The organism is Photobacterium obscurum (genome assembly GCF_026191635.1).
GTDB lineage: Bacteria > Pseudomonadota > Gammaproteobacteria > Enterobacterales > Vibrionaceae > Photobacterium > Photobacterium obscurum.
The window spans coordinates 173,015-288,357 of sequence record NZ_JAKRRW010000005.1 but is presented as its reverse complement, the minus strand read 5'-3'; the positions used below and the strand labels follow the sequence as shown (position 1 = coordinate 288,357).

Genomic DNA, 115,343 nt, shown 5'->3' with positions numbered 1-115,343 from the left:
AACGTAAGTTGGTCGCCAGCTCTGATTAGATAATAACCATCAAGCAATAAGTGATGTCATAGAAAAATATTTGATAAGTTGAATCTACACGGAGATATATTATGGACACGCAAGCATCGACGGGAAAAATGGGGGTGACAAGCTTAGCCCTATTTAGCCTATGCGCCGTTATTGTTGTAGATACATTAACGGCTTCGGCTTCTATTGGGGTTAGTGCAATTGGCTGGTGGTTGGTGACATTAGTTGTATTTGTTATTCCCTACGGTTTAATTACCTCTGAGCTGGGAACCACCTACCCTGGTGATGGCGGTATTTATGACTGGGTTAAACAAGCCTTTGGTTATAAATGGGCTGTAAGAACAACGTGGTTTTATTGGATTAATGTCGGGTTATGGATGCCCGCTGTATATATTATGTTTGCCGGGATGTTTGCTGAACTATTTTTCCCTGACTTATCTTTATTCTGGCAAATTGTAATTTGTATTGTACTGACCTGGCTAACAATTTGGATCTGTAATGTTTCTGTCGATGTCGGCGTCTGGGTGACCAATATTGGTGCCGTCTTGAAAGTGACAGTGATTTCAGTGTTGGGTTTTGGTGGCTTTATCTATGCGGCGAAGCATGGTGTTGCTAATGAATTTAGTCTTTCGGCCATGATGCCAAGCCTCGATACGGGGGTGGCTTTTTTGCCAGCGTTGGTATTCAACCTGATGGGGTTTGAACTTGTCGCGACCATGACCAAAGAAATGAAAGATGTGCGTGATATGCCGAAGTCCATTTTTCTTGCGGCTGTTATCACTGCCTTCCTCTATGTCTTTGGGACGGTCGGTATATTGATGGCACTTCCCGTCCAGGATATTGGTCTTGTGGCCGGTATTATCGATACGTTGCGCAAGTTATTTGGTACAGGGGCCTTTGGTCAGTTCATGGTGTACGCTATCGGTATCATGGCATTGCTAACTTTCATCGGCAATATGGTGACATGGACCATGGGAGCCAGTCGAGCAGCGGCAGAGGCAGCCAATGAAGGTGAACTACCTGAAATGGTAGCTAAGATGTCCGAAAAATATGATACCCCAGTCGGTGCCAATAATATCACAGGAATACTGTCAACTATCGTCATTCTCGCTTACGCCATTTTTGCCCAAAGCAGTGATGAGTTGTTTTGGTCGGTATTTGCATTCTCCAGCTGTATTTTCCTTCTGCCTTATCTGTTTATGTTCCCGTCATATTTGAAACTACGTGTGAGTGACAGTAAGCGCGAACGTCCATTCCGTGTGCCTGGTGGCATGGGGGTGCAATGGTTGCTGAGCATCGTGTGTTTCCTCACGATTGCACAGGCTGTTGTGCTGTTCATTTTCCCAGATTTGCTTACGTTCACGGTGGATTGGACTTACAGCGGGCCGGTCTTTATCGGTGTGGCACTGACCATAGCCCTGGGTGAGTATTTATTGAAGCTGGCGGTAGAGAAAAAGTCCAAAACAGAAAAAGAAGCTAAATATCAAGAGCATACTGCATAGTTTGATGATGATTGACACTAACAGATTTGATGTAAATAAAAGATAGAAGGAAAGCATCATGACAAAACAACTTACCACGACGCCTAAGCAAGATGGATTCAGAATGCCTGCGGAGCATGAGCCTCAATCTGGGGTATGGATGGCATGGCCAGAGCGTACCGACAACTGGCGCTATGGCGGGAAGCCCGCGCAGGCGACCTTTGTTGAAGTGGCTAAAGCAATTGCCCAAACAACGCCGGTGACGATGGTTGTCAGTGCGAGTCAGTTTGAGAATGCTCGTTCAATGTTACCGAGTGATATTCAATTGCTGGAGATGAGTACCGATGATTCCTGGATGCGAGATATCGGCCCTTCCTATGTGGTAAATGATAAGGGGGAGCGTCGCGGGGTCGACTGGCACTTTAATGCGTGGGGCGGGTTGGTGGATGGCCTATATTTCCCCTGGGACAAAGATGATGCGGTTGCACGGAAGGTGTGTGAAACATTGGGAGATAACAGCTACCGTGCGCCAATCGTGCTGGAGGGGGGCTCAATTCATGTTGATGGCGACGGTACGCTGTACACTACTGAGGAGTGCTTGCTCCATCCTAGCCGAAATCCGGATTTAGATCGTGCGCAGATCGAAGAGGTTTTGAAAGCTTACCTATCGGTTGAGAAAGTTATCTGGATCCCCCAAGGTTTATACAATGATGAAACTAACGGACATGTTGATAATTTGATCCACGTGGTACGCCCGGGTGAAGTTGTACTGACATGGTGTGAAGACGATACGGATCCTCAGTACAATATTTCTCGAATGGCAATGGATGCTTTGTTAACGCAAAAGGATGCCAAAGGTCGTCAGATCAAGGTACATAAATTACCGATGCCGGGGCCATTATTTATCTCCGAAGATGAAGCGAGCGGTGTGGATGCGTCGGACGGTATGGAGCGTGTGCCGGGTGAACGCTTGGCGGGATCTTATGCCAATTACTTGATTTCGAATGAACACATCATCTATCCGTTGCTTGATGAAACTCGTGATGGTGAAGTGGCCAGCTTGCTCTCTGAGCTGTACCCTGGTTATCAGATCACTGGAGTTGATGCGCGCGAAATCCTATTGGGTGGTGGTAATATTCATTGTATCACCCAGCAAATCCCTCAGATTTAGCCGTTGTTTTATTATATCTGTTGCCCTATTAGCCCAAATGCTGACAGGGCGACCTTGAACGATTACATGCTTTCAGGATTGGATGAAGATCTGCTGTATGTAGCAATTGAACAAAACAGTGCTAGCGGGATGAACGATCTCCCGCTTGAACTGATTGATATGGTTTGCGCCCTCAGTTGGAGCACTGCTTGTGGCTAAATCGAATACCAAGATGAAATAGTATGGTGTTACTCATTGGTATCAATAAGATTCATAGTCATTAGCTCGGTGCTGCTTGGGCCGGTAAAAAAGATTATACCCGCTAAAACTACCATGAGCACATATTTCCCGCCTATGATGAACATTCCTAATGTATTTATTACAGAGTCTAACATGGTGACCTCACTTATCATTAAACATAAATGCTGTAACGGTTATTAGTTGTTGATATAAGTTAAAACACTCTTCTTCGCTTTCAATTTAAATAATTGTTGGCATCCACGAATTGATTATGATCATTTTTCCGTTCAGAAATAATTAAGGTAACTAGCGAGTTTTAATAATTAAAGGCTAGTTCAACAATTTACAAAACATTACAACAAAATGATATGGAAACAGTATTGATACTAATTAGTTTGATTTTACATTTTCTTTCAATGTGAAATGTAATACAACAAAGTGAAATTTTCATAGTAAAATGCAAGCTTATTAGTTTGGTGGCTATATTAGCAGTATTTTTGCGAGCATATTTTTGTTCGTTATAAATTCTCCACAAAAGCAAAAGAATGCATTTACTTTTGACTGTTGGATTGTTTTTAGAATCGGTTTTTATCTGTTGCTTGACTGTTAAATGAAAGGTTGAGTGATGTCACATTTGGTGGCGGATAAATGCTATCAAACTCGGTTTAATTGTTGGTTTTTGCTTTTAATGCTCGGTTTTTTCGAGTTTTTATCTCTAATAATATTCAGTTTTATTCATTGTTTATTACATTCTTGATTTATAAAATACCGATAAGAGGAGCTGATTTTGATTTAAATCAAAGAATCAAACTGAACCTCAAATGAAGTGAACGGTATTCATATACAACTATCAAATCGTTGCGCTAATTTATATCCGCATTAATTAACCATTAATAAATTAACTCCTTGTGAACTGTGTTAAACCAGTTGCAAGGTTTTAATGTGCCAAAATAATTACTTCATGGAGAGCACTGTATGCTAAAAAAGTGGTTTACCGAGACAGTGGATAACACAATATCTACATTGGATACCAGTTCTTCTGGTTTGAATGATAATGAAGTTAAGAATCGTCAAGAAAAGTATGGTCCCAATGAGTTAGAAGAGAAACGTGGAAAGTCTGCTTTAGAGTTATTCATTCACCAATTTAAAAATCCTTTGATTTTTATTCTTGGTGTTGGCGCAATTGTTTCATTTTTTACCGGACACTTAGTTGATGGTATTGCGATTACTGTCATTATTTTTATTAATGCCATTATTGCCTTTTGGCAGGAATTCAAGGCCCAGAAGGGGATGGAAGCCCTGAAGGAAATGGCAGCCCCAACTGCCCATGTGCTTAGGAGTGGTGAAATTCATGAAGTCGCAGCCAGGGATCTGGTTCCGGGGGACATTTTAAAAATTGATACCGGTGATATTCTGGCAGCCGATGTCAGGATCATCGAGTCGAATCGGCTGTCAATTGATGAGGCTGCTCTAACCGGCGAATCCGAACCTGTCGACAAGTCAACAGCAGCCCTGGATGGTGACAACATTGGCCTTGGCGATCAGGTTAACATGGGGTTCATGACGACAATTGTGACATCAGGTACTGGCTATGGGGTCGTCGTAGCAACCGGTATGCAGACTGAAGTTGGCCATATTGCCGATATGATGTCGAATACCGAAGAAACCAAAACACCAATGCAGGTCCGTATGGATACCATTGCCAAAACATTGATGGTGGCAGCGCTTGGTGTGGTTTCCGTCGTTTGCGCTATCGGTATCTATCATGGCATGCCATGGTTGGAAATTCTTAATACCGGGATCTCACTATCCGTTGCTGCTATCCCTGAAGGATTACCTACGGTCGTATCTATTGTGCTGACCATGGGCTCGACCAAGATGGTTAAAAGTAATGCGCTGGCTAAGCAGCTCTCTGCTATCGAAACGCTAGGCTCAACCACCGTTATCTGTTCGGACAAAACCGGTACGCTGACCCAAAACCAGATGCAGGTGATGAAGGCCTATGATAGTGCCGGACGCTACTGGCAGGTAACAGGCAAGGGTTTTGATCCGAAGGGCGAGTTCAAGCCGATTAAGCACGGCACTGCTGCAACAGATAGTCCGGAAATGATGGACGGACTGGTCGTCGCGACATTATGCAATGATGCTGAGTTCCGCCAGGATGGTGATAACTATTCCGTCCGTGGCAATCCGACCGAGGGCGCATTGATTGTCGCCGCCGCAAAAGCGGGTCTGAACCAGGCGAATATGCTGTCATCGGGAGAATATTCCATTGTCGAGAAATTCCCGTTTGACTCTGGTCGCAAGATGGCCTCAGTGATTATTAAGCACCAGTCTGGCAGACATTTTCTGGCGTTAAAAGGGGCCCCGGATGTTGTTCTGCGAAATGCGACAGGCTTTATGGTTAACGGCGAGGTGATTGAGCATCGCTGTCCATCGGTGCACGGCAACTTGGCTCTGGCTGCCAACCCGGCCGAAGAGTATGTGGCTGGCTATCAAGCCGCTATCGAGACATTTGCCCAAGAGGCATTGCGTACCCTGGCTGTTGGTATCCGTGAGCTCAGCGAAGAGGATCTTGAGCGGGATCATCACGAGCTGGAGCAGGATGTCACGATCTTGGGGTTATATGGCATTATGGATCCGCCGCGACCTGAGGTGAAAGAGGCGGTTAACAGCTGCTACGAAGCCGGGGTGCGTACCGTTATGATCACCGGTGACCATGCTCTGACAGCCGCTGCGATTGCTCGAGAGATAGGCATTATACGCAGCGAGAAAGATAAGGTGGTGACAGGGGCAGAGCTCGACAGGATGGATGATGAAGAACTGCGCCGAATTTGTCCTGAGGTTGCCGTTTTTGCAAGGGTTTCACCTGAGCATAAGCTGCGTATTGTACAGGCACAGCAGTACAATAACGAAGTACCTGCTATGACCGGGGACGGCGTGAATGATGCACCTGCTCTACGTCGCGCAGATATCGGAGTTGCAATGGGGATCACCGGAACCTCGGTAGCGAAAGATTCCGGCGATTTGATCTTGCTTGACGATAATTTCAGTACCATTGTGAAAGCGGTACGCCAGGGACGCCAGATTTTCGACAACCTGCGTAAGTTTATCCGTCAGGCGTTGACGGCCAATGTCGGAGAGGTTTCGGTTATCCTAATTGCATTTCTGATGATGGGGCCGGAAGCAATCTTGCCGCTGACGCCGCTGATGATTCTTTGGATTAACTTGGTGTCAGATGGGTTACCCGCCTTGGCGTTGGGTGTTGAGCCGGAAGAAAAAGATCTAATGGAGCGCAAACCGCGTAAGCGAAACGAAGGTTTCTTTGGTGACTTCCTCGGTGCAAAGATCGTGGTTAGAGGTCTTGCATTAGGAACAATGAGCTACTTTGCTTTTAACTGGGCACTGGATGCCGGTTACAGTGCAAACTACGCGCAGACGGTGGCTTTCTCGATGCTGATCTTTGCCCAGCTATGGCACTTGTTCGACTCTCGCTCGTTTACGACGCTATACCGGAAAAATCCATTTACCAATAAGTACCTATTGGGCGCAGTTGCAGTATCGGCAACTTTGTCACTAGGGGTTATCTATACCAGTATCGGGCAGATGATCTTTAATACAGAAGCATTGTCCATCGGGCATCTTGGCGGAATAATCATAATGGCCTCTATTCCAACCTTGCTGTTATCGGGGCTCAAGGAAGTGACAAAGCTAAAGTTTGTTTAATACCTTTATTCAAACGAATTATCAGGTACCTCATACCTAGATAATAAATATAATCCGAGTATTTGTTAATTGTAAAAAACACTGCTGTCACACCAGTAGCAGCAGTGTTAATTCCGCTTGTGCCTAATTGATGTCAATTGGAATGAATATTAGGAGTGTAAAGATAAGCAACTAATTATAACTACTGATTTTTTGAGATTTTAATGATGAAGAAAGTTATTATTTATTCGGCTTTATTGTTATTGGGATTAGTTTTGTCTCAGTTGTTACCTGTTATTTTTTATGGTTATCAACTGATGAAACCATTTATATTGTTACTTACTATGTCGGCATTATCCTATATCATGATTAATGTCGGGCGTGAATTTGAAATTGATAAAAATAACCTGAGCCAGTATCGCTGGGACTATGTTGTGGCCATGACGACGGCGACATTTCCATGGCTCGCAGTGGTACTGTATTTTATCTTTGTTTTGCTGCCACCAGAGCTCTGGTCAAATGTCGATGCGTGGACAGAAATGTTAATCATCGGACGCTTTGCGGCACCCACTTCTGCCGGGGTCTTGTTTGCCATGCTTGCCGCTGCGGGTCTTGGCGCTACCTGGATGTTTGGTAAGGCCCGGATCCTGGCTATTTTTGATGACCTAGATACTGTGCTGCTGATGATCCCGCTCTCAGTACTGGTTGTCGGATGGAATCCGATGCTGGGCCTGACGTTGGTGATGATGTTTGGCCTGCTGGTCGTCGGCTATAAATATTTACATCAATGGAATATACCGTCTTCAGCAATGGTTATCATTGGTTATTCGCTATTTATTGCGACTGTCTGCGAGCTGTTCTATTTCAAGACCGGCGTCCATTTTGAGGTATTGCTGCCTGCGTTTGTTCTGGGTTGTATGATGAAATCACAGCATGAAACGGCGCAGGATCAGAAAATTTCATCTCTCGTAGCCTGTATTTTCATGGTGTTGGTCGGACTTAGTCTGCCGCAGCTATTTGGCGGTGTAGAGTCGGTTGAAAGCACAAGTATTACTATGACGATGCCATCAATGAGCCTGGGGGAGATAGTCTTCCACGTACTTGCTATTTCGGTGATTTCTAATCTTGGAAAAATGTTTCCACTATTTTGCTACCGCCAGCAGGCAACATTAAAAGAGCGTCTGGCACTCTCTATTAGCATGTGGCCTCGCGGAGAAGTCGGTGCCGGTGTGCTTATGATCAGTATTGGTTACGGCTATGGCGGACCTATTGTTACGATCAGCATGCTTTCGCTGGCTTTGAATTTGATATTAACCGGTTTATTTATTGTCGCTGTCAGATATTTAATTATAGGGAAAGAAAAAGGAGATAATTATGAAAAATCGCGAGCTTAAACTTCTTGGTATTGTTATCACCATTTTTTTACTTACTTTAGTCGTTGGGCGAACAGCTTAATTAATACCCATATAATTAAAATATTATCCTAGGGGTTTCCATCCGCGACCTTTTGCCGACTACGTCTCCAGATTAACCGTAGTCGGCTTTTTTATTTATTAAATCTCGACCCGCTATTAATTCAGAACGATATAAAAGAAGTTTAATCGCCTTCAAGCGTAAAACCTACTTTCACCGTTACTTGCCAGTGATCGACTTTGCCATTTTCGATATTGCCGCGAATATCGCAGACCTCGAACCACCGCATGTTATGAATACTGTTGTTTGCTTTGTGTAGTGCCGAATTGACCGCCTCTTCGACCCCGACAGGGGAAGAGCCTACCAGCTCTATCAGTTTGTACGTATGGTCAGACATAGCTTACCTTCCGAAATATTTATCTACGATGAGCTTTATTGAGTACAAGTAAAAACGTAGTGGTGAAGTGGGAATGGGTCAACTCTACGGGGATGAATAGTCGGCCTATCTCAAAATGCGGGAGGTTGAGATCTCCCGCGTGCAAGTACAAGGAGCTGGTACTCTAGCTGACGAGTTTCAAAAATTCTGCCTCGGTGAAATAATCTTTCGGTTTCGCTCGGTCGAGAAACACTATACCGTTGAGGTGATCCAGCTCGTGCTGGAAGATGCGAGCAATGAAACCCTCCATCTGGCAGTGAATGTCACTGCCGTTGAGGGTGGTGTAGTGCACCTCAATATGTTTTGGACGTTCAACTCTGGCGCGCATGCCGGGAATACTCAGGCATCCCTCCCAGTCCACCTCTGTTTCTTGGCTGGACCAGATTAGCTCAGGGTTGAGTATCAAGGTTGGTTCCATCTGCGGTGCATTGGGGTAGCGCGGATTGGGACTGGAAGCGACGATAAAGGATCGTATAGACTTGCTGACCTGCGGAGCAGCAATTCCGATCCCGTTGTATTCCAGCATCGTTTTCTCGAGTTCGACAAAAAACGGAGCGTAATCTCTCAACTGGCTCGGGGTAAGTGCTAACGCTTGTTGGCGCAAGATGGGGTTGCCGAGTTGGGCGATTTCAAGCGGGGCCATGGCTGACTTCCTGAGGCTGATTCGATTACTGTAAGCGTACGCCGAAAATTGTCAGTTAGGAACATTCTCGAGGGAGTTCTGGTCCTCCTGGCGCAATTTGGCGTCGGCGTTGAGTGTGATGAGTCGTAATAAAAAGGCCAAGCAAGATGCTTGGCCTCGTAAGTGAGGATAGTGGTAAAGGCGTTATTTGTCGCTTGCTTTGCTGGCCTGTTCGGCTTTGAGCTTGTTGCATTCGGTTACCGGCATGGCGGTAGTACCGAGCATTTCACCGTTTTGCATACAGACGATGTGGGGCACGGTTACCGTGCTGCCGCCACCGAATTCGGCATAGGTAAATCCTGAAAAAACAAAGCAAAGCAGTAATAGGGCTTTTTTCATGTTTCCTCCGTGGTTCTTAGATGAAGAGAGAGGCCTGCCTTTGCTGCACCTTAACAACCATGAATCTTGATGGCTGGCCGTTTTATAGACTGAATCCAATTAATTTCGAAATCGGGTTCTCATTACTGTTTTGAATAGCATATGCCAACCTGGCTTAAGGCCGGCTGAATGTGCGAAGGTATAACATGCCTTTGAGCGGCATGGAGGTGAGGTCGGGCGAGTAGTATGGCCTCATATTGAAGCCATACTATTTGTCTAATTTTCAGCAGTCGTTATTAAATTTGAAAGGCCGAATTTTAAGAGGCGTTATCGTAGTCTGCACTAGCGAGCAGTTTTTCTACCGTATCTTCGAAGCTGAGTCCTGCTTCTTTGGCGGCCATCGGAAAAACGCTGCGCGTGGTCATCCCGGGTACGGTATTCATCTCGATAAGGAACACCTCTCCTGAAGGGGATAGAATGGTATCTACCCGTCCCCATCCCCGACAGCCTAGAGCTTGGTAGGCTTTGAGAGCGATGGCCTGCATGTGCTGCTCTTCTTCCGGAGTCAAATCCGACGGGCAATGGTAGGTGGCAGACTGGCTGCCGAATTTGGCGTCATAATCGAAGAATTGCTCAGAGCGGATTTGTACCACGGGAAGCGGTTCGTCATTTAAAATCGCGCAGGTATATTCGCGACCGGTAATAAACGATTCTACGAGAATATCATCGTCATATTCAAAGGCTCCCAGCAAGGAGTCAAATAGCTGATCGGCAGTGTCGGCCTTTGAGACACCAATGCTGCAACCTTGGTTGAGCGGTTTGACGACCACTGGGTATTTAAGGTCAGAGAGTGATGTTTTTATCTCCGGGGTTGGAGTGTGTTTATTGACGGTGATCCAGTCGGCACTTGTCAGCGCGTTGCTTTTCCAGATTTCTTTGGTTTTAAGCTTGTTCAGCGAGTTAGCCGAGGCCAGCAATCCGCTTCCTGTGTATGGAATCTTGAGCAAATCCAGTAGGGCCTGAATATGACCGCTTTCCCCCATTCCGCCGTGCAGGGCGATAAACACCTTGTCTAGGTTAAAGAAGCCCTGGAGAGTAATGTCGATATGGCGGGGATCTATTTTGACGGCTTCGTGCCCCAGAGATTCGATAGCGTCTGCAATGCAATTGCCTGATTTTAAAGAAACCATTCTTTCACTGGAGTCACCGCCAGTTAAAACACCTACTCTCATAATCCTTCCTGATGTTTTTAGCTAAAAAAACATGCTCTTTCAGTATTTATTAAACCGACAGCATAATACGGTATGGAATATGTTTGAAGAGTATTTTGTCAATAAAGCCAACAAATGCCGATTTATTAGACATTTTATGCTTGATATCAAGGTTACTATCATTGCATGAAGCGTGGCTTAAAGCTGAGAGCTGGTGCAGGCAACGGAGGTATCGTTGCAGCTAGAGTATGGCGAATTTAGCCCCGCCAGGCTATGTCGGTATGCTGTAACAAATCTTTGTTATGGTTTAAGCCTGCCGTTTATGCCTCGCATTTTTATGTGTGGTGATATCGACGGTTGGTTTGATTCTTGGCAAAAATAAGAAGGGAAAAAATGGACGTTCAGTTATTATCATCCGATCGGGAGCTTGAGGTTGTTGCCCCGGTTCTGCTTCAGCTTCGGCCTCAATTTCAGTTCGATAGCCTGATCACCCAAGTGAAAAAGCAGCAGAAAAACGGTTATCAGATTGTTTATGTTACAGATGATGATGCCGTCGTTTGCGTGGTTGGTTTCGTAACCGGGCATAAATTAGCCTGGGGTAAGTATATCTATATTGATGACTTGGTGACGGACGAGAACCACCGCTCGACGGGGGCGGGGAAGCTGCTCATCGATTGGTTCAAGGACTATGCCTTATATAACAATTTTGACCAGCTACACCTTGATTCCGGCGTGCAGCGGTTCGGCGCACACAAGTTTTATCTAAAAGAGGACTTCATTATTGCCAGCCATCATTTTTCTTGCTCATTTTAAATGATTTAGGTGACTGATAGCATCTTTGAACTGCTCGTTAAGTTCTTCGTGGCGAATGATTTGTTTTTCTGAATCAAAATTATCATAAAAGCTGGGGATTGCCAGGCTAGCTTTGACGATCCCGTCAAAGTAAGGAGCTGACTGCACGGCGGCTGCCAATACGCTGGCACCACCCATGGAGCCGGGTGATGTGGCTAATAGTACCATCGGCTTGTTGTGAAACACTTTCGGTTCGATACGCGAGCACCAGTCAAAGATGTTCTTATAGCCAACGGCATAGGAGCCGTTGTGCTCGGCAAAAGAAATAATAATACCGTTACTGTCGGCAATTTTGGCTAAAAAATCTTTGGCTACCTGCGGGTGGCCTAGCTCCTCTTCTTTGTCCTGGCTGTATAACGGCAGCTCATAATCGTTTAGATCAAGTATCTCCACCTCAACTTTATCCAATAAATGACTAGCGTAATTGACCAGTTGTTTATTGATCGATTTTTTGCTGGTGCTCGCCGCGAACGCAATAATTTTCATTGTTATTATCTCCAGACATTGACTAAATGCTTATAGGGTTGGGTTATGCATCTTGTGACAATTCAGCATCATAGAGTGTAGCAGCTGAGCTGGGATAAACAGGTTAATACTCACTGTAGCTCGTCATCGTTCGGGATGATTGTGACCGAGATACCGAGGGTGTAGCCATTCGGTATCCTTGATCATGCTTCCGTAAAGTGCTTGAGCGATAAAGATAAATAGTATGGGGAATGCCGGTGATCATTTTTTGAGTGGGTGACTGAAATGTGGGCTATAGTTTTTAGGAACTTGGATTTATTAGGTGACTAAATGCATAATAAGTTAGATAACCTGCAGTATTCGCCGCAGAGCCCGATCCGGTGTCAGGCTTGTGGTGATTATTACAACTATCTTTTTTTGCAATCGGCCACTGTTGCTTTTTGTTCCAACATCAATACGTCTAAATTAGATGAACTGATCGATACACTGTCCTTTCCTGCCGACGGAGAGTCACTTTTTTATTTCGGCTGTCGGCAAGATGGTTGAAGTCAGTGCTCATCCTCATCCATCGCTAAGGCATTTTATCCTCTAGCTATTTTCACGTGGAAGGCTGATGTGCTGTTTCAGTTTCGGCTGTTCTTCTAGCAGGTGATGAAAATCCTCTCCTTGCAGCTCCAACAACTCGCAGTAGCTGGTGGTCGTAACATCGGCAGTACGCGGCGCGCGATTGAGCAATGCCAGCTCGCCAAAGAAGTCGCCTCTGCCGAGTGGGATCGGGGGATGGTTGCTTATCGTTACCTCGACGGAGCCGGCGGCAATAAAATACATAGAGTCACCGGCTTCGCCTCTGGAGATCACCTGTTCACCCGGTGCTACCATTTTCGGTTTAAGTAATTTGGTAATATTAGTGATATCGCTGCTGTCCAGCGTGGCAAAAAAAGGCACTTTGGCGACCAGTGCCCTGGTATCAAGGCGCTGACCGGCAATATGGGTGATGCGTTCCTGTAGGTAGGGGTGGGCCGAGGTAATACGCTGAAAATCATCGAGTTGCAGCACAAGTAGCTGGCAATAGCTAATGGCGGTGACATCTGCACTGCGAGGCTCTTGGGTGAGTAATGCCAGCTCGCCGAAGAAATCGCCGCTGCCTAGGCGAATGGGCTGGTGGTCTGAAGCAACTTCGGTGGCACCACTGGAGATAAAGAACATTGAGTCACCTGGCTCTCCTTGGGTGAGGATCCGTTCGCCTGGAACAACAAGTCGAGGTGTCAGCATCGAGGCAATCTCGCGAATACGATGGGGTCCCAGATCGGAGAAAAACGGGACCTTGGCAACCAATTTGGTTGGTTCCAACCCGAGATCCAGCCGCGGCTGGCGATCCATAATACGGTTGCGTTTTTCCAGCTCCCGCCCCAGATCGTTAAATACTTCCTGGCTGATAATATTCTCATCGAGCATCCGATGGTAACTGGCTTCCTCCAGACGCAGGGCGACACGAACGAGGTGGCGTTTTTGCAATGTTTCGGCGTACTCAGGGTATTGCAGTCTGAGTGCATCCAGAGCCTGCTGGGTCGCCTGAAGGCGGGTGGTGAGCAAAGGTTTTAGTTTCTTCGCCAGATTTTCGCCGAATAAAGGGGGGATTTTATCGCTGTTGTAGTCGATCAGTGCCGTGACCACTGTTTCGTGAACACTCAGCACTTCGAAGCGGTTGGCTAACTGGACAGCCAGCGGGCGGGTCAGTTTCAGCTGCCGTTGTAGCCACAGGGCGGCTCGGAATAGCGGCCCGAATTTGAGTGCCGTGGTATAGGTGTCCCGATAGCCATGTATCTTGCCTATTTTCAACCCGTCCTGCAGGTCATCGGTATGGAAGAGCAGCGAACGCGTTATTTTGGCGGAGTCTAGCCCGTCAGAGAAACGTTCGAGATAGAGATGGCGCTCGTGGTTGGTCAAGGTACTCAACCCGACGCTGAGTGTGACGGGATCAGGTAGTTGCTCGCCGGGAGCCATTGAGTGCTCCACCCGGTTTAAACGCTGTTCGTAAATGTCCGCCACTCCAGTGGCGATAGTGGGCTTGATGTTATCCTCTCGGGCGGCATGAGCAAGCCCCTCGCGTATGTGCTTGATTGAGAGCGCCATGACCCGGTTGCGGATCATCCGCTCCGTGGGAGGGAGTCGATCCAGCCCAAAAAATCGCATCATCGTACCCATGGTCGGGGCATTGACGAACAGTGTGAACAGGACGAATCCGGTGACCAACGAGGCGACAAATGCTTTGATTTCCGGATCAATTCCCGGTGTTTCTAAGATAACTAACGCCAGTGCCAGCGAGACGGCGCCCCGTAACCCTCCCCATAGCATTACGGTGCGAAAGGCGATGCTGATCTTTTGCCCCAACCCGAATCGATTGAGTAGCGGTAAAACAAGGTACAGTACTGCGGTGCGGGCTGTAAATGCCGCAATGGTCAGGGCGATCAGCGATAGGAACTGGGCTGAGGTAAATTCGACCAGTACTTTGGGTACCAGCAGACCAACCAAGAAAAAGATCAGGGAGTTAGCCCAAAAGACAAGTTCTTCCCATGTTTCGGTCAGGGTGTGCCAGGTATGGGGAGAGATCTGGGTACGTCCGAATGAGTTAATCACCAAGCCTGCGGTAACGACGGCCATTACGCCGGATACATGCAGGTAGTGCTCAGCGAGCAGGAAACTTAGGTAAGCGAGACAGATAGTCAGCGTGATTTCGACCAGCGGCAGATTGCGCAGCCGCCCAATTAGAGACGATACCAGCCATGAGGAAATCAGACCGACCAGGATCCCGCCAAAGAACACTTCGAGAAATTTTCCGGTTGCCGATAGCACGCTTGCTTCAGTACCGCCTACCAGTATTGCCACCAGAATTGTAAACAGTACGATTGCCGTGGCGTCGTTAAACAGGCTCTCGCCTTCGACCAGTATGGTCAGTCGCTTGGGAGCCCCGAGGTTTTTGAAAATGGCGACGATAGCAACCGGATCTGTCGCTGATACGATGGCACCGAGCAGCAGGCAGGTGATCAGGCCCATGCCGGAAATGCTCCACACGAACGTTCCGACTAGCAAAGTAGAGATCAGCAGCCCGAGTACAGCCAATAGCAAGATTGGGCCAATATCGGCCATCAGGTGCCGGGCATTGATATTTAGTGCCGATTCAAAAATTAAGGCAGGCAGAAACACAAAAAAAACCACTTCCGAGGTAATGTCCAGTGCCTTGAGTGCGGTCAGGAAGTCCCCCACAATTCCTGGTGGCTGGGTACCACTGGTCAGCAGCACAATCCCCCCGAGCAGGCTTCCGGCAACAGCCAGTAATACGGTATAGGGAAAATTGATCCGGTTGGCTATCGGCAGCAACAGGCTGGCAATAGTTAGCAGGCCTACTAGCCCCAGCACCAGGAGAAAGGTTTCATGCATGCAATAGCCTCCAATAATAAATGAACTGTTTGGTGCTGTCGGTTAACTGCGAATTTTACGGAATCGGGCAATATTTAGATTAGCTCAAAGCCTGCACCCTGATAGCAGAGAACTGAGATGTAATTGATTCAGGGTAAGTATCTGGGCGTCTATACTGATTCTGAGTGGTACTTTATGTTCTCAGGGGGATTTAATGGGGCTGCTGCAAAAGAGTCTGAAGGCCCGAATGACAGCCTATTTTTTGTTGGTTTCCGTGCTGGTTGTCGTGATGCTGGCGGCGGTGACCTATTTTCTTGCTGCCGAAACACAAAAAGAGATGGCAATTGCGCAGTTTGATGTCACTGCTGACCATAAAGAATTTGAAATTAATCGTTATATTTCTGAACAGATCACAGTGGTAAAAAAAATTGCCGAACTTGATGAGCTGCGAAGTGCAGCAGACCTGTTGCTGGGCGAAGCGGAGGGAACGGAGGCCTACTATAAAGCCTATTTCGAGCTGGTTGAAGTGTTGTACCTGTCCACTTTTCTCGATAGCCAAGCGGCTCCCGTTTCCGATTTGACCGAGGTGTTCATGCTGACCAAGGTGGGGGGGCGGGTTTTTTTCTCGACGCAACCGTCAAACGAGGGCGAGTACCGGCACAGTGCCCGGTACTTCACCCAAGGGCTGAAGGGCACTTTTTTACAGGAGGTGTATCCGACGCCTAAAACCGGTGCGCCCACCTTAACCGTATCAACGCCGCTACGGAGCCCGAGTGGTGAGCTGCTTGGTATCCTGGCGGCCGATATTCGCTTGTCGGTACTGGTTGAGATCGTCAGCAGAAAAACGGGATTAGGGGAAAGCGGTGAGGCCTATCTCATTGATGCCCACAACCGTTTTATCTCTGCAGAACGTTTCGGTGATGCCTCCTTTCCGCGTGGTGCTCATAGTCAGGGCATTGAGGCTGCGCTGAAGGGCGAAAGTGGCGAGGGGCTTTATGATAACTATGCCAATGTCCCCGTGATTGGAAGCTATCGCTGGCTTCCTAGCTTGGGCCTGGCGCTGATTTCCGAAGTGAAGGCGTCTGTTGCTCTGGCACCGGCCAATCGTTTTGGGGTCATGATATTGGTAATAGGCCTGTTGGCAGTTGGTCTGCTTAGCATCGGTATTTATCTGATCGCGGTTCGGATCTGTCGCCCCATTTTGGCAGTGACAGATACCACGCTGAAAATCAGTGCCGGGGATCTGAACCAGACCGCGCCAGTTCTGACCCAGGATGAAACCGGGCTTCTGGCACAAAATTTTAACTGCATGATCGATCAGCTGAAAAGTACCCTCGAAGATCTGGCTGAGGAGCAGGAACGATCTGAACATTTGCTGCTGAACGTGCTGCCAGCACCGATTGCCGAGCGTCTCAAGCATGGTGAGGATACGATCGCCGACAGCTTTGCCGAGGTCACGATTTTGTTTGCAGATATCGTCAATTTCACTCCGATGTCGGCAAAGTTGTCTGCAGCTGAAGTGGTAGGGCTGCTCAACGAGATATTCTGTGCCTTTGATCTGCTGAGCGAGCGGCGGGGGCTGGAAAAGATCAAAACTATCGGTGATGCCTATATGGTGGGGGCCGGGATCCCGATCCCAAGAGATGATCATGCCGAGGTTATTGCGGAGATGGCACTCGATATGTTGGAGGTAATAAAGGGATTTAACCGCAGGCATGATACCGATCTGAGTATGCGGATCGGGATCAATAGTGGCCCTGTGGTGGCGGGTGTCATTGGTACGAAAAAGTTTGTCTATGATATCTGGGGAGATGCGGTTAATACCGCCTCACGGATGGAATCACAGGGGCTGAAAGGCGGGATCCAGATTACCGAAGCGACCCATAAGCACCTCAGGGACAAATATGTGTTTGCGGATCGTGGGATGGTTGTGATCAAGGGAAAAGGGCAAATGCACACCTATATCCTGACTGGACGTAAGGAAAAAGCGCTCAATTAAGAAGGATTGGCATATGAAGTTACTGACTGCATTGTTCATTATTGCAGGTTTGCTGCTGAGCGGCTGCAATGATCGGCCATCTGATGAAAAAGAGCTAAGAATTGGTCTGATAGCGCCGGTCAGTGGACAGATCCCGGAGGTGGGGCGAGCCAGTGTCGAAGCTGCCAAGATGGCGGTGCAGGAGGCCAATGAGCGAGGGGGGTTGATCATAGACAATGAGTGGTACCGGGTAGTCCTATCGATCGAAGACAACCAGGATAGTGCCGAGCACTCAATCAGTGCCGCACTGAGGTTGATTAATCAGCACAACGTCAGTGCCATTGTCGGTCCCCAGGCCAGTCGTAATGCAATCCCTGCGGCAAGGTATGCCGAACATGCCGAAATTCCTCTGCTCAGCCCTTGGTCGACGAACTCGGAAACTACCCGGCATAAAAACTGGGTTTTTCGTATCGCCTATGTTGATACGTTCCAGGGACAGTTGATGGCGAGGCACGCTTACGAAAAGCTTGGATATAAAACGGCTGCGGTGCTGTACGATGTTTCCAGTGAATATAATCGTAACCTGGCAGAGGTGTTCAGGACCGCGTTTAAGGGGCTGGGAGGTAGGATCGTCGCTTTTGAGCTCTATACCCGTGATGCGCCGGATGTGACCGAGCAGTTACGCCGGATCCAGGCTGCTGCGCCGGAGGTACTGTTTCTACCCAACTATTACAACGAGGTGCCAGAGCAGGCCCGTCTCGCAAGACAACTCGGGATCAATGCTCAACTGCTTGGTAGTGACTCCTGGACCCAAATTCCTGCGGCAGAGCGCGATGCACTTGAGGGGGCTTTTTTCAGTACTCATTATGCGGTTGATAAAGGCGATGGAGAGGCGTTGAATTTCCGAGCTCGATACCGCCAGGCATATCAAAGGGATCCGAATGATGTAGCAGCGCTGACTTATGATGCGTTTGGGATGCTGTTTGAAGCTACGCAGCGTTCAGGTGGTGTCGAGCCAAAGAGGATTCGAGATGCACTGAAACAACTGGATGTATACGAGGGGCTCACCGGGAAAATTGATTTTCACGATTCCGGAGACCCGATTAAGAGCGCCGTGCTGATGGAGGTAAAAAATGGCGACTTTGTGTTTAGCATGTGGGTCGAGCCGTGAGCCTGATTGATTGAGTTTGCTCAGGATATTTCTAATTAAAACACTTCAGTAAACTTAGCCTCGCAATATTGGCGCATTGGCAAGGCAGAGGGCCTAATATTTACTTGAGGTGCTAATAAATGAAAGAATCGAACTGTAAGATTACGATGGCAAAGTACTCCATTGGTGATTTAGTTCATCACAAGTTATTTGATTATCGAGGAGTCATCGTCGATATAGATCCGTATTTTCAATTGACTGACCAATGGTACGAAACGGTTGCCCGTAGTCGCCCCCCGAAAAATGAGCCTTGGTATCATGTGTTAGTTCATCAAGCGACACACGCCACCTATGTAGCAGAACAAAACCTAGAGCCCGATTCGAGTGACAAGGAAATTATTCATCCATTGATCGACACGTTTTTTACCGACTTAAAAGATGGACGGTATATTAATTCTGAAAAAGTTAACTGAGGTAATGCCGCCTAACAGGTAAGTATCTTCATAGATCACAAGCGGAACATGATGCTGTGGAATGACTAAAGAGAATACTATTTCTCGGTAGTATTCTCTTTATATTAAGTGCCTATTAGTAGTGCTGGAACATCTTCTGCACTTCTTTGTAGTCTTGTGTTTGTGTTAAAGACAGCATCAACAATATACGGGCTTTTTGTGGATTCAATGTGCCTGATGCCACGAAACCAAATTTAGCATCATCCACTTCTGCATCTAGCGTTGTCGATCCTGTTGGCGTACGTGAACTACGTACTACCATCACGCCATCTTTGCTGGCTTTTACTAGTTCATCAAAAATAGTGTGATACATGTTACCGTTACCCACCCCGGCACTCACAATACCGTCATACTTAGCATCGATAAATGCTTTTACGGGCAGATCAGACGCATTTGCGTAGTTATACACGATACCGACTTTCGGTAATTCTTTTAACTTGGATACGTCAAATACCGTGTCTGTTGTATGTTTACGCTCAGGGCTACGTTGATAGGTTACATCACCATTATGTATGTAACCTAACGTACCAAAATTTGGAGATTGGAAGGTATTCACTGCCGTGGTGTTCATTTTGGTCACATCACGGGCATCAAACACGGTGTCGTTCATCGCTACCAATACACCATGACCTTTTGAATCTTTATCAGCAGCTGTCACAACCGCGTTATATAAATTCATCGGGCCGTCGGCACTCATCGCTGTGGACGGACGCATCGCTCCCACGAGCACAACAGGCTTATCACTCTTAACGGTTAGATCTAGGAAGTAAGCGGTTTCTCCCATAGTATCCGTACCGTGCGTGATGACTACACCGTCTACGTCATCTTGAGCAAGCAATGCATTAACACGCTTGGCCAAGGTTAGCCAAACGTCATCGTTCATGTCTTGTGAGCCGATTTTAACGACTTGCTCTCCGCTGATATCCGCTATTTTTGTCATATCAGGCACTGCCGCAATTAATTCATCAACTCCGACCTTGCCAGAAGTATAGTTTGATTCCGTTGCAGATTGTCCTGCACCTGCAATGGTGCCTCCAGTGGCGAGAATTTTAATATTAGGAAGATCTGCTGACGCCATGGAAAATGAACTAAAGCATAAACCGGCAACAACCATGCCTAAACGTATTGGATTATTTTTCATTATTACACCTACTAAGATGATTCATCTGAATTCATGTGATTGATTCAGATTTTATTCCAACGTGCTAATACTTTTGAGGTAGGGATCACTTTAATGAATATTTAAAAAGTGATCTGTATAACAAGGTGGACATGTGCGCTCAATTAATTAACGAACAACAAGTCAAAAGAAAGCTAGGTACTCACCGCTCATTTACTGCTTTAACAAATACGACTGCTAATCGCGAACTTCAAAGACAATCAATACCAATGTTTTACGTTTTGTTATCCAATCACTAAATCACCGGGGAATTTGATAGTCGCTCTTCACACAGGAATCACTTCATTATGGTGTCACTCTGCATCCTGAATCTTGAGGTAACTTGGGCATAATTGCTTGTTTTACCAAAATAGTTCGTATTTTAGCCACTTAGTACAGGGGGGAATTTACATTTCAGTTTGGCTTGGTTATTATCATCGGCCTTGGAGAGATGGCTGAGTGGTTGAAAGCACCGGTCTTGAAAACCGGCATACGTTTGTAGCGTATCTAGGGTTCAAATCCCTATCTCTCCGCCAAATTCGTATTTAGGCAACAGCGTGAATACAAAAAATTAAGTGTGCCGACTTAGCTCAGTAGGTAGAGCAACTGACTTGTAATCAGTAGGTCACCAGTTCGACTCCGGTAGTCGGCACCATTCTTTTGCGTGCATCGTATAATGGCTATTACCTCAGCCTTCCAAGCTGATGATGCGGGTTCGATTCCCGCTGCACGCTCCAAGACTTAGAAGCCGTTGCGAAAGCAGCGGCTTTTTTGTTTGCCTGCTCCGTCCTGAGATAAGTTGACGGTTTTTCTCACCCCTGAAGCACTTCATCTGACAGCCGCCATATAGTTTTAAACGTATCTGGGGGAATATATGAAAATAGCTGTTGTGCTCCTGATCATCGCCTCAAGTTTGCTTGTACAAGGCTGTGCGAACAGCTTATTTTATTATCCCTCGAAAGCGACCGAGCTTAATCCCAATATCCGTTGGATGCATTCCACGTCTGGAAATGAAATTGCCTATTTATGGCTGCCTTCTGTCAGGAAGTCGAGTAAAGGTCTTGTTATTCATTTTCATGGTAACAATGGCCATATGGAAACAACGCGGGAAAAAGTCGATTGGCTAGCCGAGCATGGTTACCATGTACTGGTGTTTGATTATTCAGGATTCGGACACTCGTCTGGAGAGCCTAATGATCGGTCAATTTACCGGGATGCGATCTCGATACTTGAATATACCGCGCAGTTACACAGCATCACGGGCCTGCCGGTATTTATTGTGGCCACCTCCACCGGGGGAAATATTTTTTTGCGGGCATGGGCCGATCACCCGGTTACCATTGAAGGGATGATCATCGATTCCTCGTTTACCAGCTACGTCGAGGAAGCCGAGTTTATGCTGAAAAAGGGGCCTTGGGGAAAGGTGTACTCATGGTTAGCCCATTTATTAATGCGTGATGACTATGCTGCAAAATCAGTCATGAATCGGCTTGCGAATACAAAGGCGCTCGTGATCCACTGTGTCAGTGATAGAGTGGTACCGATTGAGTCGGGGGAAGGTATTTATACTCAACTTGATGGTGATAAGCGTTTCTGGCGGATTGAGGGTTGCTCGCATGCGAGAGCAATGACCAGAGAGTTTCCCGAAACTCAACTCAGGGTTTTGAATTGGCTGGAAGAAGCCACTCCTGCAACAGAAGTGGCACGATCGCAAACCGACTTTTGGCTGTTTGATTAGGGGGTGTCTCTCAATAACCATGGTGTACATAATTAAAGGACGTCCCCTAGGGTTATTTTGCGGCTTGGAGTTCTAGAAGTGTATGTCCAAGACCAATATCATCGGTGCGTGTCACTACCTCTAAGCCTGCTTCTGCGACGAGTTCAAGGAAGTCGTCACTGCGGTAGAAACGGCTATTGCCGTTGGCAAGACAGGTGAAATATAACGACGTTGCATTCAAGCTGTATGCTGCCGCGTCATAACGCTGGGCATCCCAGAAGAGTTCAAGGATATAGACTGTCGCATTTTCGGCCATCGAAGCTCGTACTCGACGCAGAATACTAAGAATTTCCATCGGCGAAAAACAATCCAGAAATTGACTCATCCACCACACATCAGCCCCTTCCGGTAGTGTTTGTTCTGAATCAAGTAGGTTGGCAGGAAAGCCTTTGATGCGATCTGAAAAACCTTGTTGCTCGGCATTGGTCATCGCCATGTCGATTTGCTGAGGTAGATCGATAATGGTGACTTCAACATCAGGATCGTAATTACAGCACTCTAATGCCCATTTGCCCGTATTTCCGCCGATATCAAACAGCTTTTTGGGCTTGTTAGCAAATACACGTTCTAGCAGGATGGGAAATGATCGGTCAGAATAGAAGTGGTCAAAATTAAACCAGCTTTCTTTGGCTTTTTGAGGTAATCGAGAAAGCCCTTCATAGATAGTAGGCCAGTCACCTAATTCTTTTAAACCCGCTGGTTTGCCTTCTTTAATTGCTTCTGTCAAATGCATCATTGCGGCATAACATACATCTGCAGTGAAATCTAAATTAGCACGGGTCATACCATCATTAACAAGGAAGTAACCGAGGTTAGCAAGTATGTAGTTTGGTTTATTCCAGGTAACGATATGGGCACTTAAAGCCATATCAAGCAATACTTTGACACCGTATTCAGAGATGTCTGTTTCTGCTGATATCTGCTTGGCATTTAAACCTTCTTTTCCCGCCTTATCAAGTGCCGATAATATTCCTAAATCACGTAGTGTACGTGCTGTGTGGAAGACAATAGGGGCAAAAGCTATTTTTTGAGCTTCAATTTTTGCTTCTAGAGCATTAAGTGGATCATTTTGGTATGAGGTCACAAGAAATTCCAATTACTTTGAAGATAAGTATAGTCCATTAATGATCTAAATCCATTTAGACCTAACTTGACTATATTCTGTAATAAAATAAGTTATTGTTTCAAGTACTGGCCGCACAAATAGTAAATAAACAGATGGTTATTATAATAAATATCTGTTTACAGGGCGGTGCTTGCTATGTTAATGGTCATAAATCTAGTCCGGAAAAATGAACAAGCTCTTTTTTAGGCATTATAAAATAGGCAAGGGGAATATTGGTGAACTCTCGATGCTGTCACCGTGGACAGCCTTTCTGGCTGGAAACTTCAATATGAAATCTTGTATTGGAGCCTAATTTTATTTCCATTATTAGTATATTTTGACAAGTACTCATAATTAGGAAGCGGTCATTTTTTTGACGGGGGCTGACTGATGTAATAAGTTGAGTTTTTAAAATCAGCCCTGGCTAAAGTAACTATTTGTTTATCATGTTTTTTTATCTTTTTTCTGTTGCGTAGGTTGTCAGCGGGGTGCTGTGCTATATGTTGATGAGGTGATTGGTGACTGTTGCTACTGTGTTGCTATACTGATCGGAAGTTGTTCTGTTGTAGCGGTTTATTATCATTCAGTGATATAGGAGGTTGGCAATATAAGCGCTCATCTTTACTTTATCTTGGTTGTGTTTTAAGCAAAATATAGTTCGTTTTATGACATGAAGAGGTGTTTTAAGAAAACGTGAAATTATACATACACAAAAGTTCAAATTAATATTATCCTAGGCTGATATAGGGATATGAGCTTCAGGATTAAATCTAGCATTATAAGTTAGATACTAGAACAGATGAATGAGATACACTTTGATATTGAATGTTGGCAGGCACTTTCACCAGGCTTAGTAAGTTTGGATGAATGGAATGCTTGGGTGACAAATGAAAAGAAATGGCCTGACACGTTAGCCCCAGTCCCTGTCACTGACATTCCGCCAATGTTACGCCGGCGTATGAGCTCATTGAGTAAACTTGCGATACAAACTGCGATAAGTTTAGCCAAACATAATGAGATTGATTTTATCATTTTCTCTAGCCGACATGGCGAGCTTCATCGTACCGCGAAATTGTTATCGGAAATTTTGCAAGGTGAAGATGCATCTCCAATTGCCTTTTCACAATCTGTACATAATACCGCAGCTGGCCTTTTTACCATTGCGGTAAAGAAAGAAATTCCGGTGACATCGCTAGCTGCAGGTGAACATTCTTTGCACTCGGCATTAATAGAAGCATCCGCTTATCTGGCTGAGAACCCACAGCACCGTATTTTGGTGGTCGACTTTGATGAGCCTCTACCTCAGCCCTATGAAGCATTTGACGTTAAAGCGCACCATGGCTTTGCTCTGGGGATGGTTGTAACCAGTGGTAGGCAATATCAATTATGCTGGCAGGCCGAGAGAGGGACAGAAGATGTTTCTTCAAAGCTTCCACAGACATTGGATGTTATAGCTAACTTGGTTCGTGGCCACCATTCATGGACGATCGCCGGACAGCGAACACATTGGCACTGGAAGTGTTAACCAATGGAACGAAACTCAGTGTTATCAGCTGTAACACAGCGTATGAATAAAGTCTGGCGGGTAGCGGCAACCGGTTTATGCTTCTCCATCTTTGGAATTGGCGCGTTATGCCTGACATTTGTTGTATTTCCCCTTCTCACGTGGTCAGTTAAAGATCCTGGCCAGCGTGAATTACGGGTACAGTCAATCATTCAGCGTTCTTTTGCTTTGTTCTGTCGCACCATGCGTTTTTGGGGAGCGATCGACTATGAGTTTGTCGGTGCAAGCTCCTTGCTGCAAGATCGAAATTGCCTAATTGTTGCGAATCATCCAAGCCTGATTGACTATGTGTTGATAGGCTCCTGCCTGCCGCAATGTGATTGCTTGGTAAAAGCGGCGATATGGCATAACCCATTTATGAAAGGCATTGTAAAAGCCGCCGGCTATATTCCCAACCGAGATCCTGAAAGCCTGTTGGATGCGTGCAGTCAGCGACTGGATAATGGCAATGTGTTGTTGATATTCCCTGAAGGGACACGAACCACACTAGGAATTGAATCGAAATTGCAGCGCGGTGCCGCCCAGATTGCCGTCCGCACTCAAACCGATTTGCGGATGGTTCATATAACGGTTGAGCCCAGCTTTTTGACCAAGCAGGCAAAATGGTATCAAGTTCCCGATACCAAACCTTTTTTTCGGGTCGAAGTGAAAGAGAAAATCGCGATAGAGCAATTTCTTCGCGATGCAGATTCACCCACCACTGCCGCAAGGCAGCTTAACCGCCATTTGGCAGACGTTATTTTTCCAGCGCAGGAAAAGTGCGAAAATTCAATATAAATAAGTAGGTTATAGTGGAATCATTACATAACGAACTGAAAGCGTTAATTATCGAAGCGCTGAATCTTGAAGACATCACAATCGACGACATAGAAACACAGGCACCGCTATTTGGTGATGGCCTGGGGCTAGATTCAATTGATGCACTAGAGTTGGGCTTGGCAATCAAGAAAAACTACAACATTGTGATTGATGCTGACGACACCAACACCCGTGAGTACTTCGCCTCGGTGGCTAATTTGGCCGACTTCATTTCTCTTAATCAAGCCTAAGATACGTGGATGTGTGAATTTATGACTGAAGTTAATCGTAACGAAGTATTTGAACAAGTGCGTGACGCGCTGGTGGAGCTGTTTGAACTTGACGCAGAGGATATTACCCCGGAAGCCAAGCTTTACCAGGAGCTTGACCTAGATAGTATCGATGCTGTGGATCTGGTTGTACATTTGCAGAATGTAACCGGCAAAAAAATCAAACCTGAAGAATTCAAAACTGTTCGTACTGTTGACGATGTAGTTGATGCGGTAACTGCTCTGCTGCAGGAAGCTTAATGCGGTTATTGACCGCCATATCGGCGATTGCCTTGCTCGCTTACCCATTTGCGGTTTTTTTTGGGATCAGTCAATGGGGGCTCGGAACGGTCGCTGGTATTCTTGCCATATTGTTCCTACTCCGGCTTGTTGCCGGCGGGCAGGCGCGGCTACGCGAATTGAAATATATTGCCTGGATCAGTGGGGGAGCCGGAATTACGCTGACCCTGCTAGGCAGTCTTTTTCGTGAACAAGGCTGGCTGACTTTCTACCCGGTGATTGTGAATGCCCTGATGTTTGGCTTGTTTGTCTCAAGCCTGTGGCAGAAGCAGACTGTTATCGAGCGGTTTGCCCGCCTTCAGGATCCTGACCTGGCTCCGAGTGGCGTGATTTATACGCGCAAAGTCACCAAGATCTGGTGCGGTTTCTTCATCCTGAATGGGACAATTGCTCTGGCTACCTGCTTTATGCCGTTATCGGTATGGACGTTATATAACGGCCTGATCAGCTACCTATTTGCAGGAGTGCTGTTTGCTGGCGAATGGCTGGTACGTCAATGGTTGATGAGAAAGGAAATGGATATTGCTCGCTGAAGTAAGCGGTGATGAAAGCAGATATGAATACCCCAGTTGCAGAAAAAACAGTTTATCCTGAAATACCATTCAGTTCTTTGTCTGAGTTGATGCTTTCTCTTCGTCAGGAGAGGCTAGTGGTCGCTCGCCATGCTGACTCGCTGGTTCATTGGGTCAAGTTCAGGACAGATGTTCTGGCTTTGGTTCAAACACTGCAAGCGAGTCCTTTTGCTAAGTGGGCACTGTGCTTCGATGACAGTTACCACTTTGCAGTTGCCTTCATGGCTGCTGCACATGCAGGCAAGCAAATTATCCTGCCGGGTAACCACCAGCCGGCAGCTTTGGCTGAGTTGGTGTGTCATTTCGATGCTGTACTTCATGACCGCAGCGCGCTGTGTGAGCTTGATTGTCCGCAGCAGCTGCTGCCATTAGTCCCGGTTTCTGCTTCAGCGACTTGTTCGGCCATTAGTATTGCAGAGAAGCCAGTGGCATCTGAACTTGCTGAGTTGGTACTGAGTGATGTGACGATTACTTTGTTTACCTCGGGCTCGAGCGGCCAGCCGAAAGCGATTATAAAAACACTTGACCGGATTGATGCTGAAATTGCTCAGCTTGAACAGACATGGGGTACGCAGTTGCGAGACTCAATCGTGGTCAGTACCGTCTCTCATCAGCATATCTATGGCCTGTTATTTCGTGTGTTATGGCCGCTCTGCGCTGGGCGGGCTTTTGACCGGATCGATCTGAGCTATCCCGAGCAGGTTATGGCGCAGGCAGATCCAGATACGACCTTGATCACCAGTCCTGCTTTGCTTAAGCGTCTGGGCGCAGAGCAGGCAACGCAACCCTACCGCGCCGTATTTTCTTCTGGCGGTCCTCTGGCAGAAGCCGCGGCTCGCCAAAGCTTCGAGTTGTTTGAACAGCTGCCTATCGAAGTGTTTGGCAGTACGGAAACGGGGGGGATTGGTTTCCGGCAACAGCAACAGGCAAATACCCCATGGCAGTTGTTTGATGTTATCGACATGGCGCTTAACGCAGAAGGGTGTCTGCGTTTGAGTTCGCCTTTTATCGATCCGGAGAGCTGGTATCAGACCAGTGATCAGTGCCAGCTTCTCGGTGACCGCCAGTTTATGTTGCTGGGACGCACCGATCGGGTGGTGAAGGTGGAAGAAAAACGGGTTTCCTTGACGGAAGTTGAGCAGCGCCTCTGCCAGCTGAGCTGGGTTGATGAGGCCGCAGTGCTTACCTTGGATGATACCAACCGATTGATTATTGCTGCGGTGATCACCCTAACCGGTGAAGGACAGCAGCACATGGCTGCCATGGGAAAAGGTCAGTTCTGGTTGGCATTGCGACAGCAGTTACGGCAGTGGCTGGAGCCTGTCGGTATTCCTCGCCGCTTTCGTATCGTTGATGAGATACCGCTGAACAGCCAAGGAAAGCGGCTTGTTAGGGAGCTGGAGCAGTTTTTCAAATAACGCCTGACAGCGTAACAATAACAACTAACTTAATGGCAGAATGACAGTGAATAAACGCAAGCCGACCATTATTGATCAACAAATTAATGACAGCACGGCAGTGCTCACGCTGAAAGTAGATGCCGATATTGTCGATTTTCAGGGGCACTTTCCTTCTTATCCGCTGTTGCCGGGAGTAACACAAGTTGATTGGGCGGTTCACTATGGTAAAACGCTTTTGAATGCTCATTGCGAATTTGGCGGAATGGACGCGATTAAATTCCAGGAGCCGATCCTACCGGACAGTATCATAGAGTTGTCCCTGACCTGGTTTGCCGAAAAAGAGAAACTGCATTTTAGTTATACCTCTGTCAAAGAGGGCAAGCCAGAGCCTGTCACTCACTCTTCGGGACGGATCAAACTGGAAATGGCACGATGACAACATTTCACCCCTGTTTTCTTATTCCATGCTATAACCATGGACGAACCGTGCCGGCGGTGCTGGATTCACTGGCAAGCTATCGGTACCCCGTCATTATCGTGGATGACGGCAGTGATGCGGCAACAAAGGAAATACTGGCCGAGCAAGCCCAGCGTTCCAATGTAACCATTGTCACTTTACCTGAGAATCAGGGTAAAGGCGGTGCCGTGATCGCCGGGATATATGAAGCTTTCAAGCAGAGCTTCACCCATGCGATTCAGATAGATGCAGACGGGCAGCATGATCTTAATGCGCTGCCAAAGCTCATCGCCGAGTCATCGACTCACTTGACCTCGTTGGTATCCGGTCAACCGGTCTATGATGAATCGGTCCCTAAGTCACGGCTTTATGGCCGCTACGCCACTCATATCTGGGTCTGGATTGAAACGTTGTCGTTTGCAATCAAAGACAGTATGTGCGGTTTTCGCTCGTACCCGATTGGTCGTATGATCAAAATACTGGAGCGCAATAAGCTTGGTACACGGATGGATTTTGATACTGAAATCATGGTTCGCATGTACTGGGATGGCTGTGACATTCGCTTCGTTGATACTAAGGTTATCTACCCTGAAGGGGGGATTTCCCACTTTGATGCCCTGTGGGACAACATCAAGATCAGCACCATGCATACCCGCCTGTTCTTTGGCATGTTACCCCGTATTCCTTCTTTGCGAAAACGAGAAACCAGCCAGGAACATCATTGGTCATCCCATACTGAGCGCGGAACGATCATTGGCATCAAAACCCTTCTCTATGTGTATTCCATCTTGGGGCGCAGGGCCTTTAACCAGATCTTGAAGCTCGTTATTGCCTACTATCACAAGACCGGGAAGTCATCCCGACGGGCATCAGAAGATTTTCTTGAACGCCTGAGCCGATATGCCGGCGAGCAAGGGGTATCCCTGCCTAATAACCTGAGTAGCTATCGGCATTTGTTATCGTTTGGCCACACCGTGCTGGATAAGCTCGCGGCATGGAAGGGCGACTTTTCATTCGATAACCTGACGGTCCACGGCCAGGAACATTTTGATGGGCTTATTGCCGAAAAACGCGGAATCGTCATTCTGGGTTCGCACCTAGGAAACCTTGAGCTATGCCGCGCGCTAAGTCGCAACTATGAAAATGTGAAGATCAACGCGTTGGTCTTTACCGAACATGCTGAACGGTTTAATGCCGTGATGCGAGCAGTAAACCCAGACTCGGAGCTTAACTTGATCCAAGTGAGCAAGCTTGGTCCGGATACCGCCATCTTGCTGCAACAGAAGATCGAGCAGGGAGAGTGGGTTGTCATCGTCGGCGATCGTACCTCCGTAACGCAAGAGCAACGTGTAGTATGGGCTGATTTCCTTGGTCATCCCGCTCCATTTCCTCTGGGGCCTTTCATGCTTTGCTCGGTATTGAAAGCGCCAGTATATCTGCTGTTTGGCTTGCGCGATGATAGCCAGCCAACACCGCACTTCGATGTGTATTTCGAACCATTCAGTGAACAAATCAAATTACCTCGCGGGCAAAGGGAAGAAGCCCTAAAAGCCGTCGTAAGCCAATATGCCAGACGCCTTGAGAGCTACACCTTACAGGCTCCCCTGCAATGGTTTAACTTCTTTAACTTCTGGCAGCTAAGTGGAAATAAAGATGCAAAAGAACATGCAACAAACCGTTAAATTTGGTGCCGACAGGCTGACCATTGAAGATGTTATGGCCGTGGCAAACGGCGCCTCGGCAGCGATGAATGATAGCCCCGAGTATCAGGCAAAGATCGACCGCGGTGTCGCTTTTCTTGAGCGCCTGCTGAAAGAAGAAGGTGTTATCTATGGGGTGACAACGGGATATGGCGACTCCTGCACGGTGGCTATTCCGCCGAGTCTCGTTGACGAACTGCCCCTTCACCTGACTCGCTTTCATGGTTGCGGCCTGGGTGAAAACCTCAATCACCAGCAGGCTCGTGCTGTACTGGCGACGCGTCTGTGTTCGCTATCGCAAGGGGTTTCAGGAGTTTCTCACGATTTGCTCAATCAGATTGTTACCCTGATCAATCATGATATTTCGCCACGAATTCCTCAGGAAGGCTCGGTCGGTGCAAGCGGTGACTTAACGCCGTTATCCTATCTGGCGGCTGCATTGATCGGCGAGCGTGAAGTGATTTATAACGATGAAATCCGTGCGACAAAAGACGTATTCGCCGAGCTGAATATCTCGCCGATCAAGCTGAAGCCGAAAGAAGGTTTGGCGCTGATGAACGGAACATCGGTGATGACGGCACTCGCTTGTATTGCCTATAAGCGTGCTGAGTACCTTGCGCAGCTAGCAACCCGAATTACCGCGATGGTATCGGTGGGTATGCAGGGCAATGATTTCCATTTCGATGAAGCCTTGTTTGCCGTGAAGCCGCATCCGGGCCAGCAGCAGATCGCTAGCTGGCTGCGTTCAGACCTTCAGGCCGAACGCCCGCCTCGCAACAGTGACCGTTTGCAAGATCGCTACTCGCTTCGTTGTGCTCCTCACGTGATTGGGGTGTTGCAAGACAGTCTGCCGTGGTTGCGCCAGTTGATTGAGAACGAACTGAACAGTGCCAATGATAACCCGATTATTGATGGCGATAATGAACGTGTACTGCACGGCGGCCATTTCTACGGCGGCCATATCGCGATGGCAATGGATACATTGAAGACCGCCATTGCGAATATTGCAGATTTGCTGGACCGACAAATGGCCCAGTTGATGGATTACAAGTTCAACAATGGCCTACCGTTTAACCTGACGGGCGCGGAGGGTGAACGCAAGCCGATTAACCACGGTTTCAAGGCTGTACAGATCGGTATTTCGGCCTGGACGGCGGAAGCGCTGAAACACACCATGCCTGCGAGTGTGTTCTCTCGTTCTACCGAATGCCATAACCAAGATAAAGTCAGTATGGGTACCATTGCAGCCCGTGATTGCTTGCGTGTTCTTGAGCTGACAGAGCAGGTGACGGCAGCATCGATGCTGGCGGCAACCCAGGCGCTAGAGATCCGCAAGAACCACAACGAGCTTGATGAGCGCCACATGAGCCTGGCATTGAAGACAATGAACGAGTTGATTCTCAGTGAGTTCCGTTTTGTTGAAGAAGATCGTCCGTTGGAGCAAGACCTACGTCACTTTATGAAGCGGATCCAGCAACAACACTGGGCACTGTATTAAGGGCAGATGATGACAGACAAGAAGCCAGCGCTTAGTGCGGAAGTCACCTTGGTGACTTCCTTTCAGGACGCGGACCCGATGGGAGTTGTTTACCACGGCAACTACTTTCGTTTCTTTGAGGAAGCACGCCGTGTGCTGATGGAAAAGATCCAGTATAGCTACCGCGAGATGCAGGCTTCTGGCTATATGTGGCCAATTATCGATACCCGGGTCAAGTACGTGAAACCAATCCCTTATAACCACGAGATCCGGGTGGTCGCGACACTGACCGAGTGGGAAAATCGCCTGCGTGTCGATTACGTGATCTACGATGCGCAAAGCGGTGAGCGAATGACCAAGGCCCATACTATGCAAGTCGCTGTTGGGGTTGATGACGGTGAAATGTGTTTTGTTTCGCCAACCGTGTTCACCGATAAAATCGAGAGCTGGTATGCCATTACACACTAATTATCGTTTTGCCCGGCTACGGGCATTGTTCAGTACCGCCACTTGTGGTTGTGCCCTAGTGGTGGCTGGTTTTTTTTCCTCTGCCGTCAGCGCAATTACCTTGCCTGAACTGCAGCAGCAACTGGCTACGCAGTCTCTGGTGCGTGGTGACTTTGAGCTGGTGCGCACCATGGAAATGTTCAGTGCTCCCCTTCAGTCTGCCGGCCATTTTTTATTGGCCGAGCAACAAGGCCTGCACTGGCAGCAAACTAGCCCTTTTCCGGTGTCGCTCGTTCTGACCAAGAACAAACTGAGCCAGCAATTTGGCGATAATGCCCCCCAGGTGGTGGCTGCCGATGACAATCCGATGGTGTTCTATTTCAGCCATGTGTTTCTGTCTCTTTTTAAAGGGGATACCGGCCAGCTGAACGAGCAGTTTGATATCGCGTTGGCCAATACCGAGGAAAACCGGTGGCAGCTGGTACTGACGCCGAAATCGGCACCATTAAATGCGGTGTTTCAAACAATCCGCCTGTCGGGTAATGAGTTTATTGAACAGCTGACGCTGACGGAAATCCGTGGCGATGTCACTGATATTACTTTTACCAATCAACGTACAGCACCAGTAGAGCTAACCATAGAAGAACAACGTGCCTTCCAACTCTAAACTTGCAACATTTTGGCTGCTTACCATGCTGACTGTCGTCGGTGTACTGGGCGGGCAGTTGTTAACGCGTCAGCAAGCGCCGATAGAAACCAATATTCTCGCCTTGCTACCGGAGAACCGGCAGGATCCTGCGGCGGAGGCCGCATTTTCCCGGGTCGCTGCCAGCATGAGCGACAAAGTTCTGTTTGTGATAGGCAGCCAGAACAAGCCCGAACTGTTCTCAGCTGCTGAACAGTTTTCCCAGGAACTTTCCTCGATAGGGATGTTCAGTAGCATCACCGCCAAGGTCAGCCAGTCGCAGCAGCAAGCCTGGGGCGAGCTGTATTTTCCGAAACGGGCACATCTTCTGACGCCCGAGCAGAAAGCCAGATTGCAGAATGAACCCCAGCAGCAAGTCCAAGCGGTATTGCAGGCACTGTACAACCCATTCTCGGGGGTGACAGGCCAGGAACTGCAAGCTGATCCTTTTTTGTTATTCCGGGATTACTTATCTCAGCTTGGTCATCACGCTGGGAATGTGACGCTGAAAAATGGTTTTTTAACGACAAATTATCAGGGCAAAGAGTATGTATTGCTCTCTGCCGATCTGGAAGGCTCGGCTTATAGCCTGGCATTGCAAGAGAAAATACCGGCATTGGCCGAACTTGAAACATCTATCCGTGAGAGCTACGGGGTAGAGGTACTGCATACCGGGGTCATTTTCTATGCAGCCCATGGAACCGCCAGCGCCAAGGGGGAGATCAGCACCATTGGTTTGGGCTCGTTGCTTGGCGTGATCACACTGCTGTTGGTGGTTTTTCGTAGTCCGTTACCGCTTGCGCTGGCTTTATTGTCTATTGGGTGTGGCTTGCTGACGGCATTTGTGACGACGGTGGCGGTTTTTGGCAAGGTGCACCTGTTTAGCTTGGTATTTGGTGCGAGTTTGATTGGGGTCTCCATTGATTATGCGTTCCACTTTTTGACTGAGCGTCTTGCTGCAGGCCAGAGCTGGGATGCCCGCCAAGGGCTGAAGCATATCTTTGCTGCAATTTCCCTCGGGTTGACGATGAGCCTGATTGGCTACTTGTGCATGATGATTGCGCCGTTTCCCGGTCTGCAGCAACTTTCGTTGTTCTCGGCTGCCGGCCTGGCGGCGGCCTATGCGACGGTTGTCTGCTGGTATCCTGTTCTCGCCGCGCGGCCGGGCAAGTCGGTGGCGATACCAATGACCGGGATCATGGCTGCTTGGCTGCGCGGATGGATGAAGCCTTCCGTGCGATTGGGTGTGCCTGCGTTGTGCTTGGCTGTCGCGGCTGTCGGCCTATATCGAGCCAGTTATAACGACGATATTCGTCAGCTTCAGGCACTTCCTGTCGATTTGAAGCAGCAGGAAGAAACGATCAAAGCGATCACCGGTGTCAGTGGCAGCCAGCAAATGCTGTTGGTAAAGGCTGCCAATGAGCAGGCATTGCTGGTGCAGTTGGAGCGGGTTGGTGACAAGTTGGCGAAGTTTACTCAGCAGGGCATTCTGGAGGGGTACCAGAGCATTCATCAGTATGTGCCCTCCGAGCAGACACAAGCCCAGAATTATCAGCTGATAGAGCAACTTTATCGCCAGCAGGGCCCTGCGTTGGCTCAGCAGCTAAAGCTGCATGGCGATATTGTGATTGAACAACAATTTTCCCCGCTGACTGTCGATGACTTTGTTCGCTCGCCGGCATCTGCGCCTTTGCGGTTCCTTTGGCTGGGTGAGCTTGAGGGACAGCAATCGGCGGTTATTTTACTTAAAGGTGTGAGCAAGGCTGAAATAATTCAGACATTTGCCGCAGAAAATCATGCCGTGAGTTATCTCGACAAAGCGGAAGAGGTATCTTCAATTTTTGCTGAGTACCGACAACGAATTACCGAGTTATTATTTGCCGCTGCAGGCGTTATTCTCACGATTTTAAGTTGGCGTTACGGCTTGGGCAAAGCCTTTAGGGTCATTGCTCCGCCGGCAATTGCCTGCTGTGTCGGTATTGCCGTTACCGGTTTTTTAGGCACTCCGCTGAATTTATTTAACTTACTCGGGCTGTTCCTCATTCTGGGGATCGGGATTGATTACACCTTGTTTTTTGCTGAACAGTCCAAGGCTGACAGCACCTTGTTGGCAATTAGCTTGTCGGCGGTGACCACCATTTTGTCGTTTGGCCTGCTGGCACTGAGCGAAACCCAAGCGATTCACAGTTTTGGCATCACGGTGTTGACCGGGATACTGACAGCCTGGCTGCTGGCTCCTCTTTCACTGAGCGGTAAGGTGGCAGACTCAATAAGGTTCACGGATGAGATACGTAGTTAATATGATTGAACAGCTGAAATTATTGCTATTTACTGGCTTTTTGCTGGCTGCAATGACGGGGTGTGTCAGCACCTCTGCTCCTCAACAGCCACTGCAGAACCAGGTCGAGATCGCCCCCGGCACGCGAGTTACGCTGCCGGAGCCTGCCGAGCTAGGGGAAACACTGACTGCCAGCCAGCTGATCTCTGCGCAGTGGCAAGACCAAACCAATCAATTACCGGTTCAGTTGGAAGTGAGTCCCGATAAAGTCGTACTGGCTGGATTCTCATCCTGGGGCTCCCGAATCCTGAGCCTGAGTTATCAAAACAAGGCCATTGAAACCCAGGTGCTACCGGGGCTGGGTGAGACTTTGCCCAAACCCGAGCAGGTTCTGTTTAACCTTATGCTGACACTGTGGCCGGCTGAATCTTGGGAGCAGCCGTTAATGGCGTCAGGCTGGCAGTTAAAAGAAACGTCACAGTATCGGCAGCTTATTGATGATAAAGGCAATATTGTGATTGAAATTCATTATAACGCCATGCCTCATCTTGACGGGGAGATCCTGTTCACTAATAAAAAGTTGGGATACGTTATCTCAATAAAAACGTTAAATTACAGCCGATAAAGCAAAGTGCGAAGAATCGCGATGACTATAAAAATATCGAAATATACTTCTACCCCGGTTTATATCCACGGGTGTGGCTTTCACTCAGCGTTGGGTATTACCGATAGGGATATTCACAGCCGGTTACAGCAGGGCAAGTCTCCGGACATGCTGCCTGTTTCTGGCTGGTTAAACAATGGTGCTGATACGGTGGTGGGTAAAGTCACCGCTGAGCTACCGGCTGTGCCTGACCGTCTTAAACGCCATAACACATTTAATAACCGTTTGGCCCTTTCGGCCTTGGCTCAAATTGAAGCGCCTATTGAGCGAGCAATCGCAAAATATGGCCGGGATCGGGTTGCGGTCATTGTTGGTACTAGTACCTCAGGTATTGCTGACGGTGAAACAGCACTGGCCACCCAGATTGATAGCGGTGCACTCCCTGAGGATTACCATTACAGAGTTCAGGAAGTGGGCAATATTGGTGAATTTGTCGCTGACTATTTTGCTATCGAAGGGCCGGTATACACTTTGTCGACCGCCTGTTCATCGAGCGGTCGGGTCTTTTTGTCCGCCCGCCGTTTGCTTAAGGCCGGGATCGTTGATGCTGTCGTCGTCGGTGGTTCTGATTCGCTATGTCGGCTGACGCTCAATGGCTTTAACGGGCTGGATGCGCTGTCTGATCGCTTATGCAACCCTTTCAGTGAAAACCGCAAAGGGATCAACATCGGTGAAGCGGCTGCGTTCATGCTGCTGTCGCTGGCACCAGAAGATTCAGGGGCCCCTGAGGATATCCCCGCCATCGCTTTGCTCGGTGCAGGTGACAGTTCAGATGCGCACCATATTTCGGCTCCGCACCCTGAGGGAAAAGGGGCTGAGGAGGCAATGCGTAAGGCGTTGAATGATGCCGGGTTATCGCCGGAGTGTATTGGTTACATCAATGCGCATGGTACGGCAACCCCGCTTAATGATGAAATGGAGGCGAAGGCTATCCATCGGGTATTTGGCGAACAGACACCAGTTAGTTCGACCAAGCCACTTACGGGGCATACATTAGGGGCCGCTAGTGCGGTGGAAGCGGCTATTTGTTGGCATGTCCTGCGTTATCAACTGGAGCTACCGGCTCAGGTTAATGACGGGCATATTGCCGAATCACTGGCGCCGGTGAAACTGGTTGAGCCGGGAACCCAGCTGAGCAAGCCTACCATTTTGAGTAACTCCTTTGCTTTTGGTGGAAACAACATCAGCCTTATTTTTGGATACGCACATGACTAATATCCCCCATTTACACCAACTGTTGCCGCATGATGTGCCGATGGCTTTGGTCGATGAGTTAATTGAGGTCGGCCAGACGCATATTCATTGCCGGGTGACACCTAGTGAAACCAGCTTATTTTTTGATGCTGAGGCTCGGGCTGTCCCGGGCTACGTGGGGGTTGAGTTTATGGCGCAATCCATTGCCGGCTGGTCCGGTTATCACGCCTGGACGCGGGGAGAGTCATCCCCCATCGGTTTTTTACTGGGCTGCCGCCGATATCAGGCAGACTGCAGTGCATTCAAAGAAAATGAGGTACTCGATATTCATGCCGAGCAAGTGATGGAAAGTAATGGTATGGCCGTTTTTGCCTGCCGTATTGAACATCAGGGGCAGGTACTTGCAACCAGCCAGCTCAATGTCTTCGTACCTTCACAACAAAAATTAGATCAAATGCTTAATAGGAATCCTTCATGATTCGACAGGTTTTAGTTACAGGGGCGAGTAAAGGCATTGGACGTGCTGTCGCCACACAACTTGCAAAAGATGGGTTTACCGTCGTTGTTCATTATATGAGTGATCATGCGGGTGCTGAATTAACATTGGCTGATATCAAGAATGCTGGTGGTAGCGGGCGCCTGATCCAGTTTGATATCAGTGATCGCGAGCAATGTCGCGAGAGGCTGGAAGCCGATATTGCGGAGTTTGGTGCTTATTACGGTGTGGTGAGCAATGCCGGTATCACGCGTGACACCGCATTCCCTGCGATGACGGAAGAAGAGTGGGATGGGGTTATCCATACCAACCTGGATAGCTTTTACAATGTACTGCATCCGTGTGTCATGCCAATGGTGAAACTACGCAAAGGGGGAAGAATTGTTACCCTTGCATCGGTATCTGGCATCATGGGCAACCGTGGCCAGACTAATTACAGCGCCGCGAAAGCGGGGGTGATCGGGGCAACCAAATCTCTTGCCCTGGAGTTGGCCAAACGTAAAATCACCGTTAACTGTGTGGCACCGGGCTTGATTGATACCGGGATGGTGGATGAGCATGTGAAAGAGCATGCCTTGCCACAGGTGCCGCTACGACGTATGGGAGAGCCTCAAGAAGTCGCAGGCTTGGTGAGCTATTTAATGTCAGATATTGCGGGTTATGTGACTCGCCAGGTGATTTCAGTGAATGGAGGTTTGGTATGAGTCGTCGCGTAGTGGTCACGGGCATGTCGGGGGTCACCGCCTTCGGCAACGATTGGCACAGTATTGAACCTAAGTTGCGAGCGTGTGAAAACGCGTCGTTGTATATGCCTAGCTACGAGCAATATAACGGTTTGAATACCAAGCTGGCAGCGCCGATTGAAGACTTTAGCTTACCGAAGCACTATACCCGTAAGAAAATACGGGGCATGGGGCGGGTGTCGAAATTATCGACCCTGGCCAGTGAGAATGCCCTGATCCAGAGCGGACTGATTGGTAGCGATGTGCTGACAAACGGCCAAACGGGGATCGCCTACGGCTCATCGACGGGCAGTACGCCGGCCATTGGTGCATTTGGTGTCATGCTCAACGAGAAAGATACCAAGGCAATTACTGCCACCACTTACGTGCAGATGATGCCGCACACGACGGCGGTTAATGTCGGGTTATTCTTCGGGTTGCGCGGCCGCGTGATCCCAACTAGCAGTGCGTGTACATCAGGCAGCCAGGCGATTGGTTATGCGTATGAGGCCATTAAGCATGGTTATCAGACGGTCATGGTTGCCGGTGGCGCGGAAGAGTTGTGTCCGACGGAGTCGGCAGTTTTTGATACGCTGTTTGCGACCAGCCTGAAAAATGATGCACCAAAGTCCACACCGCGCCCTTATGATACTGAGCGAGATGGTCTGGTGATCGGCGAAGGGGCCGGTACCTTGGTGCTGGAAGAATATGAGCATGCTGTGGCTCGCGGGGCAACAATTTATGCCGAGCTTGTCGGTTTTGCCAGCAACTGTGATGCGGCCCATGTTACGCAACCGCAGATGGAAACGATGCAGCTGTGTATGGAAATGGCACTAAAGGACGCCAACCTCGATCCGATGATGATTGATTATATCTCTGCCCATGGTACGGCTACGGAAAAAGGCGATATTGCGGAGAGTAACGCGACCGCCAATATCTTTGGCGATAATGCCCCAATCAGTTCGCTGAAAAGCTACCTCGGTCATACGCTAGGGGCATGTGGCGCGATTGAAGCCTGGCTCAGCCTTGAGATGATGCATGCCGGTTGGTTTATTCCGACACTGAATCTCGACAATCTTGATGATCGCTGTGGGAACCTGGATTACATTCGTGGCGACGGCCGTGAAATTGACTGCCAGTACCTAATGAGCAATAACTTTGCTTTCGGTGGCATTAATACCTCGCTGATCTTCAAGCGCTGGCAGGATTAAACGCTGTGGTGTGATGTCGATGAAAAAACGCCCCGCAATAATTTGCGGGGCGTTTTGTTTGTGAGCTGCCAGGATGAAATAACCTGCTCTGCTGGTATTACTCAGAGAGTAGCTCGCGTTGAATGTCCTTATTTAGATTTCCCACCCATCCGTTGTATTTTCTATGGATGGTTCCGCTTGCTTCATCGTATTTCATGTTCTTGCTGTCGCGGTAGGTAATATCATAGCTGTTATCGTGCAGCGAAATATTTACAGCTACATAATGTGAGCGCACATGGATATCAGCCGTCAGTTGGTCTTTGGCTTCTTTTTGTACCTGCCAACCGCGAACGAGACCGGCTTTGGTGATCTTTTTGACTAACTGCTCAGTAGATATTGTATTAGGGACTGGTTGGTTGAGTACGGGCTCGGCTTTTGCTGCATAGGTTGAGGCAGAAAAACTGAATAGCAAGGTAAGGATAAAATATTTAAGCGTTTTCATTTTCATGGTTTCCTTATATGGAAAATTGGTGGTTACGATATATTTGTTCAATTAGGCGAGTCAGTTCGAGTTCGCTAATATTATCGTTGATTAATAGTAGTTGCTGCTCTTTCAATATATTAATCAGTATTGTCGGTGCGACTGTTTCATTACCGACAATTTCCACATGGCCGGCTTTGACGGTTAACTCGGTGACTTCGTCGAAACTAGCAATGGTATAATTTGACTGTTCATCCAGGCTGAACACATAGTCGTCTTCCAGGCATAAACCGTTATCACCGAAATGACGGCAGCTATTAACTTCATCGGTTTTTATCATGAGATGCTTCGATACCGAAGGAATGAGTTCCCCTGGTGTGTTCATAAAATCAGAATAGGGTGTGATTTGTTGGTATTTTTTACCGGTAACGGCATAGCAGATAAGATCAACTATCCCTAATGACAATACTCTCAAAGAACCCATTCCACAGTGGGAAGAAGCCATAATACCGTTGAACGGAGAGGCGATTGTTGTAAGATGAATATTGTTTGCTAAGACCGTTTGTTGATCTTCACGGTTAGTAATTAAAGCTCGCCTTGCTATTAATCCTCCTTGACTATGTCCAATGATGTGTAGCTGTTGGTCTGGATTGCTTTCTGTCAGTTGATTGAGGGCTGAAATCAGTTTTCCGGAAACGAGTTCGAGATCATCTCTGTCATCATATTCGAAACATAAGGCCTGTTGATTCTGTGATTTATAAACATCCGCAAGAGCCCTAAATTTTCCGGCAGAAGAAAAGCAACCGTGAACAATAATGTTCAAGGTAGCATTCGGATCGATATCAACGGTAGTATCCGGTACGCTTGTGCAGGCTTTTAGCCCCGGAACTCTCAAGGGCTTTTTGATGGTTTCATTATTTGAAGCGAGAGTGTGGTTTATTGATGAATACGAAGAATGTGGCGTACAACCTACAGTTAACAGTATTAAGCTGGCGGTTAATAAGCGCGATATCTTAATACTGAAAGATTGTGAGCCCAATACTTTCATCTGTTTTACACCCGCAAGTTGTAGTGATTTTGGTCGATATTAAGGATATGAAATGTATTTTTAATGTTACTCTCAGAGCTATTTATAGATCAATAGGGTACTTATACTATCTCGTGTGATTGTAATCCTAGTCACGCATTTATTGCTCTATTGGGAGTAAGCGTAGTGGTAAATAAATATCGAAGTTTAAGAACTCTCCTTGCGTTAGTGGTTAGCATAGTGAGTACTTCTAGTTATGCTGTTGAATTGGCTATTTCTGCTGGTATAGCTCCTCAGCCGGATGAAAGCTATAACAATTCTTTGTTGGCATTGGATGCAATATTGTTTGATTGGCAGCGTAGTTCGGTGCAAACCCTGAGCCTTGGTACGAGTGTAACGTATTTGAAGGCTGATACTACGGCTAATCCAGATGACTTGATCGCCTTGAGTGTTTTTCCAGAGCTTAAGTTATTTGCCGAGCGTTTTGACAGGCGCTGGTTTTTTCAGGTTAGGGCATTAGGGCCAACATGGATTAGCGAAAAGCATTTGGGTAAAAGGGAGCAGGCAATGCATTTTGCTTTTCTGGCACAAGTCGGTGGTGGAATGTATTTAGGGGCGAGTAATCGGGGTTATATTAATGTGTATTATCGGCATTTTAGTAATGCCAACCTGAAAAAGCCAAACGATGGTTTTGATGTGCCATTTAATCTCTCATTCGGTTATCGCTTTTAACAGTTAATGCCCTGCACTGACAAAAGCCGCTCATTCGAGCGGCTTTATTGTATCTGCTTTTTGTAACTTTTTGCTATCAGCTATAAAACCGCAAGCTCTTTGCCAACAAGTCAACAAACCCTTCTCGGTCAACATTAAATAGCACTGTGGCATTGGCAGGTTGTCCTGATAGTTCATAGCGGTCTACCACTGTCATGCCCTGGGTATATTCGCCCTTGGTTTCGATACCCACCCAGCAGTCCTGGGCGGTAAACAGTTCTGGGGCGAGTAGCCAGGCAATGGTGCATGGATCGTGGAGCGGTGCGCCTTTCAGTCCCCATTTTGGATCGCGATGGTAGATCATAAAGAAGTCGAGCAGCTCGGCTACTACATCGGATACCGGGTTATCGATGGCGCGGATCCGCTCGATGTCCTCATTCATGATCTGGGCGCGGTGAGTGACATCCAGTCCGCACATGGTAATTGGGATCCCTGATTTGAACACCATATCTGCCGCCTGTGGATCGACATAGATATTGAACTCTGCAGCCGGTGACCAGTTACCGGTCTCGGCACCGCCGCCCATCAAGACAATCCGTTCGATCTTATCGCTGAGTTCGCGGTGGGTTGCCAGTAGCAGGGCAATATTGGTCAGCGGTCCGGTGGGTACCAGCGTAACGGGTTTATCGCTTTCGCGCAGCACCCGTGCCATCAGCTCAACGGCATGTTCTTTGACCGGGTCAAAGCCTGGATCCGGAAGTTCCGGCCCGTCGAGGCCGCTTTCACCGTGGACGTTGTCGGCAATAATCAGTTCGCGTGCCAGTGGTTTTAATGCGCCTCCGGCAACAGGAATATCACTGCGGCCAAGCAGGGTGAGAATGCGAAGGGCATTGTTGAGGGTTTTGTCCGGTGTCTGGTTGCCGGCGCTGGTGGTTACCGCCTTGATATCGAGTGACGGAGAGGCGCAGGCAAGAATAAGGGCGATGGCATCATCGTGACCGGGATCGCAATCGAGGATTATTGGACAAGACATGTAGGTACTCCTTTGTTTTTAAAGGGCAATGTATCGTGTTGATGACGCAGAAAATGTGAGAGTGGTAGAGAAATGACGAAACAGGATTGGGAGGTAGGCAGCAAAAGTGAGATCTAAGTGTTAGTGGCGTAATACGGAACGGTGTTACCCAACATGGCATTGATTGTACGTTAACTTGGCACAGCATCCGCCTGTGGGGGTGTCGGCTAACGAAAAGTGCCAACCGTAGCTATCACATAAGCGCCTTACGATTAATAACCCTAAGCCGTGCTCTGTCTCGGGTTTTCCTGTCAGACCGCAGCCGGAATCGATAACTTTGATGCACTGGCTCTTTATAACAACTTCAATTCTCCCCTGTTGGGTAAAGCGAATTGCGTTATTGAGCAGGTTTTTCAATATCATATTAAGCACGGCCAGAGGCATATTAATCTGACAGTCCGGAGCGATGGCAAGCGAGATCTGAACGTCTTTTCCTAACTTGGCGCGATATTTATCAAGCGGAATGTCTTGTGGTCGCACTGCTCTCAACTCGTGTGCACCGCTGACATTTTCTTGCTTGACGATACTCAGCAGAACCTCGACTGTTGCCTGCATATTGGTGGCTGCAATAAGGATCCGCTCCCGCTGCTTGGCCTGAAAGTCAGCATCATCTTTCATCGCCTGTAGGTTGGCTGCACCGAGTACGACTGAAATTGGGGTCTTGAGCTCATGGCTGGCGTATTTGGCGAACATCATCTCTTGCTTGGCGAGCCGTTCTTTCATTTGTTTGTAGCTATTTAAGTGTGCGGTCAATTGTTGGATTTCATCGATTGAACGTTCTGGAACATGAAAGTCACCCTCCTGGTGGGTGGTCAGTTGCTCACTGAGTTCAGATACCGGAGACATCAAGCCATCGAATACCCGGCGCAGCGAGAAACGCAGAAAGGCGATAAGAAAAGCCATCAGAGCGAAAGAGATCAGCATCAGGATATCCCAGTTATCGTCCCCGAAATCGATGGCACGGCTATTTACCGTAAGGTACAAGGGAATATGCTTGCCGGAAGCATCATGGAAAGAGACGTGATACACCATAAACCCGTTTTCCTCAAAGGAACGAACCCGGGTGACTTGCCCTTCTAGATAGGGCAACTCTTGTTTGATGTTGTCTGCCAGTGCCGTCTCGCTGTAATAGGCGCTAACATAGGGACCGAGCTGATAAAAATCATCTTTCACCAGTGAGTAGTGATCTTTGGCGATAGTTTCAAATGAGATTAAATGGTGTTCAATTTGGGCATCTTCATTGAAGATCAAATGCAGGGAAAAGGCAAAAAATACCAAGGAAGAGGAGGATAGGGCGATAACCGAGAACACAAAAATCAATCGTGATTTCACGTCCTCAATTGAATTGCCGAGCGGCTTACCAAAGAGTGCACGTCTGAGCCACTTCATTTAAGCTTCCAGCCTAAAGCCAAATTTTGGCACGGTAACCAACATGGGCTTTTTAAAGGGTTTGTCCAGAACGTTACGCAGTAGATAAATATGGCTGCGCAATACGTCTTTGTCCGGAGTGTTTTCGCCCCAGATTTCGTAAATCAGGGCCTCACGGGTGACCATTTCCGGTGCGGCCTTTACCAGCTTGACTAAAATTTGGTACATCACCGGCGTCACAACCAGCTCCTGTCCCTCTCGGGTAATACGGTGAGAGTTTTGGTCTATCTTAAGATCGCCATATTCGATCACCGAGCTGGCTACATTGCCGCGATAGCGTTTTATCAGTGCCCCTAGCCTGACTTCCAGCTCAGGGAAATTGAAGGGTTTTGTCACGAAATCATCAACGCCATGCTCGAATCCGTTTAGCAAGTCTTTCGGTCCGTTTAATGCCGTCAGCATTAAAATGGGGACAGTGCAGCCACTTTTCCTGAGTGCGTTGGTGACTTGCATGCCGTCTTTTTTCGGCATCATGACATCTAAGATAATCGCGTCGAATTCATTTTCTAACGCCAGTTTCAGCCCCAGTTCGCCGTTATCGGCAAAATCGACGGTCGCCCCTTTCACTTCGAGAAAATCGGCAAGAATGCCTCGAAGCTCATCGTTATCTTCTACCACTAAAATCTGAGCGTTCTCAAGCACAACTTATTCCCTGCCCCCAATGACTGACATTCACTATCCTAGCAAGGTTTTGTCGAATAAATGTCGAATTGCCTTTACTTTTCATCTCTGGCTTTGATGTTCAACGGAGTTCGACAAAAACTCGACATTCGTTTTCGCACACTACCCCTATCAGATTATGGGGGGACGTTAAGATGAAAAAAAATTTACTGGCTTTAGGCGTAATTAGCGCCTTAGTTTGCCAACCAGTATGGGCGGTGGATCTCATTGGGCACACCAAGAGTAAGCACCCTCTCAATGTGGTGTCCGAAATCAGTGGAAAGGTTGAAAGCGCTGCAATTGAAACCGGTGAAAGGGTCGCATTGGGCGCTATTTTAGCTTCCGTCAAAGCACAAGATTTCGAGCTGGAAGTCAGAACGCAGAAAGCCAACCTTGAACTGGCCAAGGCAGACTTGAAAATCAAGCAATCGCTGTATGAGCGCTATCAGGAACTACGTAAGAAAAATAGTTTGTCCCAGAACGAGCTTGATATTGCCGAGACCGATTATGACAGTGCAAAAGCCACTGTCACGCTGGCGCAAATTGAACTTAAGAAAGCCAAGCTCGACCTTGAAAACACCCGTATCAATGCCTCGATTGAGGGTTATGTGGTTAACCGCGCGGTTGAAAGTGGGACCTGGGTTAACCAAGGTGATCTCCTGTACCAAATTGTAAATATCGACCGGCTCAATGTCCGCCTGCTCGCCAGCGAGTTTGATATTGGTGAGTTACACGTCGGGCAGGCAATTGAAGTATGGTCTGAGGCAAACCCGCAGCATAAAGTACGCTCGACCATTAAGCGGATCGGTGTTGAAATCGATCCTCAGAGCGTCGCTTATCCCGTTGAGGTTGAAATCGACAACCTGCAGCACCTCTTCAAGCCCGGCATGTCGATTCACGCTACGACATCGATTGCCCCTTCAACTGAAGTAAAATCTTAATAGGTATCGATTATGACAGGCTTTATTGCTTACTTTGCGCGCAGAAGCTTTCTGGCACGCATTATTACCATCATGGTGCTGATGGTGGGAGTGGGAGCGTTAAGTACGCTCAACCTTCAGGAGTTTCCTAGTGTTGCCTTCGAAGAAGTTGAGATTACGACACAATATCCGGGGGCGACGGCACAGGATGTTGAGGTCAACATTACCAACCTCATCGAGAAAGAGCTCAAGTCCGTCGAGGGGATCCGAAAGTTCACCTCGGAGTCCTCGGATGGTACGTCGTATATCAATATCGAAATTGATGAGGCGGCGGATACCCCGGTTGTATTGCGTGATATACAGCAGGCGGTCGATCGCGTTAACGGCCTGCCCAAGGATATAACCAACCGTCCGCTGGTGGCGCAGAAGAGTACCTCGGCCTTTGAGGTACTGACATTCGGAGTCAGCAATCTGTGTCGTGAAGGTAATCAAGCCTGCTTTTCGGGGCAAGGTAGTCCGGATAACTACTATAGTGAGCTTCAGGCCTATGCCCGCCAGCTAGAGAAGAAGCTTAAAAGTGTCTCTGGGGTGGGGACGGTTAAGATGACTGGGTTTAACGAGCGAGAGTTCTGGGTCCAGGTCGACCCGACTAAGGTGAGCCGCTACCAGTTAACGTTTGGCGAAGTGATCAATGCGGTCAGCAAGCGCAATCTGTCGTTATCTGGCGGGGTGGTTGAGTCGTGGAACACGGAACAAAAGATCGTCACCATGACCCAGGTGAAGTCGGTAGAAGAGCTGGCACAGACCGTCATTAAGGTGATGCCGACCGGTGGGCTGGTTCGTCTTGCCGATGTTGCCGAGGTGATCGATACCTTTGAAAGAGCATCGCAACAAGGGGTGATCAACGGTGAATCCGCAATCTTGTTTAGCGTTAGCAACGGTTCCAATGCCGATATCATCACGACGATCGGTAATATCAAGGGGCTCATCGAGCGTGAACGATTACAGGCAGGTGAAGCCTTTGCTTTTAATTTCGGGCTAAATCTGGCCGACGACATGAGCGAAAAGTTCTCGATAGTGTCAACCAATGGCGGTATCGGGCTGATCTTGGTGCTTGCGGTGCTTAGCCTGATCCTTAAGCGTCAAATTGCCTTCTGGGTGTCAGTCTCGATCCCCTTTTGTGTCTTGGGGGTGATGATGGTGCTGCCTGCCATTGGGATGAACCTCGACAGCATTACCCTGGCAGCGTTGCTACTGGTGATCGGGATCATCGTTGATGATTCGGTTATCGTTGCTGAAAGTATCTATCAAGAAAAAGAAAGTGGAAAAAGTGCCCTAGAAGCGGCAATCAGCGGTACCCAAAAGGTGATAAAGCCAATCATGGCAAGCCTAACCACGACCGCCTTGGTGTTTATTCCGATGTTCTTTATTCCCGGTACCATGGGGAAAGCCATTGTGGTTATTCCGATCACGGTGATTGCGGCGCTGCTGTTTTCGCTGGCGGAGTGTACTTTAACTTTGCCTGCCCATCTTGCCAAGTCATTAGATACCGCAAAAGCGAAAACCCAGGGGACGGATCACTTTGAAACGGTAACGAAGGGCTATACCCGCCTTCTCAGTCGCTGCATCAAATTCAGGAAAAGCGTGCTGGTACTGGCAATGATTGCCCTTGGGATCAACGTTGGCTTGGTGACCCGTTTGAAGCTTGATATTTTTCCGTCGGAATCCGCCAAATATATCGAGGTATATACTGAGGTCAAACCCGGCACCCCGTTGAACAAGGTACGAGAGGCTCATGCTGAGCTAGAAAAGGCAATTAGTGCTCTGCCGGAAAGTGAGCTGCAAAGCTATGAGCTGACCTATAGCAGCCCGGTGAGCACCGGCTTGATTGTATTGAGCAGCTTTGAAAGTAGAGATCGGACGGCGGAAGCGATTATTGCCGAACTTAATAGCCAGCTTGAACATGTAGCGGCTCTGGCATTTGTGAAACTGTCGGTAGATGCCGGTGGCCCACCGCCTGGCGAGCCGATTGAGGTTCGGGTTATGGGCGGGACGGAGCTGGAACGGGATGAAACAGTACAGTTAGTGGCAGACTGGTTACAGGCGCAGCAAGGGCTCACCAAAGTGACTCATAATGAAGCACTGAAAGATACCCAGCTACAAATTGTCCCTCAGTACGAATGGCTGGCACGCTATGAGCTAACAGTGGCGGATTTAGCCTCAACGTTACGGATTGCGTTTGAGGGTGAAACCGTAACATCGACATGGCTTGGTGATCAGGAGGTGGAGCTGAGGGTCATCATGGATGAAGAGTATCGAAATATCGACAAGCTCTCGACCACCAAAATTTACACCGCAACTGGTCGGCAGGTCCCGCTGAGCCGATTGGCCAAAGTGGAAACAATCGACGCACCACGCCTTGTTCAGCACTATAACGGCGATCGGGAAGTAACGGTGACGGCGCAAATCACCGATGAAGATTTAACGTCGGTAGCGGTGAGTGACGCCCTGGTTCAGGCTCTGCAAGGTCAGTATTCTTCAAACGTAAAAATTGAGGTTGGCGGCGAAGCGGAAAGTACCAATGAAACCATGAGCGGATTTTTTGTCGCTTTCCCGGCCGCAATGATCGGTATCTATTTTGTGCTGGCGGTAATGTTTAACTCCCTGTTGCAGCCTCTGCTGGTGATGGCAGTGATCCCGTTTTCTGTGGTGGCGGCACTAATGGCCCTGTTTATCCACCTTCAGCCGCTGTCGTTGTTCGGGCTTATTGGTGTACTGGGCATGACCGGCGTGGTGGTGAACAACTCTTTGGTGCTGATCAACCGTATCAATGAGCTGCTTGCCGAAGGGAAAGATACGGTTATTGCTGTGGTTGAAGCATCGACTAGCCGCTTGCGTCCTATTGTTCTGACATCACTGACGACTGTTGCCGGGCTACTGCCATTGGCATATGGCATCGGCGGGACAGATGTCTATATGGGGCCGATGTCGCTTACGCTTGGCTACGGCTTGTTATTTTCTCTGCCGGTTGTGTTGCTGGTGATCCCGTGCCTGTATGTCACGTTCTTTGGCCGGAAAAGTAACCGAACATAATATGCAAAAGCCCGCCCCAACAGCCGTTGGAGCGGGCTTTTTGTTTATCGTACCGGCAGCGCTACTGCAGTGCATCCAGAAAGAAGTCAATAAAAGTCCGGATTTTGAGTGGCTGTGATTTCCCTTTGTAAAGCAGGTGAATAGGGCTTGGCGGTGGTGTGCTTTTTTCGAGTATTGCGCATAGTGCACCTTGCTTTAGCTCCTCGGCGACGAGCAGGCGAGGCTGGAGAATGATCCCGGTATTTCTAAGTGCCGCTGTTTTGAGGGCCTGGCCGCTGTTGGAGCTGAGCCGGGTAAACTGCCGGTCGAACGCCGAGGTATCGATTCGCAATGCCAGGTTGGTTTGGATGTCGCCATAGCTAAACCCAAGGCATTGGTGGCTGGCCAGCTCGCCCAGCGATTGGGGAGTACCATGCTGCTCGAGGTAGTCCGGAGTCGCACAAAATAGCATCTCGTACTCGTCGACCTTGCGGGCAATTATTGAAGAATCGGCCAGTTCGCCAATGCGGATCACAACGTCGACCTGATCATGCATAGGGTCAATTAAATTGTTGTCCAGCGTCAGCTCGACATTGATGTCTGGAAACTGCAGTAGAAAGTCGGAAACAATCGGTGCCACGACTAGGTTGCCGTAGGTTACTGGCGAGTTGATACGGATAGTGCCTTTGGGTTTGTTGGTCAGGCTCTGGAGGCTGTTCTCGGCTTCTTCGATTTCATCAAGTATCCGTGTGCATTCTAAATAATATGCTTGACCGGCTTCGGTCAGCGACTGTTTGCGGGTAGTCCGGTGAAGCAGCTTGGTACCAAGATGGGATTCCAGTGATTTTACATGCTTGCCTATCATGGTGGAGGTGACCGAAAAATGGGCGGCGGATCGACTCAGGCTGCCGCGCTGAACAACGTCCACAAAAACCTGCATGCTCTTCAATTTATCCATATTAACAACTATAAGTTTGCAAATAACCAACAAGATCGTTGTTTATCAACTTATTGCTGTCAATTAAATTATCTTCGTTATCTCCATAAACAACGGAAATATTATGTTTGAGCAAGGTCTATTCATCACCGCTGAACTACGGGTAAAACCCGACTACAACCTCGAGCAGGCAATTGTGGCTATTGAGGCTTTTTGCCAGGGAATGAACAGCGAGCCGGGATGTTCGATGGCCGTACCCCTTCAGGATAAATCTGACCCTTATCGGTTTATTTTCTGGGAGCGTTATGACAGCCAGGAGGCTTTCGACAGGCATTTCCATGAAAAGCATACCCAGCACTTTATCCAGCTTGGGGTAACAGATCTTGTGCAGGCATTTGAAACCCAGTTAGTCACTCAGGAGCGTAAATAAATGGAACAGATACTGAACTGGGGGATCCTGGGAACCAGCTTTATTTCCGGTGTGATGGCTGATGCTATTCATGAGGAAGGCAATACACGAATACATGCCGTGGCCGGACGGACCATGTCGGTTGTGAGCGATTTTGCCGCTAAGTACGATATCGGGCAGGTGTATGACAGCTATGATGCGCTGATTGCCGATGATAACGTCGATATTATCTATATTGCGCTGCCGAACCATTTGCACCATGAGTTTATTATCAAGGCCGCAGAGGCCGGCAAAGCGATTCTTTGCGAGAAATCGCTGTCGGTTGATATGGACAAAACGAAGTTGGCTTTGGCTGCTGTCGAGCGCAATCAGGTCTTTTTTGCCGAAGGGCTGATGTACCTCAATCATCCATTTACCTCGGTAATCAGCCAGGTGCTGCGAGATGGGAAAATTGGTGATATCCGTTCGATCTACGGCCAGTATTGCGCGTCTATTGCTCAGTTTGTAAATCCTGACAGCAAGGGCGCCCTGTATAACCTGGGGTGTTATCCGGCTTCGCTACTTCAGCTTGTTATTGCCCAGAACTGTGGAGCCAGTGCGTTTGAGCAATACCAGATTTCAGCATTCGGCCGACTAGGCGTTGACGGTAACATCTGTGAGTCGGCAGCATCCATCCGGTTTGAGAACGGGATTACTTGTCAACTTCATACCGCCGAGAACTACGGACTGCATGCCGCGTTTACGGTGCTGGGCAGTAAAGCCAGCCTGCAGTTGGTGACTAACCCTTGGTTACCCGAGGAAAAGAACCAGTTGGTGATCACCGAGTATGAAAAGCCGGGTACCCCCGTTACAGTGACGGCTGATGGAAATGGCTTCTTGTATCAGGTTCGTGCCGTTCGTGAGGCTCTGGAAAACGGAGAGAAGATATTGAAACGCCCTGCGGCAACACCAGAGGACTCGCGCCAGATTATGGCACTGCTGACAGACTGGGAAGCTGCAACTAAGGTGTAGGTTGCTCGAACTAGCCATCCCTCCGGAATAGCTAGAGCAGTGGTAGGGCAACCTTAATGGTTGCCTAATTGATCATCGCAATATGATGCTGAATATGAGCCTTTCAGTACGCTGTGACCGTACTATATTCGCTATTCCCTGAGGGAATTATGAGATTATTCACATACAAAATCAGGCAATTAAAGTATATTTTACTTTGATTATTAATGACTTTGTAGATAGGCGCTTATGCCCCAGACCATCACATTGAATGAAAATCCGCAAGATACATCCGATGATGATGCTATCGGTCCGCTTAGCCTCTTTTCTTCCTATGAGCAGATCCATATTGAGCTGCGAAAGCCCCATCATATGCCTTGCTATCATTGGCATGGCCAGATCGAAGTCAATATTCCCTTCGGCGATGATGTTGAGTATTTGATTAATGACCACCCCTTCACCATTAATGATGGCCATATCGGATTGTTTTGGGCGACGACCCCCCATCAACTCACTCAGCCCAAACAGTCCCAGAGTATGGGGATCCTCAATATTCCGATTCACTTTTTTCTCTCGTGGCCGCTTGACCAGGAACTGATCAACCAGATTACCCATGGCGTCGTGGTTCAGTCATCTTTGCCGGCTCTGGTTTCTGAGCAACAGATAGGCCACTGGCTCAATGAAAGCAAGAGTAGCGATATCGGTTTCAGGCAGCTGGCGGCAGACGAGATTTGCCTGATGCTAAAACGGGTCTGTCTTACGGGGTGGGAGCAACTGACCAGCTCGATGGATAGTGATCGGAATAAAAAAGGGCTGTCCAAACATTCGCAATTTCATGTTCAGAAAATTCTCGAGTATATCGCCTGTCATCATGACTCACCGCTGACGGTCAAGAACATTGCCGAGCATGTCGGGCTGCACAGTAATTATGCGATGAACCTATTTCAGAGCGTGATGAAGATGACAATTAAGGAATATATCACCTCTATGCGGATCAACCATGCCCGTGCCTTGCTGAGTGATACTAACCGGACTATCCTCGATATTGCCCTGACGGTCGGATTTAACTCCAGCAGCCGATTTTATGAAACCTTTCATCGTTATTTAAATATGACGCCTAGCCAATTTCGCGAACTCAGTCGTAAGAATAACCATGTGTCGCTGCATGGTGATCGGCTGCCAAATGCGGAATAGAATAAAAAGGGCTGGCATTTATAATGCCAGCCCTTTTTCATTTGCTTTAGACTCGGGGTAAATGAACTAGTGGTTTTCTGTGGCTAGTGGTGTCCCGGAAGCAATCGGCGTATCGGCTGCATCGACAGTACCGTATTTGACCATCAGCTGATCCTGGATTTTCTGATGGTAGGCACCGTTCAGTTTGTAGTAGCGGAAGTAGATGAACAGGGCGATGGCGAAGAAGAAGCTCGGCAGGCCAATCATGATGCATTGCATACCAAAGATAGTCTCAGCGCTTTGATCGACATTCGGCACATAGTTTACGGCTGTTAGGGCAATACCGATAAAGAAAGCCGCAAACGCAGAGCCTGCTTTTACTACCAGAGTCTGGACGGAATACGCAATACTTTCACAGCGCACACCCAGTTTGTATTCACCGTAGTCCACGGTGTCAGCCACCATGATCACGTTCAGTACCCAAAACAGCGCCGTACCAATTTGCAGCAGTATACCCGCAGTGGAAATCAGCAGCACACTCTGTTGGTCGTATAGGCCGATGTAGATCAGTACCGCACTCCCGAGGATCGGGAATCCGGAAGCTCCGGCCCATAGCATACGGCGGGAGAAGATCTTTGCCAGCTTCGGAAATAACACCAGCGTGATAAGGTTTGCGATTCCGGCGTAAGCCATGTAATACGGGAACAGCTCTTCATTGCCAACCACATAGGTGAAATAGTAAACCGCGAAAGCCATGATGATATTGGTGGCTAGGTTGTACGATAACGCCATACATAACAAGCTTGTAAGCTGGCTATTTTTGTAGATAAGCGACACCATTTTTTTCAGTGAGACTTTCTCTTCGACCTGAGTGCTGTCTAACTTTTCGGTCGAGTAGCGTTCTTTCACATTGCGCAGGGTGATGAAAGTTGATATCGCAAAACAAACAATCAGCAATAAGGTAAATATCTGGAAGCCGAAACCTTTGTCATCTCCACCCACATAGTTAATAAATGGCATCGCAATCGCCGCTGTCACAATCCACGCTAAACTGGCGAAGAAACGCGGGTAAGGGACTAACTCCTCACGTTCGCGCTTATCGAGTGTCAATGTTGGAACCAGAGACCAGAACGGAATATCCATCAAGGTGTAGGTCATGCCCCATAAAATGTAAGTAACGGCGGCATAGGCGATAAGCCATGGCCCTTCAAAGTAATGGGCATTAAACAGCATATACAGCACGACAGAGTTGGCGACTGTACCGATAAGGATCCAGGGTTTGAATTTACCCCATCGGGTACGGGTGTTGTTCACCACCCATCCCATGATCGGATCGTTAACGGCATCCCATATCCGGGCGACTAAGAAAATCGTCCCGACAATACCCGCAGAAATACCGGCTACGTCGGTGTAGTAAAACATCAGGTACATATAGACGATGGTGATCGCAAAATCTTTTCCGAACGCACCAAAGCCATAACTTAGCTTGGTGTTCATTGAAACGCTCATAAAAAGCTCCTTATGCCCTCCTGCTGGGGGAGGGCATTTTATCGTTATTGTTTCACGTTATAGTTGAAGTGCTTCTTGTTCTTGTCCATAGCCACCAAACACCTAGCCAAACGGCGCTATGGGGGAGTTATTATTTAATGGGATGAACTTAGTGGTAAATCCACTCTGGTAACCAGCCTTTGTGGGCGTCAATCAAGTCATCAACCAGCGCATAGATTTCTTCGATACCCAATACCGCGGCTGTGTGCGGGTCCAACATCGCAGCGTGGTAAATCCGTTCGCGGTTTTCGGTCAGAATCGCTTCCGTCAGCAAGGTCTGGACGTTGATGTTGGTTTGCATTAGTGCCGCCAGATGGCTCGGTAGTCTACCGACTTTGGTTGGCTGAATACCGTTCGCATCAACCAGACAGGCGACTTCGACACAACAGTCCTGTGGCAGGTTGTCGATGAGCCCTGTATTTTTTACGTTGCCGTAAACAACGCTCGGATTTCCCGTCCAGATAGAGTTCATAATGGTGCTGGCGTATTCGTGGGACTCTTTCACTTCGATCGTGTCTGCATTTTTAAACGCCTCCAGATCTTGCTTCCAATCCGCGATTTGCTCGACACAGCGCTTGGGGTACTCATCCAGTGGCACCTTGTAACGCTCAATCAGATCCGGGCGGTTTGGCTTGATGAAATACGGCGTATATTCGGCGAAGTGCTCGGAAGATTCGGTGACAAAGTAACCTAGCTTTTTGAACATTTCATAGCGCACCAGGTTAACGCAGCGGCCATTATGGTGAATGCCCGGTTTCGGGGCTTTCCCATTTTCAAAGGTGGCCAGCAGATCCGGATAGATATCCTGATACTCACCCTGTTCGTTTTTCTTTTCTAGCGTTAGGTAGTAGGCCATGTGGTTGATACCGGCGCAGGTATAGCGTAGGTCGTTATAATCGATCTCCAGATCACGGGCGAGTTCTTCTGCGGTCCCCTGCACGGAATGACATAAACCCACTTGCTTGATATGCGGGTATTTTTCATACATCGCCCAGGTGTTCATGGCCATCGGGTTGACGTAGTTCAGCATTGTAGCCTCGGGACAGACATCGGTCATATCCTCGCAGAGCTGCCATAGGTGCGGAATCGTTCGCAGTGATCGCATGATACCGCCAGGGCCCAGAGTATCGGCAATTGTCTGTTCGAGGCCATGCTTTTTGCAGACATCGAAATCAATGACCGTGCATGGTTCGTAGCCGCCAATCTGGAAAGCGACAACCACAAAGTCTGCATCTTTCAGCGCTTCTTTTTGATCCATGTGGCAAGTGATGGTACCAGTCGCCCCGGCGGATTGCATCAGCTTGCTGACCACAATCTGGGATTCTTCAAGGCGGGTATTGTCAATATCCATGAGCGCGATATCAGCACTCTTCAGAGCCGGTTTGTGGAAAACATCGCCTAAAATGTTTTTGACAAAAATGGTTGAACCCGCACCGATAAAAGTTATTTTTGGGTGTTTCATGTTCGTTCCTTTCTAATCTGTCGCTGTCTGATGTCCTCATTCTGGGTTAAATGACGGGTGACTATCTTCCCCATCGTGAGGAATTGTTTCCCGTTTTCTAAGATTTAGCGGCTTGGTTCACAGATTTGTTTTCGTTGACGTGTTGGCGTGGGGGGATTGCTGCTCTAGGAATAAAGTTGTCTGGCTGGCTACCCGGTGCGCACATAAACTGCAGCAGGTTATTTAGCTCCATAAACGTCGGCATATGTAGGTTGTGAATAGTACTGGTGATCAAAATAATGGAATATCTTTATATGTCATTGGTTTAATAGTATTATTTTGCACTTTCGTTATTACGATAAAATATTCTATGGTGAGGCTGTTGGCTCGTTTCTAGGGTTCAATATTCACTCAAACATAGAAGAATCGATGAAATACCTATAGATAATAATTTAAAAGTTGAATCGGTATTAAAAAGCATACCGTGAACAACTTGAATAAATGGCTAGAAAATGTGGAATATGTAATGAAAAATGAATGCTCTCTTTCAGGGTTTATTCGAACTCTTCACCTTCAGACGAAGGAAGTTGGAATCGAGAAGGTATTCAACCAGGTTCAAGAACTTGGTGGTAAGAAACTGAGTTCTCGGACATTCGCAAATAAAGTTAACCCAAGCCAGGATGGTCATCACCTGACCATTCAAGAGTTCATGTTGACAATGAAAGCACTTCAGGACGAAGAAAGACATGTCTATATACTCGAGGAAATGTTGAAGGTTTTTGGCCTCAAATGCGAAAGGTTCGATAGTGATGACGAGTATGAAGTCACCTATCGAAATGTCCTTAATGCCTGGATGAACTGGGATAAGGAAAGGGGTGACGTTCAGCATGAAATTCGAGATGCTTTAGTTGATGGAAAAGTGAGTGCTAATGAACTTGAAGAAATAAAAAAAGAAATGAACCAAGATATTAGTGCAATGATCAAGCTTAGGGACATGCTTGAATTTGCATGCAAAGAAGGCAAGGTTTTAAGGTAAGTAAGAATTGATTGCCTTTAGCAAATCCTGTGTTAAAAAAACCTCTGCCATTTGGCCGAGGTTTTTTTACGTGATAGGCTGCCCAATGGCACGATAAGGTAGCCACTGTTTGTAATAATTATTCGCTAGCGTACTAGCACAATCAGTATTATTTCATGGTTATTCTTGGGGTTTACTCTTTTTATTATATTCCGCTATAAACTTGTTCCTAACATGGCTTAGTATTTTCTGAGATTGATATTTGAGCTTTTTTTGAATTGATTTCTGGTTATTGCTCATATTTTAATTAGCTTACCACAACCATGGCATCGATGAACTTCTTTAAAAAATAGACGTTGCCAAAGAGTACGTTTAATACGGTAAACACGGTTATGATTACATTTCATAAAAACACCATTGCTATTTTATTTACTATATGAGTTTTAAATGAAAGTGTTATTCCACTTTCAACAATAAATGATTTGTTATTTTTATATAAATAGGACTGCTCACGCCCTATGGGTATTAATAGTACGTATGGGAAAATGGATTAGTACGTGAATCCGTATGGTGATTTCACATTGAGGCTGTGAATTGTTATTCGTGCAAGATTTCAGCCTGCTCAATCAGAAGGGGTATTTATTCTCCCAATTTATTGACTTGCTAATAGCTTTCCTGTTGCAGCCTAATGCAATACACTTGCAATTGCTTGCATACCTGGGCAGATGGAGACTTCACGCGGCAGGCAAGTATAAGCTGTGAAGTGATGGATGACAGGAAAGGACAATATGAACATTGAACATGTAGCAATTTGGACCAAAGATCTAGAGTTGATGAAGTCGTTTTATCAGAAGTACTTCAATGCGGAGGCAAATGATAAATATGTCAATCCAACCAAGGGCTTTTCGTCCTATTTTTTGAGCTTTGACTCAGGCGCACGTTTGGAAATTATGAGTATGCCGACGATACCCGACTCGAAAAATGATATTTTTGAGCAGTTTACGGGACTGATTCACCTTGCTATGTCGGTTGGCTCAGAACAACAGGTCGAAGTATTAACCTCCCGTTTAGCCGCTGACGGTTATAAAGTGGTTGACGGTCCGCGCCGTACCGGCGATGGCTATTACGAAAGTGTGGTTCTGGATCCTGAGGGCAACCGCCTGGAAATTACCGTTTAACGCAGGGGTGAGTGATAGTGCTGAAATTGCCTCCCTTTTATGTAATTGATTCTTGTTGTTTTAGACTGGAGTAGTCATGGAAGTACAAGCAGTATTGTTCGATATGGATGGGCTGATCTTCGATACCGAAGGGCTCTACAAAGCGAGTTGGCAGCTGGCGGCCAGCGAGCAGGGCTTTGAGTTGGAAGACGATTTTTACCAGAGCTTTATCGGGGTGCAGGATGCGGAATGCGAGCGTCGGGTGGTCGCCCGATTCGGTGACAAACTTGACCTTGCCCGCTTTAGGCAGGTGCGGGATACCGATCTTCATGCCCGTCGTGACATGGGCGTTGCCTACAAGCCGGGATTCGATGAATTGTTCCAACTGCTGCAGGCCAATGACATCAAGTGTGCACTGGTAACTTCTTCGGCACTGCCTGAAGTGAAGCATCATTTTGCAGGTTCTGGGCATCTGGCCCAGTTCGATGTGGTGATCACCTCGGAAGATGTCGAAAACGGCAAGCCTCATCCCGATTGCTACCGGATGGCTTCTGAACAGTTGGATATCCTACCTGCAGCATGTCTGGTGCTGGAAGACTCCAACAACGGCATGCGCGCTGGACTCGATGCGGGCTGCAAGGCGGTGATGATCCCGGACTTACTGGAGCCGAGCGAGGATGTCGCGGAAAGGGCGCACGCGGTACTGCAAAGTTTGGCTGAAGTTCCTCGTGTGCTATAGCCGATGTTACCTATATGCTTTAACTTGTTGATATAAAGGTATCTAATTAGCTTAAATATGCACTGGCTTTATCGTGGGTAAATTTACCAACGTTGAATACGAAGCCGGCTGCTAAGTGTACTCGTAATATTACTGCCTGATGATGATAAAGTGATTGGTTTTTCCGATTACACTAATCAGTTTTTTCCATTAAATTTGCCCCCAAAAACGGAATGATCGGGTTTATATTTTACCTGTACCTTACCAAAAAGGGGTAACTCCCATGTTTAAACAGACGATACCTCTACTGGCCACTTTGGCGGTAACCCTGTCACCAATATTGGTCACTAACCCGGCGAATGCTCAGGCAGAGCCGAAGACAAACCAATATTGGTGGCCTGAAACGCTCAACCTTAGTCCACTTCGACAGCACGCACCTGCTTCTAACCCGATGGGGGAGGAATTTGACTACGCGGCAGAATTCAAAAGCCTTGATCTTAACGCGGTGAAAAAAGACCTTGAGGAGCTGATGAAAACGTCTCAAGACTGGTGGCCGGCGGACTATGGTCACTATGGACCATTGTTTATCCGGATGGCCTGGCATAGTGCGGGGACATATCGTATCAGCGACGGGCGCGGTGGGGCCTATGGCGGGATGCAACGCTTTGCTCCTCTCAATAGCTGGCCTGATAATGCCAACCTGGATAAGGCTCAGCGCTTGTTATGGCCAATCAAACAGAAATATGGTCGCAAAATTTCTTGGGGCGATCTGATGATTCTGTCGGGTACCGTTGCGATGGAGTCGATGGGGTTTAAGACTTTAGGTTTTGCTGGCGGACGTGAGGATGCTTGGGTGCCTGATATGGTCTATTGGGGGCCTGAAAATGAATTTCTTGCCGACAAACGATACAGCGGTGACAGAGAGCTGGCACAGCCTCTTGCTGCGGTTCAGATGGGACTAATCTATGTCAACCCCGAGGGGCCAAATGGTAACCCGGATCCTCTGGCGGCCGCGAAAGATATTCGTGATACGTTTGGCCGCATGGCGATGAATGATGAAGAGACCGTCGCACTGATCGCTGGCGGACATACCTTTGGTAAAGCGCACGGTGCTGCAGAACCATCGAAGTATGTTGGTCCCGAGCCGGAGGGCGCCAGTATCGAAGAGCAGGGGCTTGGTTGGAAAAACAAATATGGCAGTGGTAGTGGCGCAGATACCATTACCAGTGGGCTTGAAGGAGCATGGACAATTAATCCGGCACTGTGGACCCATAATTACCTGCAAAATCTGTTTACCTATAACTGGGTTCAAACCAAGAGTCCGGCAGGTGCAACCCAATGGGTGCCTGATGACGAGAGTGCATCGAAAATAGTGCCGGATGCACACGATGCGTCTAAAAGGCATGCCCCTATTATGTTTACGACAGATCTCTCACTTAAATTTGATCCGGAGTATCGCAAAATCGCCCAGCGTTTTCTTGATAACCCGAAAGAGTTTGAGCTAGCTTTTGCCAAGGCATGGTTTAAATTAACCCACCGCGATATGGGACCCCGTTCGCGTTATCTCGGCGATTGGGTTCCAGAGGAAGCGATGCTGTGGCAAGACCCGGTTCCTGCTGTCGATTATCCATTAATTAACGATGAAGACATCGCGAAGCTCAAGGATGATATCCTGGCTTCAGGCCTTTCTACTTCTGAACTGGTCAGAACGGCTTGGGCATCGGCATCCAGCTTCCGTGGTACGGATATGCGCGGTGGGGCGAACGGTGCCCGTATACGCCTCGAACCGCAAAAAAACTGGGAAGCCAATAACGCAGATGAAGTGGCGAAGGTTTTAGATCGTTTAGAAAAAATACAGCAAGACTTCAACCAAGGACAGTCAGATGGGAAAAAAGTGTCATTAGCTGATCTCATCGTTCTTGGCGGAGCTGCTGCCATTGAAGATGCCGCCAAACAAGGTGGACATGCGATCCAAGTGCCGTTCATACCTGGGCGTACGGATGCAACCCAAGAGCAAACAGATGTGAACTCTTTTGCTGTCCTTCAGCCGAAGGCCGATGGCTTCCGCAACTACTTTGCTGCAGGCAACCAGAGATCACCGGCGGAAATGCTGGTTGATAAGGCCGATCTGTTGACGTTGACTGTGCCAGAAATGACGGCTCTGGTTGGCGGTATGCGCGTTCTTAATGCAAATACTGAACAGTCTCCGCATGGTGTCCTTACCGATAAGCCGGGAACGTTGACTAATGACTTTTTCGTTAATTTGCTCGATATGTCAACCCAGTGGCAGAAATCTTCAGCACAAGAGGGGATATATGAAGGCCTAGATAGAGTGAAAGGTGAATCGAAATGGACGGCTACGCCAGTGGATCTTATTTTCGGGTCTAACTCTGAGTTGCGTGCAGTTGCCGAAGTCTACGCTGCCGCCGATGGGCAGGAGAAGTTCGTCGCTGACTTTGTTGCCGCATGGGTAAAAGTGATGCAACTTGACCGTTTTGAATTGTAATCATCACCCGGAAGTTAATGACTCCTGCACAGAGTGTGCAGGAGTCTTTTGGCGATGCTTTTAGTGGTTTGCTAAAAAGAAGGAAGGTGCTACTAGTTAAATTTCATTTGGCCTCAATGTGTTATCAGCTGCAGCAGCTGCTTGATGAACATGCACTGCTTTGCTGTACATCCTTCCCGGTTCCTAGGTAAGTATCTGATAGGTAGAAGTCAGTAAATAGCTGTTCAAAATCGTCTGATATCGTTTTTTCGGCAAGCCCTGTCTCCAATAGAGCAGACTGCCAAGCCTGTACTTTGGGTAGGCCGCATAAAAAGTCAAAGTCGGTATGCTTTTTAATTATTGCTGCCCGATGAAGCAGGGGCAGCCATGCGATATCGACATTGCTGAGCACGTCCGACTTGAAGAATTTGGCTTCCCCCGAGAGCTGTGCCTCCACTTTGGCAAATGCTGTGATGAATTTGGCTACACGCTCTTCAAAGGTTGCCTTGTCTTTGCTGCCCATCGTACCGCATTGGGTTAGATAGTTTTTTGAACCCAGGTAGCTCCAAGCGCGGTCGAGCGCACGCTGTTCATTGGTCACGCCTTCTTCAAGCGGACCAAATTCATCTTCGATATATTCAATAATTGCGTCAGACTCGAAAAGCGCAGTGCCAGACTCTGTAATCAGAACAGGAACTTGTCCGTTTGGTGCCAAGTCTAGGAACCACTGTGGTTTATCTTTCAGGCTGATATATTCAATTTCGTAAGGGACTTGCTTTGCTGCAAGGGCTGCAGTAACACGCTGGACAAACGGACAGATTTTAAAACTAACTACTTTAATCATGTTGAACTCTCATTTTATGTTTCAGTACCTATAAGACGAGTGGGGACATAAAAAGACGAAAAAAAATGAGATTATTTTTTGCTGAATTAAGAGGGGGCGTGAATTTTGCCTTAAGCCTGATTGCCTTAGCGAGCATTGCCGTCATGGTTGGAAAACGAAAACCGTTTTGCCTGTATTGATAAGCAGGCAAAACGGCGGGTCTGACTTAAATGGCATTACGCCGGAATATCTTTGGCGATGCTTGAAAGGGTATCGACAATCACGTCTATGTGCTGCTTTTCGATGATCAGCGGCGGTGACAAGGCGATGGTGTTGCCCATGCTGCGGACCATTACCCCTTTGTCGTAGCAGCGCTTGAGAATATCAAAGCCAACCGGCTTGCCGTCGGCCTGCTCGGCAAACTGTACGGCGCCTATCAGGCCGTAGTTACGGATATCGATAATCGAGGGGATGCCTTTTAGCGAGTGCAGCCCCTGCTGGAAATACTGGCCAATTTCACCGCCGGCACGCTCGAGCAGCCCTTCGCGTTGGTAGATATCTAGCGTTGCCAGCCCTGCAGCACAGGCGACTGGATGGCCAGAATAGGTGTAACCGTGGAAGAATTCAACGGCTCCTTCCGGGGCGCTGTTGATCACAGTCTGGTAGATCTCGTCCTTGGCAAAGACCGCCCCGAGCGGAACCACACCGCTGGTGATTCCCTTAGCTGATGTGATTAGATCCGGCACCACGTCAAATTCTTCGGAAGCAAATGGCGAGCCCAAACGCCCCCAGCCGGTAATGACCTCATCGAAGATAAGAACCACATCGTGCTTGCTACAGATTTCACGAAGTCGGCGCAGGTAGCCTTTAGGTGGCAGGATCACCCCACCGGCACCCGCTATCGGCTCAACAATTACCGCGGCGATACTGTCTGCACCGTGGAACTGGATAAGCTGTTCCAACTGTTCGGCCTTTTCCGAGCCCTGTTCGGGTAGCCCCTGGCTGAAGGCGCTGTTGGCAATATCAAGGGTGTGTGACAGGTGATCGGTAGGGAGCAACGGACCAAAACCCTTGCGGTTTGGGGTCAGGCCGCCGACGGAAATACCGCCGAAGTTGACACCGTGATAGCCGAGCTCACGACCAATCAGCTTGAACTTGCCGGTATTGCCTTTTGCCTGTTGATAGGCGAGGGCAATTTTTAGTGCACTTTCCACCGCCTCAGAGCCAGAGTTGGTAAAGAAGACTTTGTTTAGCCCCGGAGGGGTAAACGAAACCAGACGCTCAGCAAATTCAAAGCCGATATCATGGCCGAAGTTAAACGGTGAGCTGTAATCCAGTTCAGCAACCTGCTTGGCCATTGCCTCGCCAATTTCTTTGCGGCCATGCCCCGCATTGACACACCATAATCCTGCGGTGGCATCAAGCAGCTGAGTTCCGTTATCTGAATAACAGTACATACCCTCTGCGCGGTTGATGATCCTAGGGTTGGCTTTAAAGTTACGGTTTGCCGTAAACGGCATCCAGAATGCGTCGTAGCTGACTTTCTTTTCCATGTGCTGGCTCTGTGGTTGTTATTGTTGAATGGAGGTTAACAAGATGTTGCTGGCTGAAAAGTCACTACAAATTAAAATAAAGGTTTATGCCTATCAAACATTGCCTGTTGCCGGGGCGAGCTCTGCCTGCATGAAGTTGACGAATGCTTGCGCTGCACTGGATAGATAGTGGCTGGATTTCCAGCCGATACCGAGGTGGAGCGGGATTACCGGTTCAAAAGGCACGGTGACCAAATCAGTATCGTTACCGAGGATGATCGGCAGGCAGGTACAGATACCGATTTCCTTGCGCACCAGTGATTTTAATAGCTCGATCAGGTTGGTTTCGAAACGGATGTCCGGGGTGATTTTCTGCTGTTGGCAATAACGGCTAATAGCCTCTCGGAGAAAATACCCATCACGAAAGAGTACCAGTGGCTGCTGGCAAAACTGATCGAGGGTGATGCTGCTTTGCCGGGCAAAGGGGTGGTTGCTTGGTACACAGGCGACAATTTGTTCTTTGGCAAGGGTAGTATGGCGGATTTGATCGTGGGGGCGGTCAGAGCGGATCAGTGCCAAATCGAGCTGGCCGTCGAGCAGCATTTTTTCCAGGGTGGCTGTACCGGCTTCCTGGATATTGATCTGAATGCCCGGATAGGTTTGTTTGAACAGGGCCAGCGTTTCGGGCAGGTAATACGATCCGAGCATGGCTGATACCCCGAAGTTAATGACGCCGCTTTCCAGCCCTTTCAGCTCCTGCAGTTCTTTTTGCGCCTGCTCGACATCTTCGAGGATCTGTCTGGCATGGCGCAGCAGGACTTGTCCGTCAGCCGTCAGGCTCATTTGCCGCTCGGCGCGGTTGATCAGTTTCAGCTCCAGTTGCCGTTCCAGTTTTTGAATGCTGATACTCAGTGCCGACTGGGCAATGCCAAGTTGATCTGCCGCTTTGGTAAAGTTGCCGGTCTGGGCCAGCACCGTGAAATAGTGTAATCGCTTGAGATCCATATCCGCTCCTTGGTGACAGGCTTGTTGCTACTTTCTATCTATAAAATATATGAAAACTATATTTACCATATATTGTTAATATCTTCCCGCCCTCGTTATAGTTTTGTTAACCCGAATGGCCGGCGATGCCAGACGGCACTCCAATAACAGTTAAGTCAACCTCACCGGGCCGGAGAGCCTGTTAAAGAGACAAAGGAAGCTACCCATGAATATTGCCCCAGCAGTGAACGAGAGCACGACCCAATACCACGGTTTTTCTGTTGCCCCTTATGCGATTAACCCGCGCTTGCAAGTGGTAACACTGGACAAGAATACCTTGGATCGTTTTATCGATTTGAGTGCTAACTGGAGCCTGCAGTCGCTAGAGTACAAGCCGTTTTTACGCTATGCCACGGCTGATGCCCTGGACAAGGCTTGTGATTACCAACTGGGTGAATTACTGGTTGCTATAATGGCAAACCGTGAAACCGGTGCTTTCTTACTGCAGGCGGACGAGCAAGCACAAGCTGCTTTTGAGGACAGTGACGAGCAGCGGGATTTCTTCGTCAAGCTTTCCACGGCGGTCTCCCACTTGATCGGAATCCCGAACTTCGATGCGATGTATGGCAAGTACTATGCGCGCTTTACGGTCAAGAACGAAGATCATAGCGACAGCTATTTGCGCCAGGCCCACCGCCGTATGGAGCTTCACAATGACGGAACCTATGTCAATGAGCGTACCGACTTCGTGCTGATGATGAAGATGGACGAGCAGAATATGGAGATGGGGGATTCGTTGTTGCTTCATGTCGACGAGTGGCAGGAGCTGGAACGCTTCTATCACCATCCGATGGCCAAGCAGAACATTGTCTGGGGAGCACCACCGAGCAAAAATGTCGGTTATACCATCGAGCACCCGGTATTTTTCGAGGAAGACAGTAACGGCAAGCCGCACATGCTGTTTATCGACCAGTTTGCTCAGCCACAGAACATGCAGCAGGGGCTGTATCTGCATCAGATGAGCGAGTCGCTTGAAGCGGACAGCAACTGTTTCAATGTCAGGGTCAAAGTCGGATCGATGCTGGTGGTGCAGAACCATTGTTGGCTGCACGGCCGTGATAAGTTTGTTGCCCATGGTGGCCTTAAGCGTGAGCTGCTTCGCCAGCGTGGTCACTTTACTCGTTAAGTTGGCTTAATGTTGCGGATTAAAGAATAAATACAAAGATAGAGCCCGCCGCAGTGACTGCGGCGGGCTTTTATCACAGTTGGTATCAATGGAGTGAAAACGAGTGAGTACTATCTACGATTACATCATTATCGGTGGCGGTATTGTCGGGGTTTCGACTGCGTGGCAGTTGCAGCAGCGCTACCCGGATAAATCGATTTTGCTGATAGAAAAAGAAACCGGCTTGGCGCAGCATCAGACGGGACATAACAGCGGGGTTATTCATGCCGGGGTCTATTATGCGCCGGGCAGCATGAAGGCGGAATTTTGCAAAGCTGGGGTGGAAGCGACAACCCGATTTTGCGCCAAGCATGATATCCCGGTCGAAAACTGCGGCAAGCTGCTGGTAGCGACTGACAAGCTGGAGCTGGAACGGATGCAGGCGCTATACCAGCGCTGTATGCAGAACGGTATCGGGGTTGAGCTGCTGGATCTGGCGGCATTAAAGCAAAAAGAACCCAATATCGAGGGGCTCGGAGCGATACTGGTCGATACCACCAGTATCGTGAACTACCGTTTGGTGACCGAGAAAATGGCCGAGGAGTTCCGCGCCCTGGGAGGTGAGGTGATGCTCGGTACGTTGGTCGAAGGCCTGATAGAAAATGAGAGCGAAATAATAGTAACTTGTCGTAAAAGTGAAGAGATCTTGGCGTTATCTTGTCGTTTTATGATTGCCTGTTCGGGACTGATGGCCGACAGGATGACCAAGATGCTGGGGATCAAGACCGATTTCCAGATCATTCCCTATCGCGGCGAGTATTACCGGCTGCCGGAGAAATACAACCAGATCGTCAATCACCTGATATACCCGATCCCCGATCCGGATCTGCCGTTCCTGGGCGTGCACCTAACCCGGATGATCGACGGTTCGGTAACGGTGGGCCCCAATGCGGTGCAGGGCTGGAAGCGTGAAGGCTATGGCAAGGTGAATGTGAGCCTGACTGATATACGTGACATGGTCACTTTTTCTGGTTTCTGGAAGGTCACTGCCAAGCACCTAAAAACAGGGTTGATCGAGACCAAAAACTCATGGTGGAAGCCGGGCTATCTCAAGCTGGTCAACAAATACTGCCCGAAAATTCATCTGGCGGATTTAGAGTCCTATCCGGCGGGGATCCGCGCTCAGGCGGTGCTCAAAGATGGCACCTTGGTCCATGACTTTCTGTTTGCCGAGAGCCGCCGCAGCCTGCATGTCTGTAATGCCCCTTCCCCAGCCGCCACCTCGGCGATCCCTATTGGCGGCTATATCTGCGACAAGGTTACCGAAAAGCTGCGGACGGAATGTTTGCAGCCAGTCGCGATGGTTGGTTAAGTGCTGCAATGGTTAGCTCGCTAACAGGCTTTTAATGGTCTCCCATTCCGCCCAATATCATTGTTGATGCCATACCCAGAAGGTAAATCGAGAACGCGACGTGAAGGTCTGCTTCTGTCGCACTCAGGCTTGTTGCAATTTGTGGTAGACCGACGAGGTAGAGATCGATGCCCAATGGATACATCAGGACAAGGGCAAAGCAGCAAAAAAGGATCTTGTTCATGGAACTCGCTATGGCTAGGAGAAGGTGAAGACAATGTACTCGGGATGATTGCCGTCACCTAGTTGCCATTCAGACAAGAGCTCTTTCCTATTTGGAAAATGGCTAGTTGTTGCGGTAAAAGTCGCTCAGGGTTTTGATAAACAATGAACGAACCTTGTTGACTGTACTGGTCTTTTTGGTAATAGCCATGATTTCAAGGGTGTAGAAACGCCTTTCAGGTGCGATGGCTTTTAGATCGCCAGTATCAACATAGGGCTGGGCATAGGTTTCCGGCAGGAAGCCGATGTATTTGGAAGACAGCAGTAATGCTAGTCGCGACTCATAGTTATAGGCCGTGGCTTTGAGGTTCATATTAGCCAGGTGGCCGTTGATGTTTTCCTGAGTCTTCATTCCGGCATACACGACCGGAAAGCCGTCGATGATCTCGTCGCTGAGCTCGTCTGCACTGAGCTCGTACAGCGGGTTATCCCGGCTACAGTAGAGGTAGCAGTTATCGGTATAGATATGTTGGTATTCGAGACCGTCGAGGCTGCGGTGGTAGGGGATAAAGCCGATGTCGGCTTCCTCGCTCATCACCAGTCTTTCAATCTCAGTCATTCTGGCGACCTCGGACGTCAGGTAGACCTCGCTCGCCAGCTTTGAGAATTTGCGGAAAACATCCGGGATCCGGGCGCGAGTATCTAGGCTGATGGTATCGCTGAACAGGACTGTCAGGGTGCCGGATAACTGGGTATCAAGGTGGTTGATGGTGTTGCGAAAATCTTCCAGCTCGCCCAGTAGCTTGATGGTGGCATCGTAGACGACCGAACCCTCTTCGGTCAGGGAAAAGCCGGCGCGCCCGCGTCGGCAAAGTGTCAGGTTGAGGCGGGATTCAAGATTGGAGATGTGAATACTTATGGTCGAGCGGCTAATATTTAGCTCTGTTTCGGCTGCGGAAAAGCCACCGCAATCGGCCACTGTTTTAAAGATCTTCAGCTGCTTAATTTCATAATCCCCGACTTGTCCTATCGGGATAGAGGCTCTTGTCATTGTTTTATGCCTATAAAACTTCAGGTTTAAAAGTGGAAGTTTATTCACAGAACTGAGTTGTTAATATTCTGCCTACGTATTATCTACGAATGTTTAACATTTTTCTTTGAACCCTGTAAAAGTTCTCGGGAGCGGTGGCCAAGTTATGGAAGATCTAGGTTTAGTGATTTCCCATGCCTACATAAATGGGCAGTGGATTGCAGCAGATAAAGGAACCAGTATGCCGGTAATCAATCCAGCGGATGGCTCGTTGATCACCGAGGTACCGGATATGGAGGCCAGTGAAGCCGAGGCGGCCGTTGTTGCTGCCGACAAAGCCTTTAGAAGCTGGCGAAAAACCACGGCCAAGCACCGTGCGGGGCTATTGAAAGCCTGGTTTGAGCTGATTGTCGAACATGCCGATGAGCTGGCCAAATTACTGACCACTGAGCAGGGCAAGCCCTACAAGGAAGCCTATGGCGAGGTGATGTACGGGGCATCGTTTATCGAGTGGTTTGCCGAGGAGGCCAAGCGTACCTATGGTGAGCATATTCCGTCGGCGATGCCGGGCAATCGCTACTTAACGATCAAGCAGCCTGTCGGGGTGGTGACGGCTATTACGCCGTGGAATTTTCCGGTCGCAATGATCACCCGCAAGGTGGGGCCAGCATTGGCTGCGGGTTGTACCGTAGTGGTCAAGCCGGGCGAGGATACACCGCTTTGCGCGTTGGCGATGGCGCGACTGGCCGAGATGGCGGGGATCCCCAAGGGGGTGATTAATGTCGTCACTACGGCCAGACCTGCCGAAGTTGGCGAGGTGCTGTGTACCCACCCGCTAGTCAGAAAAGTGTCCTTTACCGGCTCAACGCCAGTCGGCAAGCATATCTTGCGTCAGGCCGCCGATACCGTGAAGAAGGTATCAATGGAGCTTGGCGGCAATGCCCCGTTTATTGTTTTCGATGATGCTGATTTGGACAAAGCCGTTCAGGGAGCATTGATCTCCAAATATCGCAATGCCGGGCAGACTTGTGTCTGCACCAACCGGCTGTATGTCCATGATGCTATTTATGATCAGTTTATGGCTCGGTATATCGAGGCTGTCGGCCACTTAAAGCTGGGTCATGGCTTGGCTGAAGGCACCGATATTGGCCCGTTGATTAATGCTAAGGCGGTTGCGAAAGTCGATAGGCTGGTGGCTGAGGCAGTCAGTCAGGGCGCCAACCTAATTTTGGGCGGAGCAATCTCAGATGTCGGTGCGCAGTATTACCAGCCGACTATCTTGGCTGATGTGACCGAGCAGATGGCGATTGCCCATCAGGAGCTGTTTGGCCCGGTGACCACGGTATTTCGCTTTACTGACGAAGACGATGTGATCCAGCGGGCGAACGATACCCCATATGGCCTTGCTGCCTATTTCTATTCCCGAGACAACAGCCGGATCTGGCGAGTGTGTGAGGCATTGGAGTACGGCATTATTGGCATCAACGAAGGTATTATTTCGACTGAAGTTGCCCCGTTCGGTGGGGTGAAGGAGTCTGGTTGCGGCCGCGAGGGATCTAAATACGGTATCGAGGATTACCTGGAAATAAAGTATCTCTGTCTCGGTATTGAGCCGTAAGAAACTAGCCCCCTGTTTTTCTGTTTTAAGTTGTTTCAACCCTTAGTTTGTGTCATTCCCAAATGAACGAATGTTCTAGTAGTGACGTTTTGGCAATACCTTTCCGGTATTGCCTTTTTTTTGCTTGATTTGTTTTTGGTGATCATCTTAATTATTTGTTTTTATTAGGTTTTGTTTCACTCTTGATAAAGGTTTGAGAGTTCTAAAACTTTAGGTGGATAAATGGGGATTTAATGGTTGTAAATAAGTTGTAATTATCGGTAACAACATGGCAACGGATGAAGTTTAGACGTCATGGCACTTACTCTCTGTTTAAAGGCTGACTGTTTTGAACAAACGGTTTTAAACAGATGAAGGATAAAAATAACAAGGAGCAAAATCCATGTTCAACACCCTACTTAAGCTGCGAAAGAAGAGTCTGAAGAAAACCCTGGCTGGCTACACACTGGCTGTCGCTGCCTCCCTGTCGGTGGTGCCAGAGGCGTTCTCCGCCGAGCACAATTGGCGTTTTGTGAACCTGTATTCGAGGGGAACGGCTTACGGTGAAGTATACAAAAGCTTTGCTGAAAATATCGAAGCCATGTCTGGTGGTCGTATTGCCGTACAGGTGATGTATGCCGGAGAAGGCGTCGGACAGACAGGTGTCTTGGGCTCGGTAAAATCCGGGCTGATGACAATGGGGGCCCCTTTCCAGCCCATGCATGCCGGCGAGTTTCCTCCGGGTGTGGTTGAAGTTGGCCTGCCGGGCATGACCGATGATGTCGGCGAGCTAAGTGCACTGTTCCATGAAAAGGGATGGGGTGAAGTACTGGAAGAGGCCTATGACAAGCAGAATCTAGTGTGGCTGGAACCCTATATTCAGCTGCCGGTGTATGTGTTGACCAAAACTCCGATTAATTCTATCGACGACTTCAAGGGAATGAAGATCCGTGCGCCGGGTGCCTATGGCAAATTTCTGCGCAAGTTGGGCGCTTCACCGGCCTCGCTGTCATGGAGCGAAATCTATACCAGTTTGGCCACCGGGGTTATTGACGGCTCAATTGGCAGTAATTTGATTGACCACCGCGATGGTAACCATGTCGAAGTTGCCAAATATATGTACCGCTTACCGATTGCCGGTGCTCAGGCATTGCCAATTGTGGTGAACAAGAGTGCATGGAACAAGCTGCCGGCCGATCTGCAGGCAATTGTTCGTGGCGCAAGTGCCCAGCATGCCCGCGAGCAGATGACCAAATCGCGCCTGTGGGAGTCTCAGGCTGTGGCGGATATGCAAGCGAAAGGCATGAAGTGGAGCCCGCAGCCGAGCAAGGAAGATATCCAGAAATGGAATACTGCGGCGAACTCGCTATGGAGCGAGTATGCCAAGGCGGATAAGTACAGCAGCCGCCTGGTCGAAATTCTGCAGCAGTAACAGTGTAAATAGCTGGTCAGGGGCGCAAGCCCCTTTTGTCTTTCTCCGGCTTCAAGGATGATGAATATGTTTAAGATGGCAATGATGGGATATTGCCTTGGGGTAAATCGCTTGGTTTACCTAGTCGGTTTTTCTGCCTCGGTACTGATGCCGTTGCTGGCATTGACCGTGGCCTTCGAAGTGTTCTCCCGCTACGTACTCGGTAGCCCGACGATTTGGGCCTACGATGTTTCCCTGTTTTTGTTCGGTTATATCGCCGCCTTGGGTGGAGCTTTGGCTCAGCAGAAAAAAGCTCATATCAATGTTGATGTTTTCTATCTGTCGGTGTCGGCCCGGTTTAAATCGCTTTTCAATCTGCTCTCTTACTCTCTGGCGATTTTCTTTCTGGTTGTGGTACTGATGATGTGTTACGGCAAATTTGAAGAAGCGGTTGAGTTCAACTATCGCCGCCAGTCGGAATGGGCACCGACCATGGCGCATTTTTGGATCATGATGATAGTGGCCTGCGGGACCTTTATTCTCCAGTACACCAGCGACTTACTTCAGGATATCTACTTCTTATTGACCGAACGCCAGCTGCTGGCGCAACAGGAAGAGATTTGTGATGACAATAACAAAACCAGTTATACGCCGGCAGGGATGGAGGACGTATGAGTATCGAAGTACTGACATTGCTGCTCATTGGCTGCATCTTGGCGAGTTTTGCCCTTGGTGCTCCCGTTGGGCTGGCACTGGGCGGTATCGCCATGGGGATGGGATACCTGACCTGGGGGGAGGGGATTTTTAATCTGATCCCGACCACCATAGAAAGTAATTTCTTTAGTTTTATTCTGTTGGCGATCCCGTTGTATATCTATATGGGACAGCTGCTGACCCGTTCGGGGATCGGGGATGCAATGTTCAATGCCAGTCAGATGCTGATTGGCCGCTTGCGAGGATCGCTGGCGATCAGCGTGATCGGCGTATGTTCGATGATCGGTGCCATGGTAGGCATTATCGGTGCCGGTATTATGACCTCGGGCAGTATTGCACTGAAGCCGATGCTGGATCGCGGTTATGACAAGCGACTGGCACTTGGGGTGATCATGGCCGGTGGCGGCTTGGGGATCCTGATCCCGCCGAGTATTCCGATGATTATGTATTCGGCGACGACCCAGAACTCGGTCGGGAGAATGTTCATTGCTGCGATTGTACCGGCACTGATCTCCATTACCCTACTGGTGGCCTATGTGATCATAAGCTGTAAGCTGAAGCCGTCGAAGGCACCGTTGAATACTGGCAAAGAAAACCAGATGACCGGTAAGCAAAAGGTGCGTACCGCCCGTGATGGCCTGTTTTCGCTGCTACTGATTGTTGCGGTGCTGGGCAGTATCATTACCGGTATTGCGACGCCGACAGAATCAGGAGCCATCGGTGTTGTCGGGGCGATTTTGCTGGCGGTGGTGTTCAAGCGGTTCCGGTTCGAGATGTTCAAGTCTTCCGGATTCGAAACGGCCATGCTGGTCAGTGTTTCGATGTGGATCATCCTTGGTGCGTCAATTTTCAGTAATTTTCATATGCTGAGCGGGGTGCAGAATATGGTGGCTCAGCTGACCCAGGATCTAGGGCTGCCGCCATTAGGGGTGATCATCTTGCTGCAGGTGATCATGTTGTTGCTGGGGTTCATTATCGATGAGCTGATCATTGTATTAATGTGCGCGCCGTTGTTTACCCCGATAGTCGTTGGCCTGGGATACGATCCGATTTGGTTCGGTATCCTGATGATCCTCAATATCGAGATTGCCGTTCAGACCCCGCCATATGGGTTTGCCCTGTTTTACCTAAAAGGCATAGCCCCGCCGGGGGTAACTATGATGGATATTTACCGCTCGATAGCGCCGTTTATTCTGCTCAAGCTTTGCGTGTTGATCTTGTGCATGCTGTTCCCGGAAGTGGTGTTGTGGTTACCGAATAAAATAATGGGAGCGAGTTGATATGAGCCTGAAACATGTATTGATGCCGGTCGATTTGGCTTTTCCGGATGTGGTCGAAAAAGAAGTCGAGATGGCGCTAAAATTACTGGCCTGTGATGGGGTAATTGACATGCTGTTTGTCGATGATGTCAGGGTCCATCACAGTATGGTGCCGACGGTATCGGGTGATACCTTTTCCGGTAAACATGCCAATACCCGTTTTGCGGTGCAGGCAATGCTGGAGCGCCTGGTGCCGGAAGAACATCGGGGTAGTAGTATTATCCGCAACGGGGTGGTGTTTGACGAAGTGGTGGCGCAGGCGAAGCAAACTAACGTCGATGCTATCGTAATGGCATCGGCCAAGCCGAAGCTTCGCTCGTACCTGCTCGGCTCGAATGCCGCCAAGGTCGTGCGCCATGCTCCCTGCTCTGTGTTTGTGGTGCGGTAGCGGTTATCAGTTCAAATTATAGAGCACAGCGGCATGCCGAGGTGCTCTTGTCCATATCCTACCTTGCCGGCGCTCAGTCAATATTCTTCATAGTATCTAACGCACTACAGTACAGGTTCAAAGGCCCGTCGAGCATATCAATGTTCAGTGTCGATTTTTCACCATTGCAATTGAGGGCGAGCGCATAGCCGTGCAGATAATCGACTAATAGGTCGAGGGCATTTTTTGAGGCTGTGGCATCAAGATTAAGTGGCGCCATTACCTGCTCGAAGCGTTCGATAAAGACGGTGGCGGGGCCGGCTGAGTCCATACTGAGCAGGGTTTCGAGCAGGCCGGGAAAGTCATTCAATAGCGATAAATAACTGCGGCACAGTTGGCGTAGTTCCGATTGCCAGTCGTCGTTAACCTTTGGTTGGTAGATATCTTCAACCAGCGACGTGGTGATCGCGACCAATAGGGTATTTTTATTTTTGAAGTAGTGGTAAATCGCCATCGCATCGACATCCAAGCGGCTGGCAAGCTGACGAATACTGGGGATTTTTCCCTCTTCTCGCATTATACATTTGGCCATATCGATGATGACTTGCCCGTTGAGATGGCTCGTTGCCCCCTTGGGACGGCCGCGCTTTTTATCCTTGACAGACATTCGATCCTCTCGATAAACTCACTACAAATTCTACGCTGTAGAAATATGTTAAACGAAGCTGGATTAAATGCCAAGTTCAGCCAGTTATCTCATTCATTGATTGGAGCCGATCATGTCAAATATTGTGTATATAGCCACCAGCCTAGACGGCTACATTGCAGACAAGGCCGGCAGTATTGACTGGTTACATGCTATTCCAAACCCCGAAGGTTCAGATTTGGGATTTGGCGCGTTCATTGACCGTATCGATGCACTGATTATGGGGCGCAATACTCTTGATATGGTACTGAGTTTTGACATTGACTGGCCGTATAGTAAACCTGTATTTGTTTTGAGTAATACAATGACCGAAGTACCTGAAGGTTATGAGGACAAGGTCTTTTTGGTCAAAGGTTCCCTTGAAAAGGTTATCAAACAAATCAACGATCAGGGTTATCAAGATCTTTATATTGATGGCGGGATCACCATCCAGAACTTCCTAAAACAAGATCTGATTGATGAAATGATAATTACCACTATCCCCGTTTTGCTTGGTGGCGGAGCGCCATTATTCGGTGATCTTGCCTCGCCATTGCAGTTCAAACATATCAAGAGTGAAAAGCTGATTGATGCCATAGTGCAAAACCAATACCTTCGAGTGCGTTAAGCAAGTAACAGTTTGGGTTTGATAACGGTGTTTCGGCACCGTTTTTTTGTTATCTGTGCCCCAGATAGCCATAGATGTTATTTTTTTCCTGCTCAATTATCTAAACACTGACTTATCCAGATTGGTATAAGAGCTTGAAATAGCAGGATAAGGAGTGTCTATGAACAAGATAGTTGTATTCACCGCAGCCGCATTGGTGATGCCGTTTCATAGTCTTGGAAATGATGCAATTTCGCCATATTTTGCTCATCTGAACGCTGAAACTGCAGGGTGTGCTGTCGGCGTGGTAAAGGGGGATAACCTTGTCTATGAACAATATTTCGGGCTGGCTAACTTGCGTTATCAGGCGCCTATCGATAACAGGACGGTGTTAAACATCGGCTCCATAAGCAAGCATATTACGGCATCGTTAGTCTTGATGCTCGAAGCCGAGGGAAGGCTCTCTCGCGCAGATACTCTGAAAGAATATTACCCCGACAGCCCGGACTGGTTTGGTGAGATCACCCTTTATCAACTTATTCATCATCGCAGTGGCTTGCCTGACTACATCAATGATTTTAAAACCGGATCCAGCCTGATCGATGAACTGGTTATATCGTCAAATCTTGTATCTGGATTATTCATCGGTCAGCCGATACCACGTGAGGTTTTGGTCGAGGCGGTGATTGGGTATATGACTAGTCTGGAAACAGCCCCGTTCCCTCCCGGTATTGCGACGAGGTACAGTAATACCGGCTACCTAATGCTGGCAGATATCTTGGAGAAGGTCAGTGGAATGCCCTTTGAGGACTTGGCAGAGAAAAGAATATTTGCGCCCCAGGGAATGGCATCGACCACAATAACCAGTGTTAACGATAGTGAAATTCCGTGGAGTGCGACGGGGTACGTTTATGATGATTACGACAGCAATGCACTGCGCAGCGCCGCATCGAACTTTGTTACCGCGGGAGACGGCGGCATACTGACTACGTTACCGGATTTTGCCAAATGGGTGAGCCATTTGCTTCAGCCTAAAGCCAACCAGAAATACTGGCAGGACTTTCTTAACGAGGAGGATCCGGTATTTGGCAAAGCCCCGGACTTTTCCTCTCGGCTCGATCAGTATGTGAATGGTCTTTTGCTAAAGCGTATCAATAACAACAAGTTCTATATGCATAGTGGTTTATCTATCGATGGCATGGGGAGCTATTTCTGGTTCTCTCGGGATTTGAATCTCGGCTATATCCAGATGTGCAATTTCTATGGGGTGATGGCACCCGGCTTCGATGTGGTTATTGAGCAATTTGCTGCTTTTTAGTGACGACTCTCTGCCTATTCATCACTATCAGTTGTTGAATCGATACTACAACAGCCTATCAATAAATCCCCAGCCAATTGGCTGGGGATTTTTCTGTCAGGCTGAATTTGAACAAGACTTTCCTGGTTCAAAACAAGCTGATGGCTAGCGGATGGTATATGCCGGGTCAAATGACTTCAGGTTGTATACGCGTTGTCCGTTATAGCTATGAACTTCGACCGACTTTTCTTTTGTATTGAGATTTATCGTGACATATTCGGTGTCATTGACGTTGTCCGTTGCGTCTCGGTAGGTCAGGAAAGGTGTCTCAAGCTTCAATGTCTTGGAGATTTGTTCGCGGTTCTCCACTGTCGTTGTGTGGAGCTCTGCAGTATTCAGCTCGAGGCTCAGTCCCCCTTGCTGGGTTATTTGGGTATTTTCATCCCTTACGGTGCCTGCACAATATAACGTACCATTGTTAATGTGCATATTCTGGCCGTTGAAGCCGTCGTCGAGGCCGATGAGGACGCTATTGGCCTGCATGTCCCATACCTGGCATAAGTTGCTGATGATGAAGCGGTCATCAATAACGTAGCTGACACTGGTGTTGTAGACATTGCGATCGCCCGGGATCTCAAGTGTCTCACCAAGGCCGCCATCGGCTTGTAACGCAACAAAACGGTTTTGGTATTGTATGTCACTGTTATCGCCGCCGATGGCACTGGTTGTGTACATTTGGCCTTCGAACTCGAATGGGATTGATATGCTATCCCAAGTCCAATGATCGACAATCTTGCCGGTGGCTTTTTCAATCTTATTTACCGTTGAATGGTTATGGGCATCGAAAGCATAGACATAACTATCGTTGGCAAAGACAAAGCTAGACTGGTTGTTGGTGAATCGAAGTCCGGCATTCGGAATTATTTTGTTCAGTGTGAGATCTTGGTTTTCCGAGGTTGGCAAGATGATCTCATAGAGGCTCTGTTCGGTACTTTTATATGGGTTTTCGGCACCCATCAGCAGGTTGCTGCCCTTATTGTGAGAGCTGTTTGCCGGAATGATGTAGAAGTCATGCGGCGCATTTAGGGAATCTACTTTTGCGTGGCTATCGATCGGTCGAATATTTTCCGGTAGTTCAAACAATCCCATCGTTTGGTGTTGGAAGTAATATTTTTCCTGATAGTTGAAGTAACCGCAGTGCTCCGTATCCATGAACGTTGGGACTTTTGCCAAAATAACTTGCCACTCGTCATTGATAGGTTCGACTGTAAGAAGATCAATTACCGGAGCCTCGCATACTGACGGTGAGGTGATTATATTGCCGGTATCGTCTGTGGTGTTGAAGTCCACAGCAACGGCTTCGACGGCATCATCAGTTGTTATACCAACGGAATAGCTATTGATGTCTGTGCTCTCGTCTACGCCGATCGAGCCAATGGCTTTGTACTTATTTAATTCGATGGAACGAAGCGATAGGTCACCAAAGGTTGCTGACGTAGATGGCGTGCCATCTGAACTGCCACCACCGCCACATCCGATTAATGTGATTGAAATGCCAAGTGCAATAAGGGTTTTAACAGCGTTCATTAGGAATCTCGTTGATAACCAGACAAGCAATAACTTTGCCTATTGAATGGTTTGCCGTGTGATTTTCTAACTTCCTTTTAGAAAAGCTTACTGATGAATCCGGCGGATTATATACAATGTTTTATTTTTGTTGGAGTCTTTGCTCTATAGTGGGGAGACGGAGTTTGTAAAGCGGGCAATACGGCTATACCGATTGCTTTACGAATGTCATTATTTTGTTAGCTTTCACGGTTATTGGTGTACCCTTGTCGCGTTAGTTTTGTCGACTTGAGAGCTCAGCCCGTCCGTCTTGCGGCAAGATATTAGGTATTAGCAGGAGTTGTTAACGTGAAACAGTCCATTATTCATATCGCCCTTGTCGTTAAAGACTATGATGAAGCCATCGAGTTTTATACCAAGAAATTAAAATTTGAGTTAATCGAAGATACTTACCAACCGGAGCAGGACAAGCGCTGGGTAGTGGTGTCACCGCCGGGTTCGAACGGGGCAACAATCTTGCTGGCAAAAGCATCGAAAGCGGAGCAGGAACCGTTTATTGGTAACCAGAGTGGTGGCCGGGTCTTCCTGTTTCTTAGCACCGATGATTTCTGGCGTGATTACAACCGAATGCAAGCCGAAGGCATCAATTTCGTTCGTGAACCCAAAGAGCAGGACTACGGAACTGTCGCAGTGTTCGAAGATCTGTATGGCAACCTGTGGGATTTACTGCAGTTAGATCCGAGCCATCCGATGGCGGGACGCTAAAACGTTACTTTTAGGTACCAAGAAGCCTGAGAGCAAAGCAAGCAGGCTTCTTGGAGGGGGATTAACTTACACTGTCAGTGGCAAGAAGATAATACTCAAGATGATGTTCACGCCCAGGCCGAAGGCAATAGGCGGAATTGTTCGCTTGATCAGCTCGAAGGGTGAAACTTTGGCCATTCCCGATGACGCGACAATCACTCCGGCAACCGGAGACATTGCACGACATGCGTTTGAAGCTTGCTGCATCGGCATCACTAAATATACCCCGTTGATGCCCATACCATCGGCAATTTTAGGGATCAGCTCAACGAAGGCGTAGAATGCTGCGTTACCAGAACCGGTCAGGAATGCCACTGCCCCCGTTAGACCTACCAGTACCAGCATCATCGAGGTTGCACCGAAGCCGACTTGAGATGCACTCTCAATGAGTATGTTGATGGCACCGATGGCTTTCAGGCCCTGTGCGAACACACCGGCACCGACAAGGATCAATACTACAGGTAGGGCATCTTCCATCCCTTTGATAATGGCGCTCATCCCTTCCATCGCGGTACGACCGCTACGGTGTCGGATCGCTTCCAAGGTCATTGCCGTAAAGAGGCACAGAATCGCAATGGTGCCGATATTCATGGTCACGCCTTCGACCAGCCCCAGCTCGCCACTGGTCGCGACCAGAACAATAATTGGCAGCATCGGCAGCCAACCGTAAAAGCCTGGCGCCTTGCCTTCGATCTCAGACGTGCGGACATCAACCGAGTTAAGGTCAACTCGCTGGCGGCTGCCTTTTTGGATCAGCCCTTCCTTCTTGTCCATGTATTGCTGCCAGAAGTAGTGTGCGGCAGCCATGGCGAGCATACTCGGAATCGCAAGCGGGATTTGATATTTAAGGGTATAGATCTCAACCGACATCCCCACGTTTTCAGCCGCAATGACCGAATCGACGGCCAGAGGTGAGAAACTAATGGTGGCGGTGGTGGCGATGGCGGCGGCAATAGAGATGGCAGGTAGCCCCAGCGCATTCAGTACCGGGAATAGCGTCGACATGAGGAGAACGGCCAGGCTGGTGGCGCCAAATCCTGCCAGTGAAATAAAGCTACCGATCAGAAACGTGAAGGCCAGCATCAGGTAGGGCTTATTGATCCCGCCGAGCAATCTCAGGGCGTTATTGATGACAATATCATTCGCACCGATGTAGGTCATATAGCGGGCATATGCCAGTAGCGAGAATAAGATCAGGCCCATGCCACCGAAGCGGTTATTGAACATGATGTTCATTGATTCAAAGATATCTAGCCAGATACTGCCGCTTGATTGCGTCTCTGGTACAACGGGTAAACCCAGCATGGCGCACACCGCCATCAATACAGCGGCCCCAAGGAACAGGGTCGCGATTGCGTTGTACTTTTTAAGAATGGCGAATCCAACTATAGATACGACCAATATGGAGATAAAGATGCTCATTAATTCCTCATATTTAACGTTAAGTAATGAGCTGACTATATATAGTAGTGTTTACGTCTGATTGTTGATTTGTGTCATGTGTTGCATATAAAGGTGAGTCGGGCAGATAGGTTAATCATGTTTCCACGTAGATGATCACATTTTCAATTATTTGATTATAAATCAGTAAGATAATTCCAATTTCTGTTTATGTTAGCGCTATCGACATGGACATTTAGCAAGAGTGGCTGGTATCTGAGTCAAGCCTCTTTATTTCTGATGGCGTTATTGTTTTAGACAGTTTTCAGCCTTGTGCCTAGACTGAACTTCAGAGTCCCCCAATTCTTCTGAAAACGCTAATTTCACCACACCAAGTTCAAAGCACGAGCGCGGCTAACCATGTAACCATGGCAGCGGGTTGAAAGAATGAGTAGTTGGCAATCGTGCTTCAGGGGCACAATGATGATCACAAAGAAAGAGAGTGCCAAGTATGACTCCGCCGTGGCAGAAACAGATCCCCCCGATCCTCTCGTAACGGTTTTTGACTATCACGAACGCACCAAACATCACTTTCACCGTTTTGCCAACGCATTAGACGCTTTGGACTGGGCTAGTCAGCCCTGTCCGTTTCGGTGCTACCAGGGGGCGCCAGAAATTCTTCTACCATTACCGGGGCAAGATACTACACCCAACTATGAGCCCTTCTTTGCCGGTCAACCTGCAGCGCTTCAACCGCTCAACCGGAGCACAATTTCAGCCTTTTTTTACTATTCACTCGCGCTTTCTGCCTGGAAAAGTTGTTTCGGGAACCGTTGGTCACTGAGGGTGAATCCGTCGAGCGGCAATTTGCATCCCACAGAGTGCTACCTGATAGCAGATACCATACCTGAGCTATCGGAACAGCCCGGCATTTACCATTATTTCCCCCTCCGCCATCAACTGGAATGTCGAGCATCGCTTGAGCAATCGAATTGGCGAGCCATAACCAGTGGCTTGTGTTATGACGGGCAACTGCCAAAAGGCAGCTTTTTAGTTGCTCTTACTTCAATCCATTGGCGGGAGTCCTGGAAATACGGCGAACGAGCTTTTCGTTATTGCCAGCATGATTGCGGCCACGCTTTGGCGGCTGTCAGAATTGCAGCCGGCCTGATGGGCTGGCAGCTGACCCTAATTGAAGGAATATCTGATTCAGATTTAGCCCGGTTGGTTGGAATCGATCGCAATGACGATTTTCCTAGCCGGCAGGAAAGGGAAGCTCCCGATTTGCTGGCTGTTGTCACGCCGGGCAACAGCGAGCTTCGAGTCCGCTGGGCACCAAATCAGATAGCGCTGAGTGATGTTGCAAATGGCAGGTGGCAAGGAAAGGCAAACTTGTTAAGTAAGAGCCATCACTCATGGCCATGGATCGATAAGGTCGCGTTAGCCTGTTATAAGCCAGAGACAATAGATTTACTGGAGGGCTGTTCGCAATTATCCGATTTATCCTATGCGAAAATTCCTTTGGAAAAGAGCAATCCAAGAGTAAATATCAATGCCGGGAAAATAATTCGGCAACGGCGCAGTGCCCTTGATATGGATGGTGAAACCCGTATCAGCAAAGCAACGTTTTATCAGATCCTAAGTCGTACTTTACCTGAGCAAAACCCCAGGTTGTTTGCAGCGACCACATGGCCAGCATGCGTTCATTTGGGTCTGTTTGTTCATCGTGTTGACGGGGTGTCTCCCGGCTTGTATTTGTTGCTCAGAGATCTGGCCAAAGTCGAACAGCTGCAAAGCTTAATGAGCATGGACTTCATTTGGCAGAAGCCGCTGGACTGCCCTGAAAACTTGCCCCTTTATTGCCTGCATTCAGCAGATACGCAAGAAGTCGCGAAGATCTTAAGTTGTCATCAAAGTATTGCTAGCGGCGGTGTGTTCAGTTGTGCCATGCTGGCGGAATTTGAACAACCGCTTCGGCAGCTGGGGCCCTGGTGTTACCGTCGACTTTTCTGGGAAGCGGGCATGATTGGTCAGATGCTCTATTTGGAAGCTGAAGCCAAGGGGATTCGCGCAACGGGCATTGGCTGCTTTTTCGATGATCCCGTCCATCAGCTATTTGGGCTAAAAGACCGCACTTATCAGAGCCTCTATCATTTCACGATGGGAGGGCCGGTTGAAGATATGCGTTTGGAAACCCTGGCTGCCTATTCAGCAGCCCGTTAATCCTCGTCGAGCGGTGAGCTCGATCCTGTTCAATCCTGTATTACGGTAAGAATTGCAGAGATGCCAGCCTGCGACAATGATCATGGTTTCAGCCGTAGTTGAGCGATGTTCTGTGATCAATAGGGCATGCGAAATACGAGAGGTCTGGCAATATAACTGAATAGATTCAAATAGCTAATGAGGCCGGAAATGCAAAAAATCGGAGATGACCTATGGGTACATGATGATTCAATGAAACTCGCTGGCACCAAGCTCGGGCTGCGGATGACGGTGGTGAAGCTCACTGATGGGTCGCTGTGGTTGCATTCAGTTACCGCATTGTCCCCAGAGTTGAAGCAGGAGATCGATCAGCTCGGCAAGGTGAAATATATCGTTGCGGCCAATAATGCTCACAACACCTGGTTGCAAGACTGGTGCGAAGCCTACCCCGAGGCTGATGCCTATGTCAGTGCGGGTATTCCGAGAAAAGTGCCTCTTTCTAATTACCATATACTGCGTGATGGTCTTGAAAATGCCTGGCCCGAGGATCTGGATTGGGAATATATGCCCGCCGTACCATTTTTTAACGAGACGGTATTTTTCCATAAAAAGACCCGTTCATTGATTGTCACCGATCTTATTCAGAACTATCCGGATGAAGTGCCGACCGGCTTGGCCGGAGTCATGACCAAGTATATTTTCCAGCCGATTGGCTTCAAGGGCACCTGCGTCGCTCCGCCGCTAAAAATGGGCTTTATGATCAAGGATAAGCCGAAGTTCACCGAATTTATTCGCAGCGTTCAGGGTTGGGATTTTGAGCGCATTATTGTGACCCATGGTGATATTATTGAGGAAAATGCGAAGTCAGTGTTTACTGACCTTTGTGTACGTTTCCTTAAGTAACGAACCACAACGCCCATCGTGAATACCGTCGATGGGCATTAATCCTTTTCTGCAAAGTCTTTTTCTAGGCTTGTCTCTTCTTGAGTCGCCCCCTCTTCAGTCACGTCTTCTGGCACTAAACGGATGATAACGTGCTCTTTGCCTTTTAGTTTGATGGTGAATTGATACCCGTCGTGTTGCTGCTTAATCTCTACTTGCAGGTATTGCTTGTTATCTGCGGCGAAGATCAGGCGTTCGGCGTCATCGTGAATGAGAGATAAATGGATTGGTGTTTGGTTGCCGGCAAAAGTTGAAAGAAACTTCAGTCGGGTTTTCGTGCTGCCAAGGTAGAAGCGCCAGTGATGCTGGGAGACAGAGAGTTTGGCAATGCCATATAGCGTATTTTCTTCTGATATCTCGAAACAAATTGGATAAGGCAAAGGGCCTCGTGGGGTCTTGATAGCCTTACCTTGCCAGCAACCTTGTAATGACTCAATCAGAGCATCGCCGGATGCTGCAGGGAGCGGGGCGAGCAGTGTACTTACAAGTATCGTCAATAAGAGGGATGGCGCATTAGAGCGTAACTTCTGCATGCTGGTATGTCTGATTGGTTGAAACTGAAAATGTGGTACTTCAAGTACAGGAAAAAATTGCCATTGGGGCAAGGCATCCAATCGTTGGAAGTGAAACTGGACATGAATCCACGTTGGATTGATTTGCCTGATGTGTTTCCGATCGATATTCATATCAATAATTTAAACTGCGGCTTGATAAAAATGCCATTTCATTATGTAATGCGCTCGGCATGATTTTGAACGCTGTTTAATTTGTTGGGGGAAATATGAAAAAAATCGTATTGGTAGAGGATGACCTCAAGCTCTGCGAGCTGTTGGCGAACTACTTCAGGCAGCAGCAATTTGAGGTGGTGACCGTCTCTGACGGGCATCTGGCAACGGATACGATTATTCAGCATCAACCCGATCTTGTCGTGCTGGATCTAATGTTGCCCGGTGTCGACGGGCTGACGATTTGCAGAAATGTAAGACCTATGATTAACAGTAAAATCCTTATATTGACCGCGAGCGATGATGATATTGACCATGTGGCCGGACTGGAAATTGGCGCCGATGACTTCGTCAATAAGCCGATCAAACCAAGAGTGTTGCTGGCGCGTATTCGTATGCTGTTGCGCCGGGGCGAGGAAGAGCCGGTAGCAGCTGCTGACAACTCTTCGGTGGTAGGTAATCTATCAGAAAGTACAGCGACAGAATGCAGCCATGGTGGCTTGGATCTGAACTGCCTCCGCAAGTCATGCTCCCTTGATGACGAGACGATATGTTTGACGGATAGCGAATTTGACTTGTTGTGGCTACTGGCCTGTCGCCCGGACGAAGTGCTCTCTAGGGAGTTCTTGGTCAAGAGCACTCGGGGCATTGAGTACGACGGCCTGGATCGCACCATTGACAATAAAATTGTGTCGCTACGTAAAAAGCTCAAGGACAACCCGACACTGCCGCGAAAAATCATCACCGTGCGCGGCAAAGGTTATCTTTTTGTCCCCGACAGATGGTAAGAACACGCGATGAAGCGATTGTATTGCGAGTTTTTTATTGGTGTTTCGGTACTCTTTTTTCTCAGCATTTTGAGCTATGTCTATATAACCCAAGAGCTGATGCCTGATTACGAAGAGATTATCGAAGTTGATCGGATGCATAGCGTCATGGGGATTCTGGATGATGTTGCCCGTGACTTGGGTCAACACCGTGCCGATGAGCTGTTCACCAGGTACGCAGAAGAAAGTCATTTAAGTATTACGCCATATCAGTGGCAAAGCCCTGAACTAACGGCCGAGATCATCGACGACTTGAAACAGAGCCGAATTTACTGTGAAGATACATATAGCTTTTATGTTGTTTATGGTGATGCTCATCAGATTTACAGTATTTCCCCTGATCTATCGAAACCAATCTGGGAGCATCTCGATTTCGACGATACGTTGATGTGGCTATTTTTCTATTCAGGATTCGCTATCTATAGTGCCCTGATGCTAAAAGTACTATCCCGGCGGTTTAGGGTTCTGGAGCAGACCACATTGGCCTTTGCCGAGGGGGATTTTGCCATTAGAGCCTCGGAAAAGCCTGGTGATCGCTTGGGTCAACTCAATAACAGTTTTAACCAGATGGCGGACAAAATCTCCGCCTTGATAACCAGCCACAAGCAACTGACCAATGCGGTTGCCCACGAACTGCGTACACCGGTGTTTCGGGTGCAGTGCCAACTGGAAATGCTGGAAGACTCCGGGCTATCGTATGAGCAGCAGAGTTATGTTGCCGGTATTCATGATGATATGGCCGAGTTGGAGCAAATGATTGAAGAGCTGCTCTACTTCGCCAAGATGGAGCGAGCGGCGATCCCGCTGAATGTCACTTCAGGCCATGTCAGTACCTGGTTGGATAAACTGGTTTCGAGCTGTCAGAAAGATACCGACATCGCTATTGCTGTGGAGTGTTCCCACAAAGAGCGAGCCAGTGTCGATGTGTACCAGCTGACGCGCGCGGTGTCGAATATCGTCCGCAATGCATCCCGCTATGCCCAGCAGAAAATTGTTGTCAGGGTTTTTCGTTGTGAGCAAGCACTGCATATTCAAATCGATGATGATGGTATCGGGATCCCCGAAACCGAAAGAGAGCGCATTCTAGAGCCGTTTTACCGGGTCGGGACGGCAAGGGATCGTGAGTCGGGGGGGCATGGCCTCGGCTTGGCGATTGTGGCACAAATTGTGGCTCGTCATCAGGGCAAGCTCGAAATTGGCTCGAGTGATGCTGGTGGTGCGCGCTTTACGCTCATCTTGCCGCAAGCTCACCCGGAAGAAGACAAGGTAACGAGCCTAACAGAATAGCTGGTTTGGGTATTGCGATGTATGGCTTTGTATCGGTAGCGACAAATGCAGACAAGGGGCTGATACAAGGTAATAATAAAACGGCGTACATTTGTTGTCAGTTTTTTAATAAGTATCAGTGAATACACCTTGATAACACGATGTTCTTACCCCGTACCTTACAGAGAGATGCTCCGATGAATAAGCTCCTTATTGCCACGACGCTAGCGACATTACTTTCGGCCTGCGCCTATCAGCAAAAGCCGATTGTTGATATGACGAATGTTGACCAGGCACAGTATGATCAGGATTTCGCATACTGTCAGTCTTATGCCGAGAACGTGGATAAGGCCGAGTCAGCGAAAGTCGAGGCACAAAACGGTGCAGCTGCCGGTGCGGTTATCGGTGCTATTGCCGGTGGCCTTGAAGAAGGGATCGCGGGTGCGGCGGTTGGTGCAGTGGCCGGCGGTGCTGTTGGTGGTGGTGCCGGAGCGATAGGTGGCGCAACGGATGCGACGAAAGTGCAGGCCAAAGTACTCCGCCGCTGTCTGGATAACAGAGGCTACGTCGTGTATGACCTTGATAAGTAACTGATCAAAGCAGGCTATAGAGTAAACATTCTCCCTCAGGCTGACAAAAAGGGCTATATAACCAAAGCGTTGTATAGCCTTTTTTTGATGGCTCGGAACTAGGTGAGTATCGCAGTTACTTCGCAGCGCTTGCCGGTGGATGCCGCGATTTTGTCAAACTCGATGTCAAGCGCGGTGAGTGTGGTTAGCATGGCTTTAGTGAGTACCACGTTTTCAATCACAAAGCAGCCATGCTCCTCACAGCGCTTGTCAAAGCGGATGTGCTCGTCACCATGTGCACCGATCCCGTAGCTGTCAATCACGATAAAGGCCGGGGATTGCTGCAAAATGGCATCTAGCACAGTGGTATCAAGAGTCGTGTCCAAATCTCCGTAGTCTTTGTTGCCGTAACCATTTTTCTCAAGGTTGGCGGTGTATAGCACTAATGACTTGCCGGTAAGCGCCAGTGCCGTGATTTGCTCGATATTCGGCATCCGTTCTGAGCAGTCGATAATGACAGCCTCGGTGCTGTAGTGGTTCTGCTGCGGTACTTTGGTGTAGCAGTCGATATGGGTGCCAATGTGCCCTAGCGCGTTGACCGAATCCGAGTGCTGTTTGGCCCACTGGTAAGCCGGATGTTCTTCGTTGATTTCAAGACTAACGGGAATATGGAGTGTGGTTTGTGCCTTCATTTTGCTACCTCCCTTGAAGTGATGGCGTCAGTTTAGGGAGAAATAGATGTGGATATTACAAATATAAAGACTAAAAATATCAAAAATAAGACAGAGTGAAGGGGGCGACTGTCATTAACTTAACCATTAGTTATCCGATGGCAGGTAAGTTTTTAATTAGAATAGAATTAATGCTCATTTCCCGTTAACGTATAGCGATGCTTATCGTGGTTTTAGTTAAGGTTGTTAGGCTTTGAATCATTTCGATTATAACTTACTCAAAGTTTTTGAGGTTTTGCTTGAAGAGCAAAGTGTCACCGCTGCGGCATCGCGTTTGTACCTCAGCCAATCCGCCGTGAGTAAACAGCTGGCCAAGCTAAGAGAGACTTTTGATGACCAGTTGTTTGAGCGTACGGCCCACGGACTAAGGGCAACACCGAGGGCGATGCAACTAGCACCGCAGCTGCATCAGATTTTGCAGCAACTCGATCAGTTTACCCGCCCTGCAACGTTTGAGCCTGCGCTGAGCCAGCGCGAGTTCCGTATTGATTTGGTGGAAACGGCTTACTCGCTAACTTATCCCTTTTTCATGCCGGATCTACTGGCTCAGGCGCCGAATGTCAGCCTTAATAGCCAGACATGGAGTCATAGCAGTATCGATAGGTTGCTGCGCTGCGAAATTGATATGGCGATTTGCAGTCGGGAATGGGATGAGCGCTCACCAGTGCACATTAAAAACATTCCCTCAGACCTGAACTATGTCGAACTGGTGCGCGACTACCCGGTATGTTTAATCCGGAAAGAACACCCGCTTTTGCATGAAAAGTGGGACCTGTCGACTTTCCTTAAGTACCGCCATCTTCAGGTTACTTTTGGTGGTATCGAGCAGTGGCTGCTTGACGAAGTGCTGAATATTAAGCACTTGAAACGCGATATTGCCGTCAACATGACGGACTTTTACAGTGCCATGAGCCTGTGTGAGCAGAGCGATCTTATTCTCTGTGCGCCAGCAAGATATGCGGCCAAAATGGCCAAGCATTTTGAGTTGTACACCCTTGAGGTTCCCGTAGACGTGGTGCCGGGTGCCTATGTTTTGTTATGGAATAAACATTTTGAACTTGATCCCAGCCATCGCTGGTTGCGGGAATTGATTGCCAATAGCGTTAACGGTAATGACTAACTTTTTTGATGTTGTGTGCAACTTGATGGGTATCTGCTTGAAAGCGTTATGCATATCCAAGAAACTTGTAGTGGATGTACGGAAAAGCATTCAGGCACTGTTTATGACCACCGAGCCCCTTTTGGGAGCGCATTTTGCTTGCCATGAATATTGAACATTGTATTGGTACATCAATCGAAATTAATGTGATCAAGGGCACAATCATAAAGAGGATCCATAGAGGTTGCATATATTTATTTGTGAGCGAAATGTGGCATGCTAGCCGATTCTCGAAAACAGGTTGCTGAGTGTTTTTCCTAAGCCTAAAGAAATTCCTCATGTAGCCGAAGTAATACGGGTAAGATCGGTAGGGCCGTGATCCTTCCTCTGCTGTATTGAATGGATATTAAAAGGAACTGTAGTGATCCGCTTTCTTCAATTGTTATTGGCTTGCCTTGCTTTTGCCGCTATTGGTTTTTTTCTGTTGCAAGATGCCCCAACGGAGCAGCCGTCGAAGTATAAGTTTTTTGCGGCCAAGTATCAGCCGGAAAGCCAAGAGTACAAAGACTTGTATGCGCATTACTCAACATTGGAAGATGTTCCGATGCCTGTCGGCTCTTGGGAGGGATATAGTAGCAATGGTCATCACTTCCTATTGAAAGTGAATGAAAAGGGTGGCTTTGTTCTTTCTCTAAACCCCAATGCCAACGATACTTCCGAGGGTGCTGTGACCGGTGTACTGAATATTACCGGTCAGGCTTTCAGAGCCCACCATGTGATCGGTTCGGCAAAAAATATTATTCCCAAAAGTGGCCATATTGTAGTGAAGCAATATACCGTGAACCAAGTCTTGATAATCCATCCGCGCACCCTTGAGGTGGTCACGTTTAATCGAGTCGTTAGCTAGCCAACGCGACCAAATGTAGTATGGCTACCAATCCAGTCAGGCGGTTACGCATGGGCTGGTAGCCTTCCGGCTTCCCTTCTTTTTCAACTTGGCGGATTTTCATTTCCGCAAACCATACCGCAACAAATCCAAACAGTAGCACCAGAATCGATATCACGTAGGTTTCGGGCGAATGTAACAATACTCCCCAGGCAATTAGCGAGAATAGAATACTAAGGATCAACGCATTGCGGCTGAGCTTATGCTTGATGTGATCGATGGCATTTCCCCACAAAATCCCCGCTAAAAAACTCAAGATAACTGCACTGTAGGCAATAAACACTTTTTGGGCACTAAGGCCAAACAGGGTTTTGTCGGCCCAGATACAGATAATGCTGATAATAAAAGGTAGCAAGCCGAGGTAGGCAAGGCGTGACATGAGTTTGTCGGGTGATTGATCCATAGTGTTTTCCCTGAAAAGCATCGCTGAAAAAGTAGGCACTTTCAAAGCATAGCAGAGCATTACCGTTCTCAATTCCCTTCCTGAAAAGGGGGGCTAGGGTGGGTTAACATAGGTATTATTACGATCGATGCTAGTGGTCAGAGGCACTTATCTTGCGCAGATACGCACCCCATAATGGTGTATAGAAGCGATAAATTCTGACGAGTAAATATAGCGTCGTTACAACCGTTGAACAGACTGCCGCGGTTTTGATGCCGAGCCCCGCAACAACACCGACAGCCATCACGGCAAAGGAAATCAGTGTTACCCGCCAGATAGTTTCAATGTCATACGACACCCAGTAGGCAAAATTGGACGTGCCAAATCGGTACCTTAAAAAGATAAGACAAGCCAGATACAGTACCGGGAATAAGCTGATTAATGGGATAGGCCAGCCATAATACATGGTCGAGCCGACCAGCAGTTTTCCTGACACGGTATAAGACAGCGCCAGTGATTCGGTAAAATCGATTGGAATAACAAGAGAAAGCAGGTAAAGGCAGAGGCCGACAAAATAGCTGATGGATCCTGCAAAAATCACAAAGAACAGAGGCATGCCGACAAAGAGATGCGCAACAGGTGCAAGGGTAAGGAAGTGCATGAATAGCCTGGTAGCTTTAGACTTTTTATCCTTAGATACCTTAGCCTCAACCCTATTATTTTCAGGCATCTTACTCTTAGACATAGTGCCCTCCTTGAACGCTGATAAATGAGCGTTTTGTCGACCTTCATTGTCTCCTGTCATTGATAAAAGCGCGATTGACTCTATCTTTATTTTTGATTTTCATCATAGATTGGTTTTGTCTAAACAGAAGATGGTTTATGCATCTCTATGTAGTTCATGTTTAAAACTTGATGGATACCAAACTTTATCAATAAGTAATTGATATTAGCTGCTAATGACTTATTTGTGACTGCTAAATTGGTCATAATTGCATTGTTATCAATACACGCAATGAAAGCGTGATACGTGCAGTTATGAGGTATGCATGCGTAAGTTTGGTGAGATTGAAGGGATATCTCGGGGACAGATTTTTGCTAATCGAGCCGAGCTAGCAAAAGTTGGAATTCATCCACCCACACAAGCTGGAATAAGTGGTTCTAGTAAAGAAGGGGCTGATTCTATTGTGCTGTCTGGCGGTTATGAAGATGACCGAGATTACGGCGATAGAATTCTTTATACCGGCGCTGGTGGCAGAGATGAAAATACAGGCCGGCAAATAGCAGACCAACAACTAACTCGAACAAACCTTGCTCTTGCGAAAAGTAAACTTGACCAGTTACCTGTGCGCGTAACGAGAAGTCACAAGCATAAAAGTGAGTTTTCACCCAAAGAAGGCTACTGCTATGCGGGTCTTTACATGGTGGAAGATTATTGGCGTGAAAAAGGGATTTCAGGCCATTATATTTGGCACTACTCTTTAGTGTCTTGTGAACGGTTAGAGTCTAAGGAACAAACTGGTATTCGAGATAACTCGCCTGACTATAAAGAAACCGAAAGGAAAGCAGTTGTTGTTAATCGAATTATCCGGGACTCCACAAAAGCCAAAAGAGTTAAAGAGTGGCATCGCTATCAGTGCCAAGTCTGTGGCTTAGCACTTGAGACGAGCGCTGGTTTATATGCAGAGGCTGCGCATATTCAGCCTTTAGGTATGCCTCATAACGGCCCTGATGATGAGAGTAATATTTTGTGTTTGTGCCCAAATCATCACATCTTATTTGATAATGGTGGTTTCACGATTAATGAAGATCTGTCATTAAATGGAATTGATGGTGATTTAGTCACAACGAAAAAACATAAAATAAACCTTAACTTTGTTGCTTACCATCAGGCACATAATCAAAAGATTGATTAGATAATTAAACAGCAATATCTCTGATGTTGTCGTTTTTAAACCCCATAAGTTCCCGTTAGATACTGCAGAATATCTTTTGACTCAAACATCTCAGTATCGGTATTGGGATCGATAAGATAAGGCACCTGCACGTTGCCGTGTTGTTTGAAAAATTCATCCCGTTTGGTATTTGGCAGCGGTTTGTAGGCAGTAAGGCTCCAGTGGAAACTGGCTGGACCCATGTCGGAGAATTGCTGTTTGCCGAGGTTGACCAGGATATAAGTCAGCTCGAGCTCGCAGAGTCGTTCACGAACTGGGCGGGAGAACGGGCTGGATTCAAAGCTGAACAAGATTAACGGCAGGGCCGGTTGTTTCGATGGCTTTGCCTTGATGCCGGCACCTAATCGTATGCCTGTAGCCAAATTGGAGGTCAGGGCGCTTCTGAGTTTGCCAAGGCACGCCTTGGGTGGTTGTTGTGCTTTGTATTGGCTAAACAGGTAATGGATGATGTCTTCGGCTCCTTTGGTGATGTTGGAGCCATTGAGATCGACCAGCATAGGCGGGTTGATATTATCGAAAGCAGAATGGAATTTGGTGAGGTTCTGCCCGCCAACAGGGCAGGGGGCAATAACCACATCCAAGTTCAGCTCGGTGAGTACCTCGCGTACCAGGCGGCATTTCGGGCAGCCTTCCTGATCGAACAAGATAAGCATTTCTTCAGGCTGAGCGATGGTTTTACTGGCTGTTGTGCCGCGCCAGAATCGGTAGGTCGAAGCCAACGTTGATGTGGTGATATCCAGTAAATGGTTCATGTGCTCACCTGTTATTCGTAATGAGGTAGATGGAATGAATGCTTAATGTGAATGCTGACGCCTCTAAGACGTTACAGTAATTACATAGAGTGTTTAATCTAAAAAGCATCAAACGACTATTTTTCTCATTACGCCTTAATTTATCGCATTAAACTTCAATGTCATAAGTTTGTGATGAGGTTTGGCATTTGTTGTTTGGGTCTCTTAATCTCTTTCTGTCTCCTCTATCCAACTCCAGCGTCGTTGTACTTCACGCACTTTTTTACCGAGAATAATATTCCTAATATCTTCGACAAATTCTTCGATCATGTTGCCAAATTCGCCTTTTCGGCAGATCACAGCTAACTGACGGGTGATGCCGGGGGCTGGCAGCGGGTGGCATTCGAGCCTATCCAGTAGCTCAAATTGCCGTGCCAAAAAAGTTTGTGTGGATAGCGACCAGCCTAGGCCTTCAGCTACCATTCCCAGCACGTTGTCAGCACGATCGAGGGAGAACTGGCTCTGTGGCTTATAGTTGCGCCACCTTAGCCAGTTGTTGGTCTGGGTACCGGTCGGTGTCCAGTTTTCATAGGCGATATAGGGTTGGTTTTTGGCCAGCCAATGAATATCTTTCGCTTCCCAGTCTGCAGGGGTTACAACCACATATTGCTCGCTCAGTAGCGGGAACATGGCGAGTTCCTGCGGGATGTCCTGGTTGGTCATGGAAATGATGATATCGACCTTGCCAGATTGCAGCGATGCCAAGAGTTCCGGTGCAGTGCCGGTCATCTGATTGATGTGGGCCACCTTGGGTTGAAGGTATTTGAGCAACTCGATACCGGCGATCTGGGTAACGGAGTCGACCATGCCGATCCTCAGGTGGGGTAGCTTGCCTTTCTCAATCGAGTGCATCCAGTCTTGCAGCTTGCGCGATTCAGCTAATAGTTTGCCGCCCTGTTCGTACAGCTCTCTGCCTGCCAGCGTAAGCTTGATCGGGCGTTTGCTCCTGTCCAGCAGCTTGCAGTCCAGCACCTGCTCTAGGCTCTGCACCAGCTGTGAAACGGCCGACTGGGTTTGGTTGAGGTGCTGGGCAGCTTTGCTGAACGAGCCTGTTTCTACCACAGATATGAAAGTCCTGAGTTGGCGAAGGTCAAAGGCAACTGAATCCATATAAGGTCCATATTATAAGTTCAACTAATACTCTCCATTATATTCCCCACTGCTAGCCAAGTGCGGAGCTAGTTCAAATATTCCCGCCATTGCTTGAAATAAAATCCTCTGTATTAACGATAAACGTAGGATTTAGTGATGAGAAAAGAAACTGATGTATTAGGTGAGATGATGTTACCGGACGAGGCTTATTACGGTATCCAGACCGTACGGGCCCGCGATAACTTTGCGGTTTCTGGCCGTACGGCGGTAGATGTTCCTCATTACCTGTGGTCGGTCGCTGCGATTAAGCAGGCGGCGGCGAAGGCGAATTGCAAAATTGGTGCGCTGGACGAGAGGGTGGCAGCAGCGATTGTCCAGGCCTCGCAGGAGGTGATGGAAAACCGGTTTGATGATCAGTTTCCTATCGATATCTTTCAGGGCGGAGGCGGCACATCGACCAACATGAATGCCAACGAGGTGATTGCCAACCGTGCCAACGAAATCCTTACCGGCCACAAAGGCTACGAAGTGGTGCATCCCAATACCCATGTCAATATGGGGCAGTCGACCAACGATGTGATCCCGGCAGCGATGAAGATGACCTGCCGCCTGAACCTGCATCAGCTGATTGCGGAAGTGGCAGCTCTGGAGGCCATGCTGGATGAGAAGACCCAGGCTTTCGATCACGTCGTGAAGCTGGCCAGAACCTGTCTGCAGGATGCCGTACCAATCACCCTCGGCCAGCAGTTCAGTGGTTATCTGCATCAGGTGCGTCGCCTGCACCAGTCACTGAAAACGGCCAGCGAGCAGACGCTGGATTTACCATTGGGCGCGACGGCGGTCGGTACCGGATTGTCGACGCATGAAGGCTATCTGGAGCAGGTGTACGTCGAACTGCGCGATATTACCGGTGAGCAGTTTGTTGCCGAGGAGAATTTCTTCGACGGCCTGCAAAATGGCGATGCCTATCTTGAGGTGGCCGCCCAGCTCAAAAAGTTGGCGACGTTCCTGTCAAAAATGGCGACCGATTTTCGCATTCAGGGCAGTGGCCCGCGTGCCGGATTCAATGAGCTGTTCCTGCCTGCCGTTCAGCCGGGATCTTCCATTATGCCGGGCAAAATCAATCCGGTCATGCCGGAGCTGATCAACCAGCTCGCCTATCAGGTGATTGGCAACGATGTTGCCATCACCATGGCTGTCGAAGGCGGTGAACTGGATCTGAATGTCTGGGAACCGGTGATCATCAAGGCGCTGTTTGAATCCTGCACCCTGCTGACCAATGCGATTCCATTGTTTGTCGAAAAATGCCTGAAAGATCTGCTGCCTAATGAACCTGTGTGCCGTGAATATGCCGAGAAGAGTACCGCGCTGGCAACCGTGATTGCGACCCTGTTTGGTTACAAAGTGGGAAGTCGTATTGCAACCACGGCGTTTGCCCAGAATCTCAGCGTCCGTGAAGTGGTGTTGGCCGAGCAGCTATTGACTCCTGAGCAGGCTAACTATCTGCTGGATCCGATGGTAATGACCGATCCGAAGGTCAGTGCCGCCGCGGTGACCCGTTACCAGCAGGAGATGGCGGGTTCTATCGGTGCAGGCGAGCAGGTAAAACAGGTTGAGGAAACAGCATGAAGCTAGCCCCTTTATTAACGCAGATCGCACGTTGGTGCGTGAATCTTCGGTCGGATGAGGTGCCTGATGAAGTTATTCGGGTTGCCAAGACAGCTCTGACCGATTATGTCGCCGTCACCATCGCCGGAAGTGAGATGCCGGTAGCCCGTAAGCTCCAGCAGTTTGCCATGCAGCGTGCGCCGCAGGGCAGTTGTAGTGTGTTCGGCACCGGGCAGAAAACCAGTATGGCTTATGCCACCTATGCCAATGGTGCGGCTTCTCATGCGCTTGATTTTGATGATGTCAGCTGGGCGACTATCGGTCACCCGACCGTGACTGTTGCGCCAGTTGCTTTTGCGGCTGCCGAGGAAAGTAAGCTGGGTGGTGATAGTGTCCTGCTCGCCTATATCGCAGGCGTTGAGGCTCAGCACCAGATTGCAAAATGGATGATGCCGCAGCTTTCGGAGCAAGGTTGGCATACTACGCCGGCCATCGGGGTGTTCGGTGCGACGGTTGCTGCCGGGGTCTTGCTTGAACTCGACGAAGAGACCTTGACCCATGCGTTAGCGATTGCCGCATCCTCGGCTTCCGGCGTACGTGGGAATTTTGGCAGTCAGACCAAGGCGATGCATGCTGGACTCGCCGCCTTTAATGGGGTTAACGCCGCTGAACTCGCGATGCTGGGGGTAACAGGCCAGGCCAACGTGATAGAAGCCGCTGATGGCTTTGCCCAGTGTTTTACCAGTATCTCTTCACTGGAAGGGGCCGAAGTGACACTCGGCAGGCAATGGGATTTGCTGGAAAACGGTTTGGTGTTCAAGCAATACCCGTGCTGCAGCGGCAGTCACCCTGCGATTGACTGTTGGGATGCACTGCTTAAAGAGAACCCGTTGGAAGCCAAGGATATCGAGTATTTGCAGGTTGGTGCCAGTCTGCTCGGGCCGCGTGAGCTGGTGTGCAATCATCCGCAAAATGCCATCGAGGCCAAGTTTTCGATGCAGTATGCCTTAGCTGCCCGTCTGATCCATGGCGCGGTCGGACTTGCCGAGTTTACCGATGAGGCGGTGCGCGATCCCCGTGTTCAGGCGCTGATGCCGAAGATCCAGATGCGGGTCGATCCCGAGCTTGAAAAACTGGGCTTCATCGGCACTGCGCCGGTCAAGATCCGGGTGCACTTGAAAAGCGGTGAAATGCTGAGTATCGAAAACGATCTTGCCAAGGGGAACCCACAAAAGCCGTTGTCTGAGGCGGAAGTCGCCAAGAAATTTACCGCTTGTGTGATGCCAAAGGTTGGCGAGCACAAGTGTCAATGTTGGCTGAGGGTATTGGCCAATTTTGAAGCTACAACCTTTGCAGAACTCAATCAACTTTTGAATTTATAACAACAACTCCGAGTTTATAACGGAAGAGAAACGAGGTATCCAATGATTATTATTCAAACGTGTCTGTTGCTAGGGGCCATTATTCTGGCCGCCCGTCTAGGCGGGATTGGTGTTGGTCTAGCCGGTGGTCTCGGGATGGCGATTGCCGTTTTTGGTCTTGGCCTGCCGCCGGGCAGTATTCCGGTATCGGTTATTCTGATCATTATGTCGGTGATCCTGGCGCTGTCGGTTATGCAGCAGGCCGGAGGTATGGGCTATATGGTTAACTGTGCCGAGAAAATGCTGCGTAACCATCCCAAGTACATCAATATCCTGGCTCCGGCGACGACTTTTGTACTGACGACGCTGGCCGGTACGGGCTATACCGCGATGTCGGTGTTGAACGTGATCCAGCAGGTGGCCAAGGAAAATGGCGTGCGCCCCAGCCAACCGCTGAGCTCGGCAGTTGTCGCCTCCCAGATTGCCATTACTGCTTCCCCTATCTCGGCGGCAACCGCTGCGATGTATGTGGTGGTTGAGCAAATGGGCGTGAGTTTTGGTACCGCGCTGAGTGTGATCATGCCGTCTGCTTTGTTCGGGACCATTGTCGCTGCGTTTATTGCCAGCCGTCAGGGCTGCGAGCTGAAAGATGATCCGATTTTCAAGGAGCGCGTCGAGAAAGGGCTGGTTAATTTCACGCCGGAAGAGCAGAAAAATCTTGAGCCGACTCTCGAGGCCAAGCGTTCGGTATGGCTGTTCCTCGGTGGGGTGTTGTTCATTGTTGCCTTACTGTTGTTCAAACCGCTGCTTGGCCATACATTGGGATCGCGCGATATCATCGTTATCGTGATGCTGCTGACTAGCTTTGTTATGGCGATGGTGTGCAAGGTGCAGCTTACCTCAATTAAGAAGGCACCGATTTTTGCAGACGGAGCTGAAAGCCTGATTGTGATCCTTGGTATTGTCTGGCTGAGCTCGACCATTATCGGTGTGCATATTCCTGAGATCAAAACGCTGGCCGGGGATGTGCTGAGCGAGTATCCGGCGCTGCTGGCCGTGGTGTTCTTCGGTACGTCCGCATTGTTGTTCAGTCAGGGGGCGACCAGTGCGCTGCTGGTGCCTATCGCGGCGTCACTGAATGTGGATCCTGCCACGATTCTGGCCAGCTTTGTTGCGGTGAGCGCGCTGTACATGACCAACATCTATCCGACCACGGCGTTTGCTATTGCCACGGATGATACCGGTTCTTTCCTTAGCAATAAGTGGAATGGCTCCTATATCGTCAACCATCCGTTTTTTCTGCCAGGGATGCTGGGGATCGTTGCTGCTGTACCGTTCGGTTTTGTGCTGGCTAACCTTTTTGTCTAACCGGAACGCAACTTAACTTAGCAATGATGCTTGCTATGGTTATTGAAGCCCCCCCTTTGGAAATACTCCTATGTAAATTCCATAGTGGGGCTTTGTTGTGTTTGTCGAGGTTGCGATATGCCTTTATCATCACAAATATCAATAGTTGTGTGAGGCCAACTCATTACCAGTTGATACCGCGCATAACTTTGATGAATTCATTCGATTACAGTGACGGCCTGAGAGCCATGTTAATACCAAACTGAACAATTGCCTGAACCGGCTTTGTTTTGCTTTATGGGTAAAACAAAGTTGATTCATATCGCTTACCCTTAGCGACAGAATAAAAATGATGAATAACCGCAATACAACAAATCTAGCGCAGCTCCGCCAGCTTGATCTGGCTCAGTTCAAAAGTAATAGCCAGACGATTCAACCCGGAGATGTGTTTGTGTGCCGTCAGGGACCGAACTGGGACAGCCATAAATCGATCGACGAAGCCATTGGCAGAGGGGCGGTTGGCGTTATTGCCAATAAACCACTCGAGCTGGATGTGCCTTGCATTCTGACGCCAAGCTTTAGCAGCAGTGTCAGCCTTATCAACCAGTATTATCAGTACCCACAGGATAAGCTGGTACAAATCGGGGTGACGGGCACTAATGGCAAAACCACGGTGGCCTACTGTCTAAACGCTTTGTTAAACCGCCAGTTCAAGTCGGCCTATACTGGTACCTTGGGCTGTCAGTTTAGCGATGAACAAGTCGAACTGGACAATACCACACCGGATGCAATTAGCCTGCTGAATTTATTCCATGCCATGGAGCAGTCCGGGGTGACCCATAATGTGATGGAAGTCAGCAGCCATGCGTTGTCACAAGATAGAGTCAGCATTGTCGATTTTGACGTGGTGGTGATCACCAATATCGGCAGTGACCACCTCGATTATCACAGGAGCCGGGATGACTATATTCAGGCTAAGCTGAGGTTGATTGACCGCCTCAAGCCCGGCGGTATTGCAGTGATTAACTTAGATGACGAGCTGGCATTGGCGATGATCGAGCGCTGCCGGAGCAAGGCGAGGGTAGTCACTTTCAGCATGGCTGATCCCGGAGCCGATATTTTTGCTTCTGAGATCACTTCGTCATGTCATGGTGGACAGTTTAGGCTGATCTATCAGGGACAGGACCTAGCGGTGAGAACTGCCCTGCCATTTACGTTCAATATCGAAAACTCTCTCGCAGTGCTGGCAATGCTGACGGCAATAGATATCGAGATATCAATCGCTGTCGATATGCTTGCCACCATGGAGCATGCTCCCGGGCGCAGCGAGGTCTATATGATGGAGAACGGCGCGACCGCGATCATCGACTATGCCCATAATTACGATAGCCTGCTCAACCTGCTGGAGAATGTACAGCGCCATAGCTGCGGGCGGATCTATACCGTGATTGGCGTAACGGGGGATCGGTTGGCTGATGCGGCAGCGATTGGCGAACTGTGCAGCGACCGATCCGATCATGTGTTTTTTACTACCGACAACCCGCAGGGTGTCTGCCAAGAGAAGCTGTTTGCCGCAATGACCAGCCAGGTATCCAAGGACAACACCAGTTCTGATCATAACCGGCAGAATATTATCGAGCAGGCAGTGTCTTGCCTGATGCCTGAAGATGTGTTGCTGCTGTGTGGCAAAGGGCCGGAGAAACACCAGTACATCAGTAGCAATAAAAACGATCCACAGCCGTATATCGGCGATTTTGCTGCACTGATGCAGGCCGGCGGGATGCGTTTCCCTAACGGCCAGCTACAGGTGGAAGCGGCAATAGCGTAAGGCGCTGCGGTGTGGAGGCAACCGGATCGTTCGTCTTTGACCTGTTCGGTTGCCTCCTGTCTGTTATTCGTATTTACAATGTAAACCACAACTAACTCAAAGAGGGTTGCAAAGAGTGGCCCCGTACCCGTTATCGCTTTTAGGTTGAATATTGCAGTGGCTAGACGCAATAAATGGTACAAACAGATTAATCACCGGATCCCAGTCAATGTGGTGGACATGAAATGAAGAATAGAAAGAAACAAAAGCCAGCATCCTGGCAGCAGATTGCCACTGCTCTTATGTATGGTGTTACCGTGTTAGTGATTGGGGCTTTTTTTAGTCAACACTTCTTCTGAGTGTCGCACCTTGCTCTTATCACCTAATTACCGAAGATGGCAGATTAGGTGATTTGAATTGCTGCAAGGTGCGACTGAGATTGTCGCCTGAATCAGTGGCGGCGTTTATCATAACTGGCTGCTGTTTCGTCACCCAATTAGCTTGTAAGATGAAGGGTGCGGCGAATTTTTCTGCATCGCTCCTTGTTGAGAGGATCTGAAAGATAAATTCCCTTCTGCTCTGCTTTATTTCTGTAAATAAGCGCCTTGGCTCGGTCTCCAGTATCTAGCCGCTCGTATTCTTTTAATGTTCTGATCCCCAGCAGGTTGTATTTGCCTTCATTTGCGGAGTCTATCTTTTTGCAGTATTGCATGGCACCCGCATTTGCGCCTAGCTTGGCGGCATCGCTAAAGATTTTTGCGTGGGCTGGGAGTGCACTGAACAGTGCAATAGAGGCGGCGGCTAGCAGTGATAATCGTTTCATGGGGTATTCTCCGGTTTGTTTTATCCCCACTGTACTGATGCGAATGTGGCTGTTTTTACCAATTGACGACACTAGGAGTGTTCCTTAACGATGTTCATCGCCATTTCGTTTGCTCTTACGAATTAGGGATCAATAACGATGGTGCAAATAATTAAGGGGTCCCAGGTAAGATGGTTGCTTTGTGTTCTGGTGGCGCGAAATGATAAATAAAGCATGCTGGAACCTTTAACTTATGGCTGTAGACAAAATCATTAACCAAAGAGGTACGCCATGTCTCATCAGTTTAACCAGTACAGCAAGCTGCTGAATCGTTCACTTTCTCATGCCGTTGATTATTTGGGAGCTTTGCCGGAAAGGCCAATCGACAAGCAGGTTAGCTCTCAATCACTACGCCAGGTGGTCGGCGGTAGTCTGCCGCAGCAACCGAGTAATCCGGAGCAGGTGCTGGATGATCTGGTGGCCAATGTTGAAAGTGGCCTGATTGGTTCAGGCGGTCCACGTTATTTCGGCTACGCCATCGGTGGCTCCTTCCCGGTAGCCTTGGCTGCAGACTGGTTGGTCAGTGCCTGGGATCAGAACGTACCTTATTATGTTTCCAGCCCGGGTACTTCGGTTATTGAGGAGACAGCAGCTGAGTGGATGCTGGAGCTGCTTGGCCTTTCTGAAACCGCTGGGGTGGGCTTTACCTCCGGAGCCCAGGAAGCGATTTATACTGCACTGATCACTGCCCGTAACAGTCTGCTGCAAAAAGCGGATTGGGATGTTGCCAAGCAAGGGCTATACGGTGCTCCACGAATCAATGTGATTGTAAGTGATCAAATCCACTCAACGATCAAACGTGCCTTGTCGATGATCGGTGTTGGCCTTGAAGATATTCGTACTGTTCCGACGGATGAAAACCTCCGTATCATTCCGGACACGCTACCTCAAATCTTGGCTGAATGTGATGGCCCAACTCTAGTCTGTGCCCAGGCTGGCTGTATTGACTCAGGTGCATTTGACCCGTTTGATGAAATTGCTGATTGTGTTGAAGCTCATCCGAACGCATGGCTACATGTCGATGGCGCTATTGGCCTCTGGGCTGGTGCAAGTGACAGCCAGAAACACTTATTGAAAGGTATCGAACGAGTTGACTCAATCGATACAGATGGTCACAAGTGGTTCAACATGCCATATGACAGTGGAATGGTGATTGTTAAAGATGCTTCACTGCTTGCAACAGCGATGGGCGGTAGCAATATGGGTGATTACCTGAATGATGCAATGGCTAAGCCGGACCGTAATGCGATTAACTTTGGCATCTCCGCATCACGCCGCGCTCGTGGTGTACCTGTATACGCCGCTATCAAGTCATTGGGTAAAGAAGGCATCGAACAGCACCTAGATACATGTTGTGCGCTAGCGGCCCGTATGGCTGATAAGTTGTGCCATGTTGATGGTGTGACGATTCTTAATGATGTGGTTTCAAACCGCTTCTCTGCTCAGTTTGGTAAGGGTGATGATGAGTACCGAAATGATCTAACAGAACGTGTTGTTCACCGTCTACAGAAAGGTGGCTTCTGCTACCCGTCAACATCAGGTTACAAAGGCCTTAAGACAATGCTGTTCTCAGTGCTTAACTGTCATACTTCAGAGCAAGATATTGACTTGTCTGCAGAAAAGATTATCGAAGCCTATCACATTGAATTAGATCTATCTCGGGAAGCAGAAGTCCAGCCTGCTTAATATCAAATACTTCTCTAAATAATGAAAGGGTCTGCATTTGCAGTAATACCGCTCGCCTCCGGCGAGCGGTTTTGTTTTTATAAGGTTAGCTGAACCGCTTTATATAGCACTTAGCCATAACTCCTTATAGAGCCCATCTCGCTATTGGCTATCTCAAGATAACGGTATTGTTCAACAGGCTCTGTCTGGTATCGGAACCCTCGTGCAAATTTAGGTGGCTATTATGGCAGCATCGTTAATCGTCGCTGTCTGCCAGTGTTCTGGGCCGGAAGCGCTTGCGGTAGTCTTTGGGCGGAAAGCCCGTCAGTTTTTTGAATGCCCGTGAGAAGTGGGCAATATCGGCATAGCCCAGCTCTGAGGCGATATCGGTTAGTGAGTATTGCTTGTTTTCCATCATTTGGCAGGCAGTTGCCAGCATGATGTTTTCTCTTATGTTCTTGAAGCTGGTGTTTTCCGCTGACAGGCGGCGCTGCAGGGTACGGGGGGTGGTATTAAGCAAAGCGGCGGCCTGTTGAATAGACAGGGCTTGCCGGGACAGGTAAGGGGCCAGGGCCAGATAGACTGTTTCGACATAGCTCAGAGGTTTTGGGTTATTGGTTTGCTTGGAGGGCGGGGTGAAACTGGCCGGCAGGTTGAAGGGCATGGCCAGTATTTCGTTGGACAGCTCGACGGCAGCCAGACTGCGGTTGGTATAGATCACGGGTTTGGGGCTGTGCAGCATCGCGACTAGCTTGTCGGCATTTGGCGACTGGACAGCAATGCAGTTTGGTTGCCACCGGGTTTTGCTGGTAAAGCGAATAAATTCGATCAGGAACAGGATGGCAAAAACCTCTGCCCACAAGAAGCCTTCGGACACCTCTTTTTCTTTGTGGCGGCAGAACCATGGGATGCCGTTGAAATACTCGATGCTGATCTTGGCGGTCGGGGAGTCGTGCCGCACCGCTGTTCGCATCTGCTCTATGGCCTCGCCAATCGTTTCTGGGCTATGCAAATGCCTGAGCATTTTCGGAATAAAGTATTCACGGATGGTGGTTCGGAGCAAATCGCCATAATGATCAGGGTCTGCCTTTTCGGCCATCATGGCCAGCAGGTGTTTGATTGGGGTTTCCGGAACAAATTCATGGCGTGATTGCAGGATATCTTCGGGTAATCCCGCGGTTTTGAGGAGCGGGTAGATATCTGCCTCGAAATGTTTGAGCATTTCAATTAGGGTTGCGGCATGGGCTGTTTTGATCAGCGGGACCAGTTGGCCTTGGTTCATTCCTTTTGCTCCGCGGGTATGGTTAAGTTCGAAGGTATTATACCGGTTTAGCGGACTGCATCCCTGCAGTATAGGGGGATTATTACATTTATGTATTCAGGCCTGGGGGGGCTTGCTGTACTTCTTTAGGAGAACGGCGAAAGATGCTGATTACAGCTTCGACTGTGTAGTAACCACAGATAGCCGTAAAACTCAGCGCGATGAGGTTTTCCCCCATCGAGCCCGATGCACCAATCATTTCAAACAGCTCATCACCGAACTTTCTGACATACTCTAGCGCCCATTTGTACACCAGATATAAATTGGTAAGGGCAATAAAGACCAGACAAGCCTTGCTGAAGGGGGTCAGCAGGAAATGTTTGATTTTGGCCCAGATGCTTTTCATCTTTATTTCTCGCTGCGATGTTGGGTTGCTTGTTGAGCAGGGGGAGTATAAAAAATGGGCAGAATGATATTTATCATTTAACGCCACAGCCATCACTTAGCTTACTTTCCTGCTGGCCAGCACCTTGTCTACCCGGTTGCCATCGAGGGTGATAACTTCAAAACGCCATCCTTGCCATTCGGTGCTGTCGCCGATACGCGGCAGGCCACTGATCAGCCACATCATCATGCCGCTGAGGGTGTGGTAGCCGCCTTTTTCTTCCTCGGGAATGCTTTTTAATTCCAACATGTCCTTGAGCACCATGATGGGGATCAGTCCGTCGAACAGCCAGGTTCCGTCTTCATTTTGTACTGACCACAGATCTTCTGGATCGCTGGTGTTGAATTCGCCGACCAGTGCCTCTAATAAGTCCAGCGCTGTTACTACACCTTGAATGTCACCGTATTCATCGACCACGAATACCATCGGATCGCCAGAAGCCCGAAACATTTCCAATAATTGGGTTCCTGTCCAATTTTCCGGGACATAAACGGCAGCCAGCAGTGAGTCGGCAATATCGTCTATTTTTCCGTTAAGTTGTTGCTGTAATAGTTGTTTGGCAGAAATAACACCTTGTACGTTTTCAAACCCTCCCTTGCAGACGGGGAAATAGGAATGTTCTGAGCCAAGTAGCTTTTCCAGATTAGCTTTAATGGGGTGTTCGATATCGAGGTAAACAATTTCGCTGCGCGGGGTCATCAGAGAAACCATTTTGCGATCATCGAAGCGGAACACGTTACGCACCATATCATGCTCTTGTTTTTCGATAACGCCGGTCTGGGTGCCTTCGGCCAGCACGGCCTGTATATCTTCCTCGGTGATGTTGGCGCTGCCGAGCTCCTTTTTACCCAGTAGGCGTAAAATCATATCGGTGGATAACGACAACAGGAAAACAAAAGGTTTTGAAACCATTGCCAGCAGGGAAATCGGACGTGCCATTAGCCGAGCAATGCCTTCGGCATTGAACTGGGCAAGTCGTTTGGGTACGAGTTCGCCAACAACGATGGAGGCATAGGTGATGGAAATAACCACGATAGCGGTTGCACTGGCCGAACTGATTTTTTCATTAAGCCCGATACTCTGAAGCCATGTGGCAAGCGGATCTGCCAATGCGGCTTCACCGAAGATACCGTTTAACAGTCCGATAGCGGTGATACCGATTTGGACGGTTGAGAGAAATTGGGTCGGCTCCTCCCCTAGTCTGATGGCGCTGGCTGCCGCTTGGTCACCGTCCTCAGCCAGTTTTTGCAGGCGGCTCTTGCGTGCCGTAACCAGAGCAATCTCAGACATGGCAAATACGCCATTGAGCAAAATCAGCGCGGTAAGTATGGCAATATCCAAGTTGCTTCTCCTGATAGCTATTAACCAGCCTAAATCAACACTTATGTTACAAGGTACTGGGCTGATAAGAATGTTATCTACCTAGAAAAATAGCGAGCCGAGGGTGACTCTGTAAAGATCTGGAGAGGCGGCAATGTGGCGAAGAATTAAGGACTATCCGTGCATACCTATTGCGTAATAGCCAGCGGCACGGCTTGCTTCAGTGATTAGTCTGAGGAGCTTATTCCCGAGCTTAAAGCTTAAACAACTTCCCGCAGTGCTTACACCTGTGTATTGATTTATAGACAAAACGTTGCCAGAGGTTGCGTTTTACTCGTATGACTTCTGTACATCGGCATTCCATATGAGATATTCCTTTTCTAAATGATATGCTGCAAGTGTCATATCTTATAACTGAATGGCAGCTGAATAAATAGGTTAAGTGTCGCCTGGTGGGCGTTTTATTGAAGAGTAGTCACGAATGCCTTTAGGGTATGTGGTTATTTGTTTGGCAAATATTGTTTATGAGTGATGAATACAGGCCGAAATAGTGTTATGTCGGCCTGTTGTGGATTAAGGGGGCTGCCTATGTAGCTGGCAGGGCTAGAAGAAACCTAGCGGGTTGACATCATAGCTGACAAGCAAGTTCTTGGTATTCTGGTAGTGATCGAGCATCATTTTGTGGGTTTCACGGCCGATACCGGATTTTTTGTAGCCGCCGAAGGCTGCGTGGGCAGGATAGGCGTGGTAGCAGTTGATCCAGATCCGTCCGGCCTCGATATTGCGTCCCATTCGGTAGGCGAGGTTAGTATCTCGGGTCCATACACCGGCACCCAGACCGTATTCGGTGTCGTTGGCAATTTCCAATGCCTCTGCCTCATCTTTGAAGGTGGTGATAGCGATCACCGGTCCGAAGATCTCTTCCTGGAACACGCGCATTTTGTTGTGGCCCTTGAGCATGGTCGGGGCGATATAGTAGCCCTGCTCCAGCTCGCCTGCCTGCTCTGCGGCACTGCCGCCGACCAAGACTTCTGCGCCTTCGTTACGGCCGATTTCCAGATAGCTCAGGATCTTGTCAAATTGCTCTTTTGAGGCCTGTGCGCCAACCTGGGTATCGGTATCCAGCGGGTTGCCCTGCTTGATGTTTTGTGCCCGTTCAACGACTTTGGCGATGAATTCATCGTAGATTGACTCATGGATCAGTACACGGGACGGGCAGGTGCAGACTTCGCCCTGATTGAAGAAGGCCAGCAGCATCCCTTCGATACATTTATCTAGGTAGGCGTCTTCATGGTCAAAGATATCAGCAAAGTAGATGTTTGGTGACTTACCGCCAAGCTCGACCGTCGATGGGATCAGGCTTTCGGCAGCGCACTTCAGAATGTGGTTGCCGACCTCGGTGGAGCCGGTAAAGGCCAGCTTGGCAATGCGGTTGCTGGTAGCCAGTGCCTGACCGGCTTCGTGGCCGTAGCCATTAACGACGTTGACGACCCCGGCAGGGATCAGATCGCCGATAATTTCCATCAGTACCAGAATTGAGGTTGGGGTCTGCTCGGCAGGCTTGAGTACCACACAGCAGCCAGCTGCCATCGCTGGGGCGAGTTTCCATGCGGCCATTAGCATCGGGAAGTTCCAGGGAATGATCTGGCCGACCACGCCGATAGGCTCTGGAAAATGATAACTGGCAGTGTTGGTATCCAGCTCGGCAGCCGACCCCTCCTGTGCGCGGATACAGCCGGCAAAGTATCGGAAGTGGTCAACAACCAGCGGCAGATCTGCGGCAAGGGTTTCACGCACCGGTTTACCGTTCTCCCAGGTTTCGGCTACGGCCAGCACTTCGATATTCTGCTCGATGCGATCGGCAATTTTTAGCAAGATGTTGGCACGCTCGGTAACACTGGTGGCTGCCCAACTGGCTCGCACGCTGTGGGCGGCGTCCAAGGCCAGGTTAATGTCGGCTTTATCTGAGCGAGCTACCTGACAATAGGACTCGCCATTGACCGGCGATGTGTTGTCGAAATACTCACCGCTGACAGGTTTTACCCACTCTCCGCCAATATAGTTATCGTATTGAGGCTTGAATGTAATAACAGCATTGTCGGTTCCCGGTAGTGCGTAGATCATAGGTCGTTCCTTCTTTGCTTCTGTTCACGAATGGTTTAAAAATCGCCGCTGCATTGGTGCAACTGGCTGGTATTTATCATGTTCTGTTGTGTTTCTTATGTTTTTTACTAACGCAAACTACAGGCCAAAAGCTCGGACTTGTTGTTAATAAAATGTAAAGCTATGATTAATAAACTTTTACCTGAGAGCATTCGCAATCACGGATAAATGCGCCATGCGGTTGAAATTGTTCAACTGTTACAAAATGGCACACTGACTCTGTGACAACATGGAACAGTTACCCTATGCACCTATTCGCTAATTCCAATCAGCAGGATTGGCTGGAGCTGTCATGGCACCGTAGCCAGATGGCTGGCCTTGATGAGCTGCACGTCCCAGATCATGTCCGGCTCGATCGAGAGCAGCTGGCGCAGCGCCAGTACCGCGCCAAATCATTAACTGCTGCGGTTGAGCAATTGGCGGTGCCGTTGTTCAATCAAATGTTTGCCGGTACCGACAGCCGCCTGTTACTGACTGACGCGGAAGGGGTAATTATTGGAGCATGGGGACAGCAACGTTTCGAGCAACGGCTCACTAGCATTGCGCTGGAGTCGGGTGTTTGCTGGCAGGAAAACCTTAAGGGGACCAATGCGATTGGAACCGCATTAACGGATCAGCGCTTCGTGGCGGTGATTGGTGAGCAACATTTTATCCGTAGCCATCGTTTTTTAAGCTGCTCTGCCGGGCCGGTATATAGTCCTTCTGGTGATTTGATCGGGGTACTGGATATTACTAGCGAGCAGCAGGTGCACTCCGAGCGGACGCGGCTGCTGATCCAAAATATGGTACAGCAGATAGAAAATAATCTGTTGTGTCAGGTGCCCAATGGCAAGTTTCGGTTTGATCTGGCGCTGGATCAACAGTTGCTCAATAGTGGTTGGCAGGGGATTGTTATTGCCGATGAAGCAGGGCATGTAGTGGCGCATAATGCAGTTGCTGCCCGCTTATTGGATCTGCGAGAAATGAGGGGATGCCATATTGATTCACTGATGGATATGCCTTTGTCAGCCGTAAACCGCTCGGTGGCACCATCTGGCAAGATTGTTTTTAGTTGCCAGTCGTTGCAGAAAACATCGTCTGCTAACGTGCCCTCGACAGTGTATTCGCCGTCGTGCCCACTTCACTATGGTGACAGTCGGATGGAGCAGGCATGGCAGCAAGCCTGCAAGCTAGTCAATAAAGATGTCAGTCTACTGATCTTGGGCGAAACTGGGGTAGGTAAAGGTGAGTTTGTCAAACAGTTACATGGTCATAGCCAGCGACATAACGGTCCGTTAGTGGCGGTAAATTGTGGTGCATTACCGCAAGATTTGATTGAGTCCGAGCTGTTTGGTTATGCGCCGGGGGCATTTACCGGTGCCAGCAAACAGGGATTCCAGGGCAAGGTACGCCAGGCTGACAAAGGGATCCTGTTTTTAGATGAAATCGCTGATATGCCGCTGGCCGCTCAGTGTCACTTGCTGCATGTCTTGCAGGAAAAAGAGGTGGTGCCTATCGGCTGTAACCAGCCGACCAAGGTTGATATCCAGATTGTAGCCGCGACTCATAAAGATCTGGATGCGCTGGTGGCACAGGGGCTGTTTCGTCAGGATTTGTATTATCGCCTGAACGGATTGATTCTGACCTTGCCCGCCTTACGTGATCGGCAGGATTGCAAGGCCCTGATAGCGTCCATCCACCGTAAGTATCGCTGTGATGAGCAGACGATCTGCGAGCATCTGATGAACTTGTTAACGAGCTACCATTGGCCGGGGAATATCCGGGAGTTGGACAATGTCCTGCGGGTAGCCTCGCTGCTGTCCGATGATGCCGGGCAGTTGATATTGGGCCATCTGCCGCAGCATATTGCCGAGCCGTTATTGAAACAACCGGGGAAGCTGACGGTAGAAGCCTCAGGAACGAAAGATCTCAGGACAACGATTACAGATACCCTGCTTGATACTTACCGCGCCAATAAAGGCAATATCAGCAAGACAGCCAGAATGCTGGGTGTCAGCCGCAATACCTTGTACCGTAAGCTCAAAAAGCTCGGAATTCAATAACTGGAAGCTGTACTGCAGAGCTACAAAGTTGATGGTGTTGAACTGTTTAACTAGCCAACATTTCCTTATCTTCTAACAACAAAAGGCAGCGTATAGCTAATACACTGCCTTTATTACTCTTGCTATGCCAGTGACTAACCTAGCTGCTCTTTAAGATAGTCAACCAGCATCCTGACTTTTGGTGACAGGTGGCGGTTGTGCGGATACAGTGCCCAGATCCCGTCATCGCTTTCGGTAAACTGGGTCAGCAGCGGGATTAGCTGGCCGCTGTCAATATACTGCTGGACGTAGTAATCCGGCAGCTGGACGATCCCGATCCCTTTAAGGGCCGCATCGGTCAGGGCGTGGCCGCTGTTACAGCGCAGGTTGCCTTTGACCCGGATATTGCGGGCCTTGCCATCTTCCTGAAAGCGCCAGTAATCCAATGTTCCCTGTAGGCAGTTATGCTGGTCCAGTTCCGATAATGAATAGGGGACGCCATGAGCGGTCAGGTATTCTTCAGATGCACACACATACTGGGTACGGGTACCCAGTCGCTTGGCCATCATGCTGGAGTCTTCCAGCTTGCCGAGTCGGATCGCCAGATCAAATCCTTCATCGATTAGATCGACTTTCTGGTTTGACAACTGCAGTTGAACTTCAAGTTCCGGATACTGTAGCGCAAAGTTGTTGAGCAATGGGGCTATGGTGCCTTCACCGTAGGTGACGGGAGCGGTTACCTTCAGCATTCCCCGCGGTGAGCTCTGCAGATTACCAATTGCACGCTCTGCTTCTTCCAGCCCATCGAGTACCTGACGGCAGTGCTGGTAATATATCCGGCCGACATCAGTGACCGATACTTTGCGGGTGGTACGGTAAAACAGCTTGGCTGCTAGCCTTGCTTCTAACGCACTGATTTGGCGGCTGACCTGAGCCGTTGAAATCCCGAGTCTTTTTGAGGCAGCAGTAAAGCTTTCGGCCTCGGCAACAGCGACAAACTCGCTGACCCCTTCCCAGTTAAACATTGTTACTACCACGTAAGAGTTGAATGCTAATTTTCGAAATTATCGGCTAGCAGACAATAAATGCAAGACATTTGGTACGGAAAAGCCGCCTGGATAATTTCCATTCATAAAATCCAATTATTACACCTGAGTAAAAGTCATTTGTAATTACCCCCGATTATCATCAGCAGAGAAGTCAATATAATGCACCCCATCGAAACGGAACACACCGTTCGGACCAAATTATAAAGACTGAAGATAGGAAAAAGAAATGACTGCACAAACTCTTAAATCACGCGCTGCTGTTGCATGGGGCCCAGGCCAACCGCTATCGATGGAAGAAGTCGATGTGATGCCGCCTCAGAAAGGCGAAGTACGTATTCGCATGATTGCAACGGGTGTTTGCCACACCGATGCATTCACACTCTCTGGTGATGATCCTGAAGGTATCTTCCCTTGTATCCTAGGTCATGAAGGGGGCGGTATTGTTGAATCAATTGGTGAAGGCGTTACCAGTGTTCAGGTCGGCGATCATGTTATTCCGCTTTATACTCCAGAGTGCGGTGAGTGTAAGTATTGCAAATCAGGCAAAACCAACCTGTGCCAGAAAATTCGTGAAACGCAGGGCAAAGGCCTAATGCCAGACGGTACGACCCGTTTCTCTAAAGATGGTCAACCTATTTTCCACTACATGGGTACCTCGACTTTCTCTGAGTACACGGTATTACCAGAAATTTCGTTGGCTAAAGTGAACCCGGAAGCACCACTTGAAGAAGTGTGTCTGCTTGGCTGTGGTGTTACCACGGGTATGGGCGCCGTGATGAATACGGCTAAAGTGGAAGAAGGTTCAACAGTAGCAGTATTCGGCCTTGGTGGTATTGGTCTTTCCGCGATCATCGGTGCAGCAATGGCCAAAGCGAGCCGTATTATTGCGATTGATATTAATGAAAGTAAGTTCGAACTGGCGCGTAAGCTCGGTGCAACAGATTGTGTGAACCCAAAGAACTTCGACAAGCCGATCCAGGACGTTATCGTTGAGATGACAGAGGGTGGTGTTGATTACTCATTCGAGTGTATCGGTAACATTAACGTAATGCGTTCAGCGCTTGAGTGCTGCCATAAAGGTTGGGGTGAATCTGTGGTGATCGGTGTTGCCGGTGCCGGTCAGGAAATCTCTACCCGTCCGTTCCAGTTGGTAACTGGTCGTGTATGGCGAGGCTCTGCATTTGGTGGTGTGAAAGGCCGTTCTGAACTGCCAGAGTATGTAGAACGTTACATGAAGGGTGAGTTCAAGCTTGACGACTTTATCACTCATACGATGGCGCTTGAAGATGTGAACGAAGCTTTCGACCTGATGCACGAAGGTAAGAGCATCCGTACCGTACTTCACTTCGATAAGTAATTACTCACTATGCTTTGGTGCCCTCGAAAGAGGGTGCTGAAACATGTCGAGGGGCATAAAGATGACAATTGAAAATATTAGTGTAAACAAGAGTTTTGGCGGTTGGCACAAACAATATAGCCATTACTCCAACACCTTGAACTGCACCATGAGGTTTGCCATTTTTCTGCCGCCTCAGGTTGCGTGCGGCAAGAAGGTCCCTGTGATGTACTGGCTATCCGGTTTAACGTGTAGTGATGAAAACTTCATGCAAAAAGCTGGGGCGCAGCGTTTGGCTGCGGAGCTTGGTATTGCCATTGTGGCTCCCGATACCAGTCCGCGAGGTGACGATGTCGCAGATGACGAAGGTTACGATCTGGGGCAAGGGGCTGGCTTTTATGTCAACGCCACCCAGCCGCCATGGAACCGTCATTACCGGATGTATGACTATGTGGTCGATGAACTGCCGCAGTTAATCGAGTCGCATTTCCCTGTCAGCGAACAGCGCTCGATTGCCGGCCACTCGATGGGGGGGCATGGCGCATTGGTGATTGCGATGCGTAATCCGGATCGTTACCAATCAGTATCGGCGTTTAGCCCGATTAGCAATCCGATTAATAGTCCTTGGGGACAAAAAGCCTTTACGGCTTACCTGGGGCAAGATAGCTACCATTGGGCTGATTATGATGCCAGCCTGTTGATGCGCAGGACGAGTCAGAGTGTGCCTGCACGGGTAGATCAAGGCGAATCAGATGAATTTATGGCCTCTCAACTGATGCCAGAGGCTTTGTCTGAAGCCGCTCATATTAACGGTTATCCGCTGGAATTTTATCGACATGAGGGTTATGACCATAGTTACAATTTCATTAGTAGTTTTATTGAACAGCATTTGCGTTTTCATGCGGAGCATCTGAATCGTTAGCATCTAATTGGTGCTATTTTGAAGCGTCAATTTACCTCTTATATCTCGTTATATTTTGTTGTATTTACTGCCTTTCCCGCCCAGCTTTGGCTCGGCGGGCTTTTTTATATCTGTTAATTTTTCCTGTCTGTTCTTTCTTGCTTGATGCCAAAGTGTCTGCTTAAAGATTGTTCCTGGCTGGTAATAGTAATTTGCAAGATTGCAGGATTATCATCTTATCTTGTATCAATATAATACGCCCATCAAATAAATACTCGTTGCTATGGCGGGTTATCAGAATTTATTAGCGTCGCCAGAGCGGCGTTAGCAATGGTGGAGCACACTATGTCAAGAATTGTTGTTGTGGGAGGCGGTGCCGCTGGCCTTGAGCTGGTAACTCGCTTGGGACGAAGCTTTGGTCATAAAAGTAATCATGAAGTTACGTTGGTCGAACCGTCATCACACCATTACTGGAAACCCCGTTTGCATGAAATTGCCGCCGGTACGTTTGATACCGAACTGGATGCTGTGAGCTACTTGCAGCATGCGACATGCAATGGCTATCAATATGTCCAGGCGGCGATGGCCGGGCTGGATCGAGAAACCAAAACACTTTTGCTGCGTAATAACAGCGGGCAAGAATCTGCATTGCAGTATGACTACCTGGTGATAGCGGTGGGTGCCGTGAGCAATGACTTCAAAACGCCGGGTGTGAGCAAGCACTGCCTGTTCCTTGATTCATCGGATCAGGCCCAGCAGGCATGGCAGCAAATCAACCCGTTACTGAGAGCGGAAGGCAACCACCGTATCTCGATTGTCGGAGCTGGGGCTACTGGGGTCGAACTGGCGGCTGAGCTGGCGAAAGTCAGTGCAAAACTACAGCGATATCGCCATGGTGCGGAGCTGGATATTACGTTGATTGAAGCTTCTGATCGCGTACTTCCTGCGGGTCCTGAATGTATGTCTGGCAAAGTGCAAAAGGCACTTTTAAAGCAAGGCATTACCGTTCGTACCAATACCCGGGTTCAACGTGCGGAAGAGGGCAAGTTAGTCACCGCCGAAGGTGAGATCATCGCTGCTGATTTGCAGGTGTGGGCGGCCGGTATTAAGTGTGCTGAGTGGCTAACACAGCTCGATGGGTTGGAAACCAACCGCCTTAACCAGCTCAAAGTCGATGCCAACCTGCAGCCGACCTTTGATAGCAATATTTTTGTTCTGGGAGACAGTGCGGAATGTCCACAGCCAGATGGCTCGTTCGTTCCCCCGAGAGCCCAGGCGGCCAATCAGGCTGCGGGTCACCTTGCCCGGCAATTTAAGCGGCTGTTAAAGGGCAAATCGTTGCAGCCATTTATTTTTAATGATGGCGGAATGGTGGTAGCTGTCGGCCATGATTATGCGGTCGGCGTCCTGATGAATGACAAATTGGTACTGCGGGGACGCTTCGTCCGCAACTTGTACGATACAATTTTCCGTCTGCATCAACGGGTGCTGTTCGGCTGGGGACGGGTAACGGCTCTAGTGTTGCTCAAACGCATCAAATGCGCCCTGAATCCTTATTACAAAGGCAACCTTTCTTAATTTAGCTTTACCCGAGAGAGGCGTTAGCTTCTCCCCGGTATCAGTACAACATTTGAATAGTATAAAAATCGGAACGATAACGATATGTGGACTAAACTCCGTAACTCTTTGCCCTTACAGCTGATGCTGGCGGCATTGATGGCCTGGCTTTTTGCGTTAACTTTTTCAGAGACGGCCGATGTAGCACAACAGGGTTGGTATCAGCTCCTGATGCTGGGTAAGACCAGTTATATCGGGCTGCTAAAAATGGTGGTGGGCATTGTTGTTATGCTGTCGCTATTGGAAGGGATCACCAGCATTGGCTCGACGAGCCGGCTGAAGAAATTGGGCGCAAGCACCTTGCTGTTTTACAGCTTTACCACATTGATTGCGATAAGCCTTGGCTTGGGGGCATCATTATTGATACCTGCATGGCAGCCCTTGACGGAGTTCGCGCCTGTTGCCGATGGCGTCAGATTGATCAGCGAAGAGGCGGCTGATGGCAGCGCAATTGCGGCAAAGTTGCTAAACATGGCACTGGTAAATCCGGTTGCGGCACTGGCCAATGGTAACCTGTTAGCGGTAGTGGTGTTTTCGTTGATGCTAGGGATCGCCCTGCTGTCGGCATTGCCTGGCAGACATCCTTTGTTCGAGCTACTCAGTGGATTGAACAAAGGGGTAAACGCCATGGTGCGCGGTATTGTTCGTTTGGCACCGCTGGCTATCTTCGCGATTGTGTTTGAATTTACTGTACGCGGTGGTGAGTCGCTTTTTGGCCAGCTAGCCATGTTTGCCTTGTTGGTGTTTGTTCTAACTCTGGTCCACGGTGTGGTGGTGCTGCCGACGATTGCCAAAGTGGCGACGGGTATCCGTTTCACCACATTGTTCAAAGCTATTTCGGCGCCGCTGGCGATGGCCTTTGCGACATCATCGAGTTCGGCTGCATTGCCGCTGGCGATGCGAAGCGCAGAAGAAGAGCTAGGGGTCTCGCAGAGTACCAGTAGTATGGTGCTGCCTCTGGGGGCCGTGATGAATATGGATGGAACCGCTTTGTTTGAAGGGGTTGCGGCAATATTTCTGGCGCAGTTGTTTGGTGTTGACCTAACGACTACTGGGATGATCATGATATTCATTATGGCGATGGTGTCATCGGTCGGCGCACCGGGAATGCCTTCAGGGTCGATGTCTGGCATGCAGCTGGTATTGTTGGCTGCCGGAATTCCGCTTGAAGCAATCGCTATTTTGCTGATCATCGAACGCCCGCTAGACACGTTCCGTACCGCCGTCAATGTGGAGGGGGATTTAATCGCCGCCTTGGTGATTGATAAATGGCAGCAGCGAACGGATGTTACGGTTGGATTAGCAAAAGAGGGGATTCAATCGTAAATCAGGAAATAGATATAGTGAACAAGGCCTGCAATTGCGGGCCTTGTTTTTTACTTGAAATAGATTCAGGCTTAGATGAAACGGATCTTAACCGCCTGAAGTTTGTTTGCAGAGTCATCCATGATGAACTCGACTAGGCTGCCTGAAACAGGCTGGCAAGCGCCACTGACGTTTGCTGCGTCAAAGCGGATATCACCACCAAGATCGCAAGTAATTAGGCCTGTTTTGTCTTGAGTGTTGAAGCTACGGATAATACCGGTTTGTGAAATCATAATGTTTTCCTTTTTGCCCAAGCAATGCTTTAAGAGCGTTATGCTTGTGGCTATCAAATTGAGTAGATAATTCAT

101 protein-coding genes, 3 tRNA genes and 1 pseudogene are annotated in these 115,343 nt (G+C 48.6%); 68 read left to right on the top strand and 37 right to left on the bottom strand.

All coding sequences use genetic code 11. The features are described 5' to 3' along the window. Nucleotides 1–101 precede the first annotated feature (101 nt). From MD588_RS09315 to MD588_RS09300, 4 genes are all read left to right on the top strand, one after another. Nucleotides 102–1,520 carry an APC family permease gene (locus MD588_RS09315; RefSeq protein WP_265696850.1) on the top strand — a complete coding sequence of 473 codons (1,419 nt, stop codon included), beginning with the start codon at nt 102–104 and terminating at the stop codon, nt 1,518–1,520. A gap of 58 nt (nt 1,521–1,578) precedes the next feature. Continuing rightward, nucleotides 1,579–2,670 (top strand): agmatine deiminase, encoded by a 1,092-nt coding sequence (gene aguA / locus MD588_RS09310; RefSeq protein ID WP_265696848.1) that lies wholly within the window; start codon nt 1,579–1,581, stop codon nt 2,668–2,670. Nucleotides 2,671–3,864: 1,194 nt separating this feature from the next. Beyond that, nucleotides 3,865–6,615: a cation-translocating P-type ATPase gene (locus MD588_RS09305; RefSeq protein WP_265696847.1), complete on the top strand. Its 2,751-nt coding sequence runs from the start codon at nt 3,865–3,867 to the stop codon at nt 6,613–6,615. Between the two features lie 296 nt (nt 6,616–6,911). After that, complete coding sequence (locus MD588_RS09300) at nt 6,912–7,988, top strand: sodium:proton antiporter (RefSeq protein WP_265696846.1); 1,077 nt, start codon at nt 6,912–6,914, stop codon at nt 7,986–7,988. A 203-nt stretch (nt 7,989–8,191) separates the two neighbouring features. On the opposite strand, the gene MD588_RS09295 is transcribed toward MD588_RS09300, so the two are convergent. The 4 genes from MD588_RS09295 to MD588_RS09280 form a co-directional block, all read right to left on the bottom strand. Beyond that, nucleotides 8,192–8,404: a dodecin gene (locus MD588_RS09295; protein ID WP_265696845.1), complete on the bottom strand. Its 213-nt coding sequence runs from the start codon at nt 8,402–8,404 to the stop codon at nt 8,192–8,194. A gap of 163 nt (nt 8,405–8,567) precedes the next feature. Beyond that, nucleotides 8,568–9,086 carry a peptide deformylase gene (def, locus tag MD588_RS09290; protein WP_265696844.1) on the bottom strand — a complete coding sequence of 173 codons (519 nt, stop codon included), beginning with the start codon at nt 9,084–9,086 and terminating at the stop codon, nt 8,568–8,570. 183 nt (nt 9,087–9,269) lie between these two features. Further along, on the bottom strand, nt 9,270–9,464 hold the full coding sequence (locus MD588_RS09285; RefSeq protein WP_265696843.1) for a hypothetical protein: 195 nt from the start codon (nt 9,462–9,464) through the stop codon (nt 9,270–9,272). Nucleotides 9,465–9,760: 296 nt separating this feature from the next. Beyond that, nucleotides 9,761–10,675, bottom strand: a complete 915-nt coding sequence (locus MD588_RS09280; RefSeq protein WP_265696842.1) for a D-alanine--D-alanine ligase — start codon at nt 10,673–10,675, stop codon at nt 9,761–9,763. A 372-nt stretch (nt 10,676–11,047) separates the two neighbouring features. On the opposite strand from MD588_RS09280, the gene MD588_RS09275 reads away from it, so the two are divergent. Then, the gene (locus MD588_RS09275) at nt 11,048–11,467 is read left to right on the top strand and encodes a GNAT family N-acetyltransferase (protein WP_265696841.1); all 420 of its coding nucleotides are present in this window, start codon (nt 11,048–11,050) and stop codon (nt 11,465–11,467) included. On the opposite strand, the gene MD588_RS09270 is transcribed toward MD588_RS09275, so the two are convergent. Further along, a complete protein-coding gene (locus MD588_RS09270; protein ID WP_265696840.1) occupies nt 11,459–11,992 on the bottom strand; it encodes an NADPH-dependent FMN reductase in 534 nt (177 codons plus the stop codon). The two genes, MD588_RS09275 and MD588_RS09270, sit on opposite strands and share 9 nt — an antisense overlap. Nucleotides 11,993–12,301: 309 nt before the next feature. On the opposite strand from MD588_RS09270, the gene MD588_RS09265 reads away from it, so the two are divergent. After that, complete coding sequence (locus tag MD588_RS09265; protein ID WP_265696838.1) at nt 12,302–12,517, top strand: hypothetical protein; 216 nt, start codon at nt 12,302–12,304, stop codon at nt 12,515–12,517. A gap of 42 nt (nt 12,518–12,559) precedes the next feature. Here MD588_RS09265 and MD588_RS09260 read toward each other — a convergent pair whose 3' ends face one another. Further along, nucleotides 12,560–15,409 (bottom strand): cation:proton antiporter, encoded by a 2,850-nt coding sequence (locus MD588_RS09260; protein WP_265696836.1) that lies wholly within the window; start codon nt 15,407–15,409, stop codon nt 12,560–12,562. Between the two features lie 193 nt (nt 15,410–15,602). Between MD588_RS09260 and MD588_RS09255 the strand changes: the two genes are divergently transcribed. The 3 genes from MD588_RS09255 to hspQ all read left to right on the top strand — a co-directional run bounded on the left by MD588_RS09255 (nt 15,603) and on the right by hspQ (nt 18,989). Then, a complete protein-coding gene (locus MD588_RS09255) occupies nt 15,603–17,387 on the top strand; it encodes an adenylate/guanylate cyclase domain-containing protein (RefSeq protein ID WP_265696834.1) in 1,785 nt (594 codons plus the stop codon). A gap of 13 nt (nt 17,388–17,400) precedes the next feature. Continuing rightward, nucleotides 17,401–18,537: an ABC transporter substrate-binding protein gene (locus MD588_RS09250; protein ID WP_265696833.1), complete on the top strand. Its 1,137-nt coding sequence runs from the start codon at nt 17,401–17,403 to the stop codon at nt 18,535–18,537. Between the two features lie 119 nt (nt 18,538–18,656). Further along, complete coding sequence (hspQ, locus tag MD588_RS09245) at nt 18,657–18,989, top strand: heat shock protein HspQ (protein ID WP_265696831.1); 333 nt, start codon at nt 18,657–18,659, stop codon at nt 18,987–18,989. Nucleotides 18,990–19,104: 115 nt separating this feature from the next. Here hspQ and ansB read toward each other — a convergent pair whose 3' ends face one another. Beyond that, on the bottom strand, nt 19,105–20,169 hold the full coding sequence (gene ansB / locus MD588_RS09240; protein ID WP_265696830.1) for an L-asparaginase 2: 1,065 nt from the start codon (nt 20,167–20,169) through the stop codon (nt 19,105–19,107). A 463-nt stretch (nt 20,170–20,632) separates the two neighbouring features. On the opposite strand from ansB, the gene MD588_RS09235 reads away from it, so the two are divergent. From MD588_RS09235 to MD588_RS09220, 4 genes are all read left to right on the top strand, one after another. Beyond that, a tRNA-Ser gene (locus MD588_RS09235) sits at nt 20,633–20,723 on the top strand. 43 nt (nt 20,724–20,766) lie between these two features. After that, nucleotides 20,767–20,842, top strand: a tRNA-Thr gene (locus MD588_RS09230). A 7-nt stretch (nt 20,843–20,849) separates the two neighbouring features. Continuing rightward, nucleotides 20,850–20,924 (top strand) — tRNA-Gly (locus MD588_RS09225). A 137-nt stretch (nt 20,925–21,061) separates the two neighbouring features. Beyond that, nucleotides 21,062–21,925, top strand: coding sequence for an alpha/beta hydrolase (locus MD588_RS09220; RefSeq protein WP_265696829.1), 864 nt, complete (start codon nt 21,062–21,064; stop codon nt 21,923–21,925). A gap of 52 nt (nt 21,926–21,977) precedes the next feature. Here MD588_RS09220 and MD588_RS09215 read toward each other — a convergent pair whose 3' ends face one another. Beyond that, nucleotides 21,978–23,048 (bottom strand): methyltransferase, encoded by a 1,071-nt coding sequence (locus MD588_RS09215; RefSeq protein WP_265696828.1) that lies wholly within the window; start codon nt 23,046–23,048, stop codon nt 21,978–21,980. 820 nt (nt 23,049–23,868) lie between these two features. On the opposite strand from MD588_RS09215, the gene MD588_RS09210 reads away from it, so the two are divergent. From MD588_RS09210 to MD588_RS09130, 17 genes are read left to right on the top strand one after another with little or no spacing between them, the layout of a single operon-like run. Then, on the top strand, nt 23,869–24,594 hold the full coding sequence (locus tag MD588_RS09210; RefSeq protein ID WP_265696827.1) for a beta-ketoacyl synthase chain length factor: 726 nt from the start codon (nt 23,869–23,871) through the stop codon (nt 24,592–24,594). Between the two features lie 3 nt (nt 24,595–24,597). Then, on the top strand, nt 24,598–25,410 hold the full coding sequence (locus MD588_RS09205) for a lysophospholipid acyltransferase family protein (protein WP_265696825.1): 813 nt from the start codon (nt 24,598–24,600) through the stop codon (nt 25,408–25,410). A gap of 14 nt (nt 25,411–25,424) precedes the next feature. Next, nucleotides 25,425–25,682 (top strand): phosphopantetheine-binding protein, encoded by a 258-nt coding sequence (locus MD588_RS09200; RefSeq protein WP_265696824.1) that lies wholly within the window; start codon nt 25,425–25,427, stop codon nt 25,680–25,682. A 21-nt stretch (nt 25,683–25,703) separates the two neighbouring features. Continuing rightward, nucleotides 25,704–25,961: an acyl carrier protein gene (locus tag MD588_RS09195; protein WP_265696823.1), complete on the top strand. Its 258-nt coding sequence runs from the start codon at nt 25,704–25,706 to the stop codon at nt 25,959–25,961. Further along, on the top strand, nt 25,961–26,533 hold the full coding sequence (locus tag MD588_RS09190; RefSeq protein ID WP_265696822.1) for a COG4648 family protein: 573 nt from the start codon (nt 25,961–25,963) through the stop codon (nt 26,531–26,533). The genes MD588_RS09195 and MD588_RS09190 overlap by 1 nt, the downstream gene beginning before the upstream one ends. A gap of 23 nt (nt 26,534–26,556) precedes the next feature. Next, nucleotides 26,557–27,990: an AMP-binding protein gene (locus tag MD588_RS09185; RefSeq protein ID WP_265696821.1), complete on the top strand. Its 1,434-nt coding sequence runs from the start codon at nt 26,557–26,559 to the stop codon at nt 27,988–27,990. Nucleotides 27,991–28,036: 46 nt separating this feature from the next. Then, nucleotides 28,037–28,408, top strand: a complete 372-nt coding sequence (locus tag MD588_RS09180) for an ApeI family dehydratase (RefSeq protein ID WP_407676560.1) — start codon at nt 28,037–28,039, stop codon at nt 28,406–28,408. Continuing rightward, on the top strand, nt 28,405–30,111 hold the full coding sequence (locus MD588_RS09175) for a glycosyltransferase family 2 protein (RefSeq protein ID WP_265696818.1): 1,707 nt from the start codon (nt 28,405–28,407) through the stop codon (nt 30,109–30,111). Before MD588_RS09180 ends, MD588_RS09175 begins: the two co-directional genes overlap by 4 nt. Beyond that, nucleotides 30,083–31,627, top strand: a complete 1,545-nt coding sequence (locus MD588_RS09170) for an HAL/PAL/TAL family ammonia-lyase (protein ID WP_265696817.1) — start codon at nt 30,083–30,085, stop codon at nt 31,625–31,627. The genes MD588_RS09175 and MD588_RS09170 overlap by 29 nt, the downstream gene beginning before the upstream one ends. 9 nt (nt 31,628–31,636) lie before the next feature. Continuing rightward, entirely contained in the window at nt 31,637–32,074 is a 438-nt protein-coding gene (locus MD588_RS09165; protein ID WP_265696816.1) for an acyl-CoA thioesterase, read from the top strand. Beyond that, nucleotides 32,058–32,720 carry a LolA family protein gene (locus tag MD588_RS09160; RefSeq protein WP_265696815.1) on the top strand — a complete coding sequence of 221 codons (663 nt, stop codon included), beginning with the start codon at nt 32,058–32,060 and terminating at the stop codon, nt 32,718–32,720. The genes MD588_RS09165 and MD588_RS09160 overlap by 17 nt, the downstream gene beginning before the upstream one ends. Next, nucleotides 32,704–35,037, top strand: coding sequence for an MMPL family transporter (locus MD588_RS09155; RefSeq protein WP_265696814.1), 2,334 nt, complete (start codon nt 32,704–32,706; stop codon nt 35,035–35,037). The genes MD588_RS09160 and MD588_RS09155 overlap by 17 nt, the downstream gene beginning before the upstream one ends. A gap of 1 nt (nt 35,038) precedes the next feature. Then, a complete protein-coding gene (locus MD588_RS09150) occupies nt 35,039–35,641 on the top strand; it encodes a DUF3261 domain-containing protein (RefSeq protein WP_265696935.1) in 603 nt (200 codons plus the stop codon). A 21-nt stretch (nt 35,642–35,662) separates the two neighbouring features. After that, a complete protein-coding gene (locus MD588_RS09145; protein ID WP_265696813.1) occupies nt 35,663–36,895 on the top strand; it encodes a beta-ketoacyl-[acyl-carrier-protein] synthase family protein in 1,233 nt (410 codons plus the stop codon). Next, entirely contained in the window at nt 36,888–37,352 is a 465-nt protein-coding gene (locus MD588_RS09140) for a hotdog family protein (protein WP_265696812.1), read from the top strand. The genes MD588_RS09145 and MD588_RS09140 overlap by 8 nt, the downstream gene beginning before the upstream one ends. Beyond that, complete coding sequence (locus MD588_RS09135; protein WP_265696811.1) at nt 37,349–38,074, top strand: 3-ketoacyl-ACP reductase FabG2; 726 nt, start codon at nt 37,349–37,351, stop codon at nt 38,072–38,074. The genes MD588_RS09140 and MD588_RS09135 overlap by 4 nt, the downstream gene beginning before the upstream one ends. Continuing rightward, complete coding sequence (locus tag MD588_RS09130; protein WP_265696810.1) at nt 38,071–39,303, top strand: beta-ketoacyl-ACP synthase; 1,233 nt, start codon at nt 38,071–38,073, stop codon at nt 39,301–39,303. The genes MD588_RS09135 and MD588_RS09130 overlap by 4 nt, the downstream gene beginning before the upstream one ends. 97 nt (nt 39,304–39,400) lie before the next feature. Here MD588_RS09130 and MD588_RS09125 read toward each other — a convergent pair whose 3' ends face one another. Further along, nucleotides 39,401–39,784 (bottom strand): hypothetical protein, encoded by a 384-nt coding sequence (locus tag MD588_RS09125; protein ID WP_265696808.1) that lies wholly within the window; start codon nt 39,782–39,784, stop codon nt 39,401–39,403. Nucleotides 39,785–39,797: 13 nt separating this feature from the next. Then, complete coding sequence (locus tag MD588_RS09120) at nt 39,798–40,811, bottom strand: esterase/lipase family protein (protein WP_265696806.1); 1,014 nt, start codon at nt 40,809–40,811, stop codon at nt 39,798–39,800. A 165-nt stretch (nt 40,812–40,976) separates the two neighbouring features. Here MD588_RS09120 and MD588_RS09115 point away from each other — a divergent pair, with 165 nt between their 5' ends. Further along, the gene (locus tag MD588_RS09115; RefSeq protein ID WP_265696805.1) at nt 40,977–41,522 is read left to right on the top strand and encodes an acyloxyacyl hydrolase; all 546 of its coding nucleotides are present in this window, start codon (nt 40,977–40,979) and stop codon (nt 41,520–41,522) included. A gap of 76 nt (nt 41,523–41,598) precedes the next feature. On the opposite strand, the gene rihA is transcribed toward MD588_RS09115, so the two are convergent. From rihA to MD588_RS09100, 3 genes are all read right to left on the bottom strand, one after another. Beyond that, nucleotides 41,599–42,534: a pyrimidine-specific ribonucleoside hydrolase RihA gene (rihA, locus tag MD588_RS09110; protein WP_265696804.1), complete on the bottom strand. Its 936-nt coding sequence runs from the start codon at nt 42,532–42,534 to the stop codon at nt 41,599–41,601. Nucleotides 42,535–42,678: 144 nt separating this feature from the next. Further along, on the bottom strand, nt 42,679–43,962 hold the full coding sequence (locus MD588_RS09105) for a sensor histidine kinase (protein WP_265696803.1): 1,284 nt from the start codon (nt 43,960–43,962) through the stop codon (nt 42,679–42,681). After that, nucleotides 43,963–44,643, bottom strand: coding sequence for a response regulator transcription factor (locus tag MD588_RS09100; protein WP_265696802.1), 681 nt, complete (start codon nt 44,641–44,643; stop codon nt 43,963–43,965). A gap of 173 nt (nt 44,644–44,816) precedes the next feature. Here MD588_RS09100 and MD588_RS09095 point away from each other — a divergent pair, with 173 nt between their 5' ends. Further along, nucleotides 44,817–45,602 (top strand): efflux RND transporter periplasmic adaptor subunit, encoded by a 786-nt coding sequence (locus MD588_RS09095; protein ID WP_265696801.1) that lies wholly within the window; start codon nt 44,817–44,819, stop codon nt 45,600–45,602. A gap of 12 nt (nt 45,603–45,614) precedes the next feature. Further along, entirely contained in the window at nt 45,615–48,674 is a 3,060-nt protein-coding gene (locus tag MD588_RS09090) for an efflux RND transporter permease subunit (protein WP_265696800.1), read from the top strand. 61 nt (nt 48,675–48,735) lie between these two features. Here MD588_RS09090 and MD588_RS09085 read toward each other — a convergent pair whose 3' ends face one another. Then, nucleotides 48,736–49,611: a LysR family transcriptional regulator gene (locus tag MD588_RS09085; RefSeq protein ID WP_265696799.1), complete on the bottom strand. Its 876-nt coding sequence runs from the start codon at nt 49,609–49,611 to the stop codon at nt 48,736–48,738. Nucleotides 49,612–49,714: 103 nt separating this feature from the next. Here MD588_RS09085 and MD588_RS09080 point away from each other — a divergent pair, with 103 nt between their 5' ends. The 3 genes from MD588_RS09080 (at nt 49,715) to melR (ending at nt 52,183) form a co-directional block, all read left to right on the top strand. Beyond that, entirely contained in the window at nt 49,715–50,020 is a 306-nt protein-coding gene (locus MD588_RS09080; protein WP_265696798.1) for a putative quinol monooxygenase, read from the top strand. A 12-nt stretch (nt 50,021–50,032) separates the two neighbouring features. Further along, nucleotides 50,033–51,010 carry a Gfo/Idh/MocA family protein gene (locus tag MD588_RS09075; protein ID WP_265696934.1) on the top strand — a complete coding sequence of 326 codons (978 nt, stop codon included), beginning with the start codon at nt 50,033–50,035 and terminating at the stop codon, nt 51,008–51,010. A gap of 228 nt (nt 51,011–51,238) precedes the next feature. Beyond that, on the top strand, nt 51,239–52,183 hold the full coding sequence (gene melR / locus MD588_RS09070; protein ID WP_265696796.1) for a transcriptional regulator MelR: 945 nt from the start codon (nt 51,239–51,241) through the stop codon (nt 52,181–52,183). A gap of 66 nt (nt 52,184–52,249) precedes the next feature. Here melR and melB read toward each other — a convergent pair whose 3' ends face one another. Continuing rightward, on the bottom strand, nt 52,250–53,671 hold the full coding sequence (gene melB, locus MD588_RS09065) for a melibiose:sodium transporter MelB (RefSeq protein ID WP_265696795.1): 1,422 nt from the start codon (nt 53,669–53,671) through the stop codon (nt 52,250–52,252). Nucleotides 53,672–53,819: 148 nt separating this feature from the next. Next, nucleotides 53,820–55,172, bottom strand: coding sequence for an alpha-glucosidase/alpha-galactosidase (melA, locus tag MD588_RS09060; RefSeq protein ID WP_265696794.1), 1,353 nt, complete (start codon nt 55,170–55,172; stop codon nt 53,820–53,822). A gap of 505 nt (nt 55,173–55,677) precedes the next feature. Here melA and MD588_RS09055 point away from each other — a divergent pair. The 4 genes from MD588_RS09055 to katG all read left to right on the top strand — a co-directional run bounded on the left by MD588_RS09055 (nt 55,678) and on the right by katG (nt 60,547). Continuing rightward, nucleotides 55,678–56,187 (top strand): phage regulatory CII family protein, encoded by a 510-nt coding sequence (locus tag MD588_RS09055; protein WP_265696793.1) that lies wholly within the window; start codon nt 55,678–55,680, stop codon nt 56,185–56,187. Between the two features lie 767 nt (nt 56,188–56,954). Continuing rightward, nucleotides 56,955–57,344, top strand: a complete 390-nt coding sequence (locus tag MD588_RS09050; protein ID WP_265696792.1) for a VOC family protein — start codon at nt 56,955–56,957, stop codon at nt 57,342–57,344. 76 nt (nt 57,345–57,420) lie between these two features. Beyond that, entirely contained in the window at nt 57,421–58,062 is a 642-nt protein-coding gene (locus MD588_RS09045) for an HAD family hydrolase (protein ID WP_265696791.1), read from the top strand. Between the two features lie 262 nt (nt 58,063–58,324). Continuing rightward, complete coding sequence (gene katG, locus MD588_RS09040) at nt 58,325–60,547, top strand: catalase/peroxidase HPI (RefSeq protein WP_265696790.1); 2,223 nt, start codon at nt 58,325–58,327, stop codon at nt 60,545–60,547. Nucleotides 60,548–60,671: 124 nt separating this feature from the next. Here katG and MD588_RS09035 read toward each other — a convergent pair whose 3' ends face one another. The 3 genes from MD588_RS09035 to MD588_RS09025 all read right to left on the bottom strand — a co-directional run bounded on the left by MD588_RS09035 (nt 60,672) and on the right by MD588_RS09025 (nt 63,886). Next, nucleotides 60,672–61,370 carry a glutathione S-transferase family protein gene (locus MD588_RS09035; protein ID WP_265696789.1) on the bottom strand — a complete coding sequence of 233 codons (699 nt, stop codon included), beginning with the start codon at nt 61,368–61,370 and terminating at the stop codon, nt 60,672–60,674. Nucleotides 61,371–61,585: 215 nt separating this feature from the next. Continuing rightward, nucleotides 61,586–62,902 carry an aspartate aminotransferase family protein gene (locus MD588_RS09030; RefSeq protein WP_265696787.1) on the bottom strand — a complete coding sequence of 439 codons (1,317 nt, stop codon included), beginning with the start codon at nt 62,900–62,902 and terminating at the stop codon, nt 61,586–61,588. A gap of 93 nt (nt 62,903–62,995) precedes the next feature. Continuing rightward, nucleotides 62,996–63,886 (bottom strand): LysR family transcriptional regulator, encoded by an 891-nt coding sequence (locus MD588_RS09025; RefSeq protein ID WP_265696785.1) that lies wholly within the window; start codon nt 63,884–63,886, stop codon nt 62,996–62,998. A 205-nt stretch (nt 63,887–64,091) separates the two neighbouring features. Between MD588_RS09025 and glaH the strand changes: the two genes are divergently transcribed. Next, nucleotides 64,092–65,051 carry a glutarate dioxygenase GlaH gene (glaH, locus tag MD588_RS09020; protein ID WP_265696783.1) on the top strand — a complete coding sequence of 320 codons (960 nt, stop codon included), beginning with the start codon at nt 64,092–64,094 and terminating at the stop codon, nt 65,049–65,051. A 103-nt stretch (nt 65,052–65,154) separates the two neighbouring features. Continuing rightward, nucleotides 65,155–66,402 carry an L-2-hydroxyglutarate oxidase gene (gene lhgO / locus MD588_RS09015; protein WP_265696782.1) on the top strand — a complete coding sequence of 416 codons (1,248 nt, stop codon included), beginning with the start codon at nt 65,155–65,157 and terminating at the stop codon, nt 66,400–66,402. Between the two features lie 46 nt (nt 66,403–66,448). Here lhgO and MD588_RS09010 read toward each other — a convergent pair. Both MD588_RS09010 and MD588_RS09005 read right to left on the bottom strand, forming a co-directional pair. Further along, nucleotides 66,449–66,625: pseudogene (locus MD588_RS09010) on the bottom strand (multidrug transporter subunit MdtL); the annotation flags it as partial. A gap of 102 nt (nt 66,626–66,727) precedes the next feature. After that, complete coding sequence (locus tag MD588_RS09005; protein ID WP_265696781.1) at nt 66,728–67,654, bottom strand: LysR family transcriptional regulator; 927 nt, start codon at nt 67,652–67,654, stop codon at nt 66,728–66,730. A 145-nt stretch (nt 67,655–67,799) separates the two neighbouring features. Between MD588_RS09005 and MD588_RS09000 the strand changes: the two genes are divergently transcribed. The 5 genes from MD588_RS09000 to MD588_RS08980 all read left to right on the top strand — a co-directional run bounded on the left by MD588_RS09000 (nt 67,800) and on the right by MD588_RS08980 (nt 73,062). Further along, on the top strand, nt 67,800–69,251 hold the full coding sequence (locus MD588_RS09000; protein ID WP_265696780.1) for an NAD-dependent succinate-semialdehyde dehydrogenase: 1,452 nt from the start codon (nt 67,800–67,802) through the stop codon (nt 69,249–69,251). Between the two features lie 382 nt (nt 69,252–69,633). Beyond that, nucleotides 69,634–70,662, top strand: a complete 1,029-nt coding sequence (locus MD588_RS08995) for a TRAP transporter substrate-binding protein (protein WP_265696779.1) — start codon at nt 69,634–69,636, stop codon at nt 70,660–70,662. 66 nt (nt 70,663–70,728) lie between these two features. After that, complete coding sequence (locus MD588_RS08990; protein ID WP_265696777.1) at nt 70,729–71,316, top strand: TRAP transporter small permease subunit; 588 nt, start codon at nt 70,729–70,731, stop codon at nt 71,314–71,316. After that, the gene (locus MD588_RS08985) at nt 71,313–72,635 is read left to right on the top strand and encodes a TRAP transporter large permease (RefSeq protein ID WP_265696776.1); all 1,323 of its coding nucleotides are present in this window, start codon (nt 71,313–71,315) and stop codon (nt 72,633–72,635) included. Before MD588_RS08990 ends, MD588_RS08985 begins: the two co-directional genes overlap by 4 nt. Before the next feature lies 1 nt (nt 72,636). Continuing rightward, nucleotides 72,637–73,062, top strand: coding sequence for a universal stress protein (locus MD588_RS08980; RefSeq protein ID WP_265696775.1), 426 nt, complete (start codon nt 72,637–72,639; stop codon nt 73,060–73,062). Nucleotides 73,063–73,135: 73 nt separating this feature from the next. On the opposite strand, the gene MD588_RS08975 is transcribed toward MD588_RS08980, so the two are convergent. Continuing rightward, the gene (locus MD588_RS08975; RefSeq protein ID WP_265696773.1) at nt 73,136–73,708 is read right to left on the bottom strand and encodes a TetR/AcrR family transcriptional regulator; all 573 of its coding nucleotides are present in this window, start codon (nt 73,706–73,708) and stop codon (nt 73,136–73,138) included. Nucleotides 73,709–73,820: 112 nt separating this feature from the next. On the opposite strand from MD588_RS08975, the gene MD588_RS08970 reads away from it, so the two are divergent. After that, on the top strand, nt 73,821–74,354 hold the full coding sequence (locus MD588_RS08970) for a dihydrofolate reductase family protein (protein WP_265696772.1): 534 nt from the start codon (nt 73,821–73,823) through the stop codon (nt 74,352–74,354). A 160-nt stretch (nt 74,355–74,514) separates the two neighbouring features. Continuing rightward, nucleotides 74,515–75,651 carry a serine hydrolase domain-containing protein gene (locus tag MD588_RS08965; RefSeq protein WP_265696771.1) on the top strand — a complete coding sequence of 379 codons (1,137 nt, stop codon included), beginning with the start codon at nt 74,515–74,517 and terminating at the stop codon, nt 75,649–75,651. Between the two features lie 144 nt (nt 75,652–75,795). On the opposite strand, the gene MD588_RS08960 is transcribed toward MD588_RS08965, so the two are convergent. Further along, nucleotides 75,796–77,217: a hypothetical protein gene (locus MD588_RS08960; protein ID WP_265696769.1), complete on the bottom strand. Its 1,422-nt coding sequence runs from the start codon at nt 77,215–77,217 to the stop codon at nt 75,796–75,798. A 327-nt stretch (nt 77,218–77,544) separates the two neighbouring features. Here MD588_RS08960 and MD588_RS08955 point away from each other — a divergent pair, with 327 nt between their 5' ends. Then, nucleotides 77,545–77,961 carry a VOC family protein gene (locus tag MD588_RS08955; RefSeq protein ID WP_265696768.1) on the top strand — a complete coding sequence of 139 codons (417 nt, stop codon included), beginning with the start codon at nt 77,545–77,547 and terminating at the stop codon, nt 77,959–77,961. Between the two features lie 66 nt (nt 77,962–78,027). Here the strand turns inward: MD588_RS08955 and dcuC are convergent, their stop codons facing one another. Further along, nucleotides 78,028–79,422 carry a C4-dicarboxylate transporter DcuC gene (gene dcuC / locus MD588_RS08950; RefSeq protein ID WP_265696767.1) on the bottom strand — a complete coding sequence of 465 codons (1,395 nt, stop codon included), beginning with the start codon at nt 79,420–79,422 and terminating at the stop codon, nt 78,028–78,030. Between the two features lie 441 nt (nt 79,423–79,863). On the opposite strand from dcuC, the gene MD588_RS08945 reads away from it, so the two are divergent. Both MD588_RS08945 and MD588_RS08940 read left to right on the top strand, forming a co-directional pair. Further along, nucleotides 79,864–81,603 (top strand): SagB/ThcOx family dehydrogenase, encoded by a 1,740-nt coding sequence (locus MD588_RS08945; RefSeq protein ID WP_265696766.1) that lies wholly within the window; start codon nt 79,864–79,866, stop codon nt 81,601–81,603. 189 nt (nt 81,604–81,792) lie between these two features. Further along, a complete protein-coding gene (locus tag MD588_RS08940) occupies nt 81,793–82,485 on the top strand; it encodes a DUF4336 domain-containing protein (protein ID WP_265696765.1) in 693 nt (230 codons plus the stop codon). A 38-nt stretch (nt 82,486–82,523) separates the two neighbouring features. Here MD588_RS08940 and MD588_RS08935 read toward each other — a convergent pair whose 3' ends face one another. Continuing rightward, the gene (locus MD588_RS08935; protein ID WP_265696762.1) at nt 82,524–83,057 is read right to left on the bottom strand and encodes a hypothetical protein; all 534 of its coding nucleotides are present in this window, start codon (nt 83,055–83,057) and stop codon (nt 82,524–82,526) included. A 248-nt stretch (nt 83,058–83,305) separates the two neighbouring features. Here MD588_RS08935 and MD588_RS08930 point away from each other — a divergent pair, with 248 nt between their 5' ends. From MD588_RS08930 to MD588_RS08920, 3 genes are all read left to right on the top strand, one after another. Beyond that, complete coding sequence (locus MD588_RS08930) at nt 83,306–84,037, top strand: response regulator (protein WP_265696761.1); 732 nt, start codon at nt 83,306–83,308, stop codon at nt 84,035–84,037. Nucleotides 84,038–84,046: 9 nt separating this feature from the next. After that, nucleotides 84,047–85,363: an ATP-binding protein gene (locus MD588_RS08925; RefSeq protein WP_265696759.1), complete on the top strand. Its 1,317-nt coding sequence runs from the start codon at nt 84,047–84,049 to the stop codon at nt 85,361–85,363. A gap of 176 nt (nt 85,364–85,539) precedes the next feature. After that, on the top strand, nt 85,540–85,932 hold the full coding sequence (locus tag MD588_RS08920) for a glycine zipper family protein (RefSeq protein ID WP_265696757.1): 393 nt from the start codon (nt 85,540–85,542) through the stop codon (nt 85,930–85,932). A 98-nt stretch (nt 85,933–86,030) separates the two neighbouring features. Here the strand turns inward: MD588_RS08920 and MD588_RS08915 are convergent, their stop codons facing one another. After that, entirely contained in the window at nt 86,031–86,603 is a 573-nt protein-coding gene (locus MD588_RS08915; RefSeq protein ID WP_265696755.1) for a cyclase family protein, read from the bottom strand. 232 nt (nt 86,604–86,835) lie between these two features. On the opposite strand from MD588_RS08915, the gene MD588_RS08910 reads away from it, so the two are divergent. Together MD588_RS08910 and MD588_RS08905 are read left to right on the top strand one after the other, a co-directional pair. Then, nucleotides 86,836–87,762 (top strand): LysR family transcriptional regulator, encoded by a 927-nt coding sequence (locus MD588_RS08910; protein ID WP_265696754.1) that lies wholly within the window; start codon nt 86,836–86,838, stop codon nt 87,760–87,762. Nucleotides 87,763–88,162: 400 nt separating this feature from the next. Continuing rightward, a complete protein-coding gene (locus MD588_RS08905) occupies nt 88,163–88,648 on the top strand; it encodes a hypothetical protein (RefSeq protein WP_265696752.1) in 486 nt (161 codons plus the stop codon). Here MD588_RS08905 and MD588_RS08900 read toward each other — a convergent pair. Next, a complete protein-coding gene (locus MD588_RS08900; protein WP_265696751.1) occupies nt 88,641–89,090 on the bottom strand; it encodes a DUF3429 domain-containing protein in 450 nt (149 codons plus the stop codon). The genes MD588_RS08905 and MD588_RS08900 overlap by 8 nt on opposite strands. Nucleotides 89,091–89,220: 130 nt before the next feature. Further along, on the bottom strand, nt 89,221–89,814 hold the full coding sequence (locus MD588_RS08895) for a hypothetical protein (protein ID WP_265696750.1): 594 nt from the start codon (nt 89,812–89,814) through the stop codon (nt 89,221–89,223). A 304-nt stretch (nt 89,815–90,118) separates the two neighbouring features. Here MD588_RS08895 and MD588_RS08890 point away from each other — a divergent pair, with 304 nt between their 5' ends. Next, the gene (locus MD588_RS08890) at nt 90,119–90,985 is read left to right on the top strand and encodes a YDG/SRA domain-containing protein (RefSeq protein ID WP_265696749.1); all 867 of its coding nucleotides are present in this window, start codon (nt 90,119–90,121) and stop codon (nt 90,983–90,985) included. 35 nt (nt 90,986–91,020) lie between these two features. On the opposite strand, the gene MD588_RS08885 is transcribed toward MD588_RS08890, so the two are convergent. Both MD588_RS08885 and MD588_RS08880 read right to left on the bottom strand, forming a co-directional pair. Then, complete coding sequence (locus tag MD588_RS08885; protein WP_265696748.1) at nt 91,021–91,776, bottom strand: glutathione S-transferase N-terminal domain-containing protein; 756 nt, start codon at nt 91,774–91,776, stop codon at nt 91,021–91,023. A 204-nt stretch (nt 91,777–91,980) separates the two neighbouring features. After that, on the bottom strand, nt 91,981–92,925 hold the full coding sequence (locus tag MD588_RS08880; protein ID WP_265696747.1) for a LysR family transcriptional regulator: 945 nt from the start codon (nt 92,923–92,925) through the stop codon (nt 91,981–91,983). Between the two features lie 138 nt (nt 92,926–93,063). Here MD588_RS08880 and MD588_RS08875 point away from each other — a divergent pair, with 138 nt between their 5' ends. The 4 genes from MD588_RS08875 to MD588_RS08860 all read left to right on the top strand — a co-directional run bounded on the left by MD588_RS08875 (nt 93,064) and on the right by MD588_RS08860 (nt 99,051). Next, nucleotides 93,064–94,536 carry an aspartate ammonia-lyase gene (locus MD588_RS08875; protein ID WP_265696746.1) on the top strand — a complete coding sequence of 491 codons (1,473 nt, stop codon included), beginning with the start codon at nt 93,064–93,066 and terminating at the stop codon, nt 94,534–94,536. Continuing rightward, nucleotides 94,533–95,897, top strand: a complete 1,365-nt coding sequence (locus MD588_RS08870) for an MmgE/PrpD family protein (protein ID WP_265696745.1) — start codon at nt 94,533–94,535, stop codon at nt 95,895–95,897. Before MD588_RS08875 ends, MD588_RS08870 begins: the two co-directional genes overlap by 4 nt. Nucleotides 95,898–95,939: 42 nt before the next feature. Beyond that, nucleotides 95,940–97,244 (top strand): anaerobic C4-dicarboxylate transporter, encoded by a 1,305-nt coding sequence (locus MD588_RS08865; protein WP_265696744.1) that lies wholly within the window; start codon nt 95,940–95,942, stop codon nt 97,242–97,244. 328 nt (nt 97,245–97,572) lie between these two features. Then, complete coding sequence (locus MD588_RS08860) at nt 97,573–99,051, top strand: Mur ligase family protein (protein WP_265696743.1); 1,479 nt, start codon at nt 97,573–97,575, stop codon at nt 99,049–99,051. 475 nt (nt 99,052–99,526) lie between these two features. Here the strand turns inward: MD588_RS08860 and MD588_RS08855 are convergent, their stop codons facing one another. Further along, nucleotides 99,527–99,925 carry a hypothetical protein gene (locus tag MD588_RS08855; RefSeq protein WP_265696742.1) on the bottom strand — a complete coding sequence of 133 codons (399 nt, stop codon included), beginning with the start codon at nt 99,923–99,925 and terminating at the stop codon, nt 99,527–99,529. Nucleotides 99,926–100,123: 198 nt separating this feature from the next. Between MD588_RS08855 and MD588_RS08850 the strand changes: the two genes are divergently transcribed. Continuing rightward, complete coding sequence (locus MD588_RS08850; protein WP_265696740.1) at nt 100,124–101,578, top strand: pyridoxal phosphate-dependent decarboxylase family protein; 1,455 nt, start codon at nt 100,124–100,126, stop codon at nt 101,576–101,578. 235 nt (nt 101,579–101,813) lie between these two features. Here MD588_RS08850 and MD588_RS08845 read toward each other — a convergent pair whose 3' ends face one another. From MD588_RS08845 to exaC, 4 genes are all read right to left on the bottom strand, one after another. Beyond that, a complete protein-coding gene (locus MD588_RS08845) occupies nt 101,814–102,839 on the bottom strand; it encodes a helix-turn-helix domain-containing protein (RefSeq protein WP_265696739.1) in 1,026 nt (341 codons plus the stop codon). Nucleotides 102,840–102,927: 88 nt separating this feature from the next. Next, a complete protein-coding gene (locus MD588_RS08840; protein WP_265696738.1) occupies nt 102,928–103,224 on the bottom strand; it encodes a hypothetical protein in 297 nt (98 codons plus the stop codon). A gap of 96 nt (nt 103,225–103,320) precedes the next feature. After that, nucleotides 103,321–104,604: a hemolysin family protein gene (locus MD588_RS08835; RefSeq protein ID WP_265696737.1), complete on the bottom strand. Its 1,284-nt coding sequence runs from the start codon at nt 104,602–104,604 to the stop codon at nt 103,321–103,323. Between the two features lie 582 nt (nt 104,605–105,186). Continuing rightward, the gene (gene exaC / locus MD588_RS08830) at nt 105,187–106,707 is read right to left on the bottom strand and encodes an acetaldehyde dehydrogenase ExaC (RefSeq protein WP_265696736.1); all 1,521 of its coding nucleotides are present in this window, start codon (nt 106,705–106,707) and stop codon (nt 105,187–105,189) included. Nucleotides 106,708–106,991: 284 nt separating this feature from the next. Here exaC and MD588_RS08825 point away from each other — a divergent pair, with 284 nt between their 5' ends. Then, nucleotides 106,992–108,788, top strand: coding sequence for a sigma-54-dependent Fis family transcriptional regulator (locus MD588_RS08825; protein ID WP_265696735.1), 1,797 nt, complete (start codon nt 106,992–106,994; stop codon nt 108,786–108,788). 134 nt (nt 108,789–108,922) lie between these two features. On the opposite strand, the gene MD588_RS08820 is transcribed toward MD588_RS08825, so the two are convergent. Then, entirely contained in the window at nt 108,923–109,792 is an 870-nt protein-coding gene (locus MD588_RS08820; protein ID WP_265696734.1) for a LysR substrate-binding domain-containing protein, read from the bottom strand. A 250-nt stretch (nt 109,793–110,042) separates the two neighbouring features. Between MD588_RS08820 and MD588_RS08815 the strand changes: the two genes are divergently transcribed. From MD588_RS08815 to MD588_RS08800, 4 genes are all read left to right on the top strand, one after another. Continuing rightward, complete coding sequence (locus tag MD588_RS08815) at nt 110,043–111,173, top strand: S-(hydroxymethyl)glutathione dehydrogenase/class III alcohol dehydrogenase (RefSeq protein ID WP_265696733.1); 1,131 nt, start codon at nt 110,043–110,045, stop codon at nt 111,171–111,173. Nucleotides 111,174–111,234: 61 nt separating this feature from the next. After that, on the top strand, nt 111,235–112,074 hold the full coding sequence (gene fghA, locus MD588_RS08810) for an S-formylglutathione hydrolase (protein ID WP_265696732.1): 840 nt from the start codon (nt 111,235–111,237) through the stop codon (nt 112,072–112,074). Between the two features lie 324 nt (nt 112,075–112,398). After that, the gene (locus MD588_RS08805; protein ID WP_265696731.1) at nt 112,399–113,631 is read left to right on the top strand and encodes an NAD(P)/FAD-dependent oxidoreductase; all 1,233 of its coding nucleotides are present in this window, start codon (nt 112,399–112,401) and stop codon (nt 113,629–113,631) included. A gap of 84 nt (nt 113,632–113,715) precedes the next feature. Continuing rightward, complete coding sequence (locus MD588_RS08800; RefSeq protein WP_265696730.1) at nt 113,716–114,996, top strand: dicarboxylate/amino acid:cation symporter; 1,281 nt, start codon at nt 113,716–113,718, stop codon at nt 114,994–114,996. Nucleotides 114,997–115,067: 71 nt separating this feature from the next. Here the strand turns inward: MD588_RS08800 and MD588_RS08795 are convergent, their stop codons facing one another. After that, nucleotides 115,068–115,268 carry a hypothetical protein gene (locus tag MD588_RS08795; protein WP_265696728.1) on the bottom strand — a complete coding sequence of 67 codons (201 nt, stop codon included), beginning with the start codon at nt 115,266–115,268 and terminating at the stop codon, nt 115,068–115,070. Between the last annotated feature and the right edge of the window lie 75 nt (nt 115,269–115,343).

Bases quoted from the DNA above. Each gene is read 5' to 3' on its own strand.
- MD588_RS08985 (WP_265696776.1), top strand. From the start codon at position 71,313: ATGAGTATCGAAGTACTGACATTGCTGCTCATTGGCTGCATCTTGGCG.
- MD588_RS09170 (WP_265696817.1), top strand. From the start codon at position 30,083: ATGCAAAAGAACATGCAACAAACCGTTAAATTTGGTGCCGACAGGCTG.
- MD588_RS08890 (WP_265696749.1), top strand. From the start codon at position 90,119: ATGCGTAAGTTTGGTGAGATTGAAGGGATATCTCGGGGACAGATTTTT.
- MD588_RS09160 (WP_265696815.1), top strand. From the start codon at position 32,058: ATGCCATTACACACTAATTATCGTTTTGCCCGGCTACGGGCATTGTTC.
- MD588_RS08870 (WP_265696745.1), top strand. From the start codon at position 94,533: ATGAAGCTAGCCCCTTTATTAACGCAGATCGCACGTTGGTGCGTGAAT.
- MD588_RS09275 (WP_265696841.1), top strand. From the start codon at position 11,048: ATGGACGTTCAGTTATTATCATCCGATCGGGAGCTTGAGGTTGTTGCC.
- fghA (WP_265696732.1), top strand. From the start codon at position 111,235: ATGACAATTGAAAATATTAGTGTAAACAAGAGTTTTGGCGGTTGGCAC.
- MD588_RS08825 (WP_265696735.1), top strand. From the start codon at position 106,992: ATGCACCTATTCGCTAATTCCAATCAGCAGGATTGGCTGGAGCTGTCA.
- MD588_RS09120 (WP_265696806.1), bottom strand. From the start codon at position 40,811: ATGAAAGTATTGGGCTCACAATCTTTCAGTATTAAGATATCGCGCTTA.
- MD588_RS09025 (WP_265696785.1), bottom strand. From the start codon at position 63,886: ATGGATCTCAAGCGATTACACTATTTCACGGTGCTGGCCCAGACCGGC.
- MD588_RS09140 (WP_265696812.1), top strand. From the start codon at position 36,888: ATGACTAATATCCCCCATTTACACCAACTGTTGCCGCATGATGTGCCG.
- MD588_RS09050 (WP_265696792.1), top strand. From the start codon at position 56,955: ATGAACATTGAACATGTAGCAATTTGGACCAAAGATCTAGAGTTGATG.
- MD588_RS09000 (WP_265696780.1), top strand. From the start codon at position 67,800: ATGGAAGATCTAGGTTTAGTGATTTCCCATGCCTACATAAATGGGCAG.
- MD588_RS09055 (WP_265696793.1), top strand. From the start codon at position 55,678: ATGAAAAATGAATGCTCTCTTTCAGGGTTTATTCGAACTCTTCACCTT.
- melB (WP_265696795.1), bottom strand. From the start codon at position 53,671: ATGAGCGTTTCAATGAACACCAAGCTAAGTTATGGCTTTGGTGCGTTC.
- MD588_RS09105 (WP_265696803.1), bottom strand. From the start codon at position 43,962: ATGAAGTGGCTCAGACGTGCACTCTTTGGTAAGCCGCTCGGCAATTCA.
- MD588_RS09300 (WP_265696846.1), top strand. From the start codon at position 6,912: ATGAAACCATTTATATTGTTACTTACTATGTCGGCATTATCCTATATC.
- MD588_RS08805 (WP_265696731.1), top strand. From the start codon at position 112,399: ATGTCAAGAATTGTTGTTGTGGGAGGCGGTGCCGCTGGCCTTGAGCTG.
- MD588_RS09125 (WP_265696808.1), bottom strand. From the start codon at position 39,784: ATGAAAACGCTTAAATATTTTATCCTTACCTTGCTATTCAGTTTTTCT.
- melR (WP_265696796.1), top strand. From the start codon at position 51,239: ATGCCCCAGACCATCACATTGAATGAAAATCCGCAAGATACATCCGAT.
- MD588_RS08900 (WP_265696751.1), bottom strand. From the start codon at position 89,090: ATGGATCAATCACCCGACAAACTCATGTCACGCCTTGCCTACCTCGGC.
- MD588_RS09195 (WP_265696823.1), top strand. From the start codon at position 25,704: ATGACTGAAGTTAATCGTAACGAAGTATTTGAACAAGTGCGTGACGCG.
- def (WP_265696844.1), bottom strand. From the start codon at position 9,086: ATGGCCCCGCTTGAAATCGCCCAACTCGGCAACCCCATCTTGCGCCAA.
- MD588_RS09145 (WP_265696813.1), top strand. From the start codon at position 35,663: ATGACTATAAAAATATCGAAATATACTTCTACCCCGGTTTATATCCAC.
- MD588_RS09205 (WP_265696825.1), top strand. From the start codon at position 24,598: ATGGAACGAAACTCAGTGTTATCAGCTGTAACACAGCGTATGAATAAA.
- MD588_RS08980 (WP_265696775.1), top strand. From the start codon at position 72,637: ATGAGCCTGAAACATGTATTGATGCCGGTCGATTTGGCTTTTCCGGAT.
- MD588_RS09285 (WP_265696843.1), bottom strand. From the start codon at position 9,464: ATGAAAAAAGCCCTATTACTGCTTTGCTTTGTTTTTTCAGGATTTACC.
- MD588_RS09090 (WP_265696800.1), top strand. From the start codon at position 45,615: ATGACAGGCTTTATTGCTTACTTTGCGCGCAGAAGCTTTCTGGCACGC.
- MD588_RS08970 (WP_265696772.1), top strand. From the start codon at position 73,821: ATGTCAAATATTGTGTATATAGCCACCAGCCTAGACGGCTACATTGCA.
- MD588_RS09185 (WP_265696821.1), top strand. From the start codon at position 26,557: ATGAATACCCCAGTTGCAGAAAAAACAGTTTATCCTGAAATACCATTC.
- MD588_RS08935 (WP_265696762.1), bottom strand. From the start codon at position 83,057: ATGCAGAAGTTACGCTCTAATGCGCCATCCCTCTTATTGACGATACTT.
- MD588_RS08840 (WP_265696738.1), bottom strand. From the start codon at position 103,224: ATGAAAAGCATCTGGGCCAAAATCAAACATTTCCTGCTGACCCCCTTC.
- MD588_RS09135 (WP_265696811.1), top strand. From the start codon at position 37,349: ATGATTCGACAGGTTTTAGTTACAGGGGCGAGTAAAGGCATTGGACGT.
- MD588_RS09165 (WP_265696816.1), top strand. From the start codon at position 31,637: ATGACAGACAAGAAGCCAGCGCTTAGTGCGGAAGTCACCTTGGTGACT.
- MD588_RS08865 (WP_265696744.1), top strand. From the start codon at position 95,940: ATGATTATTATTCAAACGTGTCTGTTGCTAGGGGCCATTATTCTGGCC.
- MD588_RS08960 (WP_265696769.1), bottom strand. From the start codon at position 77,217: ATGAACGCTGTTAAAACCCTTATTGCACTTGGCATTTCAATCACATTA.
- MD588_RS09085 (WP_265696799.1), bottom strand. From the start codon at position 49,611: ATGGATAAATTGAAGAGCATGCAGGTTTTTGTGGACGTTGTTCAGCGC.
- dcuC (WP_265696767.1), bottom strand. From the start codon at position 79,422: ATGAGCATCTTTATCTCCATATTGGTCGTATCTATAGTTGGATTCGCC.
- MD588_RS08895 (WP_265696750.1), bottom strand. From the start codon at position 89,814: ATGTCTAAGAGTAAGATGCCTGAAAATAATAGGGTTGAGGCTAAGGTA.
- MD588_RS08850 (WP_265696740.1), top strand. From the start codon at position 100,124: ATGTCTCATCAGTTTAACCAGTACAGCAAGCTGCTGAATCGTTCACTT.
- MD588_RS08930 (WP_265696761.1), top strand. From the start codon at position 83,306: ATGAAAAAAATCGTATTGGTAGAGGATGACCTCAAGCTCTGCGAGCTG.
- MD588_RS09250 (WP_265696833.1), top strand. From the start codon at position 17,401: ATGAAGTTACTGACTGCATTGTTCATTATTGCAGGTTTGCTGCTGAGC.
- MD588_RS09080 (WP_265696798.1), top strand. From the start codon at position 49,715: ATGTTTGAGCAAGGTCTATTCATCACCGCTGAACTACGGGTAAAACCC.
- glaH (WP_265696783.1), top strand. From the start codon at position 64,092: ATGAATATTGCCCCAGCAGTGAACGAGAGCACGACCCAATACCACGGT.
- melA (WP_265696794.1), bottom strand. From the start codon at position 55,172: ATGAAACACCCAAAAATAACTTTTATCGGTGCGGGTTCAACCATTTTT.
- MD588_RS08940 (WP_265696765.1), top strand. From the start codon at position 81,793: ATGCAAAAAATCGGAGATGACCTATGGGTACATGATGATTCAATGAAA.
- MD588_RS08880 (WP_265696747.1), bottom strand. From the start codon at position 92,925: ATGGATTCAGTTGCCTTTGACCTTCGCCAACTCAGGACTTTCATATCT.
- MD588_RS08990 (WP_265696777.1), top strand. From the start codon at position 70,729: ATGTTTAAGATGGCAATGATGGGATATTGCCTTGGGGTAAATCGCTTG.
- MD588_RS08925 (WP_265696759.1), top strand. From the start codon at position 84,047: ATGAAGCGATTGTATTGCGAGTTTTTTATTGGTGTTTCGGTACTCTTT.
- MD588_RS09295 (WP_265696845.1), bottom strand. From the start codon at position 8,404: ATGTCTGACCATACGTACAAACTGATAGAGCTGGTAGGCTCTTCCCCT.
- MD588_RS08795 (WP_265696728.1), bottom strand. From the start codon at position 115,268: ATGATTTCACAAACCGGTATTATCCGTAGCTTCAACACTCAAGACAAA.
- MD588_RS09220 (WP_265696829.1), top strand. From the start codon at position 21,062: ATGAAAATAGCTGTTGTGCTCCTGATCATCGCCTCAAGTTTGCTTGTA.
- MD588_RS09260 (WP_265696836.1), bottom strand. From the start codon at position 15,409: ATGCATGAAACCTTTCTCCTGGTGCTGGGGCTAGTAGGCCTGCTAACT.
- MD588_RS09280 (WP_265696842.1), bottom strand. From the start codon at position 10,675: ATGAGAGTAGGTGTTTTAACTGGCGGTGACTCCAGTGAAAGAATGGTT.
- hspQ (WP_265696831.1), top strand. From the start codon at position 18,657: ATGAAAGAATCGAACTGTAAGATTACGATGGCAAAGTACTCCATTGGT.
- MD588_RS08815 (WP_265696733.1), top strand. From the start codon at position 110,043: ATGACTGCACAAACTCTTAAATCACGCGCTGCTGTTGCATGGGGCCCA.
- MD588_RS08820 (WP_265696734.1), bottom strand. From the start codon at position 109,792: ATGTTTAACTGGGAAGGGGTCAGCGAGTTTGTCGCTGTTGCCGAGGCC.
- MD588_RS08875 (WP_265696746.1), top strand. From the start codon at position 93,064: ATGAGAAAAGAAACTGATGTATTAGGTGAGATGATGTTACCGGACGAG.
- ansB (WP_265696830.1), bottom strand. From the start codon at position 20,169: ATGAAAAATAATCCAATACGTTTAGGCATGGTTGTTGCCGGTTTATGC.
- MD588_RS09315 (WP_265696850.1), top strand. From the start codon at position 102: ATGGACACGCAAGCATCGACGGGAAAAATGGGGGTGACAAGCTTAGCC.
- MD588_RS09150 (WP_265696935.1), top strand. From the start codon at position 35,039: ATGATTGAACAGCTGAAATTATTGCTATTTACTGGCTTTTTGCTGGCT.
- MD588_RS08845 (WP_265696739.1), bottom strand. From the start codon at position 102,839: ATGAACCAAGGCCAACTGGTCCCGCTGATCAAAACAGCCCATGCCGCA.
- katG (WP_265696790.1), top strand. From the start codon at position 58,325: ATGTTTAAACAGACGATACCTCTACTGGCCACTTTGGCGGTAACCCTG.
- MD588_RS09035 (WP_265696789.1), bottom strand. From the start codon at position 61,370: ATGATTAAAGTAGTTAGTTTTAAAATCTGTCCGTTTGTCCAGCGTGTT.
- MD588_RS09130 (WP_265696810.1), top strand. From the start codon at position 38,071: ATGAGTCGTCGCGTAGTGGTCACGGGCATGTCGGGGGTCACCGCCTTC.
- MD588_RS09030 (WP_265696787.1), bottom strand. From the start codon at position 62,902: ATGGAAAAGAAAGTCAGCTACGACGCATTCTGGATGCCGTTTACGGCA.
- MD588_RS08915 (WP_265696755.1), bottom strand. From the start codon at position 86,603: ATGAAGGCACAAACCACACTCCATATTCCCGTTAGTCTTGAAATCAAC.
- aguA (WP_265696848.1), top strand. From the start codon at position 1,579: ATGACAAAACAACTTACCACGACGCCTAAGCAAGATGGATTCAGAATG.
- MD588_RS08945 (WP_265696766.1), top strand. From the start codon at position 79,864: ATGATCACAAAGAAAGAGAGTGCCAAGTATGACTCCGCCGTGGCAGAA.
- MD588_RS08885 (WP_265696748.1), bottom strand. From the start codon at position 91,776: ATGAACCATTTACTGGATATCACCACATCAACGTTGGCTTCGACCTAC.
- MD588_RS09045 (WP_265696791.1), top strand. From the start codon at position 57,421: ATGGAAGTACAAGCAGTATTGTTCGATATGGATGGGCTGATCTTCGAT.
- MD588_RS08965 (WP_265696771.1), top strand. From the start codon at position 74,515: ATGAACAAGATAGTTGTATTCACCGCAGCCGCATTGGTGATGCCGTTT.
- exaC (WP_265696736.1), bottom strand. From the start codon at position 106,707: ATGATCTACGCACTACCGGGAACCGACAATGCTGTTATTACATTCAAG.
- MD588_RS09270 (WP_265696840.1), bottom strand. From the start codon at position 11,992: ATGAAAATTATTGCGTTCGCGGCGAGCACCAGCAAAAAATCGATCAAT.
- MD588_RS09005 (WP_265696781.1), bottom strand. From the start codon at position 67,654: ATGACAAGAGCCTCTATCCCGATAGGACAAGTCGGGGATTATGAAATT.
- MD588_RS09175 (WP_265696818.1), top strand. From the start codon at position 28,405: ATGACAACATTTCACCCCTGTTTTCTTATTCCATGCTATAACCATGGA.
- MD588_RS08800 (WP_265696730.1), top strand. From the start codon at position 113,716: ATGTGGACTAAACTCCGTAACTCTTTGCCCTTACAGCTGATGCTGGCG.
- MD588_RS08860 (WP_265696743.1), top strand. From the start codon at position 97,573: ATGATGAATAACCGCAATACAACAAATCTAGCGCAGCTCCGCCAGCTT.
- MD588_RS08975 (WP_265696773.1), bottom strand. From the start codon at position 73,708: ATGTCTGTCAAGGATAAAAAGCGCGGCCGTCCCAAGGGGGCAACGAGC.
- MD588_RS09190 (WP_265696822.1), top strand. From the start codon at position 25,961: ATGCGGTTATTGACCGCCATATCGGCGATTGCCTTGCTCGCTTACCCA.
- rihA (WP_265696804.1), bottom strand. From the start codon at position 42,534: ATGTCTTGTCCAATAATCCTCGATTGCGATCCCGGTCACGATGATGCC.
- MD588_RS09305 (WP_265696847.1), top strand. From the start codon at position 3,865: ATGCTAAAAAAGTGGTTTACCGAGACAGTGGATAACACAATATCTACA.
- MD588_RS08995 (WP_265696779.1), top strand. From the start codon at position 69,634: ATGTTCAACACCCTACTTAAGCTGCGAAAGAAGAGTCTGAAGAAAACC.
- MD588_RS08920 (WP_265696757.1), top strand. From the start codon at position 85,540: ATGAATAAGCTCCTTATTGCCACGACGCTAGCGACATTACTTTCGGCC.
- MD588_RS09255 (WP_265696834.1), top strand. From the start codon at position 15,603: ATGGGGCTGCTGCAAAAGAGTCTGAAGGCCCGAATGACAGCCTATTTT.
- MD588_RS09265 (WP_265696838.1), top strand. From the start codon at position 12,302: ATGCATAATAAGTTAGATAACCTGCAGTATTCGCCGCAGAGCCCGATC.
- MD588_RS09095 (WP_265696801.1), top strand. From the start codon at position 44,817: ATGAAAAAAAATTTACTGGCTTTAGGCGTAATTAGCGCCTTAGTTTGC.
- MD588_RS09210 (WP_265696827.1), top strand. From the start codon at position 23,869: ATGAATGAGATACACTTTGATATTGAATGTTGGCAGGCACTTTCACCA.